Source organism: Nostoc sp., assembly GCF_036917355.1.
In the GTDB taxonomy this organism is placed as follows: Bacteria; Cyanobacteriota; Cyanobacteriia; order Cyanobacteriales; family Nostocaceae; genus Nostoc.
Genome location: NZ_JBALDP010000057.1, coordinates 1 through 115,343 on the forward strand (window position 1 = coordinate 1; position 115,343 = coordinate 115,343).

Genomic DNA, 115,343 nt, shown 5'->3' on the forward strand with positions numbered 1-115,343 from the left:
TAGTCATGGCTCAAATCAACACCCTTGTGTTGAGTTTAACCATTGAGTTTAACCCTCTTGACAAGATTCTATTTTTCTTAACTTGACACCAATGGGCATTTACCAAGTGTGTAATTACTGAGTAATCTTCTGACTCAGGATTAAGTACGTTTTTTGTTTCCCCTTTCCCCTTCTCCTTAAGACCAAAGGTTATAATACAAACTTTTACTTGCTAAAAGTGCTTCTGCTGTGTGGTGGCTGATGGGTTTCGAGAATAGGTACCCTTGACCGAATTTGTAGCCAAGGTGTTGTAGGTGTTCCAGTTGTTCTTGAGTTTCTATTCCTTCAGCGATCGCATCGAGTTCTAAATGGTCACTCAACGCCACAATAGTTTCGACAATCTGATGATTTTTTTTGCCTGATTGAATTTGATTTACAAAAGAGCGATCGACCTTAAGACTATCCACAGGTAAACGGTGAAGATAGTTTAACGATGAATATCCCGTGCCAAAATCGTCAATGCTAATTTGAATTCCTCGCTCTTTCAACTGGCTAAGTAGACTAATCGTAGATTCAATGTCTTCAATCAACATACTTTCGGTAATTTCTAATGTCAGGTAACGACCATTCAATTGAGTTTGAGTGAGAACCCGATCGACTTCTTCTAACAGATCGGACTGCTTGATATCTTGCGCCGAGAGATTGACACTCACTCTCATTGCAGAAAGTTCCGGGAAAGCCGTTTGCCACGCTGCCAGCTGATAACAGGCTGTACGAATTGCCCAATAGTCCAAAAGCGTAATCAGTCCTATTTCCTCAGCTATAGGGATGAATTCTCCGGGAAATTTCAACCCTTGGGTAGGGTGTTGCCAGCGAATCAGTGCTTCAAAGCCAACAAGATGTCTAGTGTCTAGAGCAACAATAGGTTGATAGTGAAGGACAAATTCTTGACATTTGATGGCTCGACGCAGATCGTTTTCTAAATGCAGTCGATTCAAAGCTTGAGTGTGCATCTCAGTATCAAAAATTTCATATCGGGCTTTGCCTTTGTTTTTTGCCCGATACATCGCAATATCAGCATCTCGCAACAAGTGGGAGGCTTGAACGTAGTCTTTTGTACCCAAGACAATACCAACGCTAGAGGTCGTATATACTTCACGTCCTTCAATCATCATGGGTGTTTGCAACTCTGCAAAAATCCGTTCTGTGATGCGAACTGCTTCCTGAATATCCTTAATTTCTTCAAGTAGGATCGCAAACTCATCGCCACCCAAACGAGCTGCGAGATCCATTGTCCGGATCGTGGCTTGGAGTTTTTCAGCAATGGCAATGAGTAATTGATCTCCTGCCAAATGTCCCAGGCTATCATTGACGACTTTGAATCGATCGAGATCGAGAAATAAAACAGCAAAATGATAATTTTCGAGACGGTAGGCTCGTTGAATAGCTAATTCCAACCGTTTCATGAAGAAATGGCGATTGGGCAACCCCGTTAGCCCATCGTGTAGGGCATCATGTTTCAACTGATTTTGCACCTGGATGCGTTCAGTGACATCGCGGGAGGTGGTTTGCAGTTGAACAATTTCACCCGTCGCATTCACAATGGGCTTAGTAAGAGTCTCAAACCAGATATAGTTACCATGCTTTTGCAGCATTCGGTAGGTGATGGGTGTGGGTTTTTTGCGGAATACTGCTGCCCGAATTTCCTGGTAAACGCGATCGCGATCGTCGGGATGAATGAAGGTATAGATATCTTCTCTGAGCATTTCGTCATACCGATAGCCCAAGAGGAACTCACAAGACGGGCTAACGTAGAGGTATCGACCATTCAACTCGTGAAGGCACACAAGATCGTTGGTATTTTCAGCTAACAAGCGATAGCGGGCTTCACTTTCTCGCATCGCTTCTTCGGCTTGTTTGCGTTCGCGTAGCGCCGCTTGGCGTTCGCTCACATCCAGAATCAGCCCATCCCAAATTATATCGCCATTGGCTTGTCGCTGCGGTCGTGCCGAGGCTTGCAACCATTTTTGCCGACCCGATGGCGTTGTCACGCGCCATTCCCAATTCCACGGGTGTAAGGTCTCGGCAGAAACCAGTACTGAATCTCGCATAGCAGGTAAATCGTCGGGATGCACCATCCGCCAAGTTACTTCCACATCCTGCTCAATATCTTGGGGTTCTAGTTCCCAGAGATATCGACAACCAGGACTGACATAAAGCATTGCATTCGATCTATCAGGATGTAGCACATACTGATAAATCACCCCTGGGGTATTGGCTGCTAGGGTTTGAAAACGGTATTCCGCTTGTCTGCGTTCGGTTACATCCAGAATCAATGTATCCCAAATAATATCACCATTGGCTTGGCGAGTGGGTCTGCCAGCAGCTTCCAGCCATTTTTCCCGCCCTGATGGTGTGGTAATTCGCCACGTCCAGTACCAGGGTTGTAATGTTTGTGCTGACTCCATCACTGAGGCTTGCATTCCAGCCACGTCTTCCGAATGGATCGTTTGCCAGAGGATGGTGGCATCTGTGACAACATCTTGGGCTTCTACTTCCCAAAGACGGTAACAACCCTGACTCATGTATACTACACTGTCAGAACCATCAGGACGGAGCAGGTAACGAAAAATCGCCCCTGGTACATTCGCCGCCATATTTTGAAACCGGGCTTCGCTCTCTCTCAGAGCCATCTCCACCCGACGGCGTTCCGTTAGTTCCAGTTGTATTTGTTGATAAAGATTGGCCTGGTGAATCGCGATCTCCAGCTGGTCTGCGACGGACTGGGCCAGTTTGATCTGGTTATCGCTCCAGGTAAACGGTTGTTGGGGCGCTATAATTGTGAAACTCCCCCACAGGGCGTCTTCAATCACTAGGGGAATGAGTAACCAAGCGCCGGGTATGATTTGGGCGACTTCCTGGTTAATCTCATTGTCGAGGTTGGTTGTATTTTCCACCCGCACAACCTGCAACTGCTTGAGTTGAGCTGCAAAGGGATTACCCACATCGGGAATCTCAAAGCCAATGACTGTTGGTGCGTCTGGATTGTGGCGAAATTCCGCAATATGTTTCCAAATGCCCTGTTCTGGCAGATATTGCACCACAAAGCAGTCCAGGGTTTTCAAAAGTTTCGCTGTTTCTGCTGTCGCGGTGGCAAAAATCGTGTCTAAATCAAGGGAGTTGCGGATGGATTGGAAAACTCGATTCAGTGCTTGTTCGCGTTGAATTTGCTCCTGTAATGCGGTGATGTCTCGCCCGACGGATTGAATTTCGGTTAACTGCCCATGCTCATCAAAAATCCCCAAGTTAATCCATTGTGTCCAGCCAATCTGGTTGTGGGAGCGGTAGTCCTGATTGATGTTTTCAAAGATTGGGTTTTTTGGGGTGAGGGCTGCAATTTTGCGAGACAACTCGTTTAAATCCTCTGGCGGTACAAAGGTACTCCATCGCCATCCAATTACATTCTCCAAGGATTGACCGAGAGCAAGGCAAAGAGAATCATTCGCAAAAGTAATGGTGGTGTCCGGTAGCGATCGCAAAATCAAGTCTGTTTGTACCTGGATCACCTGGCGGTAGCGGCGTTCACTTTTTACCAGGGTATTTTCGACGATCTGCTGTTCTAAATGCTGGCGTTTGCGATCGCTAATATCTTGAAACGCCACAATCGCATACGTCACCTCACCCCGATCGCCAAAAACCGGAGTCGCCCAAACCTCCAGAGGAATCACTCGATCGCCGCGATGAATTTCTAGATCGTCAACCCAAATCGTTTCTCCAGCCAAAGACCGAGTACTGGGTAAAGCTTCCAAGGGATAGAGTGCCTGAGTACCCTCACGGTAAACTTGAAAGACTTCTGAGAGTTGGTCTGGACTCAGTTCTAATGGGCAATCGGTGTCTAGCAATGCCTGTGCCAGATGATTTATGTAAACAAGTTGCCCTGTTGAGTCGTGGACAGCGATCGCAATAGGGGTGGCATCTAGAAATTGAATGAGACGGCTTTGGCTTTCTGATAAAGCCGCACTTGCTAGCAGTGATTCTACCAGAGACTTCACATTCTGCGGCGTATTTTCCCAATCCTCTGAAGAAATCTGCTTGAGGGAGAAGGGTTGCTGTTTTTCCATAAATGCAGCATTGGCAACCTAGTGAAACGTGAGTTCAACGAATGGAAAAAGGCACGTATATGATAAATTATAGGTTTATAAGTTATCGAAGCAGAATTTAGGTGGTCACTTTGACTACATAGTTCGACTGCGGTTCCATCGAGCGGACTTGTACTGCCCTTCTCTGCGAGACGCTACGCGAACGGCTACGCTCAGGAACCGCGCAGTCGAAGTAGTCGAGATGCTCACCGTAAACTCAGTGACCAACTGAATTTTGACTTCTTTTTCAAGCCGAGAAAGGTAGCTGAATCACAAATTCAGTTCCGTCGCCAGGTTGAGAATTCACTGCGATCGCTCCGCTATGTTTTTCGACAATAATTTGCCGAGCGATCGCCAGTCCTAATCCCGTACCTTTACCCACACTTTTTGTCGTAAATAAATAGTCGAAAATCTTTTCTTTGATTTCCTCACTCATCCCCTTACCATTATCTAGAATACTAATTTTCACCCCTTGAGCTTCTACTGAAGTTGTAATTGTAATCCAGTTGGGATTTGCTTTAATTTCTGCAATATTCCGCCCAGTATTTGACTCATCTAAGGCATCAATGGCATTTGCCAAAATATTCATAAATACCTGATTTAATTGACCAGGGAAACATTCTATTTGAGGTAAATCACCGTAGTTGGTAATCACTTCAATTGCTGGACGTTGCTCGTTAGCTTTGAGACGATGTTTCAAAATTAAAATAGTACTGTCGATGCCTTGATCGATATTAAATGGCACTTTATAATCTTTATCGGCACGGGAGAAAGTTCGTAAACTGGTGCTGATATTTTTCAGGCGATCGCACGCCATAACCATTGCATCAATCATCTTCGGTAAGTCTTCTAAGCTATAATCCAAGTCGATTGTCTCAGCATGATCGAGAATTTGCTCACTCTTATTTGGTAGACTTTCTTGATATAACTTTAAGTGTTCGGTAATATCAGCAACGGTGGGTTTAGCTTGTTTGAGGCTAGCAGCAATAAAGCCCAAAGGATTATTCATTTCATGGGCTACCCCTGCAACTAAATTACCCAGTGCAGACATTTTTTCACTTTGGACAATTTGTAATTGTGCCTGTTGTAAATCAATTAGTGCTTGCTGAGCTTGTTGATACAATCGGGCATTTTCCAAAGAAATTGCGGCTTGAGCGCAGAGCAAGTTGAGCAGTTCGACGCGATCGCTCGTAAAGGCTCCAGTCGCCAAATTGTTTTCTAGGTACAACACCCCAAGCAATTTACCCTGATTTAAAATCGGACTACACAGAATACTCTTAGGCTGCTGTTGCTGAATGTAGCGGTCATAAATTAATTGGGGATGCACTGTGGCATCAATAATCACAGCAGTTTGGAAACTGCGTTTAACAGTATTAATTAAGCTAACTGGTAGATCGATAGACTCTTCAACAGGCTGTGGATTGGTCAGCATGGGCGAAAAATCAACTTTGCTATTTCCATCCAGCTTTGCTAATGCCCGAATCAATAAATTACCTGACTCTGCCAGCATTAATACACACTTATCGGCACCAGCATTTTCAATGACAATATGCAGCAACGATGAAAGTAGTTTTTCAAATTCAATTTCGCTTGAGATAGTTTGAGAAGCTTTGAGAATTGCAGCTAAATCTAAAGCCACAGAGATACTACTGCTAGAACTGGTAGAAGTGACACTCCCCAAGGTAAAGATCGTTTCATAAGTTGAGAGGAGAGAACGGGTTTGCTGGAGGATGGGGGCGAGGAGTTGGGGATAATGTCTTTCCAAATGGGCAACCTTAGCTTTAGCACCCCAACGAGCATAGCCATAGTAGGCTTCGGTCATGTAGTCCTGGGCAATGCGCTGTTTGCCCCAGTCGAGGTAGAACTTGGCAGCGAGTTCGTTAGCAAGGCTCTCTTCTTGGATATATTCGTTCGCTTTGGCTCCAGAAATGGCCTTGTCATATAGCTCAATAGCTTCGGCTTTCTGTCCTAACACTCGGCATTTTTCGGCTTCTACCAAATCAACTTTATGCTGGTGATTCATCGGGGCATGATGCGCCCAATGCTGTAAGTTGGTTTGATTTTCTGCTACACGCTCTAAGATTGTTGACACCTCGCCTGACGGTTGACTCAATAGTGCCAGAGCAATCAAAGAATCATAGAAATAAAAAGCAGGTTCGCCGACCATTCCCCCAGCAGTCATTAAATAGTTTCTGCCCTCAATGGCATGGTGATTTGCTGACTCAATTTCTCCAAATAAAAAGCAAAGGGTCAGTTTATATAAATAGAAGTTATACAGCCCAAACAGGTCATTCGCAGACAGCAGCAAGGGCAAAAGTTCCCTCTCTTCCAGGTCTGAGCCAGACAAAAGGGTGGGATTCTCCGCAAAACCTAGTAAATTTAAAATAGATTGCAGATAAATCAGGCAGTAATTGGCAGTCGTCAATTGGTTTATTTGCACCAAACCGTTGTAGTAGGTGCGCGTATCCGACTCCAAAGTGACAAGGGGCTGACCGCACCAAAAAGAAGTGAGGCAGAAACAGTATCCACTATATCCGGCGAATTGCAGGTTTCCAACTTCTAGGGCAGTCGTGTAGCTCTCGCTCAATAGTGGTAGCATTTCTTTGACGTGAGATTTACGGTGTAGCATAAATCCTGCCAGCGTCACTAATACTTCAGGTTTAGTTATTTTAGCATCGAGTTTTAAGACAACATTCAAGGCCAACCGACCAAACTCGATTGCTAAATCCACATCTTGCAATAATTTACAGACAATCATGCTATAGCAAGCATAGTGATACGCTGAAGCAGAGATGTTTCCGTACCGCAGGGATAATTTGATTGAAAAGGAAGTCAGTACTGAGAACAAGGGAGAGCCACAGAGATAAGCTGCTGGTATGATGCTGCTGGCAATCTGGATAATTGCCAGTTTGTTCGGATCTGTCATCACCGGGAGGTGAACAAAATCTTCAATTTTCCTGTCTCCAATCAGTTCGGTAATCTCTTGGATTGACTGTTGAATATCTTCTGGTGTGGGGGCTTCTGGAATTGTGACGCCAAGCTGTTGCAGGAGTTTCTGTCCGATCGCAATGGCTTCGCTCAGTTTATTCCCAGAGGTATTGGCTTGAATTTGAATGCGGTAAACATTGACCTGTTCCATTAAAGAGTGTGCGTGAGTGATGACCGTCTCAATCAACTGTTCCATCGCCTCAAAGTCACCGCACAGCATTGCTAATTCAGTCAAATCGTCATGGAATGATAGCGTCATTTGATAGTGTTGCTGCCAAGCACTTTCTCCCAACAAGGATAATCCAGTGCTGGCATATTCACGACCCGCTTGATAGGCGGTGGCATTTTTGGCTTTGCCACAAGTAATCAGATTGAGTTGGGCTAATACTTCTCGTTCTGTTTGTTTGGTAATTAAAGCAGTTCCGTAATTTAATTGATTGACTATTTCAAAAATCCGGTCTTCTCTTGCTGCTGGGGAAATCTGTTGTAAAAGCAGTTGTCCGATTTGGTAATGAGTCGTCTGTTTTTGGTCGTGAGGAATCAGCGAATAGGCAGCTTGTTGGACGCGATCGTGTAAAAATTTGTATGTAACAGTCTCTTGATTTTCCGATGTATGTGCAAGAGTTTCTTGCCCGACATAAAACTTATAAACATCACTGAGCGGTAAAATCAATCCTTCTTGTAATGCTTTCCACAAATCAGCAGCCGTATCAATTTCCGATTGTTCTGAAACAATTGCCAAAGTTTCTAAATCAAACTGGTTGCCAATACAAGCTGCTAGCTGCAATATATTTTGAGTTGAAGGAGGCAGTTTTCCTAATTGCAATGCCATAAAAGCAACAACATCATCTGTAACCGCTTGAGTCGTAACTTGTGCAATGTCACATTGCCAACAGGCTAACTCAAAACCAAATTGAATTAGACGATCTTGATGTAATGCTTTGAGAAACTGAGTAGCAAAAAACGGATTACCTTGAGTTTTTTGATATACCAGTTGAGAAAGATTCCATGCCAAACTTTCTCTACATTTAAGTGTCTCAGCAACTAACTGATTAACTTGCACTTCATCCAGTGCTGTTAAATTAATTGTATTAATCGTTGCTTGATTTTTTTTAATTTCACCCAAAGTCAATATTAATGGATGTGCTGGGTTAACTTCGTTATCACGATATGCACCAATGACGAGAAGATGTCCTGCATCAGCCATTAATAGCTGCATTAAATTCAGCGATGCCGAATCAGCCCATTGTAAATCATCTAAAAATATCACTAATGGATGTTCTTTACTAGTAAAGACTTGGGTAAATTTTTGGAACAATAAATTAAATCTATTTTGTGCCGCAGTTCCAGATAACTCTCTTGCAGATGGTTGTTGCCCAATAATTCTTGATAATTCGGGAATGACTTCAATAATTACTTGTCCATTTTCTCCAACCGCATCTAATATTTTGTTTTTCCATTGCTCTAGCTGAACATTATTTTCTGTTAACAATTGTTCCATTAAATCTCGGAATGCTTGCACAAATGCACTGAAGGGAATATTTCGTTGAAATTGGTCAAATTTCCCTTTGATAAAATAACCGCGTTGTCGCACAATGGGTTTATGAACTTCGTTAACAACCGCAGTTTTCCCAATTCCCGAAAACCCAGCTACCAGCATCATTTCTGTTGCCCCAAGGCTGACTCGCTCAAATGCTTGAAGTAGGGTTAATACTTCGGTTTCTCTTCCATAGAGTTTATCGGGAATGATGAAGCGATCGCACACATCCCGGCGCGCAATTTCAAAGCTTTCAATCCGACAAGTTTCTTGTAGCTGATTTAAACAAGTTTCTAAATCAAACTTCAGTCCCAAGGCGCTTTGATATCTATCTTCAGCATTTTTCGCCATCAATTTCATGACGATATCTGAAATCACCTGGGGAATATCTTTTCTATTCCCTATTCCCATTCGGACTTCGGTGTGACACATCGACAATCTCAAGGCAGAGAGGCTCAAGACAGAAGCCTGTTCCCTGTTCCCCAATGCTGTAGGCATTTTAGCAATATGAGAATGTACCAACTCCATCGGATCGTTTGATTGAAATGGTAATTCTCCAGTGAGTAATTCGTAAAAACTCACACCTAAAGAATAAAAGTCAGTTCGATAGTCAATTCCCCGATTCATTCTGCCTGTTTGTTCTGGAGAAATATAAGCAAGCGTTCCTTCTAACACATTGGGATTGATGAGAGTTTGGGTTTCTCGTGGTAGTAAAGATGCAATACTAAAGTCGATTAATTTAACTTGTTTAGTTTCGGGATTAATTAAAATATTGGCTGGTTTAATATCTTTATGAATAATGCGCGAACGGTAGAGGATATCTAAGGCATTGCAGAGAGCGATCGCCACCTCTAAAAACTCTATCAAAGATGGCGCTGTTTCCCCTTGAAAAGTCCATTTCTTTAAGGAAATTCCTCCGAAGTCTTCCATTACTAATGCATAGCCATTTTGGTATGGTTCCAGGCTGTAGGCTTGAATAATCAGGGGTGAGTTGAGATTTTTGGCAATGGTGTACTGATTGCGAAACTGCACCAGTTCACAGAAGCTGGGATAAGGATTTTTCAGCAGTTTAATCACTACAGGTTCTCGATCGATTTCTCGATACCCTCGATAAACTAGGGTTCTGGAACCATTGTAAAGTTCTTCACTGATGCGATATCCAGGAATACTGACTAAAGTGCTAAACATATTGCTAACTAAATCCAGAGAATTTCTAGATTTAGTATTCCCATATATCTGAAAATTATTTATAGCATTTCCTAATTTAATGAAGTGTAAATAACAACCTCACCTCTATCCATTACGCCGATATTTCTCAACATTTGTGAGAGTATTCACTCACGTTTATACAACCTTAATTAGTTCTTCATTAACTTTCAATACACCTCTTGCATAAATAATTTTTGTCTCACGCATCCCCCTTTATACCTTCTCGCAAGGTAGGCGCAAATAAGAACTTTTGTAAGAGGTCTAATAAAGAGAATATTAAGAGCCAACTTTTCAAGTAAGTAAGTTGGTACAACAAAACCAAACTATGTGAAGAAAGATAAACTAGATTAAAACCATCTTCCCTTCTGCCTGATCCCAATGACAAATTCTTACACCGACCTACTTATGTCTGACACCTCATTTGCTTAGGAAATACTATATAAACAGAAAAAATATTTACACCGGAATTTCAATGATAAACTCTGTCCCCTCACCGAAAATGGAGTTACAACTCAACTTACCATGATGGGTTTCTTCAACGATTTGACGAGCGATCGCTAATCCTAAACCTGTGCCTTTGCCGACAGATTTTGTCGTAAATAAATGGTCAAATATCTTATTTTTAACTTGTTCGCTTATCCCCTTGCCGTTATCACTTATCGCAATTTTTATAGCATTGTTTTCTATCGAAGTTTTAATTGCAATCCTGTTAATATTGGCTTGAATCTCCTCAAATTTATGTCCTATATTAGACTCATCTAAGGCATCAATCGCATTAGCGATTATATTCATAAATACCTGATTTAATTGTCCAGGAAAACATTCTACTTGAGGTAAATTACCGTAGCTGGTGACAACTTCAATAGCAGGACGTTGTTCATTGGCCTTCAGACGATGTTTCAAAATTAAAATTGTGCTATCGATTCCTTGGTGGATATTGAAAGGCACTTTGTAGTCTTGATCGGCACGCGAGAAAGTTCTCAAACTAGTGCTGATATTTTTTAGCCTGTCGCACGCCATAGACATGGCATCAATCATCTTAGGCAAGTCTTCTAAGCTATAATCCAAGTCAATTTCTTCAGCATGGTTTTTAATTTCATCATTTTTGTGGGATAAACTTTCTTGATAAAGCTTTAAGTGTTCAACAATATCAGCAACAGTAGGTTTAGCTTGCTTGAGACTGGCAGCAATAAAACCAAGGGGATTATTCATTTCGTGAGCCACACCAGCAACTAAGTTGCCCAGTGCTGACATTTTTTCACTTTGAACAATTTGTAATTGGGCATTTTGTAAATCGTTCAATGCTTGTTGTAAATCAAGTGATTTTTGCTGCAAGGCAAGTTCAGCCTGTTTGCGATCGCTAATATCTCGCATCACAACGACTGCACCGAGTTTGTTACCCGAAGAATCGAAGATCGCTTGTCCGCTAGCTAACAAAATTCTCTTAGAACCATGCTTCGGTGCAATTACCATTTCAGCGTTTTCGACTATTTCCCCTTGCAAGGCGCGAAACAAAGGAATTTCCGTGGTTGATAGAGGTGTGTGCCCATCTGGTTGATAAAGATCGAAATGTTCTGTCCACTGTTCTGCTGGTAATGATTCTACTGGTAAGCCATGAAAGTCACGAGTTGCTTTGTTAAATAAAGTCAATTTGCCACTAGCATCACAAACAACAATCCCATCAGTAATATTGTGAATGATGGCATTCAAAAACTCTCGTTCTTTGGCTAGAGATTCTTCAGCCTGTTTGCCATTGCTAATATCAATCACCACCCCATCCCAGACGATTGCCCCATCGACTTGTCGCTCTGGCCGAGCCGCAGATTGAATCCATTTTACGGTTCCTGAAGGCACGATAATCCGCCATTCTTCCTTAAAGGGTGTGAGATTTTGGGCAGAGTAGGCGATCGCTTGGGCAATAGCCGGGCGATCGTCAGGATGATTCATGGTGTAAAGGCTATGCGTCCCTGTCATCACCAACTCTGGCTCTAACTCATACAAGTCGAGACAGCCAGAACTAACGTAGGGTGTTGAAGTTGAACCATCTACCTCTAGACGGAATTGGTATACCATCCCAGGAATATTATTTGCTAAATTTTGGAAGCGGATTTCACTAGCCTGCAATTTTGCTAGAGATTGTACCAATTGTTGGGCATAGTTCTGAGAATTTTGGTAAATTCGGGCATTTTCCAAAGAAATTGCGGCTTGGGTACAAAGTAAGTTCAGCAGTTCGACGCGATCGCTTGTAAAGGCTCCGGTTGCCAAATTATTTTCTAGGTACAATACGCCCAGCAATTTACCCTGATGCAAAACTGGGCTGCACAAGATACTCTTGGGCTGCTGTTGCTGAATATACGGGTCATTGAGTAGTTGCGGATGCACCGTGGCATCAGTAATTACTACTGGTTGTAAGTTGCGTTTGACATTATTAATTAAGCCAACTGGCACATCAACTGAGTCTTCAACAGGCTGTGGGTTGAGCAACATCGAGTAAAAATCGACGGCAGTCTGATTCTGTACACCGCTCAGAGAAAGCTGTGCTAAAGCCTGAACTAGCAACCGATCTGACTCCAAAAGCATGAATACACATTTATCGGCTCCAGCATTTTCAATGACAATATGCAGCAAAGCTGAAAGCAGCTTTTCGAGTTCGATTTCCCCAGAAAGGGTTTGGGAAGCTTTGAGAATGGTAGCTAAATCTAAAGCAACAGAGACGCTGCTATTATCGGAAGTGGCGGAATTGGTGGAGGTGACACTCCCCAATGTGAAGATAGTGTCGTTAGTTGAGAGGGGAGAACGGGTTTGCTCTAAGATGGGGGCGAGGAGTTGGGGATAGCGTCGTTCCAAGTCGGCGACTTTGGCTTTAGCGCCCCAACGAGCATAGCCATAGTAGGCTTGAGTCATATATGACTGAGCAATCTGCTCTTTGCCCCAATTGAGGTAGAATTTAGCTGCCAGTTCATTGGCAAGTGCTTCTTCTTGGGTGTAACCGTGTTCTTTAGCTAGAGTTATGGCGCGATCGTACAAATCTATTGCCTCTGATTTCTGCCCTAAGACCCTGTATCGGTCAGCTTCAACTAAATAAAATTTGTGCAGGTAATTTTCTAGAGCATGGTCAGCCCACTTTTTCATTTTTTCCTGATTTTTAGCCACCCGTTGCAGAATGTGTTGCTGTTGTGCCTCACAAACCTGAGAATAGATTGCCAGATTGGCTAAAGAATCATAGGTGTAGCAGAGCGGAACTATGAATAAGCCTGTAGCACCACCTATATAGTTTTCAGCAGCGATCGCGGCTTCTATCGCCAACTCAAACTTGCCAAACATGTAACACAGAGCAAGTTGGTTGGTATAGAAATAATACAGCGCAGTCTGATCGCCCGATCGCTGGAGGGCTGGCACAATTTCCTCTCGATTAAAGGCATTTCCAGTCAGCTGCCAAGGTTCAGCAGAATCGCCAAGCATATTCAAAATTGGTTGCTGAAAAACGGTCAGATGACTGGTAAGACCTTCTTGGTTAAGCTGCTTGAGCTGATCTCGGAAAGCAGCACTCTCTCGGCTAAGATCGCTTAATTCTTTGCCCAAAAACCAACAGTATGAGATGTAAATGAATCCGCAAATAGCAGCCGATTCTAAATCTCCCGTTTCCAATCCAACTTCGTAGCCTTCCCTAAGATACGGTAAGGAGTTCTTGAGCGGCTCTTTCCAATGCCACACGCAACAGTATATTCCGACATAGACTCTGGACTTCAGTTCTTTGGCATTGAAATGTTCCAGCAACAAGTGTGCTAGTTGTGCAAACTCATAGCCAGAGTAAATCTCTCCTGTCATCCCACAAAGTATCATTCCATAGTAGCCATAGCCAATTGCCGAAAATGAACTATTGCCATATTGAACGGATAAATTGACCTGTTCGAGGACAATAAACGGTAACAGCGCTGGAGTGACAACAAAGGCAGCAGCAGAGACAGTGGCAAGAATCCGTACAACTGCTAACTTGTTAGGATCTGTCATTTGGGGCAAATTGATTAAATCCAGCGGTTGCCTTCCAGCCAAAATGGATTTAGTCGTCTCGAATGCTTTGGCAATATCTGATTGACTGGGTTGCTTTGTCAGGCTGTTTCCTAAACGCTCCACACTCTTGAGGGCAATCTCTACTGCTTCTATAAATTGATGTTGGGCTTGAGCTGCCTGAATTTGAACTTCATAGACCTTGATCGTATCCAACAAGTTTCTAGAGTGTTCTGTAATGATTGCCGCCAATTGTGTCATCTGCTCAAAGTTGCCGCTCAGGTAAGCGGCTTCAGTGGCAGCTTCGTAGAGGGCTAAGGTTAACTCATACTGCGTTTGCCACATATCCTCAGCTAACAAGGCAATGCCCGTAGTGCAATACTCAAATGCGGCTGTATAGGCAGTTGCGGCTCTGGCTTTTTGTCCAGCTTTCAGATTGAGTTGGGCGAGTTCTATTTGCTCAGATAAATCGACAATTAGGGATTTGCCGATATTAAGTTGGTTAAGGATTTCAAATAATTTTTCGTCTTGTTTGGCAACAGGCGTATGAGTCAGTAATAGTTGCCCAATTTTTAGGTGGGCGATCTGTTTTTGTTCGCCTGGAATCAGGAAATAAGCAGCTTGCTGGACGCGATCGTGCAAGAATTTGTAAACCGTCATTTGTCCTCTCTTACAAAGTTCTGATCGGAGGAAACCTCCGCTCAGACTTTGCGCTTTGTCACTTGTCATTTGCAAATGACCAATCACCAATGAGGAATCCTGATAAAACTTGTAAATTTCATTGGTAGGAATGATAAATCCTTCTTGCAATGCTCTCCACAAGTCTGAAGCGGTTTCTGTCTGCGACTTTTCATAAACGATCGCTAACGTCGCCAAATCGAACTGATTGCCGATACAGGCTGCTAGTTTTAGAACATTTTGAGTGATGTCGGGCAATTTTTGAAGTTGTTGTGCCATAAATTCCACCACATCATCAGTGAGAGCAAGCGATCGCACTTGCGCTACATTACACTGCCAAAAACCAACCTCCCAATCAAAGCTAATCAGCCCATCCTCATGTAGCGCTTTCAAAAACTGAGTTGTGAAAAAAGGATTGCCTTTGGCTTTTTGATAAACTAACTCTGTTAACGGTAATGCTTTTTCAGTTGCACAACTGAGCGAATCGGCGATTAAATGGTTGACATCTGCTTGACTTAAGGGAGCTAGACTCAAGGTGTTGACGCAGGAGAATGACTTTTCAATTTCATCTACCGCTAACATGAGTGGATGAGCCGCAAACACCTCGTTATCCCGGTATGCACCAATAATGAATAGATAGCCGCAATCGCTTTGAGACATTAACAATTTCAGCAAATTCAGCGATGCCGAATCTGCCCACTGCAAATCATCCAGAAATATTACTAACGGATGCTCTCTGGTTGTGAATACCTGAATAAACTGTTGGAACAGCATATTGAAACGGTTTTGTGCCGCACCGCCTGATAGTTCAGCGATGGCAGACTGTTTGCCAATCAGCTGCTCTAGTTCAGGAATTACCTCGATCAGAAGTTGTCCGTTCTCTCCAACTGCCGTTAAAATTTTACTTTGCCACTGCTTTAGCTGAGTATCGCTTTCACTAAGCAGCTGTCCGATTAGGTCGCGAAAGGCTTGTACAAAAGCAGACAGAGGAATGTTACGGTTGAACTGGTCGTATTTGCCCTTGATGAAGTAGCCGTTCCAGCGCACAATCGGTTTATGCACTTCATTGACGATCGCGGTTTTGCCAATACCAGAGAAACCTGCCACTAGCATCAGTTGAGAGCCACCATTGGCCACATAACCAAATGCTTCTAATAGTGTCTTTACCTCCGATTCCCGCCCGTAGAGTTTTTCGGGTATGAGAAAGCGATCGCTGATATCGCGCTGTCCTAAATCAAACCAGGTGTGTTTGCCTGTTTCTCGCCACTGTTCTAAGCAGGTAACAAGGTCATGTTTAAGTCCTAGCGCACTTTGATAGCGGTCTTCGGCATTCTTCGCCATCAGTTTGCGGATAATTTCGCCCAGCATCAAGGGCAATTTGGGGTTGAAATCACACAGGCAGGGTGGAAGTTTCGCAATGTGGTAATGCACCAACTCCATTGGTTCATGGGACTCAAAGGGCAGTTTTCCACTCAGTAATTCAAAGAAAGTCACACCTAAGGAATAAAAGTCACTGCGGTAGTCAATGCCTCTGTTCATCCGTCCGGTTTGCTCTGGCGACAGATAGGCTAGCGTTCCCTCCAATCCATTGAGGCTCTGGATTTCCTGGGTTTCTCGTGGTAAGAGCGAGGCAATACTAAAGTCAATCAGCTTGATTTGTTTCGTGTCAGGGTGAATCAGGATGTTGGTTGGCTTGATGTCTTTGTGAATGACGCGCTGTTGATGTAACTGGTGTAAAATTTCTAGTAGTTGCAGAGCAATGGGTAAAAATTGCTCTAATGTCAGTGTTTTTCCTTGAGTAAATTGCCGCAAAGAAACACCACCAAAGTCTTCCATGACTAGGGCATAGCCATTGTGATGGGCTTCCAGGCTGTAGGGTTTGATAATGCCGGGAATATTTAGGTTTTTAGCGATCGCATATTGGTTGCGAAACTGGACTAATTCGGTAAAAGTTGGGTATTCTCGTTTTAAGAGCTTGATGACAACTGGTAGGCGATCGCATTCTCGAATTGCCCGATACACTTGAGTACGAGAACCTGAATAAAGTTGCTCGACGATCTGGTAGCCAGCAATCCTTAAAGTTCCATCAACTTTTGCGCTCATAAATTTTTACGAAAATCTCTTTATACTAGTGTTATAATTCCCACTACCATATATTGGTTAACAAGCATTAAAAAAGTTACATTGGGTATAGGGCACTGGAGGCAAAGAGTAGGAATGCAAACACCTTCATGTAGATACGTCCATCGCTTTTTGATGATTTACCCAAGTAGCATCAGAACTCCCTCAAAGAGTTTTTGATCTGACAAAGAAAGGCATGAAGCAACAGCAAAGAAGTATTAATTTAGTTGGTGAGTGGCAAGAACTTGTGCAGACATAGTTTTACCAGTACCGCTTATCCCAGAAAATAATGCTGTAATGCTCAAGCCGCGAGTACTTTTATTAGCAAATCTCCATTTTTCATAAACCGTTAAGTATCTAGGCATAAATAAATTTAAAGTTTGTAGTAAGGACTTTAGTCCTGATAATCCTTGCTCTGAGAGATAAATCGCTCACTACAAACTAGGAGTTTATTTTATGTTTAATTATGTCTACCTACTGAGTCGCTGTTGTTTGTGTAGTACTAGACCGTTTAAAGTGGCTCCGGTATCTAGCGCGATCGCATTTTTCAGTAACTATGTGCCACTCCAAGAAATCATATTGACTGTGCTATTTTAGTCTAGTTTAAGCTCAAAGATTTAGCTGATAAAACTGGTCAAACAATTCATCAAATCAAGCATTTTATACCAATTGGAAAAAAGAATGCGACAAATAGACAATTTGTAGAGACGCGATTCATCGCGTCTTTACCCAAGGATGTGTTGCAATCATTAATTGAATTGGTATTATGTTGTCAAATTATTTAGCTCCGTAATTAAAAGTCAAGACGTTACCATATTTATCGCCTAGTTGTTTGGCGCGCAGGACGGTATAGCGGCGCCATTGCTTATGATAGTTGCATAAGTCCTGTTAAAAATCAAACAGGTTTCCTAATTTTTACTATTTGAATTTAGATTTAATTGGGTGGCAATTCTAAACTCATTTCACCCAACAACCCCTTGCGAAAATCTGTTAAAAGTTGCCTTGCTGCTCGCTCTACATCACCTTTGTAACGATGGTCTGCTAAAGCATGTAAATAGGTATCTCCGGTGTCTGATGTTGAATCGAGTTGGTAGCGAGACTGTAATGGTTTTTTTGGTAATAAATCTCCTGCTACAGTTTCTAAATAGTTGAGTAAATCCACTAAGGCTGCTGCTACTAGCTGGTTATCGTAAGATGCTTCACCGATATCATCACAAATAGCTAATTTCAAGGCTGCATCTTGGTCTTCTAATCTTAGAGGAATGACACCAGGAGCATCTAGCAATTCTAAATGTTCGGAAATTCGCACCCAGCGTAGTTGGCGAGTTACCCCAGGACGGGCTGCACTTTCCACGACTCGCTTTCCTAACAGGCGGTTAATTAAAGCTGATTTACCGACATTGGGAAAACCAATCACCACAGCCCGCACTGGACGGGGTAACATCCCGCGATCGCTTCTTCTTTGATTGAGTTCTACCCCAGCGGCTTGCGCTGCCCGCGCTACTTCTGCTATACCTTTACCATGTTGAGCGTTGGTAAAATAGGGGACTTCTCCTTGACGTTTAAACCAATCGATCCATAGCGATCGCATTTGTGGTGTAATCATATCTACTCGGTTAAGTATCAATACTCGTGCCTTACCTTCTACCCACTCACCTATTTGGGGATGGTGAGTCGCTAAGGGAATCCGAGCATCTCGTACCTCAAACACCACATCTACGCGCTTCAGCTGTTCTTTTAGCTTCCTTTCAGCTTTCGCAATATGACCTGGATACCATTGAATCAGGTTTAATCTATAGTTTTGAGTTATAGCCATTTGTCCTTTGTTATTTGTCCTTTGTTATTTGTTCTTTGTTATTTGTCCTTTGTTATTTGTCCTTTGCCCTTTGCAAATGACCAATGACAAATGACTAATGACTCCCTCTAGCAGCTTGATGTAAAATCAGACGATTGCCATCAGGATCATAAGCATATATTTCTCTGCCGTGGGAAGCAATGGAAATGTCTCCTGGTGGAGGATAGCCCAAAGCAGTTAGGTAAGCGATCGCATCTTCTAAGTTACTCACCTCTAAACACAAACTTATCTTACTTTTGGCAATCGCTTCAAATTCCGATTCGTTTGTGTTCTTTGGTTTAAAAATACCTAATTGCATACTAACTAAATTAAACTCAGCATAGACGTTCGGAACCAAGGGAACTGGCTTTTGCTCTAGCAATTTGGTATAGAAATTCACTAACATCTCAAAATTAACCGATGCTATGGTGACAAATGCGTTAGTGTACTGAAAAACCATATAAGCTTTAAGTTCTTTGATTTTTTTGAGACTCTCACTTTTCTAAAGTTCTTACACTCAGCACTTGCGGCAGTGTCGAATCTGGTGGATAAATCACATTTATGCAAAAATCTGCTGTAAATTTAAAACCAAACCAGCGAGAACATCTTCACCCGATAAACTTGTGGGAGATTGTAAAACTTCCGGTGCAAGATTTAAGCGATAAATTATTACTTGTTTATCTTTAGGATTAATTAACCAACCCAGTTGTAAACCATTTGCTAAGTATTCCTCCATTTTGGCTTTAGTATCTTCCACATCATCAGTTTCAGAAACTAATTCCACTGCAAAATCAGGACACAAAGGGAGAAATTTCTTTCTTTTTTCTAGGGTAAGAGCATCCCATCTTTCTATCTTTACCCAAGAAGCATCAGGTGAACGAGTTGCCCTATTTGGTAATTTAAACCCAGTAGAAGAATCAAAAGCTTTTCCCAAATTATTTTGATTGCTCCAAAACCATATCTGACCTAATAAATCAAAATTACGGTTTCCCGTTTCTCCGCCAGTCGGTGACATGATAATTAATTCCCCGTCAGCAGTTAACTCTAGTCGTAATTCTTTATTCACGGCTACAATTTGTGCAAATTCCTCATCAGTAAATTGCAGATTAGAAGGTAATTGTAAGGTTAAAGCAGTCATAATTAATTGCGCTCCACAAAAATCCTAGTTGCATCAAACCCATCTGCTGCTAATTGGGAAGATTTAGCCTCTACCTATACTTTAGGAATTCCTTCTAACAAATGCCCCATTGTTTGATTTTTTAAAACAATTTTGGGGTAGGTAATAGGGGTGAGAGACTGAATGAGAAAACAAAATCTCTAGTATAGTAATCCTATCTAATTTGTGAAAATTCTCAGTGTGCAGATCCCCGACTTCTCAAAGAAGTCGGGGATCTAGCTTTTCACAAATGATTTAGGATTGCTATATAGTGTTATATCAATCATCACATACGTAGACTACTTTTTGTATTCCAGACTAGCCGTTGCCATTTTCTCTCATAGGTTAAACTAGGTTTATCCCATGAGAGAAAATAACTTCTCGACTTTGTGGTCAGTCTTGTAAAGGTAACGAGCGCGGAGGGATTTGAACCCCCGACCCACAGAACCGGAATCTGTTGCTCTATCCACTGAGCTACGCGCCCTTAATCTTCAATATTATAGCACGTCTGTGATAGAATTCGCAGCTTTAAAGATAATTAGCTGGGTCTACAGGTGTACCATTCCGACGGACTTCAAAGTGGAGGTGGGGGCCAGTTGAGAAACCTGTGGAACCGACGGCAGCGATCGCTTGTCCGCGTTCAACTGCTTGTCCCTCAGAAACATACAACTCGCTGGTATGACCGTAGAGTGTAGTTATACCATTACCGTGGTCGATAATTACAGCTCTGCCATAGCCACCATACCACCCAGCAAAAATTACTCTTCCCGAATCGGCTGCTCGAATTTTACTGCCATAGCTAGCGGCAAAATCTAACCCGGCATGAAAGCGACGATAGCCAAGAATTGGGTGAATCCGCCAGCCGAAGGGACTGCTAGTAGAAGCATCGCTAGGATATGCCATTACACCAGTTCCCCGAATAATGATATTTGTCCGGCTGTTGGTTTTTCCTTGGGCTTCTGCTACCTTTTGTTGAATCAAGACTTCCAGATTTTTAGATTCTCTTTCTAGCTGATTTTGCGCGGCTTCTAAGGCCAGGCGATCGCTATTCAGGCGTTGAATCAATTCTGATTGCGATTGTGCCTGGGTTTGATAATCGGCTTTTTGTGCTAATAGTTGTTCGCGAATTAAGCCAATTTCGTTTTTTTGCTGTTCTACTTCCGTTTTTTGTTTATCGATTGAGTTTGCTTGGGTGTTGAGTTTTACCAAAATTTTCTGGTCTGCTTGAAACACTAACTTCAACTGATGACGACGGCTGAAAAAGTCGCTGATATTTTCACTTTCGAGCAAAACTGCCCATCCCGCAAAAGCAGGCGATCGCTGAAGATAACGCAATCGTGCTACTGTTGCGATTTGCCGCTCCTGATATGAACGTTCTGCCACATCTAAATCAGCTTCTAACTGCTGGAGGCGTCGGGTAGCAAGTTGTAATCGTGATTCGCTCTCTAGAAGATAGCTATCTGTAGTTTGCAGATTTTGCTTTAAACCAGTCAGGTGTTTTTGGGCTTCTTGTTGGAGATTTGTTAAGCGATCGCGCTCTCCAACTACACCCTGACGCAGCTGGTTCATTTGTTGCTGCTGTTGTCGCAGAGTATCAATAGACCCTGTAGATGTTGCGTCGGCTGGAATTAATGCCAAACAAATCCACAAAATACAGCAAAATACAATAGATAAACAGCAATAAATCTGCTTTTTTTCTAGAAATCGCCCTCTCATAGTGCGAACCTAATTAAAACGATACTTTCAAACACTATGAGGATTATTCCCAAAATCTGATTCACCCACTCCAACACTATGTATCAAATTGGTCTGCCACGTTGTAACACAAAGATTCTATCTGTGTCAGCATTGAGCAGGTATGTGAGCGAGTGAGACGTATGAACGCACGTATAGCAATTCTCTTAATTACCTTGGTTTTGCCAGGTTTGGCTGTGGTGGGAGTATCGTTGTATTGGTTTAATCTCGATTATGCAGCACTGATTAAAGCTGAAAAGTATGTGGAAAACCTGGTAGAGGTTGGAAAAGTAAATGATAGACAGTTAGAGTATGCCTATCATCGCACCTACATTCATCGCATCAACGTATTTGCCGATGGTACCTGGGGATTACTGGGAGGTGTAATTACAGGACTAGGCATACATGGATTAGTCACTATTAAAGAATAGGGAGTGGGGAGTGCGGGACAAGCGGACAAGGAGTTAAACAAAACTCAGCACGGGCTAAACGCCCCACTACCGCTAACAGCACTCATTAATTACGATTAGCTTTCCAGTTTGCCAAATCAGCTAAAGAGCGATCGCGGTAACGTCCATAACGCTCTGGTTTACTTTTGATTTTCATTCCTAAATCGGGAAAAATCCCAAAGTTAGGCGGCATTGGTTGGAAATGCTTCGGTGAAGCGGAACTAATAAATTCTAATAATGCACCCATCATGGTTGTTGGTGGTAAAACCAAAGCTTCTTTACCCAAAGCTAACCGCGCTGCATTAATTCCCGCCAAGCAACCACCCGCAGCCGCCGCAGTATAACCTTCAGTACCAATCAATTGTCCAGCAGCTAATAATGTCGGACGCTCTTTAAATTGCAAGGTAGGATGCATTAATTGGGGAGCATTAATAAAAGTGTTGCGGTGCATTACTCCCAGCCTGACAAACTCTGCTTTTTCCAAACTTGGAATTAATTGAAAGATTCGCTTTTGTTCGCCCCAACGCAGATTTGTTTGAAATCCTACCATGTTCCACAGCTGACCAGCTTTATCTTCTTGTCGTAACTGCACCACAGCATAAGGACGTTCGCCTGTGCGAGTATCTGACAATCCCACTGGTTTCAGGGGGCCGTAGCGCATGGTATCTTCCCCGCGCTGGGCTAGTTCTTCTATGGGTAAACAGGCTTCAAAAAATTTCGCCGTTTCTCGTTCAAAACCCTTGAGTTCTGTTTGTTCAGCTTTACAGAGTTCTTCCCGAAAATGCAAATACTGCTCTTTATTCATTGGGCAGTTGAGATAAGCGGCTTCACCTTTGTCATAACGTGATGCCATAAAAGCAATGTCACGATTAATCGATTCTCCGACGATAATCGGGCTAGCTGCATCAAAAAAGCTCAGGTATTCCATCCCCGTAAAGCGCTGCAAATCTTCTGCTAGATCGGGACTAGTTAAAGGCCCGGTTGCTAAAACCACAATCCCTTCAGGAATCGCAGACACTTCACCCCGGCGGAATTCAACTAAAGGATGACTCGCTAAAGTTTCAGTTAAATCTTGGCCAAATTGTCCCCTGTCTACGGCTAGTGCCCCACCAGCAGGTACGGCGTGTTCATCAGCTTTTGAGATGACAATCGAACCGAGTTGGCGTAACTCTTCATGCAATAATCCCGCCGCGCGATCGCTTGCCATTGCCCCAAAGGAATTACTACACACTAATTCTGCTAAATGTTCTGTATGATGAGCCGGACTAAATCGCTTTGGACGCATTTCATGCAGAATTACTGGCACTCCAGCTTGGGCTATTTGCCAAGCTGCTTCTGTCCCAGCTAGTCCACCTCCAATTACTTGTATCGGTTGTGTTTCCATAGTTAAATTTTAATTCCCATATTATAAGTATCCATCAGCATTACAGAAGTAAAATTAAATAAAAAGTGATGTTAAACCACAACAAGTGCAAATAAAGTATTGGGCCAATTGTAACGTTGAGACTAGACTTTCAAGGTTTTTTACATCGTTTTTGCCATAACATGAAAAGCCATCGGCAGCGCTGGGCTGAACATTTTTCAACTGGCAGACTGCTAGCAAGTGCGTTAGCGTAGCTTACCGTAGGTATCGCGTTCTCAGCCCTTGCCTAATTGGATTAATCCAAAAAGTGGCAAAATTAGTTATAAAAACAGGTTTTTTAGATATAAACCCTTGATTTCTGCTTTTTACAGATGATACATTAAGTATGCATTCAATAATTAGTTAAAAATGCTAATTGGGACGTGATTTATGACTAAAAACAAAATTCAAGATAACGTCGCTTTAAATCTAGCTCCAGTTATGTTTATTGAGGAAGTAACAGATGAGGAGGAATTAAAAAGTGTATACGGCGGTGGCGAAACGCCTCCTGATTCAGTACTAAACAGTAAGATTAATTCTGCTCTTGTAAATCACGGTATTCCATCCTCTGAAGATCCTAATAACCCATATACATTAACAGAAGAGGCGGTGTCCGCTTTCAAAGGAGTTGCAGTTAATGAGACATAGTAGATACAAACGATTTCCATTAACTGTAGCAATATGCAATACTAGAGCGTGTTTTCAAACACGCTCTATTCTAAAAAATAGGTTAATCTAAGTAATTTTGGAATTATTCTAATGGCTTATCAAAGTCATTTGATATTGTAATCAAATCTTTAGCACTACCAAATAACAGCAGTTTTCACGAGTCCATGCTTGGGAGCGTGTTCAACTTTGGCAACAGACAATAGACTTCTTGCAGAAAGGGGGAAAAGGGGAAGGGGAAAGGGGGAAAGGTTCTGTATTGTCCCTTTTCCCTTTAACCTTTACCCTTTTCCCCAAGAGTGCAAAAAGCACTTTTGCGAGATGTCTAATCAACCCAACAATAGACTTCTTGTAGAAAGGGGGAAAAGGGGAAGGGGAAAAGGGGAAAGGTTCTGTATTGTCCCCTTTCCCTTTAACCTTTACCCTTTTCCCCAAGAGTGCAAAAAGCACTTTTGCGAGATGTCTAATCAACCCAACAGATGAACAAGCACAAGCTTGTCTAAAAGAAAAGCGATCGCTATCCCCAAAAAAAAATTAACATTAACCTTAGAAGTGTTAATTTTTCATCACATAAACTCATGGGTTACTACATCGCTCCCCGCTTTTTGGACAAACTTGCTGTCCACATCACCAAAAATTTCCTGAAGCTTCCTGGCGTGCGAGTTCCCGTGATACTGGGTATTCATGGACGCAAAGGAGAAGGTAAAACATTTCAATGTCAATTAGTCTTCGAGAAAATGGGTATCGAAGTAACTCACGTATCTGGCGGCGAATTAGAAAGTCCAGATGCGGGAGATCCAGCACGGTTGATTCGGTTGCGCTATCGGGAAACAGCAGAATTGATCAAAGTACGCGGCAAAATGTGTGTACTGATGATTAACGATTTAGATGCTGGTGCTGGACGCTTTGATGAAGGGACTCAATATACTGTAAACACCCAGTTGGTGAATGCCACACTGATGAATATTGCTGATAATCCCACAGATGTGCAGTTGCCGGGAAGCTATGATTCCACACCTTTACATCGCGTACCGATTATTGTCACAGGTAATGATTTTTCCACCCTCTATGCACCGTTAATTCGGGATGGACGGATGGAGAAATTCTACTGGGAACCAGATAGAGACGATAAAGTAGGAATTGTCAAGGGAATTTTTGAACCGGATGGACTGTCACAAAAAGAAGTTGAACAGCTAGTTGATACTTTTGTCAATCAGTCTATTGACTTTTTTAGCGCTTTGCGATCGCGCATTTATGACGAACAAATCCGCAACTACATCCATAAAGTAGGTTTTGAGCAGATATCCTTGAGTGTGGTTAACAGCGTTAAAGGGCCACCAGAGTTTAAAAAGCCAGATTTCAGGCTGTCTCACTTAATCGAGTCTGGAAACTTCCTCGTTGGCGAACAAAAACGGGTGGAAAGTTCCCATTTGGTTGATGATTACAATCGACTCAATCGAGGTAGAAATTCTCAATCAGCACCACCTGCTGCTGTGAAACCAACTAGTCAGCCGTCAAATGGCGCAACCAAAGAAGTAAAAACTAATGGATTCCAGAAACAGGAAGCATCAAGTGCACATTTGACCCTAGACACACAAGCTCAAATTAGACAATTATTATCTCAAGGTTACAAAATTAGTATTGAACACGTAGATGAGCGCCGCTTCCGCACAGGTTCTTGGCAAACTTGTGTTCATAGCCACATCGATGCTGAGTCTGATGCCATCTCAAATTTGGAATCAACTCTGGCAGAATATAGCGGTGAGTATGTGCGCTTAGTAGGTATCGATCCTAAAGCCAAGCGGCGGGTGGTGGAGACAATTATTCAGCGTCCAAATGGGAACAATTAGGGGCAGATACAGCAAAATCTGGGTGTTTAACGACCAAACTCACCGGACGCAGACAACCTTGGCAACTCAACCGACCAACTTGTGGCGTTCCGGTGCAGCAACTTGTTAGGCGACGCTTTGATAGTACACCTAGCGAGAACATCGTCGGGCATTTCTACACAGCCGCACGCTGCGCGTACAAAAAGCATCCAGCAATCATTTCTAGTAGGGACTCGAGGCAGGTTCTCCCGCGCCGTTAGTCCAAATGTCGTCTGGCAGCGATCGGTCACGGTGACAAACCCGATCGTGGTCAGGATACGTGATTGTGTCTACTTCCGCTCGAGTGCCGACTATCAGGCATTGCGTTGCCTTGGAGCTACGATTCTCGAGAAAGTGGCCTATCGGCACTCCTGCTTGAAAAGTTGCGGCGTCGCCAGGACGTAGTACAGTCTCCGTGTCTCCTTCGATGAGCACGATCTCGCCTTCGAGGACATAGACCATTTCATCCTCAGCACTATGCCAATGTTTGATTGACGAACGAGAGCCAGGCTGCAAGACTTCGATGAACGCGCCGAACTGGGTAAGTCTTCCTGCTTCGCTGATCCAGAGCATACGATTTGGTTTATGCGCGGCGTGAGAGGGGCTTTCCTCCACGATGAGACTATCAGGAGTGATAACAGTCATGTTGGTACCTCTGGGAATTCTGGAGCAATAGCTATTGCATTGTGTCTAGGGCACGAATCGACGCAAAACTTCGTTCGTGTCCCAAAATGAAGCGTTACTTTCAATTCGGTTAAGGCAAGAGACGCGATGAATCGCTGTTTCTACAAAGTCAATTTTAAATCATTTGCGAACAACAAGAAAACCTTAAATCCATAAGAAGTTGGGGATTTAAGGTGGTAAATTCGATTCGCCAGATTTTTGTCAATTCTTAAACAACTGAAAACAATATGTTTCCTTAATTTGATAGCTGAATTTTTTACTTTTACCAACAAGTACTGGCTGAAGCTGAGGTCATTGTTCTTAAATCGCCTGTAAACGCAGCTGTGTATTGATAAGGTGATACACCAGAGCAATTCATGGAATTTGTATTAGTGCCACGAGGAGTCCACCATGACTGAGCTTTCACAGTTAAATTTGCACCATCCCATGATAGATAATTGACAAGTAAAGAGTTAGTTTGTCCATTATCTGACTTTTTAGAAGATAAAAACGTGGCATAATCAACCTGACCATTAGCTGGATTAATCCGGGCTATAACTGCGGCTTTTGGCCCACCTCCATAACCATAGCTAGGCAACCACCGACCACTGGCAAAACGGCGAAAATCATTACCTGTCTGAGTGCCTGTGGAAGAGTAAATGCCATATAAAACATCATTTCCATTCCAATACAATCCGTAACCTGTACCATCGTCATTTGTTGTCTCGTAATCATTACGACACCATGCTTTTATCCCATTATTAAAGCGGATAGTTACAGGGTTTTTGTTATTTGATAGTTGTTGATAACCAATGTAAATTCTTGCTGTTCCATTAACTACTTTGGGGCCATTTTTAGCTGCGATTGTCGCTTCACTATCATTGCAACTGAATGTCACAGCATTGCCGATCGATGTATTTATGGTTTCGGCTAAAACTGGAGCAGTTTTTTGTGTGAGAACTAAGTCACCTACTAAAATTACAGACAAAGAAATGCCCGCAAAATACTTTTGTAATTTGCCAGAATAAATCATGTTATGAATCTGCCGAGACAAGGAACGGAAAACACCGTATCACTATAAACTCTAATCAGTATTTAGACAAGTAAAATAGTTGAAAACACTATGCAGCAAGACTCTCAGTATTACAAAATATTAGTTATGACTACAAAATGCCCGATCTAATATGCGTGATGATGCATGATAGTAGCTGTATATAATTGTTGTTTATCAAAGAGCATTAGTAAATATAAAAAAATGCAATAGGTTATGCTTTACCATAAACAATTGCAGTAATATAAAAAATAATTTTAATCAGCCAAGTGCCTTTGTTTGTTGCCTACATACCTTGTAATAACATTGTTTTCCCTTTGTTTTATGCTTTTATCCGGGCTGTATTAGGTAGTTTTAGGATTTTTATCTGATGCTTCTCCAGCAGCAGCTTTCAGGCGACTCAATCTGCTTTTGCGAATCCGTTCACTCTCGCGAACCCCACCCGCCATTTCATATTCGCTGCTATCTTTGCCATATTTAAAAGCAACCCCTCTCACCATTTTGTCTGTAAGATTACTTAGAGTTTTCTCCATCGCATCAATTTTAGTTTTAGAAGAATCAATTACAGTTAAAGCAGTGTTATAAGCATCAAGCATGGTTCTTAGCTGTTCAATTGCTTGACTCAAGTTTTGCAAATCGCAATCATCACCAAAACTCATATTTGAATCAATTGCTTTTAGTCCAGCGGATCTTAACTCAGCTTTTTCGAGAACACGGGATGTACGTTTTTTACGAGACATCAATATATTCCTTAGAGATATTTCTAAAGCTACTTTGGCTTACTAAAGCTGTTTTTTGGTTCAGTAAAATTAGTGATAATTATATTTGTTAAAAAAATTCCAACCAATCTGAGTAATTTCTCTATATTTCCAGTTTTTACCTGTTTTTCTTTGCAATTGCTTTAATGTTGATGATGAATATTGCAATATTGATGAGAAACATTTCAATGTTGATGAGAAATATTGCAATATAAATGAGGAACGTTGCAATCTTTATGAAGAACGTTGCAATGTTGATGAGGAATATTGCAATGTTGATGAGAAATATTACAATGTTGATGAGAAATATTCCAATGTTGATGCGAATACAACGTACAAAATCTAGAAGTACAAAAACTTTTGTATAGCATACGATGTCTACGATGGTCACTGAGCGGCTGGTGAACGGAGTCGAACCATGCCGTTCGCGCAGCGTCTCGTAGAGAAGTGCAGGCTACGCCTACGCATTTTTGCTGAGATAGCGATCGCACTACATTATTTGCAATAACTTCCTTAAATTTAATATTTGGGATTCTAGATTCAATTAAATCTAAAATCCGTCTTCTCAGGCAGTCAGAGAATGGAAACGAGCCAATCCCAAACTCCAAATCCCAAATTTCAAGTCTTGAATTTGAGGTGATCCCAGAAAAGACCTCAAAGAGGCAGGAATAACGCGCTTTAGCCTCAAGGTGAAGCAAAAACGCCCTTGGCTTAGTTGGACAAAACGCAAATTTTTACAAGCCAAAGCTGTCACAAATGACAAGTAGATTGAAATACAGAATGATACCCAAACATTAGAGTTACAGGTGCTGCCTGTAATTCCCGAATGGCTGCAACTGGAAGGACTATGCATCGGGGAGTGCTGTTGAGTCTGGTTTAATTTGCTGCTATCAGGAAAAGCCGAGACTTCCTTCAGCGCTGAAATAGATGACCGTGTATTTGATTTGATGTTTACCAAAGACTCGCTCGCTATTTAGCGGTCATGGTAGTGGATTAGTTTTACAGTGGACGCTAAATGGGTTATCAAGCCAGATATTCCGCAAGCAGCAGGTAGGATTTGCGGTGAATGCCTTGGCTTTGGTTGGGGAAGCAGCAAGTCATCTCGCAATTGCTGGCAGATTCAACCAACTAACTCTTTGGGATTTGAAAGCTAATCAATAGACCTCTTGCAAAAGTGCCTTTTGCAAGAGGTCGGGAAAGGGGGAAAGGTTAAAGGGGAATGTTAATTCTATCCCTTTTCCCTTTAACCCTTACCCTTTACCCGACTTATGCAAGAAGTCTAATTACGTTCTGTATCTACTGGTTCTAACACTAATAAAGACTATATTTTTACTTAGACATAGGGGGCTTAAACCCCTTGATTTACAATAAATTTCATTACAGCATCTCGATTACAGCTTAAATTTGAAACATTTCTATTTGGCACCACTAACCTTATAACTGCGTCAACTATCTTGCAGCTAAATTACTACATCATAAAAACTGATGTAGTAATTTAACGTTTATATGGTAATAAATATAACCAATTAACCTCATTTAGTAAGCAGAAGTAATGACAACTCAGTTTTGGAAAAAAAGTAGAGAAATTAATGCAACTCTAACTAACTTACTATTTAAACCTATACACAGACGGGTACTACTAGGTCTAAGTAAGCTACAGGTAGCAAGTCAAGAGACATCGACTTTGATTCATCAAGGTTGGTGGCTTTTGAAAAAGCGTCTGCTGCCATTATTATGTCTGATATCATTCTTTCTAGTATTGCTACTAAACAGCTTTACCCCTGCCGTTGCCCAACTCCCTCCTCAACCTCGTCAGGAAATTCGGGGAGTATGGCTAAGTGGTAACGATTTTAGCGTTTTTAGAAATCGTTCACAGGTGCAAGCAGCCATGAGCCAACTGCGGCAGTTAAACTTTAATACTGTTTATCCCGTAGTTTGGAATGATGGTTATACACAATACCCCAGTGCCATCATGCAGAAAAAGGGGATACCTTTTTTCTTCAAGGGAGCAGATGGACAAGATGTAATTGCAGACATTATCACTCAAGCCCGCAGCCAAGGGTTACTAGCAATACCCTGGTTTGAATTTGGTTTTATGGTTCCTCTAACTTCGGAACTCGCATCGCAGCATCCAGATTGGTTAACACAAAAAGGGGATGGCACTCAAACTTCAATTAGCGCTGCGGGTGAAGTAGCGTGGTTGAATCCCTTTCACCCCGAAGTGCAAAACTTTATCAGGGAACTTGTTGTGGAAGTGATAGCTAAATACGATGCTGATGGCGTTCAATTTGACGACCACATGAGTTTACCTGTAGATTTTGGTTACGATAAGTACACGATTAGTCTATATACTCAAGAAACTGGGAATCCTCCACCACCCAATCCCCAAGCCCAAGCATGGATAAAATGGCGGGCAGATAAAATTACTGCCTTCATGGTAGACCTTTACCAAACAGTGAAAGCCAGAAAATCAAATGCTATTTTTTCAGTTGCTCCTAATTATTATAATTTCGCCTATAAAATGCAACTGCAAGATTGGCTCAACTGGGTACGGTTGGGTATTGTCGATGAGTTGGTTATGCAGGTGTACCGTAATGATTTGGAAAGTTTTATCGCTCAAATTACCCGCCCAGAAATTTTAGAAACCCAACAAATCATCCCAACTGGTATCGGGATTATGGCGGGGTTACGAAATCGCCCAGTTTCTATACCACAAATCAAATCCCAGGTAGAAGCAGTGCAACAACGCGGTTTAGGTATCGGCTTTTTCTACTACGAAAGCCTTTGGGATATTGCCCCTGAACCAGCAGCGCAACGCCAGTCGGCATTTGCGGCTCTTTTCCCAAATTCAGCGTTGCGCGATATTTCGCAAAATACACCCCGCCAGCCAACTTTTAACACTATAAGCTTACCTTTATATCCAAAACCTTCCCTTGGGCAACGTGTTCGCGGCTATTTTTTGGAAGTTGCGATCGCAAATGGTCAACCAAAACGTATTTTATTAGATACAGGGTCAGCAGGGCTAAGAGTTCCCAAAGAGTTTTTAGGTAATTCTCCGATCCAAAGAACAGGTCAAAATATCAAGGAAGTATTAAGTGATGGTACTATCCTGGAAGGAGAATTAGTTTACGCTAATGTCCGGTTTGGTTTGATTCCCACCGCCGAACCTGTACCTATACAGCTTGTTACTAGTCGCCAATGTACCGCCGACAAACCTAAGTGTTCGGCAAAGAGTGGTGTACCATTTTCGGGAATTATCGGCGTTAACTATTTTGAAAAATCACTTCCCTATAACCCATTGAGAAAATTACCAGGCAATCTGAGTAACGGATTTATTGTCGTTGGCAATGGTGGTAGTAACAACAATGGCAGCCTAATTCTCGGTTTAACTGCCGAGAATCAAGCAGGTTTCAAAATGGCTTCTTGGAGTCCACAACCCGAAATTAATGGTGTACCCGGTAAAAGATGGGACTCTCGACTGAACAAAGTTTGTTTAACTCTTGCTGGGAGTTCTGCAAAAAATTTGTGTAATAGCAGAGCGATCGCTGATACTGGAACTATTAATGGTTTGACTGAATTCAAGTCAGCTTCTACAGCAGGTAAACTCAAACCCGGAGTATTAGGGTCAGCAAATGCTGTGAAAGTAGGAATTAATGGCATTTTTGATTACAGTTTGACCCCAGGAACCCGCGACGGATTTAATCGCTGGAATTTGAGTATCTTGCCACAATCAGAACTGGCTATATTTGTAAATCCTGGAATCGCTTTGTTTGATAAATACGATGTACTCTTTGACCAAGTTAATGGTAAACAGGGTTTTCGTAGTCGGCGGTGAGAAGAAAGTAAAGACTTGCTTACTCAGATAGCATTCAAATAACCCAGGATTTAAGCAAACATTGCCGAAACCCTAATGTAGAGACGCGATTTATCGCGTCTTGAAAGACCAATTATTTACACCAATAACCCTTAACTTAAGCGTATTGGCTTTTAGCCCAATAAAGTCAATCACTAAGTAGAACGTTGAAATACTACTGAAAGATTATTAGCTGGCATTTGGTAAATCTGTTGCAATATCAGATTTTGTGCCCTAGCTACTGCTATGACATCATCCAAGTTACGCACACCCCACTCTGGGTTTTCAGTGCGTAAATATTCGTCAAAAGCTGCATTACTCGCAGCTGTATGTTCTCCACCTTGTTTGAAGGGGCCATATAAATAGAGAATACCTCCTGCTTTTAGGATACGACCTGCCCCTGCCATTAACCCCAGACAGGCTGACCAAGGTGAAATATGAATCATATTGATGTTAACGATGGCGACAATTGGCTTCGTATTCAGCCAATCAAATCCGCCATTTTCCACAGCCCAAACTGGTTCTTTTGCATCTAGTTCAAGCGGTGCATAAACGTTATCACATACATTGTGTTCAGTCCATGAAATAATGCTGGCCCTTGATTGTGGATTTACATCGGTTGGGAGCCACAGATAATCTCTGAGTCTGGATGCAAAAAAGACTGCGTGTTCGCCAGTACCACTTGCTATTTCTAAAATAGTGCCGCTCTCTGGCAACACTTGTAAAAGTACTTCTAGAATTGATTCGCGGTTACGCTCGGTTGCTGGTGCGTATTTTCGTGCGTCTTGTGGTGTCATCTGGCTCGTTATATTTATAATTAATCTGAACAAATATCAAACGAAGAATTGTACTTAATCTTGATAAAATATTTGCACCAGTTTGAGCAAGTCACTTTTTGCAGACTCACCGCCATACAACCATTTTATTAAATCATCAGGCGATAACCAAAAACTTTCAATAAAATCATTTTTATTGTACTCTGGGCTACAGTCTGATTTGATTTCATAAACCTTCATAAAAGCAGACACTTGATACTGATGTGGTGTTAAATATCCCAAAAGCCGAACATTAAGTATATTTAACTCTAAGTTCAACTCTTCTTTTAGTTCGCCTTGTAGAGCATATTCATAGGTTTCTCCGGTTTCAACATGACCCCCCATACTGACATCAAGACAAAGGGGAAAGATACTTTTGTGTGCAGAACGCCGAGGTATCCACAGTTGACCTAATGAATTAATAACAAAAGCATTTACAACTCTAAAATTGCATAGTCTTTGGCGATATATTTCCGAACGTTTCTTCTGCCCAATAACGCAATCATTTTCATCTACAATGTCGAGTATTTCATCATCTTGTATCATAATTAAATCTCTCTGGAATTTGAATTGGCTGATTAAAATATACGCCAATGTTAACAACTGTACGCAATCTGAAATGTTGGAGTGAATTCAATACTTCTCGTTTTGCGAATTTGTGATTCGGAATCGGGTTTTGAGAAAATGGAAAAGGGGAAGGGTTAAAGGTTTTTTCTTTCCCTTTTCCCTTCCCCTTTTTTTCTGAACTAATAAGTATTTAAGAGTGCATTGCTTTGGAGTGGAATGCTCAACAAAGTCAAATCAAACGGTCGCCAAGAGACGGAGACGAAGATAAATAACTTTTGACTACAATCTTTAGTTTGCTTTTAGCCAGAGGCTTTCATTAATTTGGCTCTCTAGCTCAAGAAAAATTTTCCAGAGATTGAATCTTGTTTGAGGGATTCAATAAAATCTCTCAAAGTCATCATGCTGCCTGTTAACGTGAACTTGGGAGTACCATTTTGAGCAACGATTCTCACTTCATTGTCTTGGATCTGAATCTTATTTTTAATAGTATCCCATAGAGCATCGAAGCTCTCATCATCCTTACAACCATTGGCTTCCAGGAATTTTTGGCGTACTTCTGTTTTTAGTGCTAGTGCTTCTGCTGCTTGAGTACGCGCTTCAAAGTGCTTAACTACATCTTCATAGGCACTTTCTCTCAAAATTTTGTTTTCAGCCATAACTTGTTCTAACTGAGTTTTGATGGCTTTCAGTTGGGATGCTAAAGCGGCTGATTTTTGATATTCAACTTTTAAGGCTTGCTTTGCATTGCCTAATAAGGCTTTATAATCTAGCTGATCTTGATTTTTTTCGGATTGCATTTTTATCTCTCGATCAACACATCTTTGGGGATCAACTCTCGTCAGTTATATAACAAAACTGGCGAGAGCTTAGTAAATATTGTCTGTGTTATCTGAGCGCCGACTATTGCACCAATAATGGTGATTCAGAGTGAGGATTCTCCTGAATACTACTCAAACTAGAACTAATGTGGGAGCGGATAGCTCGTTCATAAACACTAGTCTGCTGAGTGCGTACCCCTACAGCCTGATATATTAAGTTAACTTCTGGGAATTCAGACCAATACATCAAAAAAATGTCTTTAGCTGGAGTAATAATTTCATAATTATTCTCTTGTCTTTTCTTTCTAAGTTTACAATTATTTAGTTGTAATTTTTGTCTGAATAGTTTTTCAAATTCTGGAATTAAATCTGAAGTAGTTTTCATGGTTAATACACGTTAAAACGTGCTAATTATGCAAAGACTATCTGGTGATATTACTAAGTATGACACTTCAGATACCTCTTACAATCTAGTGTATCAGTTATCGGGTATTTGAGAAGGGTATTCAGAGGCAGGTTAACTAGTTGGTGTAAATTCTCATATAGAAGTAGGCTGTGCGATCGCTGGAACCTTTTGATCGGGATTTTTATGGTACAAATATACTATTTACTAACTTATACTTACCAAAAGTTTGGCAGCTTGTAATGTTATGTCAGTATAGCTAGTACAGCCGAAAGTTTGTCTACCTTTAACCAGTTACTCAAAACAACTTGTCTGTCTATTGTCTGGTGAATTGAGATGGTAGCTGGATTTACGCGTCCGCTGTACTAGTTAGTAGAAACACCCTGTATAATTACACCACTAAATCATTTTTTGGGTCAAACTTTGCCAGGTATTCACTACCCAATACTGTTCGGTTCAGGCAAGAGACGCGATGAATCGCCGTCTCTACAATCTACCTAAATGCTACAGCCTGGGACTTCAAGACCCTCTGCAAAACTAATTAATTCTAAGTGCTCTGGATTTTCTACAAGCCTTTTAGCAGCTAGCAATCCGGCAATGCTCCAAGTTTGATAAATTCGGGCTTCTTTGCCAATTAAACGACCATTATTGCCATCGTAGTATTCCGGGAATTTATCTCTAAATAAACGCCTTTCGGCAATAGCGATCGCTGCTTGGGCAAGTTCTGTTCGACCTGCTTTCAGTGCCGCAGCGGTAAATAACCATAGTAAAACCGGCCAGTTACCGCCGTTGTGATAAGACCAAGCCCTGTTTTTAGAGTCACATCCTGTAACAATCCTCCACTCTAAACCTTCCAAAGCGGGAAAGCAAATTTTAACAGGCATATAGCCGATTAAGTCTTGCCAACGTTGGGCGAATAAATTCATAATGCTTTGAGATTCTTTTTCGCCGGCTAAGGAAGTTAAAATTGCCATCAGATTTCCCAGAGCAAAAAAGCGAAAATCTATCCGTCCCGGCCCCAGATTTCCTGCTAAATATCCTCCCGTTTCGGGCAACCACTCGGTCAACCAATTAGGGATTGATTCTGAGTTGATGTTGAATTTATTAACAATTTCTTTACCAAATTCGTTATCCTTGTAACGATAGATTTCCCCCAATCGTTTCAGGTCTAGCCAGTAATAGTTGCGGATATGATATTTCAAAGATCCCAATCGCCTATTGACTTTGCCGAGGTAAACATCGCCATCCCCATCTGGTAACAGCAATTCACCAGCAGCTCTCAAAGACGCGTAGAATAACACCTGAATTTCTAAAGGATGTTCGTAAACTCCCATGCGACGGTCAATCATAAACGCGCCATCAGGAACTAACATTGTTGGGTACATGGAAAAGCGATGTACCAAGCAAAGATCCAAAATTAGTTTGATTCCGGCTTGAAAATCTGGTTGACGCGCCAGGGATAAATCGCCTGTAGTTTTTTCATAAGCTCGTAGCAAGAGAATCCACCACATACAAGAATCAATCGGGGGAACACGAGCGATCGCTAGTTCACCAAAATCAGCGACCAAAAATTCCTCATTCCCATTAGAATGTACTTTGAAACTGGCAGGCATTAATCCCGCTCCTGGTTCAAAGCAGTCTATCTGCTTTTCATGACTTTGTAATTTCAGTGTTTCTACTAGGAAATTACGCACAATCTCTGCTTTCCCATACATGAGAAACACCAAGGCAGAAGGGACAAAATCGCGGAGGAAGCACTGGTCATAATTGAGTGCATCTGCCTCCGCATCTTTGGCGGCTACAGTCCCAATGGGTTTTCCCTGGTAATAAATTACGGAATCTTCCAATAATTCCCAAGCTTCTGCTTCCATCTGACTGTTCTTATCGATCGCGCTAGTCATGGGCGTTTAATTCCACTAATGGTATGTATCGGCTTAATTGTGGAAAGTACGCCAGCCTAACCTCAAGCTGACCAAGATTCCCGGAAGTCAGCAGCATATAGAGTCAATCCACCATGTACAAATAGCGTTTGTCCGGTGATGTAGGCAGCTTCATTCGAAGCTAAAAAAGCTACTACGGCTGCCATCTCCTCACAGGTGCCAGCACGCCCCATTGGGATGTGACTTTCCACAATCGCCTTTTTTTCAGGATCGTCTATCCAGGCTTGATTCATTGGCGTGATTGTTGCTCCAAGGCCAATGGCATTGACACGAATACCAAGGCTTGCATATTCCAAAGCTAAAGTTTTGGTGAGGTTTTCCATCCCGCTTTTGCTAATGGAATAACTGATATACATCGGTCGCGGAATAATTTCGTGAACGCTGGAAATATTAATAATCGCTCCTGGACAATTAACAGACAGGAGGTGTTTAATAGTTTCACGGGCGCAGAGATAAGCACCCCGGAGATTGACTGCAATTACCCGATCAAAGTCTGCTGTGGTAACTTCGTGGGATGGACTTTCTGTTTGAATGCCAGCATTATTAACTAGAATATCTAAACTTGCCAAATTCCTTTACTACGGTGTTAACCATCTCAATAATGTCTGATTCTTGGGAGATATCTCCCTGAAGCAGCAGCGACTTCACACCACAATTTTCGATATTTCCGCAGGATTTTTGCAATACCATCTTTTCCGTGTCTGCCGCGGCATCAGGGTATGAGCGGTAATTGATGGCGATGTTGCACCCTTCTTGAGCGAGTCTGATAGCGATCGCCTGACCTATACCTGAAGTTGCACCTGTAATTAAAGCATTCTTTCCTTTTAAGCCTATCATATTTCCTCCCTAAGCTGCTTGATTTGAATTTGCACCAGTCAAACAATTTTGGATTTTAGATTACTCTTTTCCATATTTAAGGCTGGGACTGTCAACCCCCATTGGAGGGAATTTTAAGTTAAAAAATAAGTATTCGATAATTTTGAATTTCTGAAAACAATTCTCAAAAATCAGGCTACAGATTCAAGAAATGGAACCTTAACTTGAATCTGACGCCTCTTAATTGCGAATTGATATTAACAAAGTTTGGGGTTTATTCTATCAAGCAGCCCGAATTGAAGCTTAAATCTAAATCCCCGTCACAAAACGTAATTGCGAATTACAAATTGCTATTAATCCCTATCGCAAATTCGCTGGCACTTGTTCAGGAACTACCCAATAGTAAATAGTTTTGCCCTCTACATTGAGAGTCTGCTGTGGTTTCCAATCGCCCATATCGAAGGCGTGGGAGACAATGCGAGTCCCAGGTTTCAGTTCTTTCAATAGCTTGGGGCGGAGTTTGACGTTGATCTCTGGCAGTAAATAAAGTGTAACTACTGTTGCTTCACTAAAATCAGTGTTGAACAAATCTTGTTGGATAAACTTAACGCGATCGCTTACTCCTGCCTTTTGGGCATTATCATTCGCTTCTTTGATGCGATCGGGGTCAATATCTATACCGATGCCGCGCGTACCAAACTTTTGTGCCGCAGTATTAACAATTCTGCCATCACCACTACCAAGGTCATACAACACATCATTTTTACCCACTTTTGCCACTTGTAACATTGCATCTACCACTGGCTGTGGTGTAGGTACATAAGGAACATCTCCAGGACGTTCTTGGACTTGAGTTGTGGGAGTTGTCGCCGATGGTGTTTCGGTTTCTGTCTGACCTGTTAAAGTAGAAGGCTGTTGTGTCTCGGCTTCCAAATCTTGTTGTTGCAGCGTACATCCAGCAATTCCTAAACTGGTAATACTAACGCCTGTAACCAGTAAAAACAGAATTTTTTTGAAGTTCATGAATTTTCTCCTTTGTCAATAGTTATTGGATATTGGAGATGGGGGCATTGGAAGAGGCGGAGGTGAAAGACTTACTGCTATTTCTCCTATGCTCCCCTGCTCCCCTGCTCACTCATCTCACGTCCTACCTTGACGGTAATTATTCCAGAACAATAGGGGAATACCTGCTGCCACCACTAAAACACCTGCGATCGCTCCTACACCTGTATAAACCAAGCTGGAATACAGCAAGTAAGCGCAGACGGCGCAAAACAGTAATGGAGTAAAAGGATAAAATGGCACACGGAAAGGGCGAACTATGTGGGGTTCGCGGATGCGCAATACCAGCAGCGATATGCCGGAAAGCAGGAAGAAGAACCAAAATATTGGGGCAGTGTAATCCACCATTGTTTGAAATCCTTTGCGGGTGAGCGTGCCTAAAAAAACCAGTGCTAAGGCGATCGCTGCTTGCAAGAATAAGGCATAGGTAGGACTGCTCGGACGTTGTTGCCAGCGTCCCATAAAACCAAATAGCGAAAAATCCTGTCCCAGTGCGTAATTGGTACGCGCTCCAGTAAAGATTGTGGCGTTGGTTGCTCCCAAAGTAGCGATCGCAATCAGCACACTGATAAACAAAGCTCCTGGTTCACCCCAAAGAGAGCGCATTAAATCTGCGGCTACTGCTTCTGACTGTGCCATGTTTGCTAATCCTAGTCCCCGCAGGTAAGCCAGATTGATTAGCAGATAAATGGCAGTGATAATACCAATACTCCACATTAGCGATCGCACAATATTACGTCGTCCATCTTGAATTTCTGCACAGATGTAAGCCGCCTCATTCCAGCCACCATAAGATAGCAACACAAACACCATTGCCAGTCCCCAGGTTCCCGATGATGCAGATTCTACAGGGGTGGCAGAATTAGGAATGGCGGTAAGCCCAATAATTACTACCAGCAACAAACCTAGAACTTTCGCAGCACTTAGCAAGTTTTGTGTCCACTTACTCTGTTGCAAACCGATGATGTTCAAAGCAGTTAATAGTGCGATCGCTATGGCTGCATATATAGAAGACGAAAACGTTCCTAGCCGCCATATCTGAGAAACATAATCGCCAAAAACAAATGCCAATAGAGCAATGGAACCAGTTTGAATCACTGTCATCCGCGCCCAGGCAAATAAAAAGGCGACTCCCCGCCCGAATGCACGTTTCAAATAATAGTAGACACCACCAACGTCGGGATAGACAGTGGCCAACTCTGCATAGCACAGCGCTCCTACCAGAGATAGCACACCACCCATTAGCCAAAAAAGCAGTACAGCAATATCGCTACCTGCTTGACTGGCCACTAAAGCCGGGGTTTCAAAAATTCCCGCTCCGATGACAATACCGACAATTAGAGCCACTGCGTCTGATAATGTCAGGGATGGTTTGGGTGTTGCTACTTCAGTTGATGTTGTCCGATCGAGCAAATTGAAGTTTTTACGTCTACTCACGTTACTTCCTTATTAGTGTTGAGTTGGGACTTTTGGCTTTGTTTTACAGTCTTTGTTCAACAGAGGAATCATCTATGTACTCCAGATTTTGGAACTCACGATTCAATAAGACCTTAAATCACTGTTTTACCTGTGCTTCTATGGTTAACAACAAATGTGATGAGAAAGTGACAGTCAGCAGCAAGTTATATTCATCTGGTAACATTAAGATTAGCCTCCCTGCAATCGCTCTAAATTCTCTTACTAGACAACATCATTCTGAAAATAGGGTAAAAAATCTGAATTGGTAAAACGTCTTCCACTAGTGAGATTTATAGTCATCTAAAGAATGATTGACTCAAAAGGGATAATCATGCGTTGTTTGATTAAAAAACTGATACTGCTATGCGTAATTTTTATACCGCAAACGTTTCATTGATTTAAAATGGATGCTTTATTTACACCCTGCTGTACTATAGACAGCGATCGCTCCATAGTTTTGATGAAGTATGCATGCACATCTGTGCACTGTTAATTAATAAATAATGTATCAGCTTTTTATTCCTAATTCTTTAGTATCTGCTACTGGGGAAAAGTAAAATATCTATTACTTCACCTACCACCAAACCCAATACAGCTAGAAGAGTTATAATCAAAAATGAATCTAGTTTATTGCAGCCAGAAAAGCGCATTTCCAAATCAGCTAAAAGCGTAGTGGCTAAGGGGATAATGAAGAGCCTTAATAATATCGACCAAGTTGCTACCAAAGCAATTGATATACTTAAAAACAAGATGACAACTAAAGTTTTCGAGCCAAACTCAACTAAACGCTCGAACCAAGAAAAGCTCTTTCGTACTATAGCTATAACCATAGCAACAACAAAAGCTCCTACTAACCAAATAATATGATTAGCAGCAAGATACCATCCCAGGAGAATGTAAGCCAATAAGAGTAATACTAAAGGCATCAAAGGAATCCTGTTAAAAAATTCCATATTCATACTGCCAAGGCTTGTAAAAATACCAGGTTAATCTCTTAATTCTATTCAAAAAATGTTACTACTAAAACTTGTAAATATACCAGCTTTGCTCAGGATATTTCTCTATCTATAGAGCCAATTGAAGCAGATACTCTTTCGTCATGACAATATATATAGCAATCTTATTTTATTTTTGAACTCATTTGTGTAGTGCGCAAGCATACATTGCCATCCCATTTAACCGCACCAACCGCCAAAAACCCTCAGGTTTCTGGCGGTTGGTGTTTGTCCAAGGTGTCCGCCGCGCGTCTGCAAAAGGCAAGGCTTTGCGGTCGTACTACCGAAAAGACTAGCGAACCAAAACTTTCGGGAAGGAGGCTCTATACCTTTGAGTGTGGCAGCAATGGCAGTTACCAAAGGAACAAGCCCTATAATTACTGCACCATCTGTTGCTGGTAGTTGCTGCATTGCCCAAGCTGATAGTAATGGAAACCCCAAAACTACTCCGGCTGTAATAATTACTAAGCTCCCCCAGTGTTTGCTTAGTGGTAAAGGCTGACGAGTTATCCACAAAACAATCATTGCTAGAACACCAGCAACTACTGCACGTCCCAGCCCAACAAAAGTCGGATCGAAGTCAGCAACGGCAGTACGAGTTGCTGGTAAGGTAAGGCTAAATCCCAACACACCCAAAAAGCCACAACCGAGTCCCAGTGTTTCTGGATTAATATTTCGGATCATGCTGACTTACTTGGTATAGTACTGAGTTTCAATCCATATTCGCATTTCAGCTTCAGAGCCAAAACAAGCAGAACGTCCTGTCATCGGGTCATAGGCGTGCCAAGAACAATCCCCATTGGTAAGGTGATTTTGCCAAACTTGCAACTGAGAACTGCTTGCCATTAATGTAATTAAGCTATGCCAAGATTCTTGAAGTTTTGATTTTAGTCGCAAGCATTTATCAACTATTTTCATAGAAAAGTTCCCTTGGCTCAATCGAGCATCAGATACTTTCTAGATTCGCTTGGAAAAATAGCAATGAGAAGGTACAGATTTGTCCAATTTTGACTGGTACAGTCACAGTATTTACAACTGTTCTAGTCAAATTGCACATGTTCAGTTACACATACAGCAGATTGCAACTTGGTGAGGTACAGATAATCGTAGGGGCACAACATGTTGTGCCCCTACCCGTGTACTTCATTTACCTGAAATATGCTGTAATTCATTGAGTAGTGAAACGCCGAGTGCACCAATACTAACCCATCAATTAAAGTCACGGTTACGCAGACATTGGGTCAATTGGAGTCCTAAGGGACTTCCAAAAAACAAAATCAGCAATAAATAGAATAATAATCATTTAAAAACATGAGAGAGAGGAGTAGCCATTGGCTGCTCCTCTCTCCCACAAGTTGTAGTAAATTTAACTTAGATTCAAATTTTTGGGTGCTTGAAGTCCTTTAAGTTTGGGCAATAAGGGATTGCGATTGTAAACATGGAATTAGTTCACTCGAATGAGTAGCGATGCCTACAACAACTTCGTCGCTACTTAATTACTGGTATATTACAGCACTTTCAAAAGCTCCCAGCGACAAAGTATTTCTACCAATATTTCTTTGTCGCTGCTAAAAATTCAAAACATTTATTTGCTTGTATGCTTTAGCCCAAGATTGAGTCTGAATCAAGTTCCCACTGATGTTTGAGCAATTCTTGGTAAGTCGTTTCCCGAATTATCATTTGCTTATAGAGCATAAGCAAAAACTCTTGAGCTTGTTCGCGGGACATCTGCTGCACTTGGTCAGCAAAAGTTCTAAGGCTAAATTCTTGTTCTAAAGATAATGTAATGGGTTGATTCATCGCAGGGTAAATCGCCCAACTAGGCGAAAACTAAAGGGTCAATGTTGGCAATCTTGAGAAGAAGCTTTCATACCTAGCTGCCGTTAGCAGTAATACACTCATCAAGCGACCTACTGGGTATTCCCTTACTTAGCGGTGTCAAACCTAAATATGAACTTCTGTTAACTAGTATAACAAAATATTTACAAACCTGAGATGATGGCATATTAATGCTTTAGTACATTCTGTGTCACTGATACCCCAAATATCCGAGTAATCATTTGTGATGAATCCTTACACTATCCTTAATCAGACCGGACTTCAGCGTGTTAGTGATGGCATGACTCGCCCCCTACTAGAAAATTGCGAGACTGCCTCATATATCCTTGTTTTAGTCTGGCCCCAACTTGGGGATTTTGATAGTCTTGAATATGCGTGGTGGTTACAGCGCGAAGCTAAAAAATTGTCAGATGAAAAACTCGCTATTCGTGCAGTGGGAATTGGTAATCGCGCCTCTGGAACAAGATTCTGTGAATATACAGGATTTCCACCTGAAAATTTATTTGTTGAACCTAATGGAGAACTACATCACCAACTCAAACTTTATTCAGGTCTCAATCTTCCTTTCCCAGGACTTTCCCCTGCTCAGAAAGCTTGGCTAAATCTAGTGTTAATGTGTGCAGGGTTTGGAAGTCCTGGAACGCTAAGAGAAGTTTTTCGGGGATACAGGGGAGATCGTCAAGCTCCTCAACTAATTCTTGATGATGAAATTATTCAAGGTACTCCTCTACCTGCTTTTAAAGGCTCGTTTTTCCAATTAGCTGGCGGAAGTGGGTTTCAACGTCCCTTTGAATTAGCTACTCTACGGCTACGGAATATGGTGGAAGTTCTCAGCAATTGGCATACTTATGTACCTAATTCTGCCTATTTAACTCAGCGTGGTGGAACTTTTCTGTTTGATACCAAAGGCCAGTTACTTTACGAACATCGAGACCCAGGAATTCTGGGCTTTGCTAGTAATATGAGTCAGCCCCTATCATTTTTATCCTCGATCGAAACATAATTAGCTGGGCTGGAGAATCAATTTTAATCTCTACTGTAGTTTTACAGTATCAGCATATTTAAAAACCTCTTCAATAATCACTAGCAACAAAAAACAAAAAAAGTATTTAATAATAATAATATTATTGGCTTTTTTTTATTTGTATGCTTAAACAAATTGTTATATCCTTATCAATCGTAACCTCACTATTTTATCCTGCGCTTGCATCTAATTCCCCAATATGATTTTCCTGGCAATAGTTACAGATCCAAAGAAGAACTGATAAACCAGTTAGTTTTAGTTACTGGCATAAGATATCCATTTGTTGCCATCTCTAAACGCTTTGTGCAATGGTCTGAATATGCCGGAGACAAAGACAAATTGGTTTCTCCTAATCGCTGGATCTGGGAGGTCACAATCGTGGGATACAAGGCATCGCATCAAATAAGGAAATATTATTATCAGGCGATTGATGCTAAATCGAGAAGACTGATAACCCAATCTTCGATTAAAGAAGACAAGCAGTCTGTTGGGGTACAAACCGACTGTGGTATGGGGCATCGGTAAGAGTTTAAGATAAAGCGCATTTTGTCAATCAGTATTCAGAATGAATTTTGACTCCTGAATTATGCTGAAAATCGAGAGAAGTGAGGACTTTCTAACGACGCTTGAATTTCATTTGTGCGAAGTGGTCTTCCAGTAGGAAAATAGATAAAGGAGTAGTAACCATCAAGCTATATGTTTGAAATTATGGTGTTAAATCATTTCTTGTTAAAAGAGCCTGCTTCGGTATCTCATCAACACTCCGAGCACATCAATCTACTTTTGTAAATCTAAAATCTGCTCTAAAAGAAGCTCTAATGGGTGTAAAAGTTATAATAATTCGTAATTGATAATGACGCTTGCGGACTCGCTAACGTAATTCGTAGTTGTAATCACTGCTTGCTCTGTACTCTCTTAATTACGAATTACGAATATAGCAAGCAAGGATAGATAAAATGTCATTTATTATGCAAACTTCTGGAACTCTTACTGGTTTAGATATCTTGGTAGTTGAGGATGATGATGATACTCGCTTTTTTATCACTACTGTCTTGGAAATGGATGGAGCAACAGTGATAGCAGTGATATCAGCAGCAGATGCACGTAATGTATTGTCTGAATTGCAACCCGATGTTTTAATTAGTGATATCGGGTTGCCTGGGGAGGATGGCTACACTTTCATTTCCAAATTCCGTGCGCTTAAAGCAAATGATTGTGGACGAGTCCCGGCTATTGCTTTAACAGCCTTTGCTGATAGTGAGGCTCGTATCCGTGCCTTGGAAGCTGGCTTTGACACTCATGTATCTAAACCCATCGCTCCAGAAGAACTAGTTGAGATAGTTGCTAATTTGGTTGCTTCTTGTAATTGGTAATTATTCTCATCGGTCTTGATAATCTTCAGAAGACTTTGGATCTAACTCCCAGCGATCGCCATCACGATCCTCTAAAATATCGTTGGTATGCAGAAACTCAGAATCAGCCATTTCTAGCCCCACTGCTGCTTCTAAGTCCTCCGTGACATTTTTATCGGGAGTGGAAGTACTACCACCAACAGCTTCATCTCCAACTGCATCTGCATCTTGCCAATAAGCATCAACATCTCCACCAGTCAGTTTCGGACTAGTTTCTGTGTACTCGTCTCTTTCATCCTGCATGGAGCGTCCGCCAATATTGTATCCCGGCAAGTCTTTTACACCAGTACCGTAGGATTCGGTAATCTCTTGTGGCAAATCATTACTTTTAATTTTGTCATTATGATTTTTTTCTGCCATGATACTAGCCCTTTTCTGCATTCTCACAATAACGTTTTCTTGTCAGCAATTTGTCTAACTAGAGGTGTATAACCTATAAAATAATCTATCCCCTGGGTACGACGCTAAACTAGCGATCGCGCCATAAGATTGTAGCTATGAATTCATGGTCAAGGAACTTGTAGTTGAAGTTATGAGTTAGAAGTTATCAAACCGAAATTATTTATTGGCGAGCTTTTCACTCATAACTATTTTCTGCTTAGATAAAATAGAAAAACAAAAAATTTAAGTTTGGCATTTTAACTTAGTATTTGGATTTATAACTATCTAAATGCTAAATAATTTAATAAGTTTAAGTAGCAAATGCTGATACTGAATAAGTAATTTAAAATTGTTTATTCAGTATTAAATCTGACTATTTATTGAACTGTCTTAATAGATAGACATTGTAGTTAGTTAAAAACTAGAAGTAAAAACGTAAGAGCATCTATGACTGAACATAACAATCACTCCGGTAAGAAAAAAGTTGCTATCCTCATTGAACAAGCAGTAGAGGATGCAGAATTTACAGTTCCATATAATGGATTCAAACAAGCAGGAATGGAGGTAGTAGTCCTTGGTTCGCGAATGAATGAAAAATATAAGGGTAAACAAGGCAAACTTAGCATACAAGCCGATGGTACTACAACGGAAGCGATCGCAGCTGAATTTGATGCAGTAGTGATTCCCGGCGGTATGGCTCCTGACAAAATGCGACGGAACCTTAATACAGTACGTTTCGTACAAGAGGCTATCCAACAAGGAAAATTAGTTGCTGCCGTTTGTCACGGGCCACAAGTTTTGATTGAAGGCGACTTGCTCAAAGGCAAAGAAGTCACTGGGTTTAGCGCTATTGCCAAGGATATAACTAACGCTGGTGCAAATTATTTAGATGAGCCATTGGTAGTTGACGGGAATTTGATTACATCTCGCGAACCTGGAGACTTGGCAATTTTCACCACAGCTATTTTGAGCCGTTTGGGTTATGGTGGCAAAGATGCTGCATTGCCAAATGAGAAAGACACAACTGCTGAATGGTGGAAGCTTGCAGATGCTTGGGGTGGCTCAACTAAAGGCGATATTAGCAAAGGTTTAAATACTGCCCTAACTGGCGAACGTTATTCACTCGAAGCATTTGAAAATTACTTTGAAAAGGAATCAGATAGCGAAGTTAAATCACTTTTTCAACAAATCATTGCTAATAAGCAACGCCACATTCAAAAACTGGAAACCTATCTTCAGTTATTGGGCGAAAAACCTTCTTTAGGTGCAAATATTGCGAATCAGTATGCCAAGGTAAAAACTGCCTTGACGGGAAGCGATGACATCTATCAGTTACGTTCCGCTTTGGGAGATATACAAACTGGTATCGGCGATATTGGTAATTTATCTGCGATGTTCACAGACCCAGTAGCAACTGCTATTTTCAAAGAAATTTACCAAGATTTATTGAAATCCGAACAGCAATTAGTAGAGTTGTATCGAGCGCGGATAACCGCTCAGATTCAGCCTCCTAAGCCGACTACAGGCGCAGCTATATCAATGTAACCAATCGCAGAGGCGCATACTCCTATGGAGAACAAAGCCATGCTTAATGTATCGTGAGTATTTGCGTTTTGGTTACTTTACTAGACATCCGATCAAAAAGAATTAGAGACGTAGTAGTACTACGTCTCTACAAGGTTTCTGGATAACGCATATTTAATTTCTGGAGTTATCTGGAGTTATCTGGAGTTATCTACTGTATGTAATGGAGAGAAAAAAAGTGACTTCGACATCAGGCGATAAACTTACTACTAGTCAGGGTGAAGCTAGTGAAGTAGAGCGTTGGGCATCTCTCATCGGTGGCGGTGCTATGGTGCTGATGGGTTTAAAACAAGGTTCTTTGCGGGGAGCGCTGACGGCTTTGGCTGGTGGTGGTTTGATTTATCAAGGTGCAACTAAACAAAGCACAATCCAGCAAGCACAGGAAGCAATCGGGATAAACCAACCCATCAAAGTTGAAAAGACGGTAACAATTAATAAATCGGCAGAAGAATTGTATCGTTTTTGGCATAACTTTGAGAATTTGCCCACCTTTATGAAGCATCTTAAGTCTGTCAAAGTGTATAACGAAAAACGTTCTCATTGGATTGCCAATGCACCCTTGGGTAACAGCGTGGAATGGGATGCAGATATTCTCGAAGACCGGGAAAATGAGTTTATTTCTTGGGCTTCTGTGGAAGGTGCAGACGTTGATAATTCTGGTTTTGTCCGCTTCAAAAAAGCACCAGGCGATCGCGGCACAGAAGTAAAGATTGTCTTGGAGTATAATCCACCAGGTGGAGCATTGGCAGCTACCGTAGCTAAACTTTTCGGTGAAGAACCAGAACAACAAATTGGTGATGAATTGCGCCGCTTCAAGATGCTAATGGAAGCAGGCGAAATTGCCACCACCGAAGGTCAAGCAAGTGGACGCAAGTAGTTGCGATGATTAGCGCCGCAAAAGCGATTAATAGCGATCGCTTTGTCAAATGCCTGAAAATGGTGAAAAAGTTTGCCAAAGCAAAAGTGATTAACTTACGAAGAAGTTAATGCTGGCGAAGTGTTGAAACAGATAATTGGTGGCTATGGCCCCGATGCTTGCATCGATGCTGTTGGTATAGAAGACCATCACATTTTTCAACAAAAAAAGGATAACTCTATCAAAGTTATTCTTGAACCTGAATGGTGAATAGTCATTCAGTCTTTTGAATTGTACACCCAACATAATGCAATTGAGGTTTTTTATGAATCGAGTAATTTCATGGCTGCGAAATATTCGCATTTCCCAAATCGTTGTAGTTTTCCTCGTAGGATTTATGTTCTTACTGGGTCAGACTTTTAGCTACACTAACATAGCACTGGCTGACGTTAAAACTCCAGAGGGTACTTATTACAAAGGAGCACCAAATGAGCAAGGTGAAATTAGAAACGATACCCAAATCAATAATACCCAAAAATCACAAAACCCAATCAAAAGTGCTGTTGATAATATCCGCGACAAGTTAAACTTGGATGAAAAAACTCCTGAAGCGACAAAAGAGTTTTTTGATCCTACTACAAACAGAGCCGGAGATGAAACTTCATCATTTACTAAAACTAGAGAAGGTACTTATCGCACTCCTTCTAGCAACTAACTGAGAGGTAGCAGCTAGACGGTTAAACAATTTTGGGTTGAGATTGTTGACTCATCTATTGTTGAATAACTTTTTAGCGGTTACTGAGACGCGATAGTTATCGCGTCTCAAAATCAAGTTAAATTTAGGATTTATCTTGATATAAATACTCCAGAAATTATAACTAAGGACTAAATAATTATGAAAGCAGTTTGCTGGCATGGAGCAAATGATGTGCGGGTAGAAACGGTTCCTGACCCCACAATTCTTAACCCGCGTGATGCCATTATTAAAATTACTTCCACGGCAATTTGTGGATCTGATTTGCATATTTACAACGGCTACATCCCTTCAATGGAAAAGGGTGATATCCTTGGACATGAATTCATGGGGGAAGTTGTAGAACTTGGAAGTGCAGTTAAAAATGTGAATATAGGCGATCGCGTCGTTGTTCCCTTCACCATCTCCTGCGGTAACTGCTTTTTCTGCAATCGGGATTTATGGTCGTTGTGCGATAACTCTAACCCCAATGGTTGGTTAGTAGAAAAGCAAATGGGCTATTCGCCATCAGGTCTATTTGGCTACTCTCATTTATTCGGCGGTTACGCTGGTGGTCAAGCAGAGTATGCACGAGTGCCCTTTGCTGATGTCGGCTTGTTCAAAATCCCCGATGGTTTAACGGATGAGCAAGTACTATTTTTAACAGACATTTTCCCCACAGGCTATATGGCAGCCGAGAACTGCAACATCCAACCCGGTGATATTGTCGCCGTTTGGGGTTGTGGCCCTGTCGGGCAATTCGCCATCAGAAGCGCATATATGCTAGGTGCTGAACGGGTAATCGCCTTTGACCGCATTCCCGAACGTCTGCAAATGGCTAAAGAATACGGCAAAGCTGAAGTTCTCAACTATGAAGAAGTGGATGTAGGCGAAGCACTCAAAGAAATGACTGGTGGTCGTGGCCCCGATGCTTGCATTGATGCAGTGGGAATGGAGGCACACGGCACAGATTTTATGGCGATGTACGATCAGGTAAAGCAAGCAGTACGTCTAGAAACAGACCGTCCAACGGCATTACGACAAGTAATTGTGTCTTGTCGCAAAGGTGGTCACGTATCAATTCCAGGTGTATATGGTGGTTTTGTAGATAAAGTGCCGATGGGTGCTGCGATGAACAAGGGCCTAACCTTGAAAATGGGACAAACACACGTCCACAAGTATCTAAAACCTTTGCTAGAACACATCCAAAACGGTGATATCGATCCAACATTTATCATTACTCACAGCTTACCTCTAGAACAAGCGCCCCACGGCTACGAAATTTTTAACGACAAGAAAGATAACTGCATCAAAGTTGTACTCAAACCTTGATGGGGAGCAGGGGGCACACTTCTCTACGAGAGGCTGCGCCAACGCTGCGCCAACGACTGCGCTCAGTGACCAGGGAGCCGAGGGGCAGAGGATAGTAATTAATGCTTAATGCTCCATTCCCCATGACCAAAGTTAAAACTATAAAGAGGCAAAAAATATGTCTGATACAACTGTTAGCAAAGTAGACTCTAGTCATTCTCCAAAAGGCCAACTTGGTCAAAAATATCTTGCATCTGGCAAAAATATTTCTATGCGTCTGTGGGAAAATGAACAACCGAACGAATCTAAAGAGCCAACAGCACGCGAATATGAAACTGTTGGTTATGTAATCAATGGTCGTGCAGAATTACATATTGAAGGGCAAACGATTTTACTAGAACCTGGGAGTTCTTGGATAGTACCAAAAGGAGCTAGCCACACCTATAAAATTCTAGAACCATTTACTGCTGTTGAAGCAACCAGTCCACCCGCTCAAGTTCACGGGCGAGATGAAAACTGATTTGCTGTTATTTGAAATTTGGCGATCGCTAAAAACTTATAGCCGCTTTCAATAACATAGACTATAAAGCGTTCATAGGGGAACAATATTCTTGTTCTCCTTTTTACTGTGCTTTGCAGCTTAGAAAGCATTGCAACAAATTTTTCTGCTGACTTATTTGGCGGTAGCAACAAACACCACACTAAATAAAGCATATTTAGTCTGGTGTTTCACTATTTATTCATTCGCCAGTCGAACTCAAACTCATGGCTTTATTCTGAAGACTGATACCTTAATTCTATTTTGAGAATTCTAGATAATACTTATGACATAAACCTTCTGATAGAGAGACATAGCAACATGAAATTGTATTCTATTAACAATGTCTTTTTAGAGAAAATGCTTGTAAGAAAGTCTGGTTTTTTAGCAATAATTTCAGTATAGATAATTACTCAATATTATTAACAAAAACAGAATGGAGCGAACAAATGAGGTTTGTCTTAAGACGCCGCAAGTTAGGTCAATTGATGGTCTTCAGCACAGTAGCGGCGACGATCGCTAATTTTGTAGAGAAAGCTGTAGCAGAAACTCAAGTCAAAAAAACTACTCCAATGCTGGCAACTTCCACTTCTGAAACTGTGAAGGTGACGCTGCAAGTGAATGGAACACCACATAATTTGCAGATTGAACCGCGTGTTACCTTACTTGATGCACTTCGAGAATATCTAGGATTAATTGGTACTAAAAAAGGTTGCGATCATGGTCAGTGTGGTGCTTGCACGGTGCTGGTTGATGGGCAACGGATTAATTCGTGCCTGACATTTGCGATTATGCACACCGACGCAAAAATCACAACTATTGAAGGGTTAGAACAAGGAAACAATCTGCACCCGATGCAAGCTGCGTTTCTGTCCCGCGATGCGTTTCAGTGCGGCTACTGCACGCCAGGACAGATTTGTTCGGCAGTGGGTTTGGTGAATGAGGGACACGCTAAATCGGATGCCGACATTCGCGAACTAATGAGCGGCAATATCTGCCGTTGCGGTGCTTATCCAAATATCGTGGCTGCTGTCCGCGATGTCTTAGAGGGAAAAAAAGATGCAGCCGTTTAGCTATAAAAAAGCGGGACAAGCAGAGAATGCCGTGGCTTTGGTTACTCCAGAGGTGGAAGCTGCTTACTTGGCAGGGGGTACGAGCTTAATTGATTTGATGAAGCTGAATGTACAAACGCCAAAACAGTTAGTTGACATTAACCCACTACCGTTAACCAAGATAGAAGTACAGGGTAACGGCGTGCGGATTGGAGCAATGACAAGCAATAGTGACGTTGCTTATAATCCGATAATTCAGGAGCGTTACCCGGTGCTGTCAGAGGCTTTGCTGTCTGGAGCATCACCGCAGCTGCGAAATATGGCAAGTGTGGGCGGCAATTTGCTGCAACGTACCCGCTGTTACTACTTCCGCGACACCGCCTTCCCCTGCAATAAGCGCGTTCCTGGTTCAGGTTGTCCGGCAGTCGAGGGTTATAACCGCATTCATGCGATTCTTGGTGGCAGCGATCGCTGTATTGCCACCCATCCCTCTGATATGGCGGTGGCAATGATTGCACTCGATGCCGTTGTGCAAACACGCGGTCCGAGAGGAGAACGTAGTATTCCCCTTGTAGATTTTCATCTTCTACCTGGCGAAACGCCACAAAGGGAGACGGTTCTAGAACATGGAGAGCTAATTGTTGCTGTTGACTTACCTGCTTTAAACTTCGCAAGGCGATCGCACTATTTAAAAGTCCGCGATCGCGCTTCTTATGCCTTTGCGATGACATCGGTTGCGGCGGCACTAGATATTCAAAATGGGATTATTCGCTCGGCACGCATTGCCCTTGGTGGCGTCGGTACAAAGCCCTGGCGTGCCTTTGAAGCGGAAAAAGCGCTTCTGAACAAGCTGGCAAACCAGGCAACATTTCAAGCAGCAGCACTGGCTGCGATCGCCGGTGCTAAACCTCAAAAATACAACGGCTTTAAGGTCGAACTGGCTAAACGCACAATTGTTAAGGCGCTGACAACGGTGGGAGGGATGGCATGAATACAGGGGATAAAAATATAGTTGTCGGCAAACCGTTAAATCGAGTTGATGGATATCTGAAGGTGACTGGTGGCGCACGTTACGCGGCTGAGTTTCCGGTCGCCAAAATGACTTATGGCGTGACAATTCAAAGTGCGATCGCCAAAGGTAAAATAGCCAAAATCGATACCAAGGCGGCGGAACAAGTACCGGGTGTATTAGCAGTAATTACCCACCTCAACGCGCCCAAAGCTTCTGGAGAAAAGGGCGGCGGTCATAAGGTGCAAGTCCTGCAAGATAACATTGTGCTGTATAGCGGTCAGCATATTGGTGTCGTCGTTGCTGATACCTTTGAACGAGCGATGTATGCTGCCTCCCTCGTACAAGTTCGCTATGACGAAGAGAAACCAACCATTAATATGCGGGACAATCTCACTAAGGCATACTTACCTAAAGGTAAAATCCCTAGAGACGAACCGCCCGATTTAGCGCATGGCAATGTCAACCAGGGACTAGCGGCGGCGGCTGTCCGCGTCGAGCAAACCTATACTACCCCAGTAGAAAATCACAATCCGATGGAGCCTCATGCTACAACAGCAGTTTGGCAAGGCGATGAACTGCTGCTGTATGACGCAACTCAGGGAATTTTTTCGACTCAAAAAAAAGTTGCGGAGGTATTAGGAATTGAGCCTGAGAAAGTCCGCATTATGTCTTACTTTGTGGGCGGTGGCTTCGGTTGCAAAGGGTCGGCTTGGTCGCATGTACCGCTAGCGGCGATCGCCGCAAAGCAAGTTAATCGCCCAGTGAAATTAGTTCTGGGACGGATACAGATGTATGGGCCTGTGGGCTTTCGACCGGAGACAATTCAACAGGTTTCTCTCGGTGCAACCCGCGATGGCAAATTGACTGCTTTGCGACACGCCGGCACTTCCCAGACTTCAACTTTCGATGAATTTATCGAACCTGTTGGTAAAAGCGCTCGTATGCTTTACGCTAGCCCGAATATCGAAACTAGCCACCATTTGGTTCAGCTCGATCAAGGAACACCAACCTATATGCGGGCCCCAGGCGAAGCTTCTGGGTCGTTTGCCTTAGAATCGGCAATGGACGAACTGGCTTATGCGCTCAATATCGATCCGGTGGAACTGCGTCTGCGTAACTATGCTGAAGTCGATCCTAGTAAAGGACTGCCTTGGTCGAGCAAGTCATTGAGAGAATGTTACAAATTGGGAGCAGAAAAGTTTGGCTGGCAAAAGCGCAATCCCAAGCCCCGTTCCATGCGAGACGGTAATTATTTGATTGGTTGGGGGATGGCGACAGCTACTTATCCTACCAACCGTTCCCCAGCATCAGCGATCGCTCAAATTATGGCAGATGGTACAGCCGTTGTATTGAGCGGTTCGCAAGATATTGGCACGGGAACTTATACTGTCATGACTCAAGTTGCAGCTGATGCACTCGGTTTACCAGTTAACAAAGTCCGCTTTGAACTAGGGGATACCAAGATGCCACAAACCCCTATTTCAGGTGGTTCCCAAACCGCCGCCAGTGTCAGTTCAGCCGTACATTTAGCGGGGAATCAAGCTCGCAGTCAGCTTTTGCAACTAGCACTTGCCGATCAAAAATCGCCCCTTTATAGTTCAAAGGCTGAGGATGTGATTGCTGAAAATGGCAGCTTTTTCTTAAAAAATAAATCCTCCGCCAGCGAAACATATCAGGCAATCTTGGCACGGCATGGAAAGAAAATGATCGAAGCGCGTGCAGATGCCAAGCCTGGAGAGGAACAAAAGAAGTTCTCAATGCACTCATTTGGAGCGCAATTTGCCGAAGTGCGCGTTGAGCCTGATTTGGGTGAAGTGCGAGTAACGCGCTGGGTAGGAACTTTTGGCGTGGGACGCATCCTCAACGCTAAAACAGCCAACAGTCAGCTGATCGGTGGGATTATTTATGGCATCGGCATGGCGTTAATGGAACACACGCTAACAGACCCTTATCGAGGGCGTGTTGTCAATGCCGATTTAGGTGAATATCACGTACCAGTGAATGCAGACGTTCCTGATATTGAGGTGTTGTTTGTGGATGAACAAGATCCACATATCAACCCACTTGGTGTCAAGGGAATTGGTGAAATTGGAATTACCGGAACTGCGGCAGCGATCGCTAACGCAGTCTATCATGCCACAGGTAAACGCATCCGCGATTTGCCAATTACCTTAGACAAACTGCTGTAGAGATGGCGATCGCTAAAAGGATGAAAGCTCAATCATACGATTAGCGATCGCCACATTACTTATATCTTGCACCAGGCGAATAGAAGTCGCAGCTACACAAGACTTTAGCTGCGGAGGCAGGTTGAAAAGCCTTGGTTTTGCGTTAGTCCGCGGAGATTCTCTCATTAGACTTCTTGGCATTTGTCGGGGTAAAGGTGAAAGGAAAAAGGGTTAAGAAACTCAAAATCCTTTCCCTTTACCCTTTACCCTTTACCCTAAGAGTGCAAAAATATATTTTTGCAAGATGTCTATTGATGTCAACAGGCGATTAGAAAATCCTTGTTGACACAACCAGGATCAAAGGCAATACTGCTCGGTTAAGTATTTTTAACTCGGCATTGGGTTTGGGGAAAAGGTTAAAGGGTAAAGGTTTTTTCTTTCCCCTTTACCCTTTTCCCCTTAACCGACAAGTATTGGGATCAAAGGTAGTTTTTCGACGGAAAATTTAGGGAATGAAACACCCCTGCCTAACTCAGGAGTTCTCCTGTTTCTTGCAGGGAGTGCAAGCGGCGGTAAATACCCTCGTGACGCAAGAGTTCATCGTGGCTACCAACTTCTACAATCTTTCCTTGCTCTAGAACAACAATTTTATCAGCTTCCCGGACTGTGCTTAAACGGTGAGCAATCACAATGGTGGTGCAAGTGCCCTGAATCGATCGCATCGCTAGCTGAATTGAACGCTCAGACTCATAATCTAAACTAGAGGTGGCTTCGTCAAAAATCAGCACGTCTGGTTCCACTAACAACGCCCTAGCAATTCCTAAACGTTGTCTTTGTCCTCCAGATAACCTGACACCTCGTTCTCCCACAACGGTGTAATAACCTTGTGGTAAGTGCTGCACTACTTCATCAACTCTGGCGATTCTACAGGCTTCCTTAACCTGCTCCAAACTGGCATTCGTTCTACCATAAGTCAGGTTATCCAAGATAGTACCGTTGAAAACGTCTACTTCTTGGTGAACGATCGCTAGCCTTCGTCTATACTTACCTACATTCAAAGTGCGAATATCTTGACCATCAATCAGAATTTGACCTTCTTGAGGTTCAAAATATCGCAACAGCAATTTCACTAAAGTAGACTTACCAGAACCGGAACGCCCCACTAATGCCACTGTTTGGTATGGCTCAATCAACAAGTTGATATCTTGCAAAACTTGACGGTTGGCATCATATCCAAAACTGACGTGTGACAACTCAACTTTTCCAGTAAATTTATAAGGTAATTCTGTCTGCTTACTCTCTTCTAAAAGACTAGCTGAATCAGATGCAGTTGGCTCTTGGAGAAATTCGTGAAACCGCAACATTGAAGAATAACGACGAGCAAAAATTTCTGCCAAATTGCTAATAGGTTCTAATTCGGCATAAGCCATGCTAGAAAGAGTTAAAGTCATGACAAAGTGACCGAGAGAAATTCTACCGTCTACTGTTGCTGCGAGAGTCATACCCAGAATAGTAAATACGCAGAACTGAATTACAGTTCTTTGCCAAGTAGCCAGTTTCGTATAACCTTTGTGGACACGATACTCAACCACAATTAGTTCGCGATCCAAACGTTGCTTTTGCCGCTTCAGTTCGTTAGCTTCTGTAGCAAATGCCTTCACCGTTTTGATGTTGGTAATCAGTTCCGAATTGCGGCTTTCAGTATCTTCTCCATATTTATCCAGAATAGTTTCGTGCCAAATTAGCTGCTTTAAATCTTTCAAGGTAAAGCTAAGAATAAGCACAAAGGAAATCAGATATAAAATCGCAATTCGCCACTCAATCACTAAGATAAATACGAAAATTCCCAGCACCCGAACTAGTTTAGGAATCAACTGTCCCGCAATTTCAGGGTATGTAAAAGTGTGGTTAGCAATACCTCTAGCTATTCTTCCAGCGATGCGTCCAGGGTTATTTTCATCATAAAATTCTAGTGGGAGAGTGAGAATTTTTTCGATGGCTGTTTGGGCTTTTTGCCGACGTAACCTTAAGGTTATACCCCAATGAAACCAATGGGTTAACCAAGGTTGTGTTGGCGCTCTCACTACGGTGACAAGGAAAACTAAACCCAGCAATAAACTCAAAGATAGAGTTTTGGTAACTGGATAATTAGTGATGTCCGAAAAAGTTGCGATCGCACTTTGAAGTGGTTTGTCCAAAGGTTGAGCAGACAAAACGTTTAAAATCTGCCCGATCGCATAAGGAACAACCAAATCAATAATTTCGTAAACGCTGGATGCTGCGATACTAAAGAGACTCAGCTTCCAATCAGAGCGAAAGTAATTGACAATATCTTGAAATTTGGCCATGATGCACACCGTCCAAGAGCGCGATCGTAAACTTGGAATTTATATACTACAGACGTATTACAAAGTAGTCAAGAGCTAGATGACAAATCACTCTTTGGGAGTAGTTGGTAGTTCTTGAGGGAAAAATTCGAGGCGATAGCGGTAGAGAGCAACTGGTTGAGAACTGGCTTTAAAGTAATCTGGATCTTGGGGTGAAAGATAGACAGCAGTTATTTGATCTGCCTCAATCGCCGGATTAGATGTTGGAAGTTTATGATAAGCCGTAGTAGATTCTACAGAGTTTAAATAGGGGCGTGAACCGCCTTTAAATAGTTGTTGAAACACTTCTGTGGTGATGAACTTGCCATTAAGAGTAGTTTCTGTAGCACGTGCAGTCACAATAGAAACTAGTTGGCGACTGCTACGCAAGAACGTAATTTGACGATTAGGTGAATCTGGATCTACTTTGACTAATAACACTGCTTCATCCCCTAAATAAGCCCTTGCCAAATTCAAGCTATTAAATGCTCTATCTGCTACTAAGTTGGGGGATTTATCATCTATCTCAGGTAATATTTTTAACCAGGGAGTATGTGCTTGCTCCCTCACAAATCTTACTACAAAACTCACAGGCTGATTTAATTGTCGGCGATTACCTTCAAATCCTGGAGTTACGATTTCTGGTGCCAAAGGTGCAGCTAAATCTACTAAGGTACTTGTAACTCTCCAAGTACCAGACATCCATTCAGGGTAAACTAAATCACCCGAAGCCGATTGCACTGAAGTTAGTTTTTCCCATTGGGGAAAATTTGCTAACCTTTCAGACAACTCTCCTGCAAAAGCTTCACCACCCCACAGAAGGAATAAAAATAGAAAGCAAAAACTCCAAATTCCCTTCATTACAAGCATTAGCAGTTTTGTATTTAATGGTTATTGTTTATCGATTAAAAATTAAGTAATTTTCTGTAATAAATTAAAACTTTGTAGTGGGATAATTAGCCCTATCCCGAATTTATAGTGATAGCATGACATTGGCATTAGGCATGATTGAAGTTTATGGCGTTCCCACAGCAATGGAAGTGGGAGATGCCATGTGTAAAGCTGCCCGTGTAACCCTTGTTGGTTATGAAAACACTGATTTGGGACGAATTACTGTCTTAATTCGAGGAGCTATAGGCGAGGTGAATGTAGCAGTGACAGCGGGATTAAAAGCGGTGCTGCGAGTTAACGGTGGCGAGGTACTTTCTAATCACATTATTCCCCGTCCCCACGAAAATTTAGAATATATTTTACCGATTCATCGCAGCGTTAATATCGAGCAGTTCAGTGCAGATATCCGATTTCCTCCACCCCTATCAGTTTAGCTCTATTAAATTTCTCCTGGTAAAGGTTGCCAAACTTCCCCATACTTCTCTTTTAAAGTTTGCCAAGCTTCCACTTGTCCTAGTTCATATTCTCCTGGTTTACCCCATTGTAAAAAGAGGCTTAAAGCAGATTCTTGTTTATCATCTAAAAAGCGGATGGCATAGGTTGTAAAGTTACCCCTCTTCGCTTCACCTGTTTCAAATTTCACCTGAGTGATTTTATCCATATTCAAATGAAACTCAAAGCCTTCAGTATGCATATTCGCATATTTACCTTTAGGCAATTCTGCATAAAATAACTTTTCTACCTTACCTCGTGCTTCTAAAACAGCAGCGCTACTAGTAACAATTAAACGCAACGTTCCAAGAGTCTCGCAAGCTTCTAAAAATTCTTTCAATGTTGTGGTCATTTGTCATTTGTCCTTTGTCATTTGTCCTTTGTCATTTGTGCATTTGTCCTTTGTCATTTGTCATTTGTCGTTTGTCATTTGTCCTATCCTGCGGGTAGCCGCTGGCGCGTCTACGTCATTTATTAGTTTTTTACTAATGACCAATGACAAATGACTAATGACTATTTTTCATATTGTTCATAAGCAGCGACAATACGCTGAACTAGAGGATGGCGTACAACATCTCTTTGGGAAAATTCGCAAAAGGCAATGCCTTCAACGTGTTTTAAAATTTGTAAAGCCACCCCTAAACCCGATTGTTGGTGAAGTGGTAAATCAGTTTGTGTCATGTCGCCTGTAATCACCATCCGCGAACGGAAACCCAAACGAGTCAAAACCATTTTCATCTGAGCGGGTGTAGTATTTTGAGCTTCATCAACAATTATAAAAGCGTTATTGAGAGTGCGTCCCCGCATATAGGCGAGTGGTGCGACTTCAATCACACCGCGTTCCATTAAACTGGGTATTTTTTCTGGGTCGATGAATTCATAAATAGCATCATAAAGTGGGCGAAGATAAGGATTAACTTTCTGCTGTAAATCTCCAGGTAAAAAACCGAGTTTTTCACCGGCTTCGACAGCAGGGCGAGTTAAAATTAGCTTTTCCACTTGGTTGGCAAGGAGTGCTTGGACGGCGACAACAACAGCGAGATAAGTCTTGCCAGTACCAGCAGGCCCAATCCCAAAGGTGAGATCGCGTCTGCGGAGTGCGTCGATATATTGGCGTTGGCGGAAGGTTTTGGCACGGACTTCTTCACCCCGGCGACTTTTGGCGAGGACATCTCGCTGTAAATCTTGCAGTTCCCCTTGCCGATCGCTATCTATGGCTTGACGGGCTGTTAAAATATCGGCACTGGAAATAGTATGGCCTTTAATCCAGAGGTCTTCAAGCGATCGCACTAATCGAGAAGCCAGATCGATTTGCTTTTCAGTACCAGAAATCACTAATTCCTGTCCGCGTAGCACTAAAGTGGCCCCTGTTTGCCGAGATAGGATTTTGAGATTTTCTTCTCCATCTCCGGCTAGAGCGATCGCACTGGGAATATTCGGCAGCTGAATTGTTAAGGCACCTGCCATAGTATTTCTTAATTGGTGAGGATCTGTATTTGACAAAGGTTAATTTTTCTCGCTAACGGCGAAATTATGCTTTTATTACTTACATCTTGAAAAATTTTTGTAATAAATGAATCGTTCGTAGGGGCGTACAGCTTGCCTCATCCCCTAACCCCTTCTCCCAACATGGGAGAAGGGGAAATGGAGAATTTACTCCCCTCTCCCAACATGGGAGAGGGGCTGGGGATGAGGGCATAGCCCCTACTGGTGAAGAGTCCAAAAAAAGATTTTTAAATCTTTTTGCTACTTTCCATCGTTATAAAAATTCTGAGCGGAGGTAACAACAACCGCTCAGATTTGCTCTTTAGTTTTAACCTAGCGGAGGCGCGGTTTAACAATGGGTTTAGGCCCATCATTTGCACGCGGTTCTCTCTTAGTCGGTGGTGGCGATCGCTCTTCTGTCTCTTCATCAAAAGACATACCCTCGCGGCCCGGCGTGGTGCTGCCGTAGATATCCAGGTATGTTGATTGCCCAACTGCGGCTGCGGCTGCGGCAATTACTGTACGGATCGCCTGAATATTGCGTCCCCCTCGACCAAACACTTTTCCTTTATCTGCGCTTTCAAAGGCGATGCGAACCCAAACCCGGTTGAGGGCCTGAGAAATTTCACAATCGACACTTAATGTCTCTGGAGATTCCAAAAACGGCTGCACCAAGAACCGAACCAGCTCAACATAGTTGGGGCTAGCTGTTGGGAGTTTTGTTCCGAAATTATGATGCGGCTGTTGCACTGACCTGCTCAAAAACATTAGCTTTTACTAGAATGCGACGAACGGTGTCAGTGGGTTGAGCGCCTTGTTGTAGTCGCTTGACGATACCGGGAACGTCTAGTCGCACTTCATCAGTTCTGGGGTTATAAAAACCCAATTCTTCTAAGGGACGGCCATCGCGGCGAGCGAGGTTGTTAATGGCGACAATGCGGTAACTTGCTTCCCGCTTTTTACCGAATCGTTTCAAGCGCAGTTTGATCATGGTTGAAGAATCATTCTCCTGTAGTTAGATATTAATTAGCAAATAATTGGTGAGGAAGTAACCTAAATCTGGCTGCTGCCGATAAATTAAGGGTTAGTTTCCTCTGCTAAGAAATTCTGAGGTCGAAATGCTAATTTTAGCACTGCCTAGCATTTGCTGCTATTTGTCATTAGTCCTTTGTCATTAGTTCTTTGTTAATGACTAAAGATTACCAAAGCCTTTTTTCTTTTTATCTTTGGGTTTTTTCTTTTTCGCGGCTGGGGCACCATCATAACCTCGCCATCCGGGGGCTGCGGGACGATTACCAGCACCTGCGAAGGCATTACCCATGCCACCGCCACCGCCACCGCCGAACATTCCCGGCATTCCAGGGAAGCCGCCTTGACCCATTTGCTGCATGAGCGATCGCATTTTTTGGAAATCACCCACCAGTTTAGTCACATCTGACTCTCTATAGCCGGAGCCAGAAGCAATCCGCCGCCGCCGACTGGGAGAACTGGCTAATAAATCGGGGTCATGGCGTTCTTGGCGAGTCATGGAGTTAATCATCGCCTCACAGCGCTTTAACTGGGTTTCTCCTTGCTTGAGTTGATCGTCTGAAAGCTTGTTCATCCCTGGAATCATCTTGATCAAGCCTCCCAGAGAACCCATGTTCTTCAGCATCCGCAACTGCTTGAGAAAGTCAGTAAAGTCAAACTTCGCTGACAAAATTTTCTCCTGCATTTTCTCAGCATCGGCTAAGTCAAATTCTTCCTGGGCTTTTTCTACCAGGGTTAGCACATCGCCCATTCCCAAAATCCGCGATGCCATACGATCGGGATAAAACGGTTGCAGTGCCTCGACTTTCTCACCCACGCCCACAAATTTAATCGGCGCTCCCGAAATCTTTCGCACCGAAAGCGCTGCACCACCACGGCTATCACCATCTAATTTGGTGAGAATCGCCCCGGTAATTCCAATCTGGTCATGGAAGGTGCGGGTAAGATTGGCTGCCTCTTGACCAGTCATTGCGTCCACCACCAACAGAGTTTCATGGGGTTGGACAGTTGCTTTGATGCGGGCTAATTCCGCCATCATATCTTCGTCAATTTGCAGGCGTCCAGCAGTATCAATAATTACTGTGTTGACACCTTCTGCCCTGGCGCGTTCTACACCTTGTCGGGCGATTTCTACGGGATCGGCGTCGCTTCCTAGTTCAAATACTGGTACATCAATTTGCTTACCCAACGTTAACAACTGATCGATCGCGGCTGGGCGATATACGTCTGTCGCCACCAACAAGCAGCTACGCTCTAATTTTCTCAGATGTAAGGCTAACTTAGCGGTAGCTGTGGTTTTACCAGTACCTTGTAACCCAGCCATCAGAATAATAGTAGGCTGTTCCTGGGCTTCTGCAATGGGAACATTTTCTTCTCCCATCACCTGCACCAGTTCATCATGAACAATTTTGATGAACTGTTGGTCAGGTCGCACGCCACTAATTACCTCGGCTCCTTGTGCCTTGGCTTCGACTTCGCTAATAAAATCTTTGACTACCTGGAGATTGACATCTGCTTCCAACAGGGCGCGGCGCACTTCGCGCAATGCATCTTGAATGTTGGATTGAGAAATTTTGTCCTGTCCCCGCAGTTTTTTCCAGGCGGATTCTAAACGGTCAGATAATGCATCAAACATAATGTAATTACAGGTAGTTCGCCAATGGGGAATTCTAAACCGCCGATGAATGCGATCGCGAATTTCCGCTCAAGTTTTAACGTGCTATCTACCAGCTTAGTATTTTTCACCGCGACTGTAGCAACCAGATACCTTCCTTTATTGAACTGGCAAACAGTCCTTTGGGTGTAAATTTTGATTTTTTCAAAGGGAAAATGCCAACACTACATTAGTGGGAATAGTTGAGAAAGTGTAGGAGAGCAAAAATATATGAAAGAATATAGAGCATATATGTGTGACTTTGGGCATCAGTGGACTCTTTTCAAGGATAAACAAGACCCTGAAGATGAAGGAGACTGCGTATGCTCAGAAGGTCATCCCGCAGTAATGCTCAGAAAGCAACCAGCAGTTGATGATGTTCAAATGACTTTTAGACCAGCAGGTAGAGTAGTAGATACAGTCAAGGAGCAGGTTTATGGACAAGGTAAATACTACATAGTAATCTCTAACTTAGCAGGCACACAGGAGAGAATTTCAAAAAAAGTATATTCTTGGGAAGAGATATATCAAATTGGTAAAAGGTTTGATAAGCGTTCATTTGAATGGGCATTAAATTACTGGGAAAGTCTTTTTCTTTGACTGGATTCTGGGTAGAACATACAAGCTTCAGCAAAAATAAATTCAAAAATTATTTATCACTTAGGTAGCTACGGGAGCCAAGATGTCGCAGCGAATCAAAGTATACTCCTACTCGATATACCATTCGTCAAATTCATATATTGGTATTGCTCTTGCCAAAAAAGCTTTGCAGGGTTTACCTGTTGATATTGAACGACGACCAATCTACATACCGAAGGAACGAGGTATAAAGGTAGCCGACCTACAAGGACGGAGTGAAAGCGCCGTGTTATCGTCCTATCACAAAGAAGATTGTCTACGGTGGGCAAAAAAGTACGGCATTGAAATACAGCTCAAGGAGTTTGAAGAATTTGCTAGGTGGGTCAAGCGCTGGGAGAAAATGAAATTTGGTCGCGAAGAACTTCCCGCCAGAGCGTATTACGCGGCTTGTGGAACTGGGAAGGAGCATTTGCTTGATACCGCGTTCTTTCGAGCCACGTACATTGACCAACTTGATGTCAACGATGAGTCTGTGATTAAGAAAGTTGCAAATGATGTTGGGTTGAATGGCGATCGCATTCTTGAGTTAATCTACGGGGAAGCAGCAAAACTTGCAGCAGTGGCAGCTTTGGCAGAATACGAACAGTTTGGCTGTCCCGGAGTCCCGACTTGGGTAGTCGAAGGCGAGAGATTTTGGGGAAAGGATCGTGTTGATTCAATACTTTTCGGATAAGCCTAACAATCTCTCTTTTTGTCTGGGAAAAGGTTAAAGGGCAAGGGGGAAAGATGAATTCAAGCCTTTTCCCTTTTCCCTTTCCCCGTTAACCGAAAAGTATTGCGTGTTGATTGGGTAACAGAAAAGGTAAAACAATTATGTAATAGCACTGTTACCAAAACAGTAGTGAGTGCTGAGTAAAAAAGTGATAATTTTTCAGTCTAATTGGTAAAAATCATCACTTTACCTCTTTGCTTATACTTGGTCTAAGTCCTTAACCTTAGCTACTGGTTTTTTTAGTTGTTACCTGACGAATCGGCAACTCAATCACAAACTCTGTACCTTTGCCAAGTTCAGATTGGCAGTATATCTTTCCATTATGTTTTTCTGTGACTATCTGATAGCTGATAGACAGTCCCAGTCCCGTGCCTTTACCGACAACCTTGGTAGTAAAAAATGGATCGAACAGTCGAGAGAGGACTTTTTCATCTATGCCGAATCCGTTGTCGGCGATGCGAATGACAATCCAATCTTTATTGAGCAGGGAGGTGGAAATTTTGATTTTGCTGGGATTTTTTGCCAGTGCTTCAGAAGATTCCTGCGTGGTTCGTTCTTCTAGAGCATCAATGGCATTGGACAGCAAATTCATAAATACCTGATTCAATTGACCGGGATAGCATTCTATTAGAGGTAAAGTGCCATAATCTTTACTCACATAGATGGTGAGGCTATCGGCTGAGGGCTTCAAACGGTTTTGCAAAATCATTAATGTACTGTCGATGCCTTCGTGAATATTTGCTGGTTTGAAGTCAGCTTCGTCTAGGCGCGAGAAGTTCCGCAAAGAGGTGACAATTTCCCGAATGCGTTCAGTGCCTACCTGCATGGACTGGAATAATTGAGGTAAATCCTCGACCAAATACGCTATTTCGGCTTTTTTGAAGAACTCTTGGATTTCTGGTGCGGCATCAGGATAATGATGCCAATAAAGCTGCACGTAGCGAAGCAATTCTTGTGTGTATTGGTGGGCGTGTTCCAAGTTGCCGTGGATGAAATTAATCGGGTTATTAATTTCATGAGCAACTCCCGCCACCAGTTGCCCCAAACTGGCCATTTTTTCAGCGTGGATAATTTGCATTTGGGCAGTACGCAGTTCATTCAGTGCCTGGGCGAGTTGATTCGCTTCTTCACGAGTTTGACCCAACAAACTGGATTGTTGAAACAAGTTGGCTTGACGCAGCGCTACACTGAGTTGAGCCGCCACTTGGGTGACAAATTCCAATTCCGCTTCTTCCCAATGACGTGTATGGGTGCATTGGTGAATGCACAACAACCCCCACAGTTCATCCCCTTCCATCAATGGCACAATAATCTGTGCTTTGACTTGGAATCGCTCAATTACATCCAGATGAGGTACTTTCGAGCCAACGCTGTTGACATCAGATATTACTTGCACTTGCCCTTGACGATATTGGGGTGCGTATTGATCGCCGAAGCAATAGTCTTGCACCTTCACGGCGAGGGCAGAATCAAACTTGGGTAAGACATCTTCAGCAATAAATTCACCGCTGCAAAAACCGACATTCGGATCGAAACGGAAGATGCCAACTCGATCTGTATTTAGCGATCGCCGCACTTCCTGTACTGTAGTCTTAAGGATCGTGTCCAAATCCAAAGATTCCCGAATTTTGACAACCAAATCAAATAAAATCCGGCGCTGTTCAGCCGATTGTTGCAGTTCATCAGCGCGAGTTTGAATTTGAGTCACCATTTGAGAACTTTGCAGTGCTACACCCAGTTGGCTAGCAACCTGTCCCAAAAATTCCACTTCCACACTATCCCACTGGCGAGGTGCGGAATGTTGATAGGCAGCCAGCAATCCCCAGAGATTCCGTCCTACAAAAATTGGGATTAGCGCATAGGCGCGAATCTTGAACTGCTCCAAAATATCGAGGTGACAGCGTGAGTGTCCAGCTTGGTAAATATCCTCTACAGCAAAATTTTCGTTGTTGCGATAGCGTCCGCCTTTGGTCTCTTGGAGGTGGGTATCTTCCCAAACGAGATTTTTGCCAAAGGGATTGATGCTATCCCACTGTGCCTCAACCATGCCGAAATTACTGACGAATTCGCCACTCCAGTCTTCATTGAAGCGATAAACGCCAACCCGCTCAACTCGCAGCAGTTTACATACTTCTTGGCAAGTGGTTTTTAGGATTAAATCAATATTGAGGGAGGAGCGAATTTTACCGACTACTTCAGTTAATGCTCGTTGCCGAGCGATCGCATCTTGTAGGGCAGAAGCCTGTTGTTTCGACTGAGCCAAATTCTCGGCTTGCTGAATTGCTACTCCTAATTGTGCCCCTACCTGTCCGAGGAACTCCACTTCGTAATTTGCCCATTGACGCGGCCCGGAGTGTTGATATGCTGCTATCAGTCCCCACAGTTTTGGGCCGATGAAGATGGGCGCTAAGGTATATGCCCGAATCTTGAATTGCTCCAAAATATCGATGTGACAACGCGAGTGTCCGGCTTGATAGATATCGTTGACAACAAAACTTTCGTTATTGCGGTAGCGTCCACCTTTCGTCTCTTGGAGGTAGGTATCTTCCCAAACGAGATTTTTACCAAAAGGATGGATTCTATTCCACTGTGCTTCTACCATCCCGAATTGGCTGACAAATTCGCCGCTCCAGTCTTCATTGAAGCGGTAAATTGCTGCCCGCTCTAACTTCAGGAGTTTACAGAGTTCTTGACAGGCAGTGTCTAAAATAATTTTGGTATTTACAGACGAGCGAATATTTCCTACTACTTCCGTCAAAGCACGTTGCCGCGCGATCGCATCTTGCAGTTCTGCTGTGCGTTGTTTAGTCTGTTCTAAATTTTCTGCCTGCTGCATTGCTAAACCGAGATGGCTGGCAGCTTGGGCAAAGAATTCGACTTCGTGAGGATACCATTGCCGAGGAGCAGAGTGTTGATAAGCTGCCAGCATTCCCCACAATTTTGCACCAATAAAAATCGGTGCGATCGCATACGCCCGAATTTGAAACTGTTCTAATACTTCAATATGACAACGAGCGTGCCCGGCATCGTAAATGTCAGCTACAGCAAACGGCTCATTTTTGCGATATCGCCCTCCCTGAGTTTCTTGCAAATGCGAATCTTCCCACACCAAATCCTGTCCAAATGCGGTCAATGCATCCCAAGGATGTTCTGCAAAGCCAAAACGATTGAGAAAACTACCGCTCCAGTCAGTGTTAAAGCGATAGATTGCAACTCGCTCAATCTTCAATTGCCGACAAATATCTTGACAAGAAGTCGAACAGAGGGATTCGATGTTTACAGATGCGCGAATCTTAGCCAGAATCCTCGCCAATATTTTTTGATATTGAACCGTTAGCTGTAGCTGTTTTTGACACTCTTGCAGGTCTAAGTGCTTCGACGCTTCATAACTATTCGCTGTCATAAATTATAAATAAAATAGACTATCTATTTTCAGTATTCCCTTGTTTATTTGTAATTGCTCAACTAGTCTTGGTTAGTGGAGAGTCTTGATTACTTGTAGTTTACTCTGCGGTTTTTAGTTTCTGTATTTCCTTTCATAGCTCTACTAGCAAGGCTTCTATTGCCTCCTTTGATACTTGTTCTAGGTCGGGCCGTTTTTCTATTTATTCAGTTAATCTCTATCTCTTACTCTTGTTAAGAGTGTTGAACAATTACAAAATCAATTGATAATTAATTTTGGGTATAGAGCGGTCTAACTTCAATTATGAAAAATAGAAAACTGGTAAGTATTTTTATTTAGAGATGCCGGGATTTATCCGTAGTGTAAAAATTACATAAAGAACTCATATTTGATTGCGTTAAAAAGCTCAGTATAATTCAAAGAGGCTTCTTGTTCTGGGAGCATCCCATTTTTGCAGAAATACTGATTCATGAGTGTAGTATGGGGAGAACACAATACTTACTTAAACCATAGGCATGACCCCCGAAGAAAAAGAACGGTTACAAGCAGCAGTAAAAGAAATCGCGGCAATCCTGTATAAAAATACATCACCATCCGAGTTAGAGACTTTGGAAGGAATCGAAAAAACAGTGCGATGCCTACGGCGGTAAACAACGCAGATGCTGGAGTACGTCAGTCCCGAAATCGCCTTTTTTTTTATCAAACAAACTACAGGCACAAATAAAGGACGACCCAGACAAATCAAAAGTTGTGTAGAGGAGTTGCAGATCGCGCAAAAGCAAGCGCAAAAATTGGGACTGGAGCCAAGAAGTCACCTGAGTCCAGTATTTGAGAAATGTAGCTTCAGACTATGTGCCAATGAGTCCTACCAAAATGCCGAGTTGGAACTAGAAGTATTAACGGGAGTGAAAGTCGGACATAGTACATTACACCGACTGGTGAACAGACAGGATCTGCCACAATCATTGGCATTGCAAGCGGTTTCTGAAGTGAGTTTGGACGGGGGTAAGGTGCGGTTGCGAACAGTAAAAGGACAAGAATGTCAGTGGCGTGATTATAAAGCGGTACGCTTAGGCGGAATTTATTATGGCGGTTTTTTTCACAATCGCCAATCCCTTTTGGATTGGTAAAGATACAGAGGCTAGTCACCCCATTAGTGTGCTTGGGGGATGGGCATGATGGTGTTTGGAAATTATTTACTGAAATTGGCAGTTCCTCAACCCGACTGGAGATCCCCGATTGGTATCATTTGCGGGAAAACCTCTACAAAGTTGGTGGTTCTCTCAAGCGACTAAAGCTTGCAGAAAACTTACTCTGGATTGGTGAGGTAGATGCAAGGATCGCTTTGTTTGTTGATTTAGCGAAAAAACAAGCCGAGAATTTTTGTGCATATTTGAACAAGCATCGAAGTCGGATTATCAATTACGCCTACTATCAGGCGGAACAGATTTGCTCTATTGGTTCTGGATCTGTGGAGTCTGCTATTAAACAAATCGGTCTGAGGTTGAAACTTTCTGGTGCTCAGTAGAATCCTGCCAATGTGCCGTCCATACTACAACTTCGCTGTGCCTACCTCAATGGTCAACTTGCTATCTAATGTTTTTGCAAAAATGGAATGCTCCCAGTCGAAATCAATAATTGACTCTGTTATTTTCATTTTCAAGTACTTTGAGAACTTGGAGATATAAATTTTCGACTCTTTTCGTCTGAACTTCACCAAATGATGCATAGTGAGTTAAGCTAGGAGCGCCATTTACTTCAATAATTGTATAATCTACCATTGGTGAGGTTATATCACTAGCAAGAATATCCACACCTGATAATCTTAACTCCATATCTTTTGTAATATTTACTGCTAATTTTTTAAAATCAGGATGGATCTTGTCAGTGAAGTCTATTGCCTCACCTCCAGTTGATAAATTAGCATTATCTAAAAGATAGACTATATTATTCTTAGGTATAACATTACTAAAACTTAGCTTCCGTCTTTGTAAGTTTTTTTTGATTCTGTAATCTTCAAAATCGATAATTTCTTTTCTACTATTTTTGATAAAAGTTTCCTGCTTCTGTTGCATAAGTTGCAAAACAGTAGATTGACCATCTCCGATGATAAATAAGGGAATTCTTTGATATGCCGAAATTACTTCATCATCAAGTACTACGATTCTATAATCATTGCCACTATAAAATCTCTCAACAATAAATCCTGAGATTTTTTGCAAGATTTTCTTAGCTACTTGATAATATTCTTGTTTATTGTGAACCTTAGTAACAAACATTCCTTGACTAAGATTAATCGGCTTGAGAATTACAGGAAATCCCAACCCCTTAGCATAATAAAATCCTGCATCTATATTTCTAGGATTAGCTATTTCTTCGCATAATCCGTAACTAAAAAATGTTTTTCCTTCAGTAACTTTATAGCCAAATTTATTTAGAAAAAAGTTTGAAACTCCTTTGTCTTTAGCGATTGCTACTGAACCAGAAGGATTAATACTAAACCTGGCACTACGAAAAAAGGTTTTATTGCCATTTTTAAATGTAATCAGTCCCATAAAGCTGCATTCTGGGTCTACTAAAACTACTGCTCCTATTTCCTCTGCTACTTTTTGAATTATTGATGTTACAAATGGTGTTTTCATTATCGATAATTATAATTTAGTCGAGAAGATTTTAACTATTTTGTGACAATTAGTCAAGATTTTTTAATTTCAACAATTACACTATGTTCTGTCCCTAAAGCTCTACTCAAAAGCTAAAGAAAAATTCATTTTTGAATATTTAAATAAACTCTGAAAATTTAATTATTCTCAACTAACTATAAAAAATGTAAATGTCTGCAATGTAGCTTTACTAATCACACTATAGAAACATTAAGACTGTGTACGTGCTGATTAATTCTAGGTACGTTATTATTCATTTTCTCTTCAGTTTATAAATAGTATGTTTTCAGACATTAATGCTTGTTTTACCACTGATGCGGACTTTACTTATGTGTATGCATATAAATCATGCAACCCCAATAATTGCCAAACTTTCTGCTTGAACATTGTTGTGTCCTGGAAACAATTGCAAGTTAAGGCTTTGAGATTCATTGCCACCTGAAAATTCCAACTTAATTGGTCTAAAATATAGCGCTCAGTGTTGACAATTTATTAATAATCGAATAACAAGGTGGCAGCAGCATTAAAAAAAGCGTTAGTGCATTCCTACCTAGAAACTAATTAACGCCCTTCATTAAACTTCATACGGTTAACATAATTATGCCAGAAAATACGGATAACAAAACTTCTCAATCAGACAATCAGACTATTGCGTATAAAGAACGTCTCAATTCTTGGGCGATCGCTCGTCTACTTCCGAATACGCAACGGGAGATTGTTGCTCGTTTTCGCAGCCGTTCTGATGCTGATGGCTATATGCGACACCTTCCTCAAGAAATACCAAATGCTTCCTACATGGTTGTTTTTGATTGTCAACGCCAAGAAGCTGTAATTTAAAGTACAAGCGAATGGCATTAACCCTTGTTTTTCATCCAATAGGCTTGGGTTAAAGGTTATTGGTGTAGATAATTGGTCTTCAAGACGCGATAAACCAAGACGCGATAAATCGCGTCTCTACAATCTGGTTTTGGGTTTATCTGGACTGTATTGGTTTTGAATTTCCATTACCCTTTTGTTGCGATCGTGGGCGTAGTCTACTTAAAATTTGCGTGAACCACTATATTTAATTTGCTCTCCAACGAGAGGCTTAGATCCCCAACTTCCTTCAAACAGTTGGGGATCTTTTGATTTGTAGTACCTTCTTCCATCTCAATAAACCAGACAAGTTGTTTTGAGCAACTTGTTAAAGGTAAGCAAACTTCCGCCACACTGTACTACAGAAAAGTTGCACTTCTCATACTAATTCTTGGTGAAGTTGCACATTATTTTGACTTGGGCAAACCTCCCCCACAGGCGGTAGGGTTATTTCTATGGGTCTTCATCAAAAATTGGTATTAAAAGAAGTGTAATTATAATCATAAATGATTAAGTTTTTCTGGCAATATATAAACATATTAATACGTTAGCTAAAAATAAATTCCGTAATTGCCCCCTTGCTACTGATATTTTAGATTATTTAAAAGTAAAAGTTAGTGCAATAAGTCCTGAAAGTGCTAGAGAGTTAATAAGTGGTAAAACAGCACCGATATGACTGGTTCAAGGTTGTGATATTCTTCCGTCAACGAGAATTACTCGCGCTGTTGCTGGGGCTTTTCTTCTCAATCTCTGTATTCCTACTCTGGCAGAGACTTTTAATCCAAAATCCGGGGTTATTAACACAAGTAGAATTGATTGCAGGGTTATTAGTTGTTGTCACGTTGACATTATCAATCTATTTTGCTTTGGCAATGAATGCAAGAAACCAACAAATAACAGCAATCAATCAGGAGCTAAATCATAGGATTTTTGAACAGAAACAGTTAGAAATTGCCCTGATCGCCAGTGAAAATCGTTTGCGACAGCTACTGGAAACTGTCAAAGTCATCCCTTGGGAATTGGACTTGAAAACTTGGCGATTTATTTACGTAGGACCACAAGCGGTAGATTTGCTAAATTATCCGATCGCAGAGTGGTACGAGGAAAATTTTTGGGTTAATCATCTGCATCCAGATGACAAAAAAAATTCTGTTCGTTTTTGTCAAGAAGCAACTGCTAGGTGCGAAAATCACCAACTGGAATACCGGATGTTAGCTGCTGATGGGCGAGTTGTTTGGCTGCGAGACATTGTTAGTGTCGTTGAGGAAGCTGGAACTGCGATCGGGCTGAGGGGGTTTATGTTTGACATTACTGGTTTGAAGCTGGTTGAAGAAACCTTGAGACTGAGGGAAAGGGCACTTGCTGCTACCAGTAATGGAATTATTATTGCTGATGCTAAACTCCCCTACAATCCAGTTATTTACGTCAACCCTGCCTTTGAGCAAATAACAGGCTACAGTGCTACTGATGTAATTGGGCAAAACTGTCGATTTTTGCAACGCACAGATACCCAGCAACCAGCACTTAATGAATTGCGCTCATCTATTAAAACTGGAACAAGTTGCAAAGTTGTTCTTCGCAACTATCGCAAAGATGGTACTTTGTTTTGGAATGAATTGAGTATTTCTCCGATTCATGACGACAATGGTGAGTTAAGCCACTTCATTGGCATTCAGAGAGATATTAGCGATTTCTACGACAAGCTTTGCTTACGCAAGCAAGCCGAAGCCAATCTGCGTCGGCAAGCCCTCACCTTTGAAAATATGCATGATGGCGTAATTATCACAGATTTAACCGGAAGTATTATTGACTGGAATCCTGCTGCCGAAAGTATGTTTGGCTATACCAAAGCCGAGATTTTAACTCAATATCCCAGTATTTTGCATCAGCCGGAAGTAGCCGCAACATTAAGCGCCAAAATTTTGTCAACAGTCAACGAGCAAGGACGCTGGTCAGGGGAAATACACTTTATTCGCAAAGATGGTAGTGAGGGAATTTGCGAAACAACCGTAGTTGCTCTACAGAATGAACAAGGGGAAACTGTTGCGACTGTCGGCATCAATCACGACATTACCGAAAACAAACGAGCTAAAGAGGCACTGCAACGGCAATTGCATCGCACTCTCCTACTTGAACAAATTACTCAGGAAATTCGTCAAAGTCTTGACACCAGCAAAATTTTTAAGACGGCTGCTACCCAAATTGGACAAGCATTTGGAGTCGATCGCTGTTTGATCCACTCTTACATTAGTAACCCCACACCGCAAATTCCCCTAGTAGCAGAATATAATACATTCCCTGGTTACTGCTCTGTATTGAAATTGGAAGTTCCTATGACTAACAATCCTCATGCCGAGCAGATGATGACCCAAGAAAGTGCGATCGCTTCTCCAAATGTCTACGTTGAGCCTTTACTGCAAATGGTTCAGCCTATCTGCCGAGAAATTGGGCTGAAATCTATGCTGTCAATCCGTACTTCCTATCAAGGAGAACCCAATGGTGCGATCGGCTTACATCAGTGCAACTATTTTCGCCAATGGACACAAGACGAAATCGAATTACTCGAAGCTGTGGCGGCTCAATTAGGTATTGCTCTAGCACAAGCTAACTTACTGGAACAAGAAACGCGCCAACGTGAAGAACTGACCTTGAAAAACTTTGCTTTGGAACAGGCAAAACGCCAAGCAGAAGCCGCAAATCGGGCAAAAAGTGAGTTTTTGGCGATGATGAGCCATGAAATTCGGACTCCAATGAATGCTGTTATTGCTATGACAGGTCTACTGCTGGATACCAATCTCACACCTCAACAGCAAAACTTTGTGGAAATAGTTCACAGTAGCGGAGATACTTTACTCACAATCATCAACGATATTTTAGATTTCTCCAAAATTGAGTCGGGAAAACTGGAATTAGAAGAACAGCCTTTTGATTTGAGAGCTTGTGTGGAGGAGGCTATTTCCTTTTTAGCTCCGAAAGCTGCCCAAAAGGATATCGAACTAGTTTATCTAATCCAGCCTCAAGTTCCCATTCAGCTCGTTGGTGATTTGACTCGTCTGCGCCAAGTCTTGATGAATCTTCTCAACAATGCTATTAAGTTTACGGAAGCCGGAGAAGTATTACTCTTTGTTGAACTGGGGATTAGCGATCGAGGACTGGGCACAAGAGGCAGAGGGGCAGCACTTCGGCTACGCTCAGTGACCGAGGGGCAGAGGGGCAGAGGGGAAAGACTTACTGCAACTTCTCCTCCGCACCCCTGCTCCCCTGCTCCCCTGCTTCCCTGCTCCCCCGCTCCCCAGTCCCCGATACCTGTTGAAAAAGATCAAGTTCTCTACGAAATTCAATTTGCGATCAAAGATACAGGTATTGGCATCGCACCAGAGAAAATAGAGCGATTATTTCAACCCTTCACTCAGGCTGATGTCTCCATGACTCGACGATATGGTGGCACAGGGCTGGGATTGGCGATTAGTAAGCGGCTCAGTAAGATGATGGGCGGCACTCTTTGGGTAGAAAGCCAGGGGTTTGTTGGTGGCAATCCTAGCCCTAGATGGAATAATGGAAAATTATTCTCAAAGAAGGCAGGAGGCAGAGGGCAGATCGCTTTTAGCGTCTCCCCTTGGGAGAGAGCAGAAGGAATGTCCGATGCTCTTGGACTCGCTAACGCTTCGCTATCCTGCCTCCTACCTTCTTCAACATTTCCTGACTATTCACCAGGTTCAACATTTTACTTCACCATTATTACCAAAGTAGCTGCTCAGTCAGAACAAGCTGAATCAAGCACTTCGCCGCCGCTTGCCTCCAAGCGACTATTGATTGTAGATGACAATCTAACCAATCTCCAAATTCTCAGCTTGCAAGCAGAGTCTTGGAAGATGGAAACTTATGCTGCCAAATCTGGTAAAGAAGCTTTAGTTAAACTTGCTCAGGGAACACAGTTTGATATTGCTGTTTTAGATATGCGGATGCCGGAAATGGATGGCATAACCCTAGCTCGTCAAATCCGCAAGCAATCTGGTTATCAAAATCTGCCTTTGGTGATTATGACCTCTTTAGCGAAAGTAGAAACTTCTTCTGACTTTAATGATGTCCAGTTTGCTGCTGCTTTGAGTAAACCTATCAAACACTCTCAACTCTATGATGTTATGACTCGTGTTTTGGGAAATCAGCCGATCCTAGCCAGTATTTCTCATTTTCCTTTGGTAGATCGGGATTTGGGCCATCGACTGCCACTGCGAATTCTTCTGGCGGAAGACACGATTGTTAATCAGAAAGTTGCCCTACTGATGCTACAGAAAATAGGTTATGGCGCAGATGTCGTCAGCAATGGGCTAGAAGCGATCGCAGCTCTGCAAAAACAGCGATTCGATGTAGTGTTGATGGATATTCAGATGCCCAAAATGGATGGGTTAGAAGCAACTCGGAGAATCTGTCAAGAATGGGGGGTGGGTTTTCGTCCCCATATCATCGCCATAACTGCCAATGCTATGCGGGGCGATCGCCAACTTTGTCTTGCCGCTGGTATGGATGATTACATTAGCAAACCCATTCAACTGCAAGAGTTAGCTCAGGCACTCAGCAAATGTCCACCCCAAAGAAATTCTGAATTCACTTCCATCAAACAACAAGAGGAAGTGATACACCTAGAATTGCAACCTTCGGCAAATCTCTTACAGTCATGGCAAAACCAGATATTAAAAAGTGCCAAAATTGATGCCAAAATCCTCCAATCCTTGCAGCTTATGCTCAGAGGAGATCGTGTAGCATTTGCTGAACTCATTGAGTGTTATCTTACAGAGACAGCTAGACTGGTGCAACATATCAGCACAGCGATCGCAACGCAGGATATCCAGACTATATGGCAGACAGCACACAAACTCAAGTCCAGCAGTGCTTCTATTGGAGCGATCGCCTTGTCGCAGCTTTGCAAGGTGTTAGAAGCACAGGCACGCAGCGGTAACTTAGAAAACAATTTAGAATTACTTTCACTACTGTATCAAGAATATGAACAAGTTAAAACTGCTTTAGAAAAAGAACTTGCGAAGGAAGCACCATGAAAGCCACTGCTCAAGAAAGCCAATCTTTAGTTTTAATTGTTGATGATGAACCTTTTATTCGCCTGATATTGCGGCATTTCTTAGAGCGGGAAGGCTATCAAATAGCGGAAGCTCAAAATGGCATAGAGGCAATAAATATTTTTAACCAACTGCACCCTGATATAGTGCTCCTTGATGCCATAATGCCGGATATGGATGGATTCGAGTGTTGCACTCAGTTGGAACTTCTGGGTTGTAACAAGCACACTCCAGTTTTAATGATTACAGGACTTGAAGATCAAGAGTCAGTTGACCGTGCATTTGCAGTGGGAGCAATGGATTTTGTTACCAAACCAATTCACTGGCCAGTTTTGCGACAACGGGTAAAGCGCTTGATTCAGCAATCTCAGTTGCAGCAAAAACTGGAAGCCATGAATCTGGAATTGCAGCGATTAGTTACTATCGATGGATTAACTCAAGTAGCTAATCGCCGACGCTTTGAAGAGTATTTTTCCCAAGAGTGGCAGCGCCTAAAACGCGAGCAACGTCCGCTTTCTCTGATTCTTTGCGACGTTGATTTCTTCAAATTATATAATGATACCTATGGTCATCGGGTAGGCGATCGCTGTCTTCAGAAAATTGCCCAAGCTATTAAAGATATTATTAAACGTCCCGGAGATTTAGTTGCCCGTTATGGTGGGGAAGAATTTGCTGTGATTTTACCTAACACAGACACTAAGGGAGCGACTCATGTTGCCGAACAAATTTGTCATGCTGTCCGAGCACTAGCAATTCCCCATCAAAATTCCCAAGTTAGTTCTCATGTAACTATTAGTGTTGGGTTTACGACAGAAATTCCTCAGCCAGATTCTGACTTAGAAGAAATGATTGCCACAGCGGATCGGGCGTTGTATCAAGCAAAGGCAGCAGGACGCGATCGCTTTGTGCGAAATATTCTACTACCCGAAAGTACAAATTACCGCTAATGTGCCAACATTCAGTTATCTGCCCAATGCCCCATACTTCGGCTCCCTTCTCTACGAGAGGCTGCGCCAACGACTACGCCCTTCTCCTGTCGGAGACGCTGCGCGAACGACTACGCTCATTACAAGTCAGGGCAAGTCGCTCAGTACAAGTTCCCCATTTAAAAATCTACACCTCGTTTAAGTTCTACACCTTGATTAGCATAGTGTTTGTGGCAATAAACCTCTGAGTGGACGCTGGCCAAGTCGAAGTATGCTGGTGGATTTTGGCAACGGCCAGTGATAATAATTTCGGTGTCGCGGGGTTTGCGGAGTAAAGCTTGAACAATGGGTTCAACAGGGAGTAGTTCTAAGTCAACGGTGGGATTAAGTTCATCGAGAATAATAGTTTTATATAATCCAGAGGCGATCGCAACTTTGGCAATTTCCCAACCTCGTTCGGCTTCTACATAATCTAATTCTTGCCGGGAATTTCGCCAGACGATCGCATCTCCACCGCAACGCTGATGATCCACCACTTCTGGATATGACTGCTGCAAAGCAGCGATCGCTGCATCTTCTGTATAGCCGCTACCACCTTTAAGCCACTGCATAATCAATACACGGGTAGACCCTGGATGATTAATTCCCCTACCAATTGCCTGCAAAGCTTTGCCCAAAGCACTAGTAGACTTACCTTTACCAGCACCAGTATAAATTTCAATCCCTTCCAGGAAGAGGGCTTTGGCTGTTGGGTGGTGATGAGGTTTCATTTCTGAGTGCAAATCTGCAATATCGAGCAATTTTTGGGGTGCGGCGCGTCCAGTGGCAATGATTTCCAACTCTTGGGGTTTGGATTTTAATGTCTTTACCACTTCATCCACTGGTAGCAAACCTAAATCCAGAACTGGGTTAATTTCATCCAAAACGACAACTGAATATAAACCACTAGCGATCGCACCTTTGGCCACATCCCAACCCCGCATTGCTTCATCTCGATCAAAGGTGGTAATTTCCTCTGGGCCAAAAAATTCCGCTCTCCCGGTGCGAACCTGGTCAATTAAATGGGGAAACCCGCGTTGCAAAGCTGCGATCGCGCCATCTTCGTCATAATCACGTTCTGGCCCTTTTAAAAATCGCAGCAGTAAAACACGATTAGAATTGCTTGGTGTATTTATTCCCAAGCCAATGGAGCGCAAAACCACCCCTAAAGCCGCTTGGGATTTACCTTTACCCAGACCATCGTAGACGTGAATTTGACCAATAAGCCGTTCTTGACGCACTTGCGCCGTCCGAATCCCAATACCGTTCCTTGTCATTTCTCGAAAAGCTATAACTATGGCAGTCTTTAATCTTACCTAACCTCTTGTACTCTCAGATAGAGAAACTTCCTCTCTAACGTGTCTGTACAAGGGTCAGTTCGATCTATTAACAATATCAATAGACATCTTGCAAAAGTAACTTTTGCTTTCCGGTTGGGGAAAGGTTAAAGGGGAAGGGATAATTCCATACCTTTACCCTTTACCCTTTACCCTTTACCCCTTCCCCTTTTCCCCACTTCTGGAAGAAGTCTAATAGAGGAATACTGGCACACTCGCATAGTAAAGGACAAGAACAATGGGATAATTTCCCCCATCACCCTTACTATCCCAGTTATACTCACTACAGTTCACCCTTACCCGTAACCATTTATGCCTGACAATTGGATGCTTCCCAGGATTTTTCCCATTGGTGGATTTCTGTTTGACTTTTTATTTGTACTGATTGCCATCCCCATCGAAGCTTATGTTTTGCATTCTCGACTAAAATTTGACAAAAAAACCAGTACTTTTTATGCAATTTCTATTAATCTGTTTTCGAGTGTAATTGGTTGGTTCATATTTTTTGTCTCAGAACCAATGTTGCCAATACAGGTGAAATCAGAATTAATTAACTATATGTTTTTTAATAATTTTAAATCGCCGAACACCCAACCTTTAATTATTTTAACTGCTTGTATAATTTTTTTTACTACGTTTTTAATGAAGTTTTTCATTTTAAGGGTTTTGTTATTCTCATTAAATGAATCATTTGCGAAAAAGGAAGAGGAACCTAAAACATCTCAACGCTTGCAACGGCGTCGTTTTACAACCCTTAATTTCCAAAATACTAATTTAGTTACTACTATACTAATAGCAAATTCTCTAAGCTATACTGCAATAACCATTATTTTATTATTTCGTTCAAAATAACAAGAAATTACTTGTTTAATTCAGAGGAAAAATATTGATTTAGCAGGTGTACGGAGGAATATGAATACGCTATTAAAAGATGTTTTTGGGGTTTTTAAATTTGCTGAAGGGCTTTATGCAGGAATTAGAAAATTATTAGTTCCACCCAAAGCTTATTCTTGGCAGACATTTATTTACATGAGTGTTTTCTCTTGGGTACTCTCATATTTTGCCACAGGTTATATCAAAGATATAATTGCCTTTTTCGGTTGGTTATTTTTAATTGCTGGTACAGCTTGGTATACAACTGAAGATCCTTTGAGGGTTCCTGGGACTTTTATGCCAGTCGGGGCAGTAATCACTGGATTCTTAGTGAGTGTTTTTGCATTTGGAGATCAACGAGATGTAATTACACCAAGAACAATCGTTTTTTGGCCAACAATTTCAGCATTAATTACCGCAATACCAGAGTTTATAGAAGGAAATGACACCGACGCAAAAGCTCGAATTCCTAAGCCACAAGACCGCCAAAGAATCATAATTTTAGTTGCTAGTAGTATGCTGCTAAGTTGCTGGATTCAGTTTCACTTTGTAACGGATAATTGGTTACGACAATATCCAAGTTTGCAAGCAGATACTTTCAAACATAGTACCTTTATTGTCAGAACAGAAGCGTCAGTAAAAATTCCCCAAAATGGCGTTGTAATTCTCCAGAGACTTGAACCAATAGTAGTAGAGCAAATAGCTGAAAGACCTTGGTCAGAAGTAGAGAAATGGTTGCTAGATGCGAAACAGCGGGTAGGAAATCTGGGTAGGGAAATCATTAAAAAGAACCTGAGTAAATATGAAGAGAAGGAACTATGGCGCATTGAACCACGTGTAGCTAATACTAAGTCTGGATATATATTAGATTTATTAAGTATTTGGATAGGCCCGAGTTCTAACCCACGGGGCTATTACTTAAAAAAATCTTGTCGCATTGAACCAGTTGCAACAGCTACTAATTCAGAGAATAAGATTACAGTTGCAGAAATTGAATGCGATCGCGCCAGTAAATTAATTTCTGGTTCACCGCCTCCACAGCAGTGAGGAGTGGGGCAGAAGGGCAGAGGGGCAGAGGAGCAGAGGGGCAGGGGAGATAAGGGTGAATTATTGAACAGGTCTCTCCTTTGCTGTCTCCTCCCAATGACAAATGACAAATGACCAATGACAAATGACAAATGACTATTAACAGAATTTTTGTATTAGCAAAGAATGTGTTTCAGGAAGTGGTACGCGATCGCATCCTATATATTATTGGTTTTTATGCACTAGTACTCGCCACTGCCTTCCGCGTCCTTCCTGAATTTGCAGCTACGGCTGAAGATAAAATGTTTTTAGACTTTGGAATGACAGCGATGAATGCCATCGGGTTAATTATTACGATATTTATTGGTACCGGACTAATTAATAAAGAAATTGAAAAACGCACTATTTTAGTATTAATTGCTAAACCTGTTAGTCGCAGCGAAATTATCGTCGGCAAATACTTGGGTTTATCCGCAGTCCTAGCTGTGCTTGTGGCCACGATGACAGCAATTTATCTGGTATTTCTGCAAATTGGTAATATTCCTCATCCTACAGCAAGCATTCTAATTGCTGCAATTTTCTTATTTTTGCAGTTATCATTAATTACTGCTGTGGCTATTACCTTCGGTGTTTTTACTGCTTCTCTGCTTGCGACTATTTTAACCTTTGCAGTATATTTAATCGGAAATATTACTCAAGATTTAGTACAACTTGGTCGTCTTAGCCGTAACCCTGGTATGGAACGTCTAACTCAAGCTTTGTTTCTTTTCTTACCAGATTTATCTCGATTAGATTTAAAAAATGATGCCGTTTATGGTCTGCAAGCACTACCTGACAACACTTCACTGATTATGAATGCTAGTTATGGCTTACTTTATAGTGCCATGTTGTTAGCGATCGCTATTTTTATCTTTTCAAAACGGGAATTTTAAGCATTGGGCATTGGTCATTGGTCATTTGTCATTGGTCATTTGTCATTTGTCAGAAATTATTATTCTCCCCTCTGCCTCCCCTGCTCCTCTGCCTCCCCTGCTCCCCTGCTCCCCTGCTCCCCTGCTCCCCTGCTCCCTCCTTATCCGAACTGTATTGCTTACACATCTACAAGGATTGAGTGCCTTGGCTAGATGCTTTTTGTGCAATAGTTTTTAAGCGAGTCGCTCTGCTTTTACGGATACGTTCACTTTTGCGAACTCCACCAGCCATCTCATATTCGCGGCTATCTTTGCCGTATTTAAAGCCGATTCCCATGAGCATTTTTTCGGAGAAAGTACCCAAGGTTTGTTCTAATTCTTCAATTTCTACTTTGGAAGAGTCAATCGTGCTGAGAGCAGTATTATGAGCTTCTAACTTGCTGCGTAATTGCTCAATTATTTCTGTCAGTGTTTTTAAATTACAAGTCTCTCCAAGATCCAGATTAGCATCAATTGCTTTGAGTCCAGCAAATCTTAACTCAGCATTTTCTAGAACGCGGGATGTACGTTTTCTCAAAGACATAAATTTAGTTACTCGTAACATTTATACAGTTACTATGTCTTACTAAAAATACATTCTGGTTCAGCAAAATCCACAAAAATAATTATACTTTTTATGAGATAACTACCGGTAAATTTTCTTAATTTATCTAAAGCGTTCATCTAATCTTAATTACAGCTTGAGCATTCATAACTACAGAAGAAGCTGTGCTAACTACAGCTTGAGCATTTATAACCACAGAAGAAGCTGTGTTAACTACAGCTTGAGCATTCATAACTACAGAAGAAGCTGTGTTAACTACAGCTTGAGCATTCATAACTACAGAAAAAGTTGTGTTAACTATAGCTTCAAGTTTACTTATCATATAATGAGCGTCTGTAACTACAGCTTCACCATTAATAAGTACTGTTTAAGTTGTATTAACTACGGCTTAAGCATTACTTATAACGGTTCCCGCATGGGTAATATCAAGTTTGGATAATATGGATTAGCAATCTTTTATGACTCTCGTGGGATAAAAATCATCCACCCTTATTTTTAAGGACTTTGATGAACTTAGGCGTAGGTTGGGTTGAGGAACGAAACCCAACACCAACAATCTCTGATTTTGTTGGGTTTCACTTCGTTCAACCCAACCTACGAATATTTTATTTTTTTGGAGTAATAAAAGAGCGTTAGGCGTAGGTCAATACTTGTCGGTTAAAGGGAAAAGGGAAAGAAAGAACCTTTAACCCTTCCCCTTTAACCTTAGTGGAGAGGATGAGGATTTTTTTTACGGTGTTATTTGATATGGTTTTTTAATACGAATAGGACTTACGTAGGTTGCTTCTGCGTAGCGGTATTACGAATTACCAACACCATCACACAGGTGCTTGTCACTCTCATTATTAGGGGGATTAACTTTATAATACTCGCGCATAAAACTGCACCCTTTCTGGAGTAAATAATCAAAATCCAGCCTCCACAGTCTCACCGTGTTGTCAGCACTGGCAGAAGCTAGCATCTTGCCATCCTGGCTAAAGCTGATTCCATTAACCGAGTTTATATGCCCAGTAAGGGTTTTGATTAATGTCCCGGTGCTGGTATCCCACAGTTTCACCCTTCTGTCAATACTGGCAGAAGCTAGCATCCCATCGGGACTAAAGCTGACGTCCAGTACCGTACTTGTATGCCCAGTAAGGGTTTTGATTAATGTGCCGGTGCTGGTATCCCACAGTTTCACCGTGGTGTCACCGCTGGCAGAAGCTAGCATCTTGCCATCCTGGCTGAAGCTGATTCCATTAACCGGGCCTGTATGCCCAGTAAGGGTTTTGATTAATGTGCCGGTGCTGGTATCCCACAGTTTCACCGTGGTGTCACCGCTGGCAGAAGCTAACATCTTGCCATCCTGGCTGAAGCTGATTCCATTAACCGGGCCTGTATGCTCAGTAAAGGTTTTGATTAATGTGCCAGTGCTGGTATCCCACAGTTTCACCGTGGTGTCATCACTGCCTGTTGCTAGCTTGCCATCCGGGCTAAAGCTGACACCATTAACCGAACCTTTATGCCCAATAAGGGTTCTGATTTCCTCACCGGTGCTGGTATTCCACAGTTTTACCTTATTGTCAGCACTGGCTGTTGCTAATATCTTGCCATCTTGGCTAAAGCTGACACCATTAACCGAACCTTTGTGCCCAGTTAGGTTTCTGATTAATATGCCGGTGCTAGTATCCCACAGTTTTACCGTGTTGTCAGCACTGGCAGAAGCTAATATCTTGTTATTGGGACTGAAGCTGACATCCCGAACCTCTTTTGTATGCCCAGTTAGGGTTCTGATTTCCTTGCCGGTGGGATTCCACAGTTTCACCGTCATGTCCTCGTCACCACTGGCTGTTGCTAACATCTTGCCATCCGGGCTAAAGCTAACGTCCCAAACCAAGCCTGTATGCCCAATAAGGGAATTGATTTCCTTGCCGGTGATGGTATCCCACAGTTGCACCGTGTTGTTAGCACTGGCAGAAGCTAGCATCTTGCCATCCGGGCTAAAGCTGATGCCCATGACATCCCACTTCCCAGTCAGGGTTTTGATTAATGTGCCTGTGTTGGTATCCCACAGTTTCACCGTGTCGTCCTCACTGGCAGAAGCAAGCATCTTGCCATCCTGGCTAAAGCTGACGCGAAAAACCCGCTTTTTATGCCCAGGTAGGGTTTTGATTAATGTGCCTGTGCTGGTATCCCATAGTTTCACCGTCTTGTCACCACTGGCAGAAGCAAGCATCTTACCATCTGGCCTAAAGCTGACATCATTAACCGAGTCTCTATGCCCAGGTAGGGTTTTGATTAATGTGCCAGTGCTGGTATCCCACAGTTTCACCGTGTTGTCAGCACTGGCAGAAGCAAGCATCTTGCCATCCTGGCTAAAGGTGATGCCTTTAACCCAGCGTGTATGCCCAGTAAGGGTTTTGATTTCTTTGCCTGTGCTGATATCCCAAAGTTTCACAGTTTTGTCGTAACTGGCAGAAGCAAGCATCTTGCCATCTGGGCTAAAACTGACACCATTAACCAAGTCTGTATGCCCAGTTAAGGTTTTGATTTCTTTGCCTGTGATGGGATTCCACAGTTTCACCGTGTTGTCAGCACTGGCAGAAGCAAGCATCTTGCCATCCCGGCTAAAGGTGATGCCCCGAACCTCGCCTGCGTGTCTTCCCAAGGTGTTAGGTGCGACAACATTGTGAATTGTTTTTAATAATGCCAGTTTTACCTGAGTGCGGGTATTCGCATCTACCCCCCATAATTGACCTCGCATTTTTACAGCAGCTTTTACGCTTGATTCGACAGCTTTTTGCTGATCTAAACCCAAAAACCCATCGGAACTTTGGGCAAAGGCATTAATTTGACTGATTTCGGCATTCCCCCAGCCTATACCCGCTAGTCCAGATAAACCCAAAGCTAACACCAAACCCCCTGCCAGTCCAGAAAAAGTCAGTCGTCTTCTGCGTTCCCGTTGCTTTTGTTCCCTATCCCTCAATTCCACACTAGCTTGAATAAACTCGTTCTCCTCTTCGCCAATATCCTCTCGCCGTTGTTTTAGCTTTTCTTCTCCCTCCACCAACGCTGCACCCCGCAACAATGCCCCTTCATCTCGTTGCGTCTGTTTCCATTGATACATTGCGGAGCGCAAACGGTCTTGCCAAGCCCGGAAGCTACGGTCTGCATTCATCCATTGTCGAAGTTCACCCCAATTACGGATCAACGCTTCATGGACAACTTCTACTGTCTCTTGGTTAGCAGAATTTTGACTAGTGACTACTAATCGATTATCCGCCAACTGTTTCACCAATTCCCAGCTGGCTTCACCCAATTCGGCTTTCGTCGCTAGTCGTCGCGTATCCTCGGTTCCTTCCCCCGGATGCACCAACTGAATAAAAATTCGCCGCACCTTTTCTTTTTCAGTGGCACTCAACTTACCATAATTCTCATCTGCATGACGAGCCAAGGCACCTTTTACCTCACCAATTTCCTCATAAGCTGCATGAGTTAACTGTTTACCTGTTCGCCGCTTCCACAACTCAGTTAACGCAAACTCCAAAAGAGGTAAATTCCCCGGTTCATCTTCCACATCATCCAAAATGCGTTCCACCAGTCCATCTTGAAATGTTATCCCCAACTTTCCAGCAGGCTTTTCAATCACCTGTGAAAGTTCATCACGATTCATCGGTGCCAGCTTGATGTCAGCATTTTGCAACACATCTGCAAGTGGACGATAGGAGAGGAGATTCCCCAAGAAATCCGCCCGCATGGTTCCAACCAGCACAGTATTATTGTCAGGGTCAGATTGAAAGCAAGCTAATAAGGTATCTAGGAAACCACGGCGAACTTTCTGATCCGCACACAAAGTATAAAGTTCTTCAAATTGATCGACAATCAACAACACCCGATGATTGGGATAATTCCGTTTAATTTTGGAGAAAACATCTTGCAGAGGAACAGAACCATTGGCAAAGTATTCAGCTAACTGACGAGCTTGAGACATTTGCTCAGTAGCATTTTTATCCGGCTCGTAAAGGGGAACCAGCGACTCAGCCAGAGCTTGGAATGGTTCTGAACCAGGACGGAAGTGAGTAAACTTCCAATAACCTTGTTTTTGTAACTTAGGGACTAATCCCGCCAACACCACCGAAGATTTTCCGCTTCCCGACGCACCCAACACGGGTATAAACTTTCGGCTTTGAGTGGCGGCGAACAGTTTTTCTACAAATACCTCGCGTCCAAAGAAAAACTCTGCATCATCGGGGCCAAAATGAAACAAACCGCGATAAGGGCAAGGAAGAGATTCATCAGCAGCATCGGTAGAATCAGAAGTGACTAATTTTGCTTCTTCTCGATAGTAATAGTTGGTAATAGTGATAGTTGCATTACCCGTCGCTGAGGTAGCAGCGTATTCACTCTCTGTAACACGTTGTTGGATCTCGCCTTGCTTAGACATAACATCTACCCTGATTAATTAAGTTACAGTCTCAGTCCTCCTTCGATGTGCCTTGTTCATTGATGCTACTAATACTTGCATTACCAGAACCAGAAGTAGCGGCATATTTGACATTACTGATATTTTGGGTAATAATCTGCTGTCCACCGGGCTGTTCTTTGACTTGATTAAGTAACTCTTGAGCCGCTTGAATAATTGCTGCATCTCGATCGGCACCAGCTTTGGTAATTTTGTCTTTTAATAAACCTTCAGCTTGCTTAATTTCTTCGGGTTTGGCATCTACCATCGCTTGTCCTAGAACATCGCCTTCAAACTTCTTTTTAATCAAACCCTTTAAACCCTGATAGGCATCTTTCACGGCTGTTGTGGCGGTATCTTTAGCAGCAGCGATCGCACCAGCACCTAAAGCAGCAATAATCAGAGAAATAGGTTCCATAGTTAATTCTCAATAAGTTTACAAGAGCAATTCGATGTATCTAAGAAACATACAGCGAAAATAGGGTGCATTACGCAAATAAAGTACCGCACCTCAAGTTTTGACCAAGTTTTAACTGAATTAACGTGAGTTTGATGAAGCTCTCCCCAACGCCTCTCCGACGCGGAGAGGGGCTGAAATATCCTGAATTACTAGTTATGGATGCTCACAAGAACTAACGCAGCTAAAGTTATGGATTTTACAAGATGGCTGTCACTTGGTTACAATCTTCAGTATGGGCGGCTTTGGGAAAACGACTTTAGCCACTAAATTAGCAACATCAGTTCAAGATCAGTTTGAGTATATGATTTGGCGATCGCTACAGTACACTCCGCCGGGAAACAGCCTTATTTTTATCCAATCAGCAAGAAACTACACCCGACATCGATTTGCCGATCCATTATCTGCGTACTTACCGATGTCTATTAGTTTTAGATAACTTTGAAACAGTCTTAGATGCGGCTTCGATGGCAAAGTATCGCCCTAATTATCTGAAAATTGAGTTAACAAAAGTAGAAACAAGGGGTACTGCAATCTTAAGCTTTTATTTACTCACCCAAGCGATCGCAGTTGGTTAATAGAAAGTGCGATCGCCCCAAGAGTAGTATATAGAAAAATTGTGGTTACAGCTAAAAGGAAAGCCCCATACAGAGCATGAAAGGAAATCACAAGATTATCTCACTTTGACAGGGCTACTTCTAGCTAAAAAATAACTATCTGAGGTTGCTCAATTGTGCCATCAGGCATAATTGTATCTCGCAACTTCGCATAAATTAAATTTGTCTTCCAAAGGTTTGCCTTACTCAAGTTTGCTTTAGTTAAATTTGTCCATGTCAGGTCTGCACCAGTTAAGTTAGCCTCAGTCAAATTAGCTTCTAATAATTTTGCTCCACATAGCTTTGCTCGTGTGAGATTTGCAAAACTTAAGTTAGCTTCAATCAGCGATGCTTCAATTAATTTGGCTTCACTTAAGTCTGCTTCTCTCAAATCCACATCACATAAAGAAGCACCCCAAAGATTACTACCTATAAATTTAACTCGCCATAAGAAAGTTCCGCACAAATTTGCTCTTGTTAAATCAGCATTAGTCAAATTGGCTTCACATAAAGATGCTTCATACAAATTAGCTTCACGTAAGCTAGCTTGCATCAAATTTGCGCCACTTAAATTAGCACGAGTTAGAACACAGCCAGACAAATTTGCACCCCGCAAATCCGCTCCAATTAAGTTAATACCACTTAAATCAATTCCTTTCAGATCGATTCCACTCAAGTCGCATCCACTGAAATCTCGGCGCTGAAAATATTTATTTGTGATTTGACTTAAAATAAACTCCTGTTGTTGAGCATAATTGTTCATGGTATTCACCTCTGGGTGTAATTGATCTCAAAGGTTGAGTGTGTTAGTTACCGCAATACTTCTCGGTTAGGCATTTTTAATTCGGAATCGGGTTTTGGTAAAAGGTTACTGGGTTTGGGTTAAAGGTTTTTTCTTTCCCCTTTTCCCTTTCTTTTTTCCCCTAAACCGAGAAGTATTGGTAGTTACCGTATATTGAGAGTACACCGCAAACGGAGATTAGCTCAGGAAATAATCAAAAATAAATTAAAAGAAAATCGGCAATCACTTGAAAATGCGTTTTTTCAGTGGTTTTTAAAACAAAAAATGCTGACATAAGTCAAGAAATATTCATATAAGAAGAGTCATGTTGCTTACTCCAAATTCAAAATTACCATAAGTAATATTAATGGCGTATCCTTTTGTTGCTTTCACTACTGTGCTTTTTGATTTACTTGTAACCAAATTTCTAAACTAGCAAGCAACCACAGCTTTACTCCATACCGACTCCAAGTATCGCCTTGATAGTTTAACCAATTACGAATTGGCAATTGGTTTAAGTAAGGAGTAATACATGCATTCCGATTTAGCAATAAATCTCTGGCTTCTTGCTGCCAATATTTCCGAAATCCTAACTGCACCGGTACCATCATGCCACTTTTGGGACGATGAATAATTGTGTCTGGTAAAATATCTGCGATCGCCGAAGACGTACCGTAGGTAATCGCTTGCTTTAAAACTGCTTTTTCTTCCACTCCAGAAAGCTTATACTCTGGAGGTATCTCCATGCTTAAGTCTACTATTCGTTGGTCAAATAGAGGAGAACGACCTTGCAAAAGAGCAGCTTGAGTCAAGTTACTAACTTTGGTCAAAATTTGGTCAGCGCCTTTAAATTTGATGTTCATCGCCATCAAACGATTCAGATAGTTTGCTTGGGAATATAAATCTTCTGCAAAAACCCAAGGTGCTGTTTGTACTGCTGCCCAAACTTCTGGTTTTAAAAGTTGCGGTAAATCAACAGCACACTTTTGAAAGGAAATTAAATAAGCTTGCAATGCATCCTGATTGGTGACAGAGCCATATAAACTATTAATTAGCATCGGCTGATTTTTTGGCCCGCCAAAACAAGGGTCGCCACCTTCACCATTTAAAACTACTTCTACACTTTCTCTCGCCAGTTGTCCTAGTAAAAAATTGGGAACAGTCAGTGGGTCGCCAATGGGGTCATCTAAATAAGCCATTGTTTCCGGCAAATGTGACCACATATCCTTAAAAGTAATTTCTAAAATGTGGTGCTGCGTCTGACAATGGGATGCAACGAGACTGGAAAATTCTAATTCATTAGGACATTCCGAACCAAAATGAATCGAGAAGGTGTGGACTGGTGCTTTATGGAATTTTGCTACTAAAGCAGTGATACTGCTAGAGTCCAAACCACCAGAAAGAAAAACGCCAACGGGTTCATTGGCTGGTGGTAAATATTCTTGAACAACTTGCTCTAGGAGTTCTCGCAAGCGATCGCCATGCCATGCTAAAGGTCGATCGCTTGCTATAATCTGTTCTTGAAGCTGCCAATAAGCTGTAACTTTGTAGTCAGGAAATTCTAAAACGGTTCCAGGTCGCAGTTCCCGCACCTGTTCCCAAAGGGTTCGTTCGCCGGGAACAAAGGCACAACAAAGATAATCTCGCAACGCCACCAAATCTAAATCGGATGAACGATGGGGTGCTAAAGTTCTCAGTTGAGGCGCAATCCAACGAACTGAACCAGTGGTAGTGTAATAGAGAGTACGAACACCGATGCGATCGCGAATCAATCTCAACACCTGTTTTTCTCTATCCCAAACCACTAGCGCAAACATCCCCACAAGTTGGCTAAGACTTTTATTACCCCATCGTTCCCAAAGATTGGCCACCAGTTGCAGAGAACTTCCTTGAAAGCTATCCGGTTCAATTCCCAACTTTTGCAGCAATTGCACTCGGTTAGTTAACCAAACATCACCAACAACAACAAATCGTCCTCTAGAACTGATTGCTAATTTCTCCGTCGGTAATTCCGAAGTTGTGCGTGGTAAAATTACAAAAATTTTTTCATCTCGCCAAGCTATATCCTCATAATTTGCATCAACTGTTCCCCACGCTACGCGCCAGGTTGGGTTAGTTTTGCTGAATTCGATTTTAGGAGATTTACGATTTTTAAATGCATCAAATAGCATGGTAAATTTTCAACGCATAATCAGTAAGAATCCCATCTCCAAGCACCTAAGAGCAAGCGCGTTAAGTTGACACCAATACACAGCTGCGCGCCCCTACTATTCATCAGAGTTCGCTTCAGTAGTTTGATACGCTTGTAGGAGCCTAGCATGATCGAGAGTAAATCCTACTTGCATCGCTATCTGGGCAAATAAATCAATCTCAGATTGTTGCCAATCACGGGGTTCAGAACACTGATGTGCAATTAACAAGCCAAATAGCTGCTCATCTTTAATAATTGGTGCTACTAAATTTGCTTTCACACCAAAAGATTCGAGCAGTTTAATGTGACAATCAGCCAAACTAGACTCATAAATGTTGTTAATTGCGACAACGCGACCAGATTGGTACTTTTCTACATAGCCTTGAGTGAAACAGGGGTCGTGAATTTTAGACCGCAAAACTTTGGGATAACCTGGAAGCACTGATTCAGCAATAATAATTCCGAACCAATTAGCGTAAAAGCTATAAACTAACACTCGGTCAGTACTCAGCGCTTTGCGAACCTCTTCCACAGTAGTTTTGATGACATCCTCTTCTTTGAGAGATTGGCGAATGCTGCGGATAATATCCACTAGTAACTGACTTCGCATCCTTTCAGCTTCAATTCTTTGCAGGAGTCTTGCATGGTCGAGAGCAAATCCTACTTGCATCGCTATCTGGCCAAATAAATCAATCTCAGATTGTTTCCAATCGCGGGGTCTGGAGCATTGATGTGCAATTAACAAGCCAAATAGCTGTTCATCTTTAATAATGGGGGCTACTAGATTTGCTTTGACAGCAAAGGATTCGAGCAGGTGAATGTGACAATCAGCTAAACCTGCTTCATAAATGTTGTTGATTGCGAGAACGCGACCAGACTGATACTCTTCTACATAGCCTTGACCAAAACATGGGTCTTGGATTTCAGCTCGTAACACTTTTGGGTAGGTGAGAACAACTGATTCAGCAATCACTGTTCCAGACCAATTAGCATCAAAGCTATAAACCATCACTCGGTCGCTACTCAGAGCTTTGCGAACCTCTTCCACAGTTGTTTTGAGAACATCCTCTTCGTTGAGTGATTGGCGAATGATGCCGATAGTATCTGCTAACAACTGACTTTGTACACCCTCAGCCTCAATGCGTTGCAGGAGTCTTGCATGGTCGAGAGCAAACCCCACTTGCATCGCTATTTGAGCAAATAAATCAATCTCAGATTGTTGCCAATCGCGGGGTCTGGAACATTGATGGGCAATTAATAAGCCAAATAGCTGTTCATCTTTGAGAATGGGGGCGACCAAATTTGCTTTGACAGCAAAGGATTCGAGTAAGTTAATATGGCAGTCAGCCAAACCAGCTTGGTAAATGTTGTTTGTGGCTACAACGCGACCAGACTGATACTTTTCTACATAACCCTGACCGAAACAGATGTCTTGAATTTCAGACCGCAAAACTTTGGGATAACCTGGAACCACTGATTCGGCAATTATAATTCCAGACCAATTAGGGTGAAAGCTATAAACCAGTACTCGGTCAGTACTCAATGCCTTACGAACCTCATCCACCGTGGTTTTGAGGACATCCTCTTCGTTGAGCGATTGGCGAATGCTGCGGGTAATTTCAATAAATACCTGAGCGTTATCTGCCTTGGTATCTACTTGTTGTAGAAGGTTGGCGTAGTCAAGGGCAAATCCTACTTGCATGGCTATCTGAGAGAATAAATCAATCTCAGATTGTTGCCAAAAGCGAAGTCTAGAACATTGATGTGCAATCAATAAACCGAATAGCCGTTTGCTTTTGAGAATAGGTGCTACTAAACTAGATTTGACAGCAAATTGCTCCAGCAACTCAATATCAGCATCACTGAGATCGCCTTGATGGATATTATCGGTAGCATGGATGTTACCATTTTGGTATTTTTCTATATACCCTGCCTCAAATTCAGGATCGGAGACTGTAACCCCTAATATTTTCGGTAAACCAGGTGCTACTGATTCGGCGATAAAGGTTCCATTATAGTTGGAGTCAAAGCAAAAGATGGTGACGCGATCGATGCTTAAAGCTTTACGAATTTCTTCTGAGGTAGTTTTGAGAACATCTTCTTCATTGAATGATTCTCGAACCCAACGGGTAATTTTGATTAATAGTTGAGAGTAATCAGCTTCGGCTTCTTTCTCCTGTACCAAAACCGAAAGCAGGTCTGTGAATAAGGTGATGTTTCTCTCTAACATCACTAATTCATTTTGGCCAGCGATAAAGACTTGAGTAAACTCACTGTCTGGACGTAGCCTCTTTTTAATATTATTAGAGATTGCAGCAACCTTGCTGACTCGACTCATGACTCGATTCGTCACAAAAACAGCGATCGCACCTGCTAAAATTGCTGTCACTCCTATACCAGTTAACAAGAGTGACAATTGTCTTTGTAGAGCAAGTTCAGTTTCTGTTGAACTTTTTGCACTCTCTTGTCCGACTTGCGGAATTTTTGTGTTAATTAAATTAATGCCATAGATGTAAGTAGCTGTTCCAATTGCAACTACAGGAAGGACACTGATACTTAGTGCCCAAACCATTGCTTTAGTCTTTAAACTCCATTTTTGTTGCCAGAGTCTCTGTTGGCGATTTCGTCTTGCTTGGTTTTGAGAAAAAGACTGACTCATAAATGAAACCTGGATTGCTGCAATTGAGAATCAAGTAAATAACCTCACCACCAAATTCTACACAAACCTTATTAGACAAGGACTGGTTTTGAGGCACTAATCTTCTAAGTCATTTCCCCTAATGGTTTTGTTTCCTTTAAATTCAAAGAAATTGGGTCTGATTAATCAGGTTTGTTAACAATCTTATGGCGATCGCTTGGTTAGAATGTCTTATTTTCTCATTAGGAGTTGTGGTTTTCTAGCAAGGCAGCCAAACAATCTTTATTTTTTAACAAGGTTTTACAGACTTCTCGCAGTTGCCTTTACCCGTGGTATAATTTTTGCTTGATTACTGGCATTAGTTTTCAAGTACATGAGGGACAAAATGCAGGATTCATGCATCAGTTTGTACTTCCTGCCCCTATGCTTCCATAGCCTAATCTGCAATCAACTCTACTGCATCTCGTCCATCACAATTTTGTAGGTAAACTTTGACAATTTCTTCTTTAGCTGTAGGCAACTTCTTGCCAATAAAATCTGGGTGAATTGGTAATTCTCGATGCCCCCTGTCTACTAACACAGCTAAACGAATCACCTCTGGTCTACCGTAATCGTTGACTGCGTTCAAAGCCGCGCGAATTGTCCGTCCTTTGAAAATCACATCATCCACGAGTACAACCGTTTTCCCCGTAAGATCAAAAGGAATTTCGCTTTTCGTTGGAGTCCGCAATCCAATTTTGTCAAGGTCATCTCGATAAAATGTAATATCCAAAGCACCGACTGACACTGCTACACCTTCTAGCGTCTCAATTTGACGCGCCAATAATTCGGCTAATAACGCACCTCTGGTATAAATACCAAGAAGCACCAGTTGAGACAAATCACGCGTCCTTTCGACAATTTGAGAGGCAAGGCGAGTCAAGGTACGACGGATTTCTTCGGATGAGAGAATTTCAACTACTTTGGCAGACATAGCGAGTGACAAGTTAGGAGTGATGAGTTAAGAGTTAGAAATTTTTATTCTTAACTCCTAACTCCTAACTCCTAACTTTATATTTATCATTACCGATTTGGGAGCATTAAGAATATTGCGATCGCTATCCCTAACCATAGCAAAAAACAATATCGAGTCAGCTGTAAAGCATTCTGAATAGAAGTTGCAGTAATGGCATAAATAGCATCTCCTAGCAGTGGTTTGTACTTAGCTACCCCTCGATACCAATTTGTACCCCCCATCTGCACCCCTAAAAATGCAGCATAGGCGCACTCACTCCAGCCAGAATTGGGACTGGGATCGTTAATTGCATCCCGACGACAAATTTGCCAAATATGCATCGGTTTACCCGATAGCAGCGCCAGAGTCACAACTGTTAACCGACAAGGTAGCCAAGTCAAATAATCTTCTAACCGCGCACAGAACCATCCTAAATAAGTATAGGGTGCTTCCCGATAGCCCACCATTGAATCAAGGGTACTGCTGGCTTTATATGCTAAAGCTAAGGGAGTTGGCCCTACAACTGGTATAAAGACACCAACAATTGCATAAAAAAGCGGAGCCATTACCCCATCGGTGGCATTTTCTGCAACCGTTTCTAAAACGGCTCGGTAAATTTCTGCTTGTGAGAGGTTTTGGGTATCTCGACCAACGTAATTACTTAAAATCTTTCGAGCCTTCTCTAAATCTCCGACTGTTAAAGGTTGTAAAACAGCCTCCGCTGCTACTCGCAAACTTTTGCCAGCAAAACAACTAGCCAAAAGAATGCTATTTATGGCAATTCCTAAGAGTGGATGAACCCATCTGGCAATTTGAATCATCAAAAAGCCAACAAGACCGCTACCAATTATTAAGATAATACCTAGTACAATTCCAGCTAGGCGTTGTGTTAGAGAATTTTGACACAAGTGGAGAAAAAATTTGGTCAGGCGAGAAATTACCCACCCCATAACTTGCACTGGATGAGGCCAATCCCAAGGATCGCCAATTAAATAATCTAAAAATGCTGCAATTATTAAGATATAGATATTATTAGTCATAAGTCGCAAGTCTTGGGTTAAAAGTCAAGGGTCAATATTTTGACTATTGACTCTTGACTAAACCACAAAACTAGCTTCTTCTCCAAGGGAAGCTTGCCGACTCCGAGCATCGTAATAAAGGTCTGCCAGAGTAATACTGTATAAAGCTTCTTTAAGCTTTTGGTTGAGTCTCTGCCAGAGGCTAAACGTTACCCAATCTTCAGCTTGTGTTGGTGCTGGGGTGTGATGAGGTAAATGGCTAGTCTCGCCAACAGCTTCTAAAATTTCTCCTATAGATATTTGTGCAGGCTCTTTTGCCAATTGATATCCGCCGATGCTACCACGAATTGATTTAACTATTGACGCACGACGCATTTCTATTAGTAGTTTTTCGAGGTAAGGAGCTGGAATATCTTGGCGTTTTGCGATCGCTCTCACAGATGCAGGTCCATATCTTGGCTGTAAACTTAAATCTAGCAACGCCTTCACACTATAGTGTCCTCTGGTAGTTAATTTCATTTTGGCAAGCTTTGTTGTTTGTCCTTTGTCTTCGTCGGCACTGCATCTCCCTGAAAATAAATTCTGATGTCGGCTTTCAACTCTGAGACTTCTTTAGTTTGTCGTTTCTAAATAACCAATGACTAATTACCATTGACCAATGACTAAGGATCAGTTTTGCTTATCATTCTGTGACTCAGTTCTCATCCTTAAGAAATAGACAACCTCTTGAGGTTAGTTTAGAAAACTTAAAACAAATATAGTCTAGCAGTAATTCCCAAACTATATATATATAGTTATCAGCATTGCCAGCATTTTCTAAAATAGATTGTCTTGCCAATATTGGTAATGGCATAACAATTGTGCATCTGAGTGTAATATACTTGGCTAGGTTGAGATAAAAACTAAAGGATTATGTTCCTGTTAGCTCAACCTCAGCTAAAATAAAATCGATTCAAACACTTCAAACATTCATTTTCGACCTAAGTTGATGCCTAAACAGAAAAAAATTGAACCCTTACTCGGCGAAGAACTGCTCAAAAAAGTCAAAGAGCTAGAGAACGAGAGCAAAGAAGACAAAGCTAAGAAGTGCGGCTACTATACCGTTACCAAAAATGGTATAGAGCGCGTCAATATGATGAAGTTCTTAAATGCCCTAATTGATGCTGAAGGCATTCAGTTAGACAGTACACCCAGTGCTAATGGGCGTGGTGGACGTAGTGCTAGCTATAGAATTAGTGTGCAATCGAATGGTAACTTACTTATAGGTTCAGCTTATACAAAACAGATGAATCTTAAACCAGGAGATGAGTTTCTGATCACTTTAGGCAAAAAGCACATTCGTCTGAGACAGGTAGATCCAGAAGATCGTGAAGATGATGAAGCTATAGAAGCTACGGCTTAATAAATGGTCATTAGTCAATTCTCCATTGTCATTTGTCCTTTGTCCGTTGTTCTTTGTCCTTTGTGGAAAACAATGACTATAAACAGTCATTAGTCAAGTTTCCTTTGTGAAAAATAATGACTAATGACCAATGACTGATGACCAATGACTAATGACTAATGACTAATGACTATATCTGTGGTGGGTAAGACTGGTAAATAGTGGCGAAGTGCCTTGCGCGTAACTGCTAAATTACAAGTTAATGCAATTTGCTCTTTTTCTAATAAACCCAAAATGCGATCGGGTTGGTCTCGTGCTACCACTGGTAATTGATGTAAACCTCGAAGACTCATCCGATCTAAAGCCTCAGATAAAAGTTCATCTTGCCATGCATAGAGGATTTCAGTAGTACAAATGTCTATGAGGGTTTGACTGGATAAATTATCGGGAATTTCAGTTAGAGAATTTGGGTATGTTTGCCAAATAGCAAGGGCACGGTTAATATCTTCCAAAGAAAGTATACCAACTAATTGCTCTGCTTCATCAAATACTAAAGCACTACGAACGCGATCGCGGGTCATTTCTACAGCGGCATCTAATACTCCCAGAGTTGCAGGTAACTTTTTGGGACAAGGGTACATGGCATCTTCTACCAAAATTTGCTGCACAATTTCCGATTGTTCATCTTTCAATTCCGAAAGACCAATTTGTTGTAGATTAGAGTTAGAGTTAAAAGTTGGTTTAATCCTTTCTACTAACCAAACACTCAAACCGACAGCTGCCATCAACGGTAAAACAATTCGATAGTCACGCGTTAATTCAAACAGCATTAAAATAGCCGTTAACGGCGCTCTTACACTAGCAGCCAGCACTGCTGCCATTCCCACCATTGCGTAAGCTGGGGGAGCCGCCATTTGATCGCAAATTGTCGGGAATGCTACAGCCAACATTTTGGCGTAAGCCGATCCAAAAGAAGCACCTAAAAACATTGCTGGTGCAAACAAACCACCGATGAAACCACTTCCTGCACTAATTGCGGTCATCAATAACTTCACCACCAACAACACCACCAATAAGTAGAGTGGAAACTCCACATCTTGAAGCATTGCTTCTACAGTTTCGTAACCTACGCCCAGAATTTGCGGAAATTGCAAAGCAACGGCGCCAATAATTGCACCGCCAATAATTGGATGAATCGGCTCAGGAATTCGTCCTAAAAGGGCAAAACCTGGAACTTTCCCAGCAAAGCAAGCTTTTGCTAAACGAATTGATTGAGTATAAGCCAGAGAAACGAGGCTGGCCCCTAAACCCAAGCCAAGGTAAAGAGGTAACTCCAAAGGACTGCGAACCTGGTAAACAGGTAAATCAAAAGCAGGTTGGGCCCCTAAACCAATTTGGGCAATTAATGCTGCTACCACCGCTGCTAACAGCACCACACTCACAGCAGAAGTAGCGAAAGATGTCGCTCCCATCACTACCTCCAGAGCAAAAAATACTCCAGCTATGGGAGCATTAAATCCCGCCGCCAGTCCCGCAGCCGCGCCAGCACTTAACAGCAAGCGTTGTCGTTCTTGAGATACATTGAGAATTACAGAGAACAACATCCCAAAATTTGCGCCAATTTCGACACTCGGTCCCTCTGGCCCCAAAGAAGCACCGCTCCCCAAAGAAACAGATGCGGCCAGCATTTTGCTAACTGGTCTTAGTGGTCGCCTAATCTCTGTTCCCTGAGAGGCGGCGATGAGAGATGAAAGACCAGGGCCAAAGTCTTGAGTGCGCCAGCGCATCAAGCCAACAATTAATCCGCCAAGGGTGGGAACGCAGGCTAAAGTCCAAGCACCCCAGGCCCCAATTTGACCCATTAAATTTTCCAGCATCAGCTGGTGAACCAATTGGATTAAATAGTGAAAGGTGACTACACCCATACCAGTACCACCGCCAATGAGCATGGCTAAAAACAGCACCACTGTTTCTGGGGATGGTTGAAAACGATTAATTAGGTGAGCTAAACGAGCGGAAGGTGTAGGAAAGGCAGGTTGTTCCGTTACCTTCCTCAGTTGAGTGGGAGGCAAGAGAGTCATTGAGAGGCGGGGTAAATGTAAGAAAAAATTTAAATTTTTATCTGTTACTTATCATTGTGAGCCATTATTTAGCAACCGGACAAGTAGACTTTATTTGCTTAACTTACAAAGCTTTAGCTAAAAATGTTATTGTGCAAAATTTGTGTGGGGAGAATGGTTAAATGAGAGACAATTATTATTTAAGGGTCAGCGATGCCTAAGTTGAGCGTAGCTGCGGCTAGTGGGGTGCGAGTGGGCACCAACACTATTTTTTCTAGAGACAACAAAGTTTTTTGGCTGGGTGGAAGTACCCGTAAACATTAAGCATGAGTCATCCTTGTTTAAATCTAGCTATACTCGTGTTGCGACTATTGAGGCATCCTTGGTAGTAATAGAATGTATGTATGATTGATGCCTGATATCAGATCGTACATTGATTGACCCCAATTCAATATAGCTATTTGTTATAGAGCGAGTAAGTGGACTAGGCGGACGAGGTAAATGAATATACACACTTTTGATAATCATTATGTTACTTGCCCAATTTGCCAAAGAAATGCTACGCCTAAACCAGTTAAAACACGCATGGGCTTGTTTTGCTGTCCCTATTGCCAGGAAAGGCTAGTAGTTTGCCAAAGTGGTCATTATGTCCGCGATCCGTTTACTTGGAGACAATTGATGATGTCTTCGTCGCTACGTCGTCAAAGCCGACCTTTAGCGAGGATTCTCAGAGATTTTATCCTACTCAAGCGTCCGATGGTAGCCTTGGCTGTAGGTAGTGCGATTTTCTTTGGTGCGATCGCTTTGACCCAAGAAAAGACAAGTTACGATCGCCAAATTCTTCCCACAACAGAGAAAGTTAATGAACCAGGAAACAAATCTCAGTAAATCGATTACTTTGGTATAAATCAAATTCTACTTTGATTTTTGTAATATTATAACTAAATACTCTGATAAAACCGTGTCTTATTACCCCAAATAGAACGCGGTTTTATATTATGTCCGCTTCAAGAGCGATCGCCCACCAGACATCTAATGAAATTTTGGCTATAGAAAAGAAAACTTATAGCCAAAATTTTGATTGGGAATCCATTTTTATAATTATTAAAATCATTGTAAAGTTTTATGGCAAGAATTAGAAAATTTGAGTTTTTAACTGTTCTTTATGAAATCCTAGTATAGGAATTTGAATATTCGATCGATACGATTAATGAAATCGATTGTATCTATAAATTATCAAAATCTATACCAAAAAAACTAAACTATTTATTTTCTACATATCATAGAAAAATATGTCTTTAAACGTTGCAATCTTAGAGCAAAGTTTTGAAAAAGTAAAACCTTACGCTAATGAATTTGCAGCCAGCTTCTATGATAATTTGTTTAAAGCTCACCCAGAGGTGAAACCGCTGTTTACCAAGACTGATATGGTGAATCAACAGAAAAAGCTGTTAAATTCTCTGGTTTTGGTAGTAGAAAATTTCCGCAACCCAGAAACTTTAGGGTCAGTTCTCAACGCTCTAGGAGGTAGACACGTCGGCTATGGAGCCATTCCCAAATATTATGGCCCAATTGGGGAAACACTACTGGTGACACTTGAGCAATATCTCCAAGAAGATTGGACTCCTGAAGTCAAAAAAGCTTGGCGAGATGCTTATAGAGCAATTACTGCGTTGATGTTAAAAGGTGCAGGGGAAGAATCTTCATCTAAAGCTGTTCAAGCTGAGAAAAAACTTGTAACTTTAGCGAGGAAACTTATTGACGCTTTCTGGATAGCGCCAACATGGTTAGTCGCCATAGTTTCGGTAGTTATCTTTACGGTAATTCTTTTAATTGTCGATGACAACTCTTTACTAGCAGAGGTTTTGGGTGCTGCTGACACTATCAGTTTGATGGTGGCACTAGTTCTATTCATTAAGGAAGCTCCAGATCGTAGAAAACAATTTCATTATCAAGCTTGGAGTACGGTTGATGCAGCACACAATGTTAAAGTTAGTTATGCCAGAATTTTGGCACTGCAAGATTTGAATGAGGATGGTGTTTCTCTGAAAGGTTTGGATGCTCCTGGTGCGGAGTTAGTAGACATTAATCTCTCCCATGCCAATCTTAGTAAAGCCAATTTGATGGCAAGTGACTTGAGCAATGCTAATTTGAGCTATGCCAATTTAGATAATGCTAATCTCAGCCAGACTAAACTTAGTGGTGCAAATTTAAGTTATACAAAACTGGGTTTTGCTTGTTTAAGCCAGGCTAATCTTAATAGTGCCAATCTCAGAAGTGCTAATTTAATTTGTGCAGATTTGAGCCATGCAAACCTGAGTGGTGCAGATTTGAGAGATGCTAGTTTGAGTGGTGCTAACCTGGAAGGAGCTTACCTAACTGGTGCTAATCTCAAAAATGCTAAAGTGAGCGATTATGAATTGAGCAGTGCCTTCACCGAAGGTGCGATTATGCCTGATGGCTCAAAATATAAATCATCAGTTAGCGATCGCTAAAGTTATGATTGACTCGCTATCTTAACAACTTATAAAACTCTCAGGCATTTACTTTAAACATTTATACCTAAAAATTATCATTACCTTTTGGGCAACGATCTGATTTTTTCTTGATAAGGGGACAAGGGGACAAGGAAAATAACCATGCCCAATGCCCCATATTTACAGCCGATTAGTATCTTTTGTGACTAATTTCCAACCTTCAGCTTGGTCAATTAGCTTCATCGACTCTAGTTCAAGATTGTTGAAATCAGATACATTAAGCAGGAAGTAGGGTTGGCCGTTGTAGTGCCAATAATATTCCAGTTCGCCAACAGAAGCGGGAATGATGGTGCGATCGCTATAGTAATCCAACGAGGGACGATGGTAGGGAAAAGATGTGTAAATCTTCCTTGTCGCTGGATTTGCCCGCACAATCATGGCGGCGACCGGTTTAACTGGATAGGCTTCAGATAATTCCCAAACCCAGTAGTTAGATTTCATTAACAGCAGCAGCGAAATATAACTTCCCCAAAACAAAATCTTCAGAAATTGTCCGTCGCCTCGTTCTGCCAAAATAGCTGCTAAGGTCATAGTTAAAGCTACGGCGGCAAAAATCAGTTGTAAGTCTGTTTTTGGTGTTGTACCCGAACTGAAATAAATACTACCAGCAGAAGCAGCCACAGCAAGTATTGCCAAACCAGCAACCCAAGCGCGGGGATAAGATGAGAGTAAAGGCGAATTTTCCGTATCTGATAACTGGATACCAAAAGCTAAAGCTAAACTAGGGTAAATCGGGAATAGATACCAGGGAACTTTGGTAATCATGAAGGAAATTACCAGTAGATAAACCCCACTCCACGCCATTACTAGTTTTGCCCAGCTAAGGTTGCGATTTTCCCAGGTTAAGCGGACAGTTTGTGGTAAGAACAATAACCACGGCCATGTGTATTTGAGAAGTTCAATCACATAGTACCAAGGTGGTTCAGAATTACCTTCTACAACTGAGCCAATTCGGCCTAGTGATGGGTTGGCAATACCAATTTGGGCGAAAGTATAACCATAGCGAATTAGTTGGGCACCATACCAACCAGCTACAGGTAGAATGCCAATTAAGATTGCGATCCAGAGATAATAACAAGTGAGCAATCTTGGCGTATCCCAAAACAGAAATACAATTGCGATCGCACCGAGTAATACACCTAACAATCCTTGAGTTAAACAAATAAACCCAAAGCTAATGCCAACACCAAGACAATAGCGTAAATCTCGGCGCGATCGCAACACGCACAACATCATCACCATCAAAAAACTTACCATCGCCCCATCCAACATTGCCAGCCGCCCATGACGCACCACAGGTAGCATTGTTAGATAAATCAAGGCGCTATAAATAGCCGCCCAACGTTGGCGAAATATCTCTTGAGCAATGCAATACAGTAAAGGTACAGATGTTGCTGTTAAAATTGCTCCAGGTAGGCGCGTTGTCAACTCATTTTCGCCTCCTAGAGAATAAGCCCAAGCTATTAGCAAATGCATCAAAGGCGGCTTGTCATGATATGGTTCGCCTCCTAACGTTGGGTAAAGCCAAGGCATTGAGCCTGATGGGGCGTGCCAAATTTCACGAGCAACCTGTGCCACAGTACCTTCATCCCAATCTCGCAGCGGCAACCCTCCCAGATTGATGCTAAATAGTAATACTGCTGCCAACAGCAATACTATTAGCCATACCCAATCAATCCATTTGCCAACCGTGCGATGCTGTTTTTCCAGATGACTCCAAATAAAGCTTCCTTCTTGCATATTCTCTGGTAATCATTTTACTTGCTGGTTTGATTACATAGAGACATCTAGCGAATCTCCCATGTTGCCACCCAGTAACAACGTATGTTCTTAACAATTGCTAGTTTCCAAGATTAACTCAAATTTTTATAATTAGCGCTATTTTTTGAAAAATTTATATTGGTTATTTAAATCACATTTCAGCTAATAAATGACAAAAATAATACAAGCGATCAATTATTTATTACCTGTTAGATAGTCCGTAAATAAACTTATGTTTTCTTTTTAAAGTGACGCTTAGTTTAATTTTTATCTGGCTAAGTCCAGAGTTTTTGTAACTGATTGCTACACTAATTAAATAATATCCTGAATACTTAAAACATTTGCAATTTTTTTAATAGTATTTTTACGAAAAAATATTTATTTTTTAACAAGTATTTAGGCATAAATAAATTTAAAGTTTGTCGTAAGGAATTTAGTCCTGATAATTATTGTTATGAGCGAGAAATTGCTTCCTAAAAACTAGGAGTTTATTTTATATTTAATTATGTCTACTTACTTCAATTAAATTCAATAATTATTCAAATAAACCTGTCTAAATAAACTGAGTTCGCTTTTTGAATTTTAATTAAGCAACTCTTGAATTTAGATATCTATGAGAGGCTATTTATAAAGTAAATCTAAAACCCAGGAGAAAGGAGTTATGATAACGATAAAATACTTTATATGCAGTGTATTTACATAGATAATCGGTATGGCGCGAAAGTTTTACCCCACAGATTTAACTAATAACGTGGTGGAAAACTGGAATAGTGCTAACAGTTTTATTTTTTACGGCAAGGGTGGGGAGATTGCTACTAATCGTTTGTCCGACCAAGAATTAGCTGTTTTATCTCTGCATTTACTACAGATATCTTTAGTATATATAAATACGTTTATGATTCAGCAGGTTTTGTCCCAACCCCAATGGATGAAGTTGATGAAGTTGGAGGATTTGCGGGCGCTTTCGCCTTTAATTTGGGGTCACGTTAATCCCTATGGTACTTTTCGTTTGGATCTCAATGTCAGGCTGCCAATTGAGACAGGGTGAATGTGTATAAGAATACTAGTGTTTGTCTGGCTGAAAATATTATAGCCTGAAAGCCATTCATCGCAATAGTTTCAGGCTATCTTGCACGTTGATAGTTTTAAAACCGATAGGGCAGCTAAACTTATCTTGTTTGAAAACAGGTTTGGGAGGTTCATCTAAAGTCTGTTTTTCGGAACGGCACATTATTGAAACAGTAGTTTTGTTTTTTGTATCGGAAGCAACTGCACCTACAAGGCTGTTAAAACCCTTTTTTGTCAGACCTAATTTCAATAAATCAGTTGGTAGCTCTTTTATAGGCGTTGCATATATAAATGACTTATTCTTACCCATTTCTACAGAATATCGATAGTAGGTTGTAGCTGCTGGTGCATCTCCATCTCCAAGCTCTAATAAACTATACGATTGAGCAAAAACTGATTTTTCAGAAAAATATGCTTGTTGTGCCCTGATAAAACTTCCAATTGTATTTTTACTGCTATTGCTACAGCCACAGCTTGGTGGAACTTGAATAAAAATAGTTAAAATCCCAAATGGTAATCCTCCAAGTCCAACAAGTAACAAGATTCTTTTAAAGTTAATTTTGGTACGGTGATTTTGTTTAGTCATATCTGATATATACGACTTGAGAAGGAGTTTATACTTCAACTTAGTATTATCAAGTAAGGCGATCGCTGCTTTTTTCTACCTAGTTTCAGTTCGTAGCCGAACTCTCAATTCATTAATAGTGTCGCTCTGAGGAGCGATTTTTACCACTGAATTTTGAGTAGTTGCGATCGCTCCCTCACAACCGCAAATTTAGCATTAGCCTTTGAAAAGGATGTCATAAAGTGACAGTAAAACCTCTACCACAATCAAAATCACCACATACCACTCTACTCGCTGACTACTGCTATGCTGCATGAACTCCAGCACCGTTTGGGCGGTTTGGGCAATTAGCTCTAGTTTACGTTCCAGGGCATGATGACGCTCACGGATTTCGTATTCATCTTCCAAGCGCAGATATAAGTTTTCTAGCTGTGGAGATTCCCAGAGTAACTCCGGCTTATCGATAATCTCAACTTGACCTACAATCTTATGTTGAACTAATAGGGTAGTCCCTAGTTGACGCAGTAATTCTCGGCTTTGTTGTCTACTCCTGTTTTCACGCTGAAGACTAGCTGCAAACGGTTCAATTTGATCGAATACAGTCGCTAGGCTGGTTTCATAGTGAGACAGTACAACACTTTTGGCGAGAATATCAGCCACTATTTGCAAGCGTTCTATACTCAATTCATGCAGTAAAATTTTTCCTTCTTTAGCTCGTTCACTCTCACCAATACTGAGATGCACTTCCACCTCTTCTGTTTCCGGGTCGGCAAAAGAGCCGCTAATTTGAGAGGATAGTTTGGTCAAAAAGGCTACCTTTTCTACAGGCTCAAGATTAAACAGGACAACTGCACCATAGCCCAAGAGTACTGCGTAGCCTTCTTCACCGACTTTAACCAATACTGGCATACTCGCCAAGCAAACGTAATTCTCCAGCGTCTGTAAATTAATACCTTTACCAAGGAATAGGGCCTGCGCTCTAAATCTATCTTTGTCATTAAAAAGGAGTTTTTGCATTGTTGCTCGGAAGCTATATTCTGCCTGCTTTACTGCTCTGGTAGCGATAGTAATTTATGCCTGTTGTCAGAAATAACTACAATCTCAGCTTACCATTTCGTCTTTCCCCTACACCCCATACCCTGTTTTAGATACTCTTGCGCCCTGAATAAATTACAGCGCTTTTCAAGTAATTGAACGACACTCCCTCCAAAATTGTTAGAGTAAATAAAGTTATGAGGACGCAAATATGACTGACAAAAATCGTTCTCAATGGGACTTAGGCAGGTTTATCGAAACCCTGACTTACTTTGAGGTAATTCCTTTCCTTAACTGGGTACAGCAATTAATCCAAGGTCGTCCTAAGGATAATCAATATAGACCCAATGGAGGAGGAAATGTGGGTGTAATATTAGTAGCAGGTGCAACAGGTGGTGTCGGTAAACGAGTTGTGCAGCGATCGCTCCAACAAGGTTATAAAGTTCGCGCCCTAGTTCGAGATATTGACAAAGCGCGGTCAATTCTTGGTAATGATATCGATTTAGTAGTTGCGGATATCACGCAACCAGAAACTTTAACTCCTTTAGTTATGGCTGATATCCAAGCTGTAATTTGTTGCACGGCAGTACGTGTACAACCAGTTGAGGGAGATACAGCAGACAGAGCCAAATATTATCAAGGTGTTAAATTTTACCAGCCAGAAATTGTTGGTGACACTCCTGAAAATGTAGAATATCAAGGAGTCAAAAACTTAGTCGAAGCGGCGGCAAAATATTTACCCCAAGCAAACGAAAAACTAATATTTGATTTCACCAAACCATCAGCAGAATTAAAGGATAACTGGGGAGCGCTGGATGATGTCGTCATGGGTGGCGTGAGTGCCAGTAATATCCAATTAGTAGAAAATACAGCTTTATTTGCGGGTAATGTCTCCACGGCTAACTCTGGCGGATTTGCTTCTGTCAGAACGAAGAATTTTGATCCACCCTTCAACCTATCTGGTTATGAAGGAGTGAAATTGCGCGTTAAAGGTGACGGTCAGCGTTATAAAATCTTTCTACGGACAGATACAACATGGGATGGTATTGGCTATAGCTATTCTTTTGACACCGTAGCTAATACCTGGATAGATGTTCATATTCCCTTCGCAGATTTGATTCCCGTCTTTCGGGCAAAAACTGTCAAAGATGCACCGCCAATTGAGCAAAGTAGAATTTGTTCATTCCAACTGATGTTGAGCAAATTTGAACATGATGGCGCTTTAAATACCAAATTTTCTCCAGGTAGTTTTACTTTCCAGCTGGAATCAATTAAAGCTTATGGCGGGACAATTTTATCACAATTTATTCTCGTCAGTTCAGCAGGTGTGACTCGTCCCGGTCGCCCTGGCATTAATTTAGATGAAGAACCGCCAGCAGTGAAATTAAACGATCAATTGGGAGGAATTTTAACTTGGAAGTTGAAGGGAGAAGATAGTTTAAGAGAAAGCGGAATTCCTTATACAATTATTAGACCTTGTGCCTTAACTGAAGAGGCCGGGGGTAAGGAATTAATATTTGAGCAAGGTGACAATATTAGAGGCAAAATCAGCCGCGAGGATGTGGCAGAACTTTGCGTGCAAGCGCTAAAACTAAGAAAAGCGTCTAACGTCACATTTGAGGTTAAACAGGGAGAAAATACTGTCAACTCTATCGATTGGCAGAGTTTATTTTCTAACTTACAACCAGACGAAAGATAAAATATTTACAGATTTTTAGTCTGTAAATTATCTTAAGCAAGTCTGGTTAGATAGACTGTTCTAACAAGTCAGCTATTGGTATGAAAAAAATCAAGGTGCTAGTAATCGCCGGGATTTTAGTAACAATTATCTGGGGCAGTTTTTTTTCTAAAACTGCCTCGTCGCAGCAAGTAGAGTCCCGCATCTACAATCTGGAAGCGGATTTGAATCGTGTTGAATCGCGGTTAAATCAGTTAGAGTCTCAGCTAGGTAAAACTCGGCAGTCTCCATCCTCAAGAACAACACTTACCCCACGACAATCAACTCGTTCTAGAGGTAACTTATCACAGCAAGATCCGATGTTTGATCGGCTTGCAACTTTGGTGATTGAATTGAAGCAACAAGTTAATAAATTAGAGCAGCGAGTTGCTAAATTAGAATCACGCTAAATATTTAATCAAATTTCAAAAGGGTAGTACCGCAAGGCGGAATTAAAAATTAAAAATTAAAAATGAACACATTAAGGCGAGAGACGCCATGAATCGCCGTCTCTACAATAATCAGTTTTTCGTCTTGACGGCGATTTGTCGCATATTTGCGAGCTAGAATTTTCATCAAAAAACCTTAACCAAACCGTATTGAGCTATTTTTGGACAATTTTCACCTGCAATTCTTGTAAAAGTTCAGTGCTAATAGGTGATTTTGCCAGAATTGGATGTTTAATACCTCCCCAGACACTTCCAGTACGGATACGATGGGAAACTAATATTTCAGGAATTTGACTAGAAATTAAAACCTGTGGTGGTGCGAGTTGACCGAGCGATCGCGCTCTTTTGTAATGATATGATTCTGATAGAGCCAGATCCAGCTGTTCGGCAATAATTTCTGGGGTTTGTGTTGCCGAATCTAATAATAGAATATAGTGTGGAGGATCGGCAATCGGCATCAAAGTTTTAAAATTAGTTTCTTGCAAGTTCAGCAGAGTCAGAGCATTATTTACAAAGGTTTCTTGCAACTTTTCTCCCACCAAATCGCTAACGGCTTGATGTCGTCCGAGAAACTCTAAACAGGGAGTGTGGCGATAGTAATGAGTTACCCGGATGCGATCGCCAATTCGATAACGATATAAACCCCCTTTTTGGGATAAAATAATCGTGTATTCCTTGCCAATGTTGAGTTCATGTAAACCATATAGGGAACCAGTCTCATCCTCAAACTCAAAAAACACTTCATCAAGAACCGGCACACATCCCCCAGCGATAATCAACGGAATCGTTATTGGGGCTTCGGTTGCTAGGAGTCCTTTACCTTGAATTAATACACCTGGAAATTTTAATCTTAATCCTTGAGCTTGATCTGCTGCATTGGCGCTATCCCAGCAAGAAATCAGCTTCAAATGTGGCCAGAGTTGCATCCAGGGAATATTACTTTCGCTAAGGAGTTTTAGGCGATTATGTGAAATCCGGTTGTGTAATTCTCCTCGCAATAAATCCTGATTTTCTTGAATATATTTTAAATGTACTTGTAGAAAACTAGGACTCCAGATAGAGATAATTTCTAGTTTTTCAGCCTCTAATAATGCCAAAGCCAGTTGATGTTTAAACAAGTTCGCATCATGCAGACGATTAAGTTTGTTTGGCATCACCAACCAAGGACGCAAAAACCAACGCAACCACCCATCTAAGTAATCTAAATCATCCTGTAAAGCTTGGCTATCCGCTACATTTAATTGCGGCGAGATACAAGCATAAATCTTGCCTGTAGAAAATTTCGGGCCATTTACAATCAAATCATGCGCCCAGACGCAAAACATCTGATTAAACGATCGCCGCAAAGATTGAGTATAAGGAATCCATTTTACCGCTCCACTGCTACCAGAGGTTTTTTCGTAGAACAAAATGGGTTCTGGTGCGAGGGAAATTTGCTGCTGTTTTTGATTTAACCAGGGTTCGAGTGCATCATAATCTACAATTGGCACATGCTGCCAATTGTTTACAGAATGAATTCCCAAAGTTTTACCATACTCACTTTTGATTAGGCGATCGCAAATCTCCTTCTGTACAGATGTCTGCATTAACTCTGGGTTATCCAAAGCTTGATGAAATCGCCTCGCAGTTGGCGCGAGGATTTGCCCAAAAAGCTGAATAATCGGACGCATTATTGCACCTTTTGATTAGGATAAAGATTGGTGGCTGCTGGTAAATAAGAACCATCATCAATGACTACACCAGCAGCAAGATTAGATCCAGCTCCCACAAAAACATTGCTGCCAACCTTGACTTTTTTGACATACAACATTAAATTTTGCTTGCGGGGTTTAATGATGTGAGAATAGATACCTACACCATGCCCGATAACGACGCGATCGCCAATTTCTAATAAACTGCGATCGGCAATCTCCAATCTTGTTGTCCAGTATACATCTCGCCCCACTTTAGCACCCCACAATCGCAACCAACAGGAAAACACCCCCGGAATCAGTCGCAGCACTGCTTCTAACACCGGAATTGCAATATAAATTACTTGGATTTGATGACTACCCCACCAGGGACTATATTCTTTACCTTGTAGATAACTAATACCCTCGCGCACAGGATAAATCCATTCATGCAAGCGGTAAACTAGCACTGGTAGCCCATAAATAGAAAGGAACACCGCCAGAATACTGAAGATGTTGGGTGAATAAGCAAGGTAGATTATTGCTGCCCCAGTTAGCAATAATATAAAGGTGGGAAAAAAGGAAATAATTTTACTTATAACTGTCATTAAAATGGGAATAAAAGTTTTTGAAACAAATTTAATGAGCTAGAAATTCCGATTATAGATGGCAAGTTTTTGCTTTCATAATATGTTCCATATAACTTATCCCAAATTTTCAGATTAGCTCCATAGTTATAATTGTGGACTTCACAGCAATGATGCCAAGCATGATCCTGTGGTAAGATTAGCCAAGAAGATAAAAATTGATAAAACCAGCTACTTTCAGGAATTATCAAGCGGCTATGTCGCCATAAATCTAACGCAGAAGTTAGACTTACTCCAAGTAAATAACCTGTGGGATCGGCTAACAGATACAAAAATAAAGTGTGTATCCATAAATAAATAATTAACAAACTCGTCCAAAGTGTGTTCCGAGAAGTTCCTAATACATCCATCTGAGTAACAGTATGATGGACTTGATGAACTTTCCACAAAGGTTTAGTATGTAATAAACGATGATTCCAATAATATAAATAATCAACCACAACAAAACTGATCGTAAAAGCCGGAATTAATGATACTTTTAAATATCCTTGTTGAGTGGGTAGTAAATATTGATAAAGCCAATAAACTAAAGTCGCTTGTAGTAAGGGAATCAAAATTCCTTGAATCGTTAATCCTGTACCATCTATTAGCCAATCTTCACGACTTTTCACTTTAAGTTGAGTTCGTCCAACCTGATTGGTAATAGTCCAACCAACTAATCCGATAAAAGAGCCAAAAATTAGTAGTTGTGAAAAGTTTTGTATTTCCAATTTTGATTGCTCACACTGATTTTAATTAATTACGAATTACGAATTATTTTCAAACCCAAAATGTAACTTTTACTAATTGATTTGGCAATAAACGCGGATCTTCTCCACGAGATATAGCTGCCATAATTGACTCGACAAATATATGAATTGTGTCCGCAGGGGTATTATAAAATTGTGTCCCGTATTTAGCGATCGCTTCCCCTTGAATACCCAAAATTTCCACGTCTTGGCGGATAATGTGTTGAGCAGTCCACCGCACAAAGGGACGTGCTAACTTATTCCAAATACCATAGTTGTAGGTGACATCCGTGTAAACCAGAGTTGAATTATCGGTTTCTGGAATAGATTGACTGGTAATGAACAAATGGCGATTATGTGCGATCTTATACTCTACAGAGGTAATATTTGGCATATAAAAGCGATCGCTATGTTTAATCTCTGCACCATGCAAATTCAGAAAACGGCTGTACCATCCCAAATTACTGTCTTCATTGTGATACTCCACCAAAACCGAACCATTCCATCGTTCAACAGTCATCTCTAACTTTTGTTGGCGGGAAGTACGGAAAACACCAGGATGAACAAAAGCCGTATGGGGAATATCAATAAAGTTCTCCGCACAATTAGTAACATTGTTCGCAAAACGGTTAATTACCCGTACCGTCTCCCATCGAGTTTGTCCGTAGTGAGGCATAGAAAAGGGTTCAAAATCAACGCTATCGGCTAACCGTACATAAACGTAGCCATCCTGTTCTTTGGTAGCGTAACACTTGGCTCGACGCTGTGGGGAAGGTTTGAAATCATCTCCTTCGGCTGGAACAGCAATCACGTTTCCAACCGCGTCATATACCCAACCATGATAGGGACATTGTAAAGCACCGTTACAGATTTTACCTGATGATAGACGGCTATTGCGGTGTAAACAGCGATCGCGCAAAGCTACGGGTTGTCCATCTTCACCGCGAAATATCGCTAACCATTCTCCTAAAACGGTGCGTGATAATACCTTGTTAGGTTGTAACTGTTCGCTGAGTGCGACAATGTACCAGAAATCTGAAAATTGCATGGTGGGGAGTTTCGAGGGAAACATATAGCAGAAAAAGTTTTCATTAATTATAGTGATGTAGCTGCAATTGTACTCAAATCTATTTTTTATGAATAAAATGCCGAAAGTTATCAATCAGCACTACGTCCCTCAGTCATATCTGAAAAACTTTAGCCCTGATAGGTGAATCTGTAATTTATCAAGAGATTGAGGCTGAAGCTCAGGCAAAAGGCAGAGCGCAAGGTAGAGCCGAAGGTAGAGCCTAAGGTTTACAAGAGGGGATTCGGCAAGTTGCAGTGAATCTGCTCAAAAGCCAAATGCCTTTGGAGGAAGTGGCAAAATTGACTAGCTTATCAATTGAAGATGTACAGTTGTTGCAAACAGAGATAGAAGGCAGGTCAACATAATTTGTAATTATTACCCTATGGATGAATTTGAGTGACTCTGAATAGAAACAAGAGCAATCGCTTTTTACTCACATCTCTTCTCAAAAGGCGTAGGCGTAGCCCGCACTTCGACTTGGCTCAGTGACCATCGTAGACATCGCTCAATTCCCCTTATTCCAGAATTTGACGAAATTGCAACTATAATTTGATAAAATTTTACAGGCGAAAACAAAAAATTAATATTGACTTAATATTAAAAATACGGTCTGTAATAACCCGATAACAAAACCCAAAACACCACCTAAAGTCACAATCGCCTGCAATTCATTTTTGACAATTCCCTCAATTGCAGCTTCTAAATCAGCCGGTGAAGTTGATTTTACACGGTCAACTATCACTTCATCTATCGATAAAATTGGAATTACCTGCGCCACAATTGCTTCTAAATCTTTTTCCAAATATTTCTCTAAAATTAGAGCCAACTCTTGACTCATGACTTCTAAAGAAGTACTGACAACCGGTGAAGTACTAAGACGATTCAGCAGCACTACAGCAATATTTTCCCAATCAACAGAATCAGTTAATCCTTGTAAAAAATCGCTGCCACTATTTTGCAGGTAATGACGGACACTTTCGCGGGTGGTTTTTCGGAGTTGACGGACTGTACCCATTGGCAAGTTTTGTAATGATAAATTTTGCAGTAATTTCCGAATGCGATCGCGGATCTGCAAATCTTGAGTCAATTCCTGCAAGCGAGTATTAGCAGCCTCTTTTTCATCCAAACAAAAAGTTCTTAGGCGTGTAAGAGTATTACGTAAGCCAAACAAATTTGCTACTACCCAATAAGTCCCACTGGTTTTTTCGCGGAACCCTTCATCGATAATTTGAATGGTGCGATCTGTCAAAAAATCAACTATCGTTTGGCGTAGCAGATCCGGCGGTAAAACTACTTGTAACAACCAATCCGCAAGCCGCGTAGCTTGTTCTTCACTCAGTTGAAATTCCAGCAATATCTGGTCAAAAATTTGATTGATCTGCGCTTCCAAAAAATCTTCACGCCGCGCTAAAACCTTGAGCAATCGTGGCAAAGATTCCCCTAGTAAATCACGCAAAATTCCAGCGACAATTTTGGCACTTTTCTCGTTTTTATCTGTTTTGATTTGTTCAATTGCTAACCGCAACAACCAGAGAATTGCTGATTGCACGCGTTCTGTTTGCAATAAACGGCGTGCCAGATTTTGCAATTCTTGTGGTGTCAATAGTGACCCCATGATTGTATTAGAAATGTTCTTAGCCAGACGTTCCTGATTGCGGGGGATCAATCCAGGGGTGAAGGGTACTCTTCGTCCAGCGATATAAATTGCTCGGTAAGGACGGAACAACATTTTGATGGCTATATCATTTGTGAAATAGCCAATAATTCCACCCAGTACCGGGGGAGACACATAAAGCCAAAGATGAGACCAGTCCAAGGGAAGAATTTAAAAAGTTAGGAGGTTAGAGCTTAGAGTTAGGAGTTAGGAGTTAGGAGTTAGGAGTTAGGAATGATAAATTTTAAATGAGAATTTATCACTACTGATAATTCATAACTTTTAACTAATAGCTCTTAACTTACTAAGCACTAGCACTCCCATCATACCGTTCGCAATGGGGTAGTGTGTGGCAGTGGCAAAACCAACTTGATGAGCTAACTCTATTTGCTCTTTACCGATGGGAAAGCGATCTAAGCTGGGACTGATGTAAGCATATTCTTCTTTTAAGCCTAAATAACTGGCAACTGGCACTACAAAACTGTCTAGATATAACTGCTGAAAAGCACGTAGCTGAGGATTACTCGGTCGATGAAAGTCTAAAATTGCGGCTTTAGCTCCCGGTTTCAAAACCCGGTATAGCTCTTGGAGACTGCGCAGAATATCTTTAACATTTCTTAAACCATAGCCCATTGTTGCGGCATCAAATTGGTTATCGTCAAAGGGTAAATTCAGGACATCAGCTTCTACCCAGTTGATAGCAGGTTGGGGGTACTGCCAATGTGAGCGTTCTTTAGCCTTTTCTAGCAGGTTTGGGGAAAAATCTACTCCATACACCTGTCCTGTTGCTCCGATACGCCGTGCCAAACGTAAAGCTAAATCACCACTACCGCAACACAAATCTAATGCAGTATCTCCTGGTTCAGCTGCACTCCATTTTACTGCCATTTCCTTCCAGATTCGATGCTGTCCCAGACTCAACCAATCGTTCAACTGGTCATAAACTGGAGCAATACGGTTAAAAATGGACTGAATTTCGTTAGTCATTGGTCAATAAGTCATTGGTCATTAGTCATTCGTCATTTGCCAAAGATAAAGGACAAATGACTAATGACAACTACACAATACCTTAATGGGAGTGACTACTAGTCAGAGCGATCGCAACCAGTTGTGCTGATAAATTAATTAGCACCAATTCATCTTCTCGCAAGGTGCAAGGTTGTTTCCACTGGAGCGACAATACACCCAAAAGTTGATTGCGGTAGCTAATTGGGATCACTAAATGTGCTTGCACGCCCGTCTTTTGGTAGTGAATCGCATCAACTAATTTAGTGTCTTTAAGTACATTTAAGGAAACTTGCATTTGTCCTGTAGCGATCGCTTCCCTGGTTAGTGGGTCTTGAGATAGCCAATTTTCTATTGTACCTGTATCGCTGTAAGTTCCTTGAGTTGCAACCAGAGTATTTCCATCTGTAAGTTGTAAAATACAGCCGTCTGCCCCAAAAGTTTCACTCACAGCCCTAGCAATGGGAGCGAGGGTTTCTTCTAAGCTAGAAGCGGCTTGAGTTACCTGTACCAAAACACTCAGCAACGCCATTTGAGCATGAGCACGGCGTAATTCTTCTGTACGTTGCTTAAGCAAGTCGTAGGTTTCGGCTGCTCTTTGCACCACTGCCTTTAGTTCCCCTGGGTCCCAAGGCTTGGTGATATATTTGTAAACTTGTCCGGCATTAATTGCTTCTACCAAGTCTTCTATATCAGTAAATCCAGTGAGAATTATTCTTACTGTATCGGGAAACTGAGGTACAGTTTTGCTGAGAAACTCAGTCCCTTTCATTTCTGGCATCCGTTGATCGGAGATAATCACGGCTACCTCCCCTTCTGTTGCCAAAACTTGTAGAGCGTTCACCCCACTATCAGCTTTCAGAACATTAAAGTCACGTCGAAATGTGCGATAAAGTAAATCGAGATTATCTGGCTCATCGTCAACTACCAGTATTTTCAGCTTTTTTGGTCGTTCGAGAGTCATAACTTGAGATTGGACTTTATCAATTTCGAGATTGGGTTTATCCATAAGATTTTCCTTTAAAT

Annotated in this window: 91 protein-coding genes, 1 tRNA gene and 4 pseudogenes; 36 read left to right on the top strand and 60 right to left on the bottom strand. The window is 41.8% G+C overall.

Annotation, left to right across the window (positions count from 1 at the left end; genetic code table 11):
• Positions 1-176: 176 nt before the first annotated feature.
• The 9 genes from V7K53_RS16370 to V7K53_RS16410 all read right to left on the bottom strand — a co-directional run bounded on the left by V7K53_RS16370 (position 177) and on the right by V7K53_RS16410 (position 21,365).
• Positions 177-4,100 carry an EAL domain-containing protein gene (locus tag V7K53_RS16370; RefSeq protein WP_335198557.1) on the bottom strand — a complete coding sequence of 1,308 codons (3,924 nt, stop codon included), beginning with the start codon at positions 4,098-4,100 and terminating at the stop codon, positions 177-179.
• A gap of 265 nt (positions 4,101-4,365) precedes the next feature.
• On the bottom strand, positions 4,366-9,831 hold the full coding sequence (locus V7K53_RS16375; RefSeq protein ID WP_335198558.1) for a trifunctional serine/threonine-protein kinase/ATP-binding protein/sensor histidine kinase: 5,466 nt from the start codon (positions 9,829-9,831) through the stop codon (positions 4,366-4,368).
• Positions 9,832-10,308: 477 nt separating this feature from the next.
• A complete protein-coding gene (locus V7K53_RS16380; protein WP_335198559.1) occupies positions 10,309-16,641 on the bottom strand; it encodes an ATP-binding sensor histidine kinase in 6,333 nt (2,110 codons plus the stop codon).
• Positions 16,642-16,877: 236 nt separating this feature from the next.
• Complete coding sequence (locus V7K53_RS16385; RefSeq protein ID WP_335198560.1) at positions 16,878-17,024, bottom strand: hypothetical protein; 147 nt, start codon at positions 17,022-17,024, stop codon at positions 16,878-16,880.
• 569 nt (positions 17,025-17,593) lie between these two features.
• Positions 17,594-18,475 carry a ribosome biogenesis GTPase YlqF gene (gene ylqF / locus V7K53_RS16390; protein ID WP_335198561.1) on the bottom strand — a complete coding sequence of 294 codons (882 nt, stop codon included), beginning with the start codon at positions 18,473-18,475 and terminating at the stop codon, positions 17,594-17,596.
• 94 nt (positions 18,476-18,569) lie between these two features.
• Positions 18,570-18,953, bottom strand: coding sequence for a VOC family protein (locus V7K53_RS16395; protein WP_335198562.1), 384 nt, complete (start codon positions 18,951-18,953; stop codon positions 18,570-18,572).
• A 99-nt stretch (positions 18,954-19,052) separates the two neighbouring features.
• On the bottom strand, positions 19,053-19,631 hold the full coding sequence (locus tag V7K53_RS16400; protein ID WP_335198563.1) for a Uma2 family endonuclease: 579 nt from the start codon (positions 19,629-19,631) through the stop codon (positions 19,053-19,055).
• Positions 19,632-20,060: 429 nt separating this feature from the next.
• A tRNA-Arg gene (locus V7K53_RS16405) sits at positions 20,061-20,133 on the bottom strand.
• Positions 20,134-20,177: 44 nt separating this feature from the next.
• Positions 20,178-21,365 carry a murein hydrolase activator EnvC family protein gene (locus V7K53_RS16410; RefSeq protein ID WP_335198564.1) on the bottom strand — a complete coding sequence of 396 codons (1,188 nt, stop codon included), beginning with the start codon at positions 21,363-21,365 and terminating at the stop codon, positions 20,178-20,180.
• Positions 21,366-21,526: 161 nt separating this feature from the next.
• Between V7K53_RS16410 and V7K53_RS16415 the strand changes: the two genes are divergently transcribed.
• Positions 21,527-21,814 (top strand): hypothetical protein, encoded by a 288-nt coding sequence (locus V7K53_RS16415; protein WP_335198565.1) that lies wholly within the window; start codon positions 21,527-21,529, stop codon positions 21,812-21,814.
• Between the two features lie 85 nt (positions 21,815-21,899).
• Here V7K53_RS16415 and trmFO read toward each other — a convergent pair whose 3' ends face one another.
• Positions 21,900-23,216, bottom strand: a complete 1,317-nt coding sequence (trmFO, locus tag V7K53_RS16420; RefSeq protein ID WP_099103823.1) for an FADH(2)-oxidizing methylenetetrahydrofolate--tRNA-(uracil(54)-C(5))-methyltransferase TrmFO — start codon at positions 23,214-23,216, stop codon at positions 21,900-21,902.
• 408 nt (positions 23,217-23,624) lie between these two features.
• Here trmFO and V7K53_RS16425 point away from each other — a divergent pair, with 408 nt between their 5' ends.
• The 3 genes from V7K53_RS16425 to V7K53_RS16435 all read left to right on the top strand — a co-directional run bounded on the left by V7K53_RS16425 (position 23,625) and on the right by V7K53_RS16435 (position 25,859).
• Complete coding sequence (locus V7K53_RS16425) at positions 23,625-23,882, top strand: hypothetical protein (RefSeq protein WP_335198566.1); 258 nt, start codon at positions 23,625-23,627, stop codon at positions 23,880-23,882.
• Positions 23,883-24,478: 596 nt separating this feature from the next.
• A complete protein-coding gene (locus tag V7K53_RS16430; RefSeq protein ID WP_335198567.1) occupies positions 24,479-25,750 on the top strand; it encodes a ribulose bisphosphate carboxylase small subunit in 1,272 nt (423 codons plus the stop codon).
• Complete coding sequence (locus V7K53_RS16435) at positions 25,737-25,859, top strand: hypothetical protein (RefSeq protein WP_335198568.1); 123 nt, start codon at positions 25,737-25,739, stop codon at positions 25,857-25,859. The genes V7K53_RS16430 and V7K53_RS16435 overlap by 14 nt, the downstream gene beginning before the upstream one ends.
• 92 nt (positions 25,860-25,951) lie before the next feature.
• Here V7K53_RS16435 and V7K53_RS16440 read toward each other — a convergent pair whose 3' ends face one another.
• The 3 genes from V7K53_RS16440 to V7K53_RS16450 form a co-directional block, all read right to left on the bottom strand.
• Complete coding sequence (locus V7K53_RS16440) at positions 25,952-26,413, bottom strand: cupin domain-containing protein (protein WP_335198569.1); 462 nt, start codon at positions 26,411-26,413, stop codon at positions 25,952-25,954.
• Between the two features lie 301 nt (positions 26,414-26,714).
• Positions 26,715-27,464 (bottom strand): hypothetical protein, encoded by a 750-nt coding sequence (locus V7K53_RS16445; RefSeq protein ID WP_335198570.1) that lies wholly within the window; start codon positions 27,462-27,464, stop codon positions 26,715-26,717.
• A gap of 362 nt (positions 27,465-27,826) precedes the next feature.
• Positions 27,827-28,222 (bottom strand): hypothetical protein, encoded by a 396-nt coding sequence (locus tag V7K53_RS16450; protein ID WP_335198571.1) that lies wholly within the window; start codon positions 28,220-28,222, stop codon positions 27,827-27,829.
• A 1,022-nt stretch (positions 28,223-29,244) separates the two neighbouring features.
• On the opposite strand from V7K53_RS16450, the gene V7K53_RS16455 reads away from it, so the two are divergent.
• Both V7K53_RS16455 and V7K53_RS16460 read left to right on the top strand, forming a co-directional pair.
• Positions 29,245-29,394: a hypothetical protein gene (locus tag V7K53_RS16455; protein ID WP_335198572.1), complete on the top strand. Its 150-nt coding sequence runs from the start codon at positions 29,245-29,247 to the stop codon at positions 29,392-29,394.
• 398 nt (positions 29,395-29,792) lie between these two features.
• Entirely contained in the window at positions 29,793-32,075 is a 2,283-nt protein-coding gene (locus tag V7K53_RS16460) for a glycoside hydrolase family 10 protein (RefSeq protein ID WP_335198573.1), read from the top strand.
• A gap of 173 nt (positions 32,076-32,248) precedes the next feature.
• On the opposite strand, the gene V7K53_RS16465 is transcribed toward V7K53_RS16460, so the two are convergent.
• The 13 genes and pseudogenes from V7K53_RS16465 to V7K53_RS16525 all read right to left on the bottom strand — a co-directional run bounded on the left by V7K53_RS16465 (position 32,249) and on the right by V7K53_RS16525 (position 42,767).
• The gene (locus V7K53_RS16465; RefSeq protein WP_335198574.1) at positions 32,249-32,890 is read right to left on the bottom strand and encodes a DUF938 domain-containing protein; all 642 of its coding nucleotides are present in this window, start codon (positions 32,888-32,890) and stop codon (positions 32,249-32,251) included.
• Positions 32,891-32,944: 54 nt separating this feature from the next.
• On the bottom strand, positions 32,945-33,454 hold the full coding sequence (locus V7K53_RS16470; RefSeq protein ID WP_335198575.1) for an NUDIX hydrolase: 510 nt from the start codon (positions 33,452-33,454) through the stop codon (positions 32,945-32,947).
• Positions 33,455-33,804: 350 nt separating this feature from the next.
• Positions 33,805-34,272: a hypothetical protein gene (locus tag V7K53_RS16475; RefSeq protein WP_335198576.1), complete on the bottom strand. Its 468-nt coding sequence runs from the start codon at positions 34,270-34,272 to the stop codon at positions 33,805-33,807.
• Positions 34,273-34,375: 103 nt separating this feature from the next.
• Positions 34,376-34,678 (bottom strand): hypothetical protein, encoded by a 303-nt coding sequence (locus V7K53_RS16480; protein ID WP_335009463.1) that lies wholly within the window; start codon positions 34,676-34,678, stop codon positions 34,376-34,378.
• A gap of 515 nt (positions 34,679-35,193) precedes the next feature.
• Positions 35,194-36,597 carry a glycoside hydrolase 100 family protein gene (locus tag V7K53_RS16485; RefSeq protein WP_335198577.1) on the bottom strand — a complete coding sequence of 468 codons (1,404 nt, stop codon included), beginning with the start codon at positions 36,595-36,597 and terminating at the stop codon, positions 35,194-35,196.
• A gap of 62 nt (positions 36,598-36,659) precedes the next feature.
• Positions 36,660-37,473: pseudogene (locus V7K53_RS16490) on the bottom strand (glucose 1-dehydrogenase).
• 339 nt (positions 37,474-37,812) lie between these two features.
• Positions 37,813-38,475 (bottom strand): methyltransferase domain-containing protein, encoded by a 663-nt coding sequence (locus tag V7K53_RS16495; protein WP_335198578.1) that lies wholly within the window; start codon positions 38,473-38,475, stop codon positions 37,813-37,815.
• Positions 38,476-38,592: 117 nt separating this feature from the next.
• Positions 38,593-39,951, bottom strand: coding sequence for an APC family permease (locus tag V7K53_RS16500; protein ID WP_335198579.1), 1,359 nt, complete (start codon positions 39,949-39,951; stop codon positions 38,593-38,595).
• A gap of 551 nt (positions 39,952-40,502) precedes the next feature.
• Positions 40,503-40,931, bottom strand: coding sequence for a hypothetical protein (locus V7K53_RS16505; RefSeq protein WP_335198580.1), 429 nt, complete (start codon positions 40,929-40,931; stop codon positions 40,503-40,505).
• A 216-nt stretch (positions 40,932-41,147) separates the two neighbouring features.
• Positions 41,148-41,651: a DMT family transporter gene (locus V7K53_RS16510; RefSeq protein WP_335198582.1), complete on the bottom strand. Its 504-nt coding sequence runs from the start codon at positions 41,649-41,651 to the stop codon at positions 41,148-41,150.
• Positions 41,652-41,657: 6 nt separating this feature from the next.
• Complete coding sequence (locus V7K53_RS16515) at positions 41,658-41,885, bottom strand: hypothetical protein (protein WP_335198583.1); 228 nt, start codon at positions 41,883-41,885, stop codon at positions 41,658-41,660.
• A gap of 245 nt (positions 41,886-42,130) precedes the next feature.
• Positions 42,131-42,205, bottom strand: a pseudogene (locus V7K53_RS16520) (pyridoxamine 5'-phosphate oxidase family protein); the annotation flags it as partial.
• 364 nt (positions 42,206-42,569) lie between these two features.
• Positions 42,570-42,767: an NblA/ycf18 family protein gene (locus tag V7K53_RS16525; protein WP_194041722.1), complete on the bottom strand. Its 198-nt coding sequence runs from the start codon at positions 42,765-42,767 to the stop codon at positions 42,570-42,572.
• A gap of 265 nt (positions 42,768-43,032) precedes the next feature.
• On the opposite strand from V7K53_RS16525, the gene V7K53_RS16530 reads away from it, so the two are divergent.
• The gene (locus V7K53_RS16530) at positions 43,033-43,809 is read left to right on the top strand and encodes a peroxiredoxin-like family protein (RefSeq protein ID WP_335198584.1); all 777 of its coding nucleotides are present in this window, start codon (positions 43,033-43,035) and stop codon (positions 43,807-43,809) included.
• Positions 43,810-44,786: 977 nt separating this feature from the next.
• On the top strand, positions 44,787-45,203 hold the full coding sequence (locus tag V7K53_RS16535) for a response regulator (RefSeq protein WP_335198585.1): 417 nt from the start codon (positions 44,787-44,789) through the stop codon (positions 45,201-45,203).
• Positions 45,204-45,209: 6 nt separating this feature from the next.
• Here V7K53_RS16535 and V7K53_RS16540 read toward each other — a convergent pair whose 3' ends face one another.
• On the bottom strand, positions 45,210-45,602 hold the full coding sequence (locus tag V7K53_RS16540) for a DUF6335 family protein (protein ID WP_094350796.1): 393 nt from the start codon (positions 45,600-45,602) through the stop codon (positions 45,210-45,212).
• A gap of 468 nt (positions 45,603-46,070) precedes the next feature.
• Between V7K53_RS16540 and V7K53_RS16545 the strand changes: the two genes are divergently transcribed.
• From V7K53_RS16545 to V7K53_RS16585, 9 genes are all read left to right on the top strand, one after another.
• A complete protein-coding gene (locus tag V7K53_RS16545; protein ID WP_335198586.1) occupies positions 46,071-47,168 on the top strand; it encodes a DJ-1/PfpI/YhbO family deglycase/protease in 1,098 nt (365 codons plus the stop codon).
• Between the two features lie 217 nt (positions 47,169-47,385).
• Positions 47,386-48,084, top strand: a complete 699-nt coding sequence (locus tag V7K53_RS16550; protein ID WP_335198587.1) for an SRPBCC family protein — start codon at positions 47,386-47,388, stop codon at positions 48,082-48,084.
• Positions 48,085-48,207: 123 nt separating this feature from the next.
• Positions 48,208-48,333 carry a hypothetical protein gene (locus V7K53_RS16555; protein ID WP_335198588.1) on the top strand — a complete coding sequence of 42 codons (126 nt, stop codon included), beginning with the start codon at positions 48,208-48,210 and terminating at the stop codon, positions 48,331-48,333.
• 55 nt (positions 48,334-48,388) lie between these two features.
• On the top strand, positions 48,389-48,778 hold the full coding sequence (locus tag V7K53_RS16560; protein ID WP_335198589.1) for a hypothetical protein: 390 nt from the start codon (positions 48,389-48,391) through the stop codon (positions 48,776-48,778).
• Between the two features lie 180 nt (positions 48,779-48,958).
• Positions 48,959-50,128, top strand: coding sequence for a zinc-dependent alcohol dehydrogenase (locus V7K53_RS16565; protein WP_335198590.1), 1,170 nt, complete (start codon positions 48,959-48,961; stop codon positions 50,126-50,128).
• 157 nt (positions 50,129-50,285) lie between these two features.
• The gene (locus V7K53_RS16570) at positions 50,286-50,627 is read left to right on the top strand and encodes a cupin domain-containing protein (RefSeq protein ID WP_289798134.1); all 342 of its coding nucleotides are present in this window, start codon (positions 50,286-50,288) and stop codon (positions 50,625-50,627) included.
• A 467-nt stretch (positions 50,628-51,094) separates the two neighbouring features.
• Positions 51,095-51,718, top strand: a complete 624-nt coding sequence (locus tag V7K53_RS16575) for a (2Fe-2S)-binding protein (RefSeq protein WP_335198591.1) — start codon at positions 51,095-51,097, stop codon at positions 51,716-51,718.
• Positions 51,705-52,688, top strand: a complete 984-nt coding sequence (locus tag V7K53_RS16580; RefSeq protein ID WP_335198592.1) for an FAD binding domain-containing protein — start codon at positions 51,705-51,707, stop codon at positions 52,686-52,688. The genes V7K53_RS16575 and V7K53_RS16580 overlap by 14 nt, the downstream gene beginning before the upstream one ends.
• Positions 52,685-54,898, top strand: coding sequence for a xanthine dehydrogenase family protein molybdopterin-binding subunit (locus tag V7K53_RS16585; protein WP_335198593.1), 2,214 nt, complete (start codon positions 52,685-52,687; stop codon positions 54,896-54,898). Before V7K53_RS16580 ends, V7K53_RS16585 begins: the two co-directional genes overlap by 4 nt.
• Before the next feature lie 12 nt (positions 54,899-54,910).
• Here V7K53_RS16585 and V7K53_RS16590 read toward each other — a convergent pair whose 3' ends face one another.
• From V7K53_RS16590 to V7K53_RS16600, 3 genes are all read right to left on the bottom strand, one after another.
• Complete coding sequence (locus tag V7K53_RS16590) at positions 54,911-55,063, bottom strand: hypothetical protein (RefSeq protein WP_335198594.1); 153 nt, start codon at positions 55,061-55,063, stop codon at positions 54,911-54,913.
• A 341-nt stretch (positions 55,064-55,404) separates the two neighbouring features.
• Complete coding sequence (locus V7K53_RS16595) at positions 55,405-57,225, bottom strand: ABC transporter ATP-binding protein (RefSeq protein ID WP_335198595.1); 1,821 nt, start codon at positions 57,223-57,225, stop codon at positions 55,405-55,407.
• An 87-nt stretch (positions 57,226-57,312) separates the two neighbouring features.
• Positions 57,313-58,113: a DUF6816 family protein gene (locus tag V7K53_RS16600; protein WP_335198596.1), complete on the bottom strand. Its 801-nt coding sequence runs from the start codon at positions 58,111-58,113 to the stop codon at positions 57,313-57,315.
• Between the two features lie 116 nt (positions 58,114-58,229).
• Here V7K53_RS16600 and V7K53_RS16605 point away from each other — a divergent pair, with 116 nt between their 5' ends.
• Positions 58,230-58,568 carry a carbon dioxide-concentrating mechanism protein CcmK gene (locus V7K53_RS16605; RefSeq protein ID WP_335198597.1) on the top strand — a complete coding sequence of 113 codons (339 nt, stop codon included), beginning with the start codon at positions 58,230-58,232 and terminating at the stop codon, positions 58,566-58,568.
• Between the two features lie 5 nt (positions 58,569-58,573).
• On the opposite strand, the gene V7K53_RS16610 is transcribed toward V7K53_RS16605, so the two are convergent.
• The 6 genes from V7K53_RS16610 to V7K53_RS16635 all read right to left on the bottom strand — a co-directional run bounded on the left by V7K53_RS16610 (position 58,574) and on the right by V7K53_RS16635 (position 62,886).
• A complete protein-coding gene (locus V7K53_RS16610; RefSeq protein ID WP_335198598.1) occupies positions 58,574-58,978 on the bottom strand; it encodes a ChuX/HutX family heme-like substrate-binding protein in 405 nt (134 codons plus the stop codon).
• Positions 58,979-59,139: 161 nt separating this feature from the next.
• The gene (locus tag V7K53_RS16615; protein ID WP_335190256.1) at positions 59,140-60,093 is read right to left on the bottom strand and encodes a PhoH family protein; all 954 of its coding nucleotides are present in this window, start codon (positions 60,091-60,093) and stop codon (positions 59,140-59,142) included.
• 351 nt (positions 60,094-60,444) lie between these two features.
• Positions 60,445-60,879 carry a KH domain-containing protein gene (locus tag V7K53_RS16620; protein ID WP_335190254.1) on the bottom strand — a complete coding sequence of 145 codons (435 nt, stop codon included), beginning with the start codon at positions 60,877-60,879 and terminating at the stop codon, positions 60,445-60,447.
• Positions 60,842-61,102 (bottom strand): 30S ribosomal protein S16, encoded by a 261-nt coding sequence (gene rpsP / locus V7K53_RS16625; RefSeq protein ID WP_012409382.1) that lies wholly within the window; start codon positions 61,100-61,102, stop codon positions 60,842-60,844. Before rpsP ends, V7K53_RS16620 begins: the two co-directional genes overlap by 38 nt.
• A 201-nt stretch (positions 61,103-61,303) precedes the next feature.
• The gene (gene ffh, locus V7K53_RS16630) at positions 61,304-62,776 is read right to left on the bottom strand and encodes a signal recognition particle protein (RefSeq protein ID WP_335198599.1); all 1,473 of its coding nucleotides are present in this window, start codon (positions 62,774-62,776) and stop codon (positions 61,304-61,306) included.
• Positions 62,749-62,886 (bottom strand): hypothetical protein, encoded by a 138-nt coding sequence (locus tag V7K53_RS16635; protein WP_335198600.1) that lies wholly within the window; start codon positions 62,884-62,886, stop codon positions 62,749-62,751. The genes ffh and V7K53_RS16635 overlap by 28 nt, the downstream gene beginning before the upstream one ends.
• 139 nt (positions 62,887-63,025) lie before the next feature.
• Here V7K53_RS16635 and V7K53_RS16640 point away from each other — a divergent pair, with 139 nt between their 5' ends.
• Both V7K53_RS16640 and V7K53_RS16645 read left to right on the top strand, forming a co-directional pair.
• The gene (locus tag V7K53_RS16640; RefSeq protein WP_335198601.1) at positions 63,026-63,394 is read left to right on the top strand and encodes a hypothetical protein; all 369 of its coding nucleotides are present in this window, start codon (positions 63,026-63,028) and stop codon (positions 63,392-63,394) included.
• Positions 63,395-63,476: 82 nt separating this feature from the next.
• Positions 63,477-64,106 (top strand): DsbA family protein, encoded by a 630-nt coding sequence (locus V7K53_RS16645; RefSeq protein WP_335198602.1) that lies wholly within the window; start codon positions 63,477-63,479, stop codon positions 64,104-64,106.
• A 262-nt stretch (positions 64,107-64,368) separates the two neighbouring features.
• Here V7K53_RS16645 and V7K53_RS16650 read toward each other — a convergent pair whose 3' ends face one another.
• Positions 64,369-67,548, bottom strand: coding sequence for a GAF domain-containing sensor histidine kinase (locus V7K53_RS16650; RefSeq protein WP_335198603.1), 3,180 nt, complete (start codon positions 67,546-67,548; stop codon positions 64,369-64,371).
• 515 nt (positions 67,549-68,063) lie between these two features.
• Here V7K53_RS16650 and V7K53_RS16655 point away from each other — a divergent pair.
• A pseudogene (locus V7K53_RS16655) lies at positions 68,064-69,145 on the top strand (ISKra4 family transposase).
• 34 nt (positions 69,146-69,179) lie between these two features.
• Here V7K53_RS16655 and V7K53_RS16660 read toward each other — a convergent pair.
• Positions 69,180-70,190, bottom strand: coding sequence for a cyanophycin synthetase (locus V7K53_RS16660; protein ID WP_335198604.1), 1,011 nt, complete (start codon positions 70,188-70,190; stop codon positions 69,180-69,182).
• A 621-nt stretch (positions 70,191-70,811) separates the two neighbouring features.
• Here V7K53_RS16660 and V7K53_RS16665 point away from each other — a divergent pair.
• The 3 genes from V7K53_RS16665 to V7K53_RS16675 all read left to right on the top strand — a co-directional run bounded on the left by V7K53_RS16665 (position 70,812) and on the right by V7K53_RS16675 (position 77,085).
• On the top strand, positions 70,812-71,048 hold the full coding sequence (locus tag V7K53_RS16665; RefSeq protein ID WP_094351436.1) for a hypothetical protein: 237 nt from the start codon (positions 70,812-70,814) through the stop codon (positions 71,046-71,048).
• Positions 71,049-71,719: 671 nt separating this feature from the next.
• Positions 71,720-76,120: a PAS domain-containing hybrid sensor histidine kinase/response regulator gene (locus V7K53_RS16670; RefSeq protein ID WP_335198605.1), complete on the top strand. Its 4,401-nt coding sequence runs from the start codon at positions 71,720-71,722 to the stop codon at positions 76,118-76,120.
• On the top strand, positions 76,117-77,085 hold the full coding sequence (locus V7K53_RS16675) for a PleD family two-component system response regulator (protein ID WP_335198606.1): 969 nt from the start codon (positions 76,117-76,119) through the stop codon (positions 77,083-77,085). Before V7K53_RS16670 ends, V7K53_RS16675 begins: the two co-directional genes overlap by 4 nt.
• Positions 77,086-77,243: 158 nt before the next feature.
• On the opposite strand, the gene V7K53_RS16680 is transcribed toward V7K53_RS16675, so the two are convergent.
• Entirely contained in the window at positions 77,244-78,380 is a 1,137-nt protein-coding gene (locus tag V7K53_RS16680) for a cob(I)yrinic acid a,c-diamide adenosyltransferase (protein ID WP_069068662.1), read from the bottom strand.
• Between the two features lie 372 nt (positions 78,381-78,752).
• Here V7K53_RS16680 and fraC point away from each other — a divergent pair, with 372 nt between their 5' ends.
• From fraC to V7K53_RS16695, 3 genes are all read left to right on the top strand, one after another.
• Positions 78,753-79,292, top strand: a complete 540-nt coding sequence (fraC, locus tag V7K53_RS16685) for a filament integrity protein FraC (RefSeq protein ID WP_335198607.1) — start codon at positions 78,753-78,755, stop codon at positions 79,290-79,292.
• 60 nt (positions 79,293-79,352) lie between these two features.
• Positions 79,353-80,360 (top strand): septal junction protein FraD, encoded by a 1,008-nt coding sequence (fraD, locus tag V7K53_RS16690; RefSeq protein WP_335198608.1) that lies wholly within the window; start codon positions 79,353-79,355, stop codon positions 80,358-80,360.
• Positions 80,361-80,491: 131 nt separating this feature from the next.
• A complete protein-coding gene (locus V7K53_RS16695; RefSeq protein WP_335198609.1) occupies positions 80,492-81,271 on the top strand; it encodes an ABC transporter permease in 780 nt (259 codons plus the stop codon).
• Positions 81,272-81,437: 166 nt separating this feature from the next.
• Here the strand turns inward: V7K53_RS16695 and V7K53_RS16700 are convergent, their stop codons facing one another.
• From V7K53_RS16700 to V7K53_RS16715, 4 genes are all read right to left on the bottom strand, one after another.
• Positions 81,438-81,833, bottom strand: coding sequence for a hypothetical protein (locus tag V7K53_RS16700; RefSeq protein ID WP_335198610.1), 396 nt, complete (start codon positions 81,831-81,833; stop codon positions 81,438-81,440).
• A gap of 136 nt (positions 81,834-81,969) precedes the next feature.
• Positions 81,970-82,176: a hypothetical protein gene (locus tag V7K53_RS16705; protein ID WP_335198611.1), complete on the bottom strand. Its 207-nt coding sequence runs from the start codon at positions 82,174-82,176 to the stop codon at positions 81,970-81,972.
• A gap of 477 nt (positions 82,177-82,653) precedes the next feature.
• A complete protein-coding gene (locus V7K53_RS16710; RefSeq protein WP_335198612.1) occupies positions 82,654-86,277 on the bottom strand; it encodes an nSTAND1 domain-containing NTPase in 3,624 nt (1,207 codons plus the stop codon).
• A 31-nt stretch (positions 86,278-86,308) separates the two neighbouring features.
• Positions 86,309-86,713 carry a hypothetical protein gene (locus V7K53_RS16715; RefSeq protein WP_335198613.1) on the bottom strand — a complete coding sequence of 135 codons (405 nt, stop codon included), beginning with the start codon at positions 86,711-86,713 and terminating at the stop codon, positions 86,309-86,311.
• Positions 86,714-86,969: 256 nt separating this feature from the next.
• Between V7K53_RS16715 and V7K53_RS16720 the strand changes: the two genes are divergently transcribed.
• Positions 86,970-87,191: a hypothetical protein gene (locus V7K53_RS16720; RefSeq protein WP_335198614.1), complete on the top strand. Its 222-nt coding sequence runs from the start codon at positions 86,970-86,972 to the stop codon at positions 87,189-87,191.
• Positions 87,142-87,330, top strand: coding sequence for a hypothetical protein (locus V7K53_RS16725; RefSeq protein ID WP_335198657.1), 189 nt, complete (start codon positions 87,142-87,144; stop codon positions 87,328-87,330). Before V7K53_RS16720 ends, V7K53_RS16725 begins: the two co-directional genes overlap by 50 nt.
• A gap of 124 nt (positions 87,331-87,454) precedes the next feature.
• Here the strand turns inward: V7K53_RS16725 and V7K53_RS16730 are convergent, their stop codons facing one another.
• From V7K53_RS16730 to V7K53_RS16755, 6 genes are all read right to left on the bottom strand, one after another.
• On the bottom strand, positions 87,455-88,111 hold the full coding sequence (locus V7K53_RS16730) for a pentapeptide repeat-containing protein (protein WP_335198615.1): 657 nt from the start codon (positions 88,109-88,111) through the stop codon (positions 87,455-87,457).
• 410 nt (positions 88,112-88,521) lie between these two features.
• Positions 88,522-90,300, bottom strand: a complete 1,779-nt coding sequence (locus V7K53_RS16735; protein WP_335198616.1) for an asparagine synthetase B family protein — start codon at positions 90,298-90,300, stop codon at positions 88,522-88,524.
• A gap of 96 nt (positions 90,301-90,396) precedes the next feature.
• Positions 90,397-92,979, bottom strand: a complete 2,583-nt coding sequence (locus V7K53_RS16740; RefSeq protein ID WP_335198617.1) for a GAF domain-containing protein — start codon at positions 92,977-92,979, stop codon at positions 90,397-90,399.
• A 415-nt stretch (positions 92,980-93,394) separates the two neighbouring features.
• Entirely contained in the window at positions 93,395-93,931 is a 537-nt protein-coding gene (pyrR, locus tag V7K53_RS16745; RefSeq protein WP_094353001.1) for a bifunctional pyr operon transcriptional regulator/uracil phosphoribosyltransferase PyrR, read from the bottom strand.
• A gap of 89 nt (positions 93,932-94,020) precedes the next feature.
• Positions 94,021-94,992 carry an adenosylcobinamide-phosphate synthase CbiB gene (gene cbiB / locus V7K53_RS16750; protein WP_335198618.1) on the bottom strand — a complete coding sequence of 324 codons (972 nt, stop codon included), beginning with the start codon at positions 94,990-94,992 and terminating at the stop codon, positions 94,021-94,023.
• A 57-nt stretch (positions 94,993-95,049) separates the two neighbouring features.
• On the bottom strand, positions 95,050-95,490 hold the full coding sequence (locus V7K53_RS16755) for an Rrf2 family transcriptional regulator (protein WP_335198619.1): 441 nt from the start codon (positions 95,488-95,490) through the stop codon (positions 95,050-95,052).
• Positions 95,491-95,959: 469 nt separating this feature from the next.
• On the opposite strand from V7K53_RS16755, the gene V7K53_RS16760 reads away from it, so the two are divergent.
• Positions 95,960-96,373, top strand: coding sequence for an AbrB family transcriptional regulator (locus V7K53_RS16760; protein WP_104909531.1), 414 nt, complete (start codon positions 95,960-95,962; stop codon positions 96,371-96,373).
• 155 nt (positions 96,374-96,528) lie between these two features.
• On the opposite strand, the gene V7K53_RS16765 is transcribed toward V7K53_RS16760, so the two are convergent.
• Positions 96,529-98,433, bottom strand: a complete 1,905-nt coding sequence (locus V7K53_RS16765; protein WP_335198620.1) for a chloride channel protein — start codon at positions 98,431-98,433, stop codon at positions 96,529-96,531.
• 480 nt (positions 98,434-98,913) lie between these two features.
• Between V7K53_RS16765 and V7K53_RS16770 the strand changes: the two genes are divergently transcribed.
• The 3 genes from V7K53_RS16770 (at position 98,914) to V7K53_RS16780 (ending at position 100,907) form a co-directional block, all read left to right on the top strand.
• Positions 98,914-99,300 carry a hypothetical protein gene (locus tag V7K53_RS16770; RefSeq protein ID WP_322673143.1) on the top strand — a complete coding sequence of 129 codons (387 nt, stop codon included), beginning with the start codon at positions 98,914-98,916 and terminating at the stop codon, positions 99,298-99,300.
• Between the two features lie 110 nt (positions 99,301-99,410).
• Positions 99,411-99,551, top strand: a complete 141-nt coding sequence (locus V7K53_RS16775) for a hypothetical protein (protein WP_335198621.1) — start codon at positions 99,411-99,413, stop codon at positions 99,549-99,551.
• Positions 99,552-99,704: 153 nt separating this feature from the next.
• Positions 99,705-100,907, top strand: a complete 1,203-nt coding sequence (locus V7K53_RS16780) for a pentapeptide repeat-containing protein (RefSeq protein ID WP_335198622.1) — start codon at positions 99,705-99,707, stop codon at positions 100,905-100,907.
• 162 nt (positions 100,908-101,069) lie between these two features.
• On the opposite strand, the gene V7K53_RS16785 is transcribed toward V7K53_RS16780, so the two are convergent.
• Complete coding sequence (locus V7K53_RS16785; RefSeq protein ID WP_335198623.1) at positions 101,070-102,689, bottom strand: ArnT family glycosyltransferase; 1,620 nt, start codon at positions 102,687-102,689, stop codon at positions 101,070-101,072.
• 769 nt (positions 102,690-103,458) lie between these two features.
• Here V7K53_RS16785 and V7K53_RS16790 point away from each other — a divergent pair.
• Positions 103,459-103,758, top strand: a pseudogene (locus V7K53_RS16790) (Tn3 family transposase); the annotation flags it as partial.
• A 57-nt stretch (positions 103,759-103,815) separates the two neighbouring features.
• Here the strand turns inward: V7K53_RS16790 and V7K53_RS16795 are convergent.
• Together V7K53_RS16795 and V7K53_RS16800 are read right to left on the bottom strand one after the other, a co-directional pair.
• A complete protein-coding gene (locus V7K53_RS16795; protein WP_335198624.1) occupies positions 103,816-104,364 on the bottom strand; it encodes a type IV pilin-like G/H family protein in 549 nt (182 codons plus the stop codon).
• A 195-nt stretch (positions 104,365-104,559) separates the two neighbouring features.
• Positions 104,560-105,360, bottom strand: coding sequence for an RMD1 family protein (locus V7K53_RS16800; protein ID WP_335198625.1), 801 nt, complete (start codon positions 105,358-105,360; stop codon positions 104,560-104,562).
• Positions 105,361-105,589: 229 nt separating this feature from the next.
• Between V7K53_RS16800 and V7K53_RS16805 the strand changes: the two genes are divergently transcribed.
• Positions 105,590-107,077 (top strand): CIA30 family protein, encoded by a 1,488-nt coding sequence (locus V7K53_RS16805; protein ID WP_335198626.1) that lies wholly within the window; start codon positions 105,590-105,592, stop codon positions 107,075-107,077.
• A gap of 80 nt (positions 107,078-107,157) precedes the next feature.
• The gene (locus V7K53_RS16810; RefSeq protein ID WP_335198627.1) at positions 107,158-107,505 is read left to right on the top strand and encodes a hypothetical protein; all 348 of its coding nucleotides are present in this window, start codon (positions 107,158-107,160) and stop codon (positions 107,503-107,505) included.
• A 194-nt stretch (positions 107,506-107,699) separates the two neighbouring features.
• On the opposite strand, the gene V7K53_RS16815 is transcribed toward V7K53_RS16810, so the two are convergent.
• From V7K53_RS16815 to V7K53_RS16845, 7 genes are all read right to left on the bottom strand, one after another.
• Positions 107,700-109,214: a GH3 family domain-containing protein gene (locus tag V7K53_RS16815; RefSeq protein WP_335198628.1), complete on the bottom strand. Its 1,515-nt coding sequence runs from the start codon at positions 109,212-109,214 to the stop codon at positions 107,700-107,702.
• Positions 109,214-109,822: an acyl transferase gene (locus tag V7K53_RS16820; protein ID WP_335198629.1), complete on the bottom strand. Its 609-nt coding sequence runs from the start codon at positions 109,820-109,822 to the stop codon at positions 109,214-109,216. Before V7K53_RS16820 ends, V7K53_RS16815 begins: the two co-directional genes overlap by 1 nt.
• Positions 109,822-110,571, bottom strand: coding sequence for a sterol desaturase family protein (locus tag V7K53_RS16825; protein WP_335198630.1), 750 nt, complete (start codon positions 110,569-110,571; stop codon positions 109,822-109,824). Before V7K53_RS16825 ends, V7K53_RS16820 begins: the two co-directional genes overlap by 1 nt.
• 49 nt (positions 110,572-110,620) lie before the next feature.
• Positions 110,621-111,637, bottom strand: a complete 1,017-nt coding sequence (locus V7K53_RS16830; RefSeq protein WP_335198631.1) for an aromatic ring-hydroxylating dioxygenase subunit alpha — start codon at positions 111,635-111,637, stop codon at positions 110,621-110,623.
• A 601-nt stretch (positions 111,638-112,238) separates the two neighbouring features.
• Positions 112,239-113,474: a DUF445 domain-containing protein gene (locus V7K53_RS16835; protein WP_335198632.1), complete on the bottom strand. Its 1,236-nt coding sequence runs from the start codon at positions 113,472-113,474 to the stop codon at positions 112,239-112,241.
• 120 nt (positions 113,475-113,594) lie between these two features.
• On the bottom strand, positions 113,595-114,299 hold the full coding sequence (gene ubiE, locus V7K53_RS16840; RefSeq protein WP_335198633.1) for a bifunctional demethylmenaquinone methyltransferase/2-methoxy-6-polyprenyl-1,4-benzoquinol methylase UbiE: 705 nt from the start codon (positions 114,297-114,299) through the stop codon (positions 113,595-113,597).
• Positions 114,300-114,381: 82 nt separating this feature from the next.
• Positions 114,382-115,326, bottom strand: coding sequence for a response regulator (locus V7K53_RS16845; RefSeq protein WP_335198634.1), 945 nt, complete (start codon positions 115,324-115,326; stop codon positions 114,382-114,384).
• Positions 115,327-115,343 lie beyond the last annotated feature (17 nt).

Coding starts and splice junctions, on each gene's coding strand:
- V7K53_RS16395 (WP_335198562.1), bottom strand. CDS start 18,953: ATGGTTTTTCAGTACACTAACGCATTTGTCACCATAGCATCGGTTAAT.
- V7K53_RS16375 (WP_335198558.1), bottom strand. CDS start 9,831: ATGTTTAGCACTTTAGTCAGTATTCCTGGATATCGCATCAGTGAAGAA.
- V7K53_RS16590 (WP_335198594.1), bottom strand. CDS start 55,063: ATGAGAGAATCTCCGCGGACTAACGCAAAACCAAGGCTTTTCAACCTG.
- V7K53_RS16475 (WP_335198576.1), bottom strand. CDS start 34,272: ATGCAATCCGAAAAAAATCAAGATCAGCTAGATTATAAAGCCTTATTA.
- V7K53_RS16545 (WP_335198586.1), top strand. CDS start 46,071: ATGACTGAACATAACAATCACTCCGGTAAGAAAAAAGTTGCTATCCTC.
- V7K53_RS16565 (WP_335198590.1), top strand. CDS start 48,959: ATGAAAGCAGTTTGCTGGCATGGAGCAAATGATGTGCGGGTAGAAACG.
- ffh (WP_335198599.1), bottom strand. CDS start 62,776: ATGTTTGATGCATTATCTGACCGTTTAGAATCCGCCTGGAAAAAACTG.
- V7K53_RS16495 (WP_335198578.1), bottom strand. CDS start 38,475: ATGAACTTCAAAAAAATTCTGTTTTTACTGGTTACAGGCGTTAGTATT.
- V7K53_RS16505 (WP_335198580.1), bottom strand. CDS start 40,931: ATGAATATGGAATTTTTTAACAGGATTCCTTTGATGCCTTTAGTATTA.
- V7K53_RS16705 (WP_335198611.1), bottom strand. CDS start 82,176: ATGATAAGTAAACTTGAAGCTATAGTTAACACAACTTTTTCTGTAGTT.
- V7K53_RS16680 (WP_069068662.1), bottom strand. CDS start 78,380: ATGACAAGGAACGGTATTGGGATTCGGACGGCGCAAGTGCGTCAAGAA.
- V7K53_RS16785 (WP_335198623.1), bottom strand. CDS start 102,689: ATGCAAGAAGGAAGCTTTATTTGGAGTCATCTGGAAAAACAGCATCGC.
- ubiE (WP_335198633.1), bottom strand. CDS start 114,299: ATGACTAACGAAATTCAGTCCATTTTTAACCGTATTGCTCCAGTTTAT.
- V7K53_RS16595 (WP_335198595.1), bottom strand. CDS start 57,225: ATGGCCAAATTTCAAGATATTGTCAATTACTTTCGCTCTGATTGGAAG.
- V7K53_RS16770 (WP_322673143.1), top strand. CDS start 98,914: ATGAATATACACACTTTTGATAATCATTATGTTACTTGCCCAATTTGC.
- V7K53_RS16530 (WP_335198584.1), top strand. CDS start 43,033: ATGAATCCTTACACTATCCTTAATCAGACCGGACTTCAGCGTGTTAGT.
- V7K53_RS16485 (WP_335198577.1), bottom strand. CDS start 36,597: ATGACTAGCGCGATCGATAAGAACAGTCAGATGGAAGCAGAAGCTTGG.
- V7K53_RS16470 (WP_335198575.1), bottom strand. CDS start 33,454: ATGATACAAGATGATGAAATACTCGACATTGTAGATGAAAATGATTGC.
- V7K53_RS16430 (WP_335198567.1), top strand. CDS start 24,479: ATGGGTTACTACATCGCTCCCCGCTTTTTGGACAAACTTGCTGTCCAC.
- V7K53_RS16515 (WP_335198583.1), bottom strand. CDS start 41,885: ATGAAAATAGTTGATAAATGCTTGCGACTAAAATCAAAACTTCAAGAA.
- V7K53_RS16440 (WP_335198569.1), bottom strand. CDS start 26,413: ATGACTGTTATCACTCCTGATAGTCTCATCGTGGAGGAAAGCCCCTCT.
- V7K53_RS16370 (WP_335198557.1), bottom strand. CDS start 4,100: ATGGAAAAACAGCAACCCTTCTCCCTCAAGCAGATTTCTTCAGAGGAT.
- fraC (WP_335198607.1), top strand. CDS start 78,753: ATGCCTGACAATTGGATGCTTCCCAGGATTTTTCCCATTGGTGGATTT.
- V7K53_RS16810 (WP_335198627.1), top strand. CDS start 107,158: ATGAAAAAAATCAAGGTGCTAGTAATCGCCGGGATTTTAGTAACAATT.
- V7K53_RS16400 (WP_335198563.1), bottom strand. CDS start 19,631: ATGACTGCTTTAACCTTACAATTACCTTCTAATCTGCAATTTACTGAT.
- V7K53_RS16675 (WP_335198606.1), top strand. CDS start 76,117: ATGAAAGCCACTGCTCAAGAAAGCCAATCTTTAGTTTTAATTGTTGAT.
- V7K53_RS16800 (WP_335198625.1), bottom strand. CDS start 105,360: ATGCAAAAACTCCTTTTTAATGACAAAGATAGATTTAGAGCGCAGGCC.
- V7K53_RS16540 (WP_094350796.1), bottom strand. CDS start 45,602: ATGGCAGAAAAAAATCATAATGACAAAATTAAAAGTAATGATTTGCCA.
- V7K53_RS16445 (WP_335198570.1), bottom strand. CDS start 27,464: ATGATTTATTCTGGCAAATTACAAAAGTATTTTGCGGGCATTTCTTTG.
- V7K53_RS16415 (WP_335198565.1), top strand. CDS start 21,527: ATGAACGCACGTATAGCAATTCTCTTAATTACCTTGGTTTTGCCAGGT.
- V7K53_RS16695 (WP_335198609.1), top strand. CDS start 80,492: ATGACTATTAACAGAATTTTTGTATTAGCAAAGAATGTGTTTCAGGAA.
- V7K53_RS16620 (WP_335190254.1), bottom strand. CDS start 60,879: ATGTTTTTGAGCAGGTCAGTGCAACAGCCGCATCATAATTTCGGAACA.
- ylqF (WP_335198561.1), bottom strand. CDS start 18,475: ATGGCTATAACTCAAAACTATAGATTAAACCTGATTCAATGGTATCCA.
- V7K53_RS16805 (WP_335198626.1), top strand. CDS start 105,590: ATGACTGACAAAAATCGTTCTCAATGGGACTTAGGCAGGTTTATCGAA.
- V7K53_RS16775 (WP_335198621.1), top strand. CDS start 99,411: ATGTCCGCTTCAAGAGCGATCGCCCACCAGACATCTAATGAAATTTTG.
- V7K53_RS16780 (WP_335198622.1), top strand. CDS start 99,705: ATGTCTTTAAACGTTGCAATCTTAGAGCAAAGTTTTGAAAAAGTAAAA.
- V7K53_RS16845 (WP_335198634.1), bottom strand. CDS start 115,326: ATGGATAAACCCAATCTCGAAATTGATAAAGTCCAATCTCAAGTTATG.
- V7K53_RS16610 (WP_335198598.1), bottom strand. CDS start 58,978: ATGACCACAACATTGAAAGAATTTTTAGAAGCTTGCGAGACTCTTGGA.
- V7K53_RS16640 (WP_335198601.1), top strand. CDS start 63,026: ATGAAAGAATATAGAGCATATATGTGTGACTTTGGGCATCAGTGGACT.
- V7K53_RS16660 (WP_335198604.1), bottom strand. CDS start 70,190: ATGAAAACACCATTTGTAACATCAATAATTCAAAAAGTAGCAGAGGAA.
- V7K53_RS16410 (WP_335198564.1), bottom strand. CDS start 21,365: ATGAGAGGGCGATTTCTAGAAAAAAAGCAGATTTATTGCTGTTTATCT.
- V7K53_RS16795 (WP_335198624.1), bottom strand. CDS start 104,364: ATGACTAAACAAAATCACCGTACCAAAATTAACTTTAAAAGAATCTTG.
- V7K53_RS16385 (WP_335198560.1), bottom strand. CDS start 17,024: ATGCCTAGATACTTAACGGTTTATGAAAAATGGAGATTTGCTAATAAA.
- V7K53_RS16580 (WP_335198592.1), top strand. CDS start 51,705: ATGCAGCCGTTTAGCTATAAAAAAGCGGGACAAGCAGAGAATGCCGTG.
- V7K53_RS16665 (WP_094351436.1), top strand. CDS start 70,812: ATGCCAGAAAATACGGATAACAAAACTTCTCAATCAGACAATCAGACT.
- V7K53_RS16710 (WP_335198612.1), bottom strand. CDS start 86,277: ATGTCTAAGCAAGGCGAGATCCAACAACGTGTTACAGAGAGTGAATAC.
- V7K53_RS16465 (WP_335198574.1), bottom strand. CDS start 32,890: ATGACACCACAAGACGCACGAAAATACGCACCAGCAACCGAGCGTAAC.
- fraD (WP_335198608.1), top strand. CDS start 79,353: ATGAATACGCTATTAAAAGATGTTTTTGGGGTTTTTAAATTTGCTGAA.
- V7K53_RS16730 (WP_335198615.1), bottom strand. CDS start 88,111: ATGAACAATTATGCTCAACAACAGGAGTTTATTTTAAGTCAAATCACA.
- V7K53_RS16615 (WP_335190256.1), bottom strand. CDS start 60,093: ATGGCAGGTGCCTTAACAATTCAGCTGCCGAATATTCCCAGTGCGATC.
- cbiB (WP_335198618.1), bottom strand. CDS start 94,992: ATGACTAATAATATCTATATCTTAATAATTGCAGCATTTTTAGATTAT.
- V7K53_RS16525 (WP_194041722.1), bottom strand. CDS start 42,767: ATGAATCAACCCATTACATTATCTTTAGAACAAGAATTTAGCCTTAGA.
- V7K53_RS16560 (WP_335198589.1), top strand. CDS start 48,389: ATGAATCGAGTAATTTCATGGCTGCGAAATATTCGCATTTCCCAAATC.
- V7K53_RS16715 (WP_335198613.1), bottom strand. CDS start 86,713: ATGGAACCTATTTCTCTGATTATTGCTGCTTTAGGTGCTGGTGCGATC.
- V7K53_RS16740 (WP_335198617.1), bottom strand. CDS start 92,979: ATGAGTCAGTCTTTTTCTCAAAACCAAGCAAGACGAAATCGCCAACAG.
- trmFO (WP_099103823.1), bottom strand. CDS start 23,216: ATGGAAACACAACCGATACAAGTAATTGGAGGTGGACTAGCTGGGACA.
- V7K53_RS16600 (WP_335198596.1), bottom strand. CDS start 58,113: ATGCTTGTAATGAAGGGAATTTGGAGTTTTTGCTTTCTATTTTTATTC.
- rpsP (WP_012409382.1), bottom strand. CDS start 61,102: ATGATCAAACTGCGCTTGAAACGATTCGGTAAAAAGCGGGAAGCAAGT.
- V7K53_RS16425 (WP_335198566.1), top strand. CDS start 23,625: ATGACTAAAAACAAAATTCAAGATAACGTCGCTTTAAATCTAGCTCCA.
- V7K53_RS16460 (WP_335198573.1), top strand. CDS start 29,793: ATGACAACTCAGTTTTGGAAAAAAAGTAGAGAAATTAATGCAACTCTA.
- V7K53_RS16760 (WP_104909531.1), top strand. CDS start 95,960: ATGCCTAAACAGAAAAAAATTGAACCCTTACTCGGCGAAGAACTGCTC.
- V7K53_RS16585 (WP_335198593.1), top strand. CDS start 52,685: ATGAATACAGGGGATAAAAATATAGTTGTCGGCAAACCGTTAAATCGA.
- V7K53_RS16605 (WP_335198597.1), top strand. CDS start 58,230: ATGACATTGGCATTAGGCATGATTGAAGTTTATGGCGTTCCCACAGCA.
- V7K53_RS16575 (WP_335198591.1), top strand. CDS start 51,095: ATGAGGTTTGTCTTAAGACGCCGCAAGTTAGGTCAATTGATGGTCTTC.
- V7K53_RS16830 (WP_335198631.1), bottom strand. CDS start 111,637: ATGCAATTTTCAGATTTCTGGTACATTGTCGCACTCAGCGAACAGTTA.
- V7K53_RS16450 (WP_335198571.1), bottom strand. CDS start 28,222: ATGTCTCGTAAAAAACGTACATCCCGTGTTCTCGAAAAAGCTGAGTTA.
- V7K53_RS16755 (WP_335198619.1), bottom strand. CDS start 95,490: ATGAAATTAACTACCAGAGGACACTATAGTGTGAAGGCGTTGCTAGAT.
- V7K53_RS16480 (WP_335009463.1), bottom strand. CDS start 34,678: ATGAAAACTACTTCAGATTTAATTCCAGAATTTGAAAAACTATTCAGA.
- V7K53_RS16735 (WP_335198616.1), bottom strand. CDS start 90,300: ATGCTATTTGATGCATTTAAAAATCGTAAATCTCCTAAAATCGAATTC.
- pyrR (WP_094353001.1), bottom strand. CDS start 93,931: ATGTCTGCCAAAGTAGTTGAAATTCTCTCATCCGAAGAAATCCGTCGT.
- V7K53_RS16650 (WP_335198603.1), bottom strand. CDS start 67,548: ATGACAGCGAATAGTTATGAAGCGTCGAAGCACTTAGACCTGCAAGAG.
- V7K53_RS16820 (WP_335198629.1), bottom strand. CDS start 109,822: ATGACAGTTATAAGTAAAATTATTTCCTTTTTTCCCACCTTTATATTA.
- V7K53_RS16700 (WP_335198610.1), bottom strand. CDS start 81,833: ATGTCTTTGAGAAAACGTACATCCCGCGTTCTAGAAAATGCTGAGTTA.
- V7K53_RS16380 (WP_335198559.1), bottom strand. CDS start 16,641: ATGAGCGCAAAAGTTGATGGAACTTTAAGGATTGCTGGCTACCAGATC.
- V7K53_RS16435 (WP_335198568.1), top strand. CDS start 25,737: ATGGGAACAATTAGGGGCAGATACAGCAAAATCTGGGTGTTTAACGAC.
- V7K53_RS16765 (WP_335198620.1), bottom strand. CDS start 98,433: ATGACTCTCTTGCCTCCCACTCAACTGAGGAAGGTAACGGAACAACCT.
- V7K53_RS16645 (WP_335198602.1), top strand. CDS start 63,477: ATGTCGCAGCGAATCAAAGTATACTCCTACTCGATATACCATTCGTCA.
- V7K53_RS16510 (WP_335198582.1), bottom strand. CDS start 41,651: ATGATCCGAAATATTAATCCAGAAACACTGGGACTCGGTTGTGGCTTT.
- V7K53_RS16570 (WP_289798134.1), top strand. CDS start 50,286: ATGTCTGATACAACTGTTAGCAAAGTAGACTCTAGTCATTCTCCAAAA.
- V7K53_RS16535 (WP_335198585.1), top strand. CDS start 44,787: ATGTCATTTATTATGCAAACTTCTGGAACTCTTACTGGTTTAGATATC.
- V7K53_RS16815 (WP_335198628.1), bottom strand. CDS start 109,214: ATGCGTCCGATTATTCAGCTTTTTGGGCAAATCCTCGCGCCAACTGCG.